This window comes from Marinobacterium zhoushanense (assembly GCF_014641945.1).
Taxonomy (GTDB): Bacteria; Pseudomonadota; Gammaproteobacteria; order Pseudomonadales; family Balneatricaceae; genus Marinobacterium_D; species Marinobacterium_D zhoushanense.
On record NZ_BMIJ01000005.1, the window covers coordinates 284931 to 399422 of the forward strand.

Consider the following 114492-nt stretch of genomic DNA (forward strand, 5'->3'; position numbering starts at 1 on the left):
ATCAATAAGCCGGTTACCGCACAGGAACGACGTTTTGAACCCGAACAGAAACTGATCTCGACCACCGATGCCAAGGGCGTGATCGTGCACTGCAATCAGGCGTTTATCGAGGTCAGCGGCTTTTCCAGGGAGGAGCTGATCGGTAAGCCGCATAATCTGGTGCGCCACCCGGATATGCCGCCGCAGGCGTTCAGCATCATGTGGGAACATCTGAAGGCGGGCAAGCCCTGGATGGGGCTGGTGAAAAACCGCTGCAAGAACGGTGACTACTACTGGGTGAACGCCTATGTCACGCCGATCACCGAGCGTGGCAAGATCGTTGGCTACGAATCGGTGCGGGTGTGTCCGCAGCGGGCCGACGTAGAGCGGGCACAGCGAGTCTACGACCGCCTGAACCGGGGTAAGGCCGCGCTGTCGTTCAGGCTGCCCATGCCACATTGGTTGATTCTGGGCGCAGCGCTGCTGGCGGCAATGATTCTTGCGCTCAATACACTCTATCTTCCCGCGCTTGTCCTGATGGCGCTCGGTGCAGTCGCAGCGCTGGGGCTTCAGCAGCTGTCGATTACACGCGCACTGGCCGGCACCCTGGCGCTGGTTGCGAAATCCTTCCGCCACCCGGTTGCGGTGGCGACCTATACCGACAACCAGGGGGGAATAGGCGAGCTCCAGGTGGCGATACTCAGTGAGCTGGCCCACCTGGAAACGGCGCTGACCAGAATCGAGGACGCCGCCAAAAGCGTGGCGCAGGAGGCACGGTCCGCCCAGGCGCTGTCGCAGTCTTCGTATGAAGCGCTTGGCCGCCAGCAGGACGACACCGAGCAGGTCGCCGCCGCGGTGCATCAGATGACCGCCACGATCAATGAGGTGTCCGGTCATGTGCAGGAGACCGCACACCAGGCAGAGAGTGCCAACCAGGTGGCGCGCTCGGGCAACGACTTTGCACTGACGGCGAGGGCGTCGATCGACCAGCTGCGCCGCACCGTGGATGATATCGCCCAAGCGATTGGTGACCTGGTTCAGCAGACGCACCTGATCGCCAATGCGGCCGGCATCATCGAACAGATTGCCGAGCAGACCAATCTGCTGGCGCTGAATGCGGCGATCGAAGCCGCCCGCGCCGGGGAGCATGGCCGGGGGTTCGCCGTAGTTGCCGACGAAGTGCGGCAGTTGGCGCAGCGTACCCAGAACTCCACCTCCGAGATCCACCAGATCCTGTCGACGCTGCGCAGAAGCGTCGACAGCTCCGTAGCGGTGGCCAGCGAAGGGCAGAGCCGGGCCCAGGAGGGGCTGAGTAATGTCGAGGAGACGACGCAGATCCTCACCCAGATCTCGGGGATGATGGCCAATATCGCCAATATGTCGCTGCAGATGGCGACGGCGGTAGAGGAGCAGGCCCATGTGTCCGAAGAGATCGGCCGGCAGATCACCAGCATCGCCGATATCTCGGCGCACAGCCTGCAGGAGACCTCGGAGTCATCCAGCATGATGAAGAAACTGCGCGGTGTAGCGGGTCAGATGAATGAGCTGGTGGTCGGCTTCAGACATTAACGCGAGGCTGAAACCAAGTAACACAAACCCCGTTATGGACGGCCATAACGGGGTTTTTTAGCGGTGTAGGCTTAGCTGTTTGTCCATCCATCCAGGTTGTAGTCGCTCATGCACCGGATCGACAGCTTGCGCATTTTCGCCATCTCGCCGGTGGCGCGGGCGGCGCCCAGGCACTGAACGCGGATCGCGTCGGCGGCGCCGGCATAGTTCAACTCGTACAGGTGGTGACGGCCACCGAACTCGCTGCCGATGGCGTCCCACATCAGCTTCATGATCTTGATCCGGTCCAGATGCGTAATATCGCCTGAGCCGCGACAATAGCGCGCCAGGTTTGCATTCAGCTCCGGATTCTTCAGGTCCAGGTTGCTTCCCGGCAGGTAGATCAAGCCGCTGGCCGCAGTGGTTTTGATGATGTGGAAGATCTTGTCATAGGCCATCGGCGCAAAGGTGCGGTAGTTGAACGCCGATTCCGTCGGTGGCAGGTAAGCGCCACTCTTCCACTCTTCGGCGGCCAGGCACATGTGATCGGTGATCGACCAGAACAGGTTGCGCCAAGCCACCACTTCGCCGAGTTCCGCCGATACGTTGCGAAACGCCAGAGTGCCGGTGCACTCCAGCACCTGCTCCAACAGACCGGCGAGGAAATCCAGCTTCACCGCAAAACGGGTGCACGCCTGCAGCGGGTAGAGGCGGCCGAAACCGGCGGCGAAGCCCCACTGCATCAGCTTCTGCTTGTCGCGGTAGATCAGCACATCCTCCCAGGGGATAAAAACATCCTCCAGGATCAGAATCGCGTCGTTCTCGTCGAAGCGCGACGACAGCGGGTAATCGAACGGGGAGGCAGTAGCGGTGGCGTTCTTCTCATAGGAGACGCGGGAGATCAGCTTGACCCCGTCGGCGTTCATTGGGGTGATGAATAGCAGGGCGAAGTCCGGATCGTCACCGATCTCCTGTACTGCGGTCTGGCCGATGAAGTTGTAGTGGGTCAGCGCCGAGTTGGTCGCCACCACCTTGGCGCCATTGACGAAGATACCGGCGTCGGTCTCGCGGGTGACATGGACATAAACATCCTTGACCTCGTCGCTGGGCTTATCGCGGTCGATCGGCGGGTTGACGATGGCGTGGTTCAGGTAGAGGCAGTGCTCCTGGATCCGCTGGTACCAGGTGCGGGCATTGCCGGCGAAATCACCGTAGAACTCCGGGTTGGCGCCGAGCACGTCGCCGAACGCGGCCTTGTAATCCGCGGTGCGGCCCATCCAGCCGTAGCTCATGCGTGCCCATTCGGCAATCGCATCGCGTTGCTCCAGCAGCTCTTCGCGTGAGCGGGCGTAGCGGAAGAACTTGTGCGTGTAACCGCCGCTGCCGGTGTCGGTCTGCCAACACAGCTTATGGTGGGTCTCCGGTGCGTGCAGGGCGTCGTACAGCTTGGCCACGCTGTCGCAGGCGTTCTGGAACGCGGGGTGGGAGGTCACATCCTCGACCAGCTCGCCGCCGTAGTAGACCTTGCGACCGTCGCGCAGGCTGGCGCGGAACTCATCACCGTTGAACGGGCGGCCTCTCTCGCGGATATGGGATTCGGGCTTCATCGTGTTCTCCGTTGTTATTGCTATAACCTGACGGAGAACAGCTTAAGGCGATCGGACCCGGAGCTCTGTCCCCAACAATTGGGGACAAACAGGAGCAAAAAAAGGCGGAGCTCAGCTGCAGAGGGCGAACAGCTGGCCGCGGCTGGAGATGCCCAGCTTATCGTAGGCGCGCTTGCGATAGGTGATCACGCTGCTGACGGCGATATCCAGCTCGGCGGCGATCGCTTCGTTCTTCTTGCCGCGCAGCACCGCGCGGCACACCTGCTGTTCCCGCTCGGACAGGAACGCCAGCGGACCCTCCTGCAACAACTGCTCGTTGAGCTGAAAATGTTTGCTGACCATGGCGGCGATCAGTCGGGTCGCCTGATGGGTGAACGCCGGGTCGTCAAAGCGGGCGTCCAGTTTCTCTGCGCGGCGGTAAAGGTTGATGTAGAAGTTGCCATTGCCGGTGCCGCGGATGATCGCCAGCTTGTCCAGAAACCCCGGGGTTTTGAAAAACGCCTCGCGGTAACGCCGGTTCATGTCGGTGGTCAGGTCGTCGAGGCGGGCGACCTGTGTCTCGCCGGCCTGCACCGTGCGCAGGGTGTCGAAATTTGGGTCCTGCAGATAATGGCGCTCGCTGACGTAGCGCTCGGCCAGTTCGCGGGCCGATTCATCCTCGGCGAAATCCTTGTACAGCAGCGTCGACACCTTCTGACCGTCGCGGCAGAAGAACACCATGCACTGCTCGGTGCCGAAGGCATCGTGCAACCAACTCAGGAACGGCTCGTAAAACTCCGTGGTGCCGAGCTGGTCGAGCGCTTCGATCAGGGCCGGGGAGGGCAGTGGCGGTGTCAATGCGGTCGTCATAATTGTGGTCTGGGTATCATCGAGTGCCCCCAAACTGCCTCCTGATGTAAGGCTGTCATTCGTCGCCCTAAGTGTACCCGCTATGACCGGCTTGTCAGCATCGAAGACCTGTCAGCTGTGCCGGTGGGTCAGCCCCCGCGTCTGACAGTCGCGCGATTAGCGACCATACTGATAGCTGATTGTCCGCACTGAGCGGTTTCACGACCACCCAGCGAACAAGGCAGAACATGGTATGTCTCACTTTCTGCAGGCCTGGCAGCAGGCCGCACTGACCAGCATCGGCTTCTTCTGGATGGCGTTTTGGGCGTTTGCCCTGGGGTATCTGATCTCGAGCCTGATTCAGGTACTGGTGACCCGTGAGCGCATGCAGCGGATGATGGGCGAATCGGGGCCGACCAGTGTGGCACTGGGCACCTTCTTCGGCTTTATCTCCAGCTCCTGCAGCTTTGCCGCGCTGTCGACCACACGGGCGCTGTTTCAGAAGGGCGCGGGCTTGGTACCGGCGCTGGCGTTCATGTTGGCGTCGACCAATCTGGTCATTGAGCTGGGGGTGGTGATCGCCCTGTTTTTGAGCTGGCAGTTTGTCGTTGGCGAGTATCTCGGTGGGTTGTTGCTGATTGGACTGGCCTGGTTGTTCATCCGCCTGACCCGCCCCGGCGAGCTGATTCGCCAGGCGCGTCAGCGCGGCGACGACGCGCAGGATCAGCATAACCATGAGCATGATAGCTGGTATACGCAGCTGTTATCGCGCGCGGGCTGGGAGGCGATTGCGGCCAAGTATGTCATGGAGTGGCAGATGGTGTGGCGGGATGTACTGATCGGTTTTACCGTCGCTGGCATCATCGCCGCATTCGTGCCCGACGCCTTTTTCCAGATGCTGTTCATCGGCGCGGGAGGTGCGCCGGGCGAGCAGTCGTTTGTCGAGGTGCTGGCGCAGGTGGTGGCGGGACCGGTGGCGGCGTTTTTCACCTTCATCGGCTCCATGGGCAACATCCCTCTGGCAGCTGTGCTGTTCGACCACGGAGTCAGTTTTGCCGGTGTCATGGCGTTTATCTTCTCCGATCTGGTGGTGCTGCCGGTGCTGCGGATCAATGCGCGTTACTACGGCTGGAAGATGGCGCTCTACATCCTGCTGCTTCTGCTGACCTGTCTGATCTGTGCGGCTCTGCTGCTGCATTACGGCTTTTGGGCATTGGATCTGCTGCCGCAGCGCCAGGACGCCGGGCTGCGCACGCTGGATCTGTTTCAGCTGAACTACGGCTTGGTGTTGAACCTGCTGTTCCTGAGCGTCAGCGCAATTCTGGGCTGGCTCTGGTGGCAACACTCTGCCAAGTCCGACCATGAGCATGGCCATGATCATGCGCATCACTCTAATGGCTCTGATGGGGCGTTGGGACAGAGGGTGCTGCGGGTGTTGTCTTGGCTGGCCATGCTCTGGCTGGGTGCCGGGTTGGCAACGACACTCATACCCTGAGTCGGCTGTGATGAGGTCGATGCCAATCGCTAACATCGAATGACGAGAGCGAGAGAAGATGACTAGCAGTTCGCGTTATCGACAACCGGTCGTGACCCATCGAGCCGATGGCAGTTGGCGTCGGGTCGGGTTTGAGCTGGAGTTCTCCGGGATCGGTCTGGAGCGGGCGGTTTCGGCCGTTTGCCAGGCACTGAAGGCGACACCCGGAGCGGGCACCGCCGCAGAGCGGAGAATCGATGTCCCCGGGCTCGGCACATTTCAGGTTGAGGTGGACTGGGACTTTCTCAAACGGGTTGCCGCCGAGCAGGCCGGTGCGGAGGGACCGGACTGGGCGCAACCGCTGAGCCAGGCCGCCGAGGTACTGGTGCCGGTCGAGGTGGTCTGTCCACCGATCTCCATCGCCGAGCTGGAGCGGTTGGACCCGCTGGTGAAGACCTTGCGCGAGGCCGGTGCCCAGGGTACCGAAGAGTCGCTGGTGGCGGCCTATGGCGTGCATATCAACCCCGAGCTTCCGGCGCTTGATGCGGCCACGCTCAGCGCCTATCTGCGCGCTTTTTGTCTGTTGCAGTGGTGGTTGGTGGAGCGTCATGAGGTCAATCTGGCACGCAAGATCAGCCCCTATATCGATCTCTATCCAGAGTCCTACACACTTGAGGTACTGGACATGGAGGCGCTGGACATGGAGCGGATCTTCGATCTCTATCTGCAGCACAATGCCACCCGAAACCGTGCACTGGACCTGCTGCCTCTGCTGGCCCATATCGACGAGCAGCGGGTCCGGGCGGTGGTCGATGATCCCCGTATCAAGTCCCGTCCGACCTTTCACTACCGGTTACCCAACTGCCACATCGAGCGGCCGGACTGGGCCCTGTCGAGCAGCTGGAATACCTGGTGGATCGTCGAGCAGCTGGCGCAGGATGATGAGGCGTTGAATACGCTGTCCGCCGAGTATCGGGCGGCACATCGGCCCCTGTTGGGGGTGAGCCGACGACAATGGATCGAGAGGATGCAGCAGTGGCTGACAAGCCAAGGGTGGGTATAACCGGTAACGCCCGGCGCTGGTCGCCGGGATGGTGGTGCGCGGCGTTGGCCGTGCGGCTCTGCGGCGGAATCCCGCAGCGCATCAGCGTGCGCCACCCGGTGCTGGAAGGACTGCCCGATGGCCTGATCATCGGCGGTGGCGATGATATCAGCCCGGAGCACTATGGGGGCGATCTGGAGGCCAAGGTCAAGCTGGATCCGCAACGCGATCAACTCGAGATCGACTGGATCCGCAAGGCGCTGGCGAACGGAATTCCACTGCTCGGTATCTGTCGAGGCGCGCAACTGATCAATGTGGTGCTCGGCGGTGCCCTGCATCAGGATATCCGTCATCTGCGCCAACTGACCTACAACCGACCCGGACTGCTACCCACCAAACAGGTGCGGGTCGCCAACGACAGCCATCTGGCGGAGGTGTGCGGCACCAACCGGCTGCGGGTGAACAGCCTGCACCATCAGGCGATCAAGGTGGCTGGTGAGGGGCTGGCCGTGGTCGGCTGGGATCTGGACCAATTGACACAGGCGGTGGAGCACATCCGGCGTGAGCCGATTATCGGCGTGCAGTGGCATCCGGAATACCTGATCTACCTACCCTCTCAACTGGCGCTGTTCCGCTGGCTGGTACGGCGCAGCCGACCCTCTGCACCTGATGCGGGGGAGAACCCATGAAGCCGTTGCTTGATCAGGCCGTACGTCATTCGATACTGGCGCTGGTCGCGCTGGCAACTCCGTCGTTGATCAGCGCCTGGCCAGGGTTGGCTTGCCGGCTGTCGGTCTCAGTGCAATGCGCAGCAGCCTTGTGTGCAGCGCTTGGCGTGGGAGGTTGCGAAGGTCTGTTCCCGAAAGCCGGGGATGAGGCGAGTGGCTATGCGGCCAAATGCAAGTAAAGCCTCAGCTGATTGAAAGTCCCGGCCAGGAAACCGCTTGCCTGTCAGGATAAAATTGGTCTGGAGCCTTAGCCTTCTGCCAGTTTTACCAGCTTTTCCGGCACGAGATCTCGGTGCACCTTCACGGGGATGTCGGTAGCTCTGCGACCGTAGGGGTTAATGGAGGTGTAGCGGTTTGAACTCTCCATCCGACGGCGCTTTTCCGTGTTGGATCGACGGTCGATCACCGATGCCCGGCGCTCATCACCCTCGTAGCGCGCGAATTTATAGGCTTTCCACCACTCCTCGGCGTGCTGCAGGGTGGATAGATGGGGGCTTATCTGGTGGTCAACTTCATTCAGCCAGTAATAAACGATCCGGCCGTCCAGCAGGTCCTTGATCAGATACATAGCGACGTGTCCTCCCTGTTATCGCTGCATCGGGGTATAGAGCCGTTCCTTTAGCTCTGGGCTTTACCCTACCACTAATGGGGTGTCTCAGGGGGCTATCTTAACCCGAAAATTTGGCTAAGTTTTTTGAGGCGTCGCAAGAAACAGGTGTTCGGATGGAGTATTACAAGCCGGCAGTCTGTGAAGCCGAGCTCAGGCGGCTTCAGGAGCGCCGATTGACCCGCAGGGTGGAAGCGTAGGTGGTCATGTAGTAGAGGAGGCGCTTTTCCGCCGTGAGTTCCAGCAGCTTTTCAGCAGCGAGATCTATATCCACTTTGATCGGCTGGTCGGTCACTCTTCGACCATAGGGATTGATAGAGGCGAACCGGTGGGAGTTATCCATCCGTTGTCGTTTCTCGAAATCGGTGCGCCGATCAATGATCGACTTGCGTCTTTCGTAACCCCTGTATCGCTCGAACATGAGCGCTTTCCACCACTCTTCGGCGTCCTGGAAAGTACATAGCTCGGGGCTGACTTCGCAGCCAGTTTCATCCAGCCAGTAGAATACGATGCGGCAGTCAATCAGATCTTTGACCAGATACATAGGGATCTGCCCTTCTTAATAGCGCAGCATAAGAGCAGAGAGTCGTCCCTTAAGCCTGGCGCCTAATTCCATAACGCGCGCTTCGTGCGTCCTGAAAGTCCAGTCTCAATATAGTTGCTGTGGGGCGATTGTGAGAACTGGTTGTCACGAGTGTGCGAAGGCTGGCGCATTTGGTGAAGGAGGTCGGAGGGGCGAGCAGAGGACTTTGCGCCGATCGTGGTCGGGAGCGGTGAGGTAGTCTTCGTCTATCCGGAGACACTTGGGTGGAATTTGAGGGTGTTTGGATGATTCAGGCAACAAAAAAGCCTGTAAAACAGGCTTTTTTGCATCGTATTTTGGTGGAGGTGGCGGGTTTCGAACCCGCGTCCGCCAATCCTCTGCCTCGAGATCTACATGCTTAGGCTTCTCTATTTAATTAACCCGTCACGACCCGAGAGCCAGGGTGTTATGGGCGAGCCTTTTTAGTTTTAACCGTTCAGCTTAAGGCGAAGCATCCGGGCGATTCTGTCTCATATGACACCGCGAACCTCTGAGTTACAGACACCTTAGAGTGCGGCGCTAGCTGACTTAAGCAGCTAGAGCGTAGTTATCGTCGTTTGCAACTATAACTAGTGTGATGAGGGATTTACGAGAATCATCACGTTCTCGGCATGCACCAAAGGGTTCGTAATCAGCGTCGAAGCCAAGTCACCCCCGGATAAGAGCGCGAAGTTTACGCCATTGGTAGACAACATGAAAGGGGATTGGTTCTCCCTTCCCTAGGCGTTGTGTACCGCCATGGCGCGCTGCTTTTCGCGGTTGGCGTCTTTTTCCTTCTCGGCGGCGCGCTTGTCATGCAGTTTCTTGCCTTTCACCAGCGCGATTTCACATTTGACGCGGCCGTTTTTCCAATACAGTGCCAATGCGACGCAGGTGTAGCCCTTAGCTTCGACAGCGCCGATCAGTTTGTTCAATTCGTTGCGGTTGAGCAGTAGCTTGCGATCGCGTCGTGGGTCGGCAACGACATGCGTGCAGGCAGTGATCAGTGGGGTGAAGTGTGCACCTACCAGCCAAGCTTCGCCGTTTTTGAATACGACATAGGAGTCGACCAGTTGAGCACGCCCCTCGCGCAGGCTCTTGACCTCCCATCCGGTCAGGGACAGGCCAGCCTCGAACTTGGTGTCGATAGTATATTCGTGCTTCGCGCGCTTGTTGAGGCAGATGGTGTTTCCGCCCGGAGTCTTTTTCGTCTTTGCCATGGGGCGCGATTATACGGCCGGGTTGGGAGCAAAGAAAGCGGGTGGGATATGGAATAATCGTTCCCTAAATTGACCTGGGCAGTCAGTCAACGGTTGCGGCGGCTGTCTGAAACATGAACAATTGCGCGCCTAACGCGAAACCAAAGAGAAAAATATGCCAAGAACGCACTCTATTCATGGCGCCTGGGCCAACCGTTGGATCTTCATTCTGGCGGCGACCGGCTCCGCTGTAGGATTGGGCAATATCTGGAAGTTTCCCTATATCGCGGGTGAAAACGGGGGCGGCGCCTTCGTGCTGGTTTACCTGGTCTGCATCCTGCTGGTCGGTATCCCGATCATGATGTCGGAGGTGCTGATCGGGCGGCGCGGTCGCCAGAGTCCGATCAACTCCATGCGCGAAACCGCCTATGAGGCGGGGCATCATGGCCGCTGGGCCGGTGTCGGCTGGATGGGCGCGCTGGCGGGCTTCTTTATCTTCTCTTTCTATTCCGTGGTCGCCGGCTGGGTGCTCTACTACATCGCCGGTATGGGGGTGGGCCAGTTCGTTGACCTGGGCAGTGAGCAGGCGGGGCAGATATTCAACGGTCTGCTGGCCGACCCTGAAACGCTGCTGATCTGGCATACGCTGTTCGTCGTTATCGTGATGATGGTGATCGCCGGTGGCGTCAACAAGGGACTGGAACGGGCGACCCGCGTACTGATGCCGATGCTGTTCGTGCTGCTGTTCATACTCCTGGCCTATTCGATGAACAGCGGCCACTTCGGCGCTGGCTGGGATTTCCTGTTCCATTTCGACCCGTCGGAACTGTCCTGGGACGCCGTGCTGATTGCGCTTGGCCATGCCTTCTTCACCCTGTCGCTGGGGATGGGCTCGATCATGGCCTACGGCTCCTACATGGGTAAGGGCGACTCGATCGGCGGCACGGTGTTGACTATTGCGGCACTGGATACGCTGGTGGCGCTGGTGGCCGGCTTGGCGATCTTCCCGATCGTATTTGCCAACCAGCTTGACCCCGGCGCCGGCCCCGGCCTGATGTTCATTACCCTGCCGGTGGCCTTCAGCCAGATGGCGGGCGGTCAGGTGTTTGGCTTCCTGTTCTTCCTGATGGTGGGTTTCGCCGCCTGGACCTCGGCGATCTCGCTGATGGAACCCGGCGCCGCCTGGCTGGTGGAGACGTTGGGCATGAGCCGGCTGAGGGCATCGCTGCTGCTGGGTGTGGTGGTCTGGGCACTGGGCGTGCTGGCGCTGAGCTCATTCAACATCACCGCCGATCTGAAGCTGTTCGGCCTGACTGCATTCGACTTCCTCGATTTCATTACCGCGAATGTCATGTTGCCACTGGGCGGGCTGCTTATCGCCCTCTTCGCCGGCTGGTACCTGACCCGGGAGATGACCGAGGATGAGCTGTCCCTGCGCTCGACGCTGATCTATCATGCTTGGCGTTTGGTGATCCGCTACGTGTCGCCGGCGGCGGTGGCGGTGATATTTGCGCTCAACCTGTATCAAAAGCTTGCTGGATAGCATGAGATAGGAGCAGTTATGGCTCAGGTGAATCGCAGCGCACTGGTGTTGCACACCGCCGAAGAGATGTTCGATCTGGTCAATGACGTGCGTCGATATCCGGAGTTCCTGCCCTGGTGCGCGTCCACCGAGGTGGTGCGCGAAGAGGGCGATACGCTGGAGGCGACCCTGCATCTGGCCAAGGGTGGGTTGAAGTACAGCTTCACCACCCGTAACAAGCTGACACGGCCCGAACGCATGGAGATCGGTCTGGTCAAGGGGCCGTTCCAGTCGCTGACCGGGATCTGGACCTTCACGCCGCTCAGCGAAGAGGCGAGCAAGGTCGAGCTGAATATGCATTTCGAGTTTTCCGGTAAACTGACCGGCGTGGCGATGAGCAAGGTGTTCAATTCGGTGGCGACGACGCTGGTGGATGCCTTCGTTACCCGCGCAGACAAGATTTACGGCTGAGGTCCGCATGATTACGGTTGAAGTGGCATACGCACTACCGCACGAGCAGAAGATTGTCGCAGTGCAGGTGGAGCAGGGCTGTACCGCCTATGAGGCGGTGATCAAATCCCGCATCGCAGAGGTTTTCTCTCAGATCGATCCGGACAACGACCCGATGGGAGTGTTCGGCAAGGCGATCAGGGATCCGAAGAAAGAGGTGCTCAAAGCCGGTGACCGGGTAGAGATCTACCGACCGTTGATCGCCGACCCGAAAGAAGCACGGGCCAAGCGTGCGGCCAAGTTGAAAGCACAGAAGGGTCAGGATGCGCAGGCCGAGTAGGCTTGGCCCGCGCTACATGAGTTGTGATCTGTCGGGCTGGAGATCAGCTGCCGGGACGGAAATCGCCGGTGAGGCGGACCAGTTTGCCATCCTCGAAGTAGAGCGAAACGCGCTCCTGCACCCGCGGCTCGCCACCGGGCTTGAAGCTGTACAGATAGTCCCAGCGATCGGGGCTGAAGGTGTCGGTGATCAGCGGGGTTCCCATGATGTAGCGGACCTGGCTTTCGGTCATGCCCGGGCGCAACTGATCGATCATCTCCTGGGTGACGACATTGCCTTGCGGAATATCGATTTTATAGACCCCGGGGAAATCCGAGCAGGCGCTGACCAAGACGGCCAGTGCTACACTAATAAAAACCTTTCGCATCTGTAAATGACTTCCGTTTTCGCCGCTAAAAAAAGATAATGAAGTCTAACATTGCCATTTGTTAACCGTATAGCGATTAGAGACAAGAATATGGCCCTCGAAAATCAGGAGCTGCGTAAGGCGGGACTCAAGATCACCCTGCCGCGTGTAAAGATCTACCAGATCCTGGAACGTGCTGGCGAAGGTGAGCATTTTTCAGCTGAAGACATCTACAAGATGCTAATGGAAACCGGTGAAGACGTGGGCTTGGCCACGGTTTACCGCGTGCTGACACAGTTTGAAGCTGCCGGTCTTGTTTCCCGTCACCACTTCGAAGGTGGCCACTCGGTATTCGAGCTGGCGCGCGATGAGCATCACGATCATGTGGTCTGCGTGAAGTGCGGCAAGGTGCGCGAGTTTGTTGATCCGGACCTGACCATCCGTCTGGACGAGATCGCCGACGAGCTTGGCTTTACCGTGACCGACCGTACGCTGTATCTGTACGGGGTCTGTCGCGATGGTTGCGAAGATCAGTAAGCAACCCGCGCACCCACATAAAAAACCGATCCCAGCGGATCGGTTTTTTATTGCCTGTGCCATTGGGCTCTAAGCCGATTTCAACATCTCGCGGGCGTGCTCGAGTGAGGTGTCGGTAATGTCGATGCCGCCGAGCATACGTGCCACCTCATGCACCCGTTTCTCCTGCGACAGGTGATCGATGCGGGTGCGTGTCAGCTCGCCTTTCGAGTCCTTGCTGACGAACAGGTGCTGATGGCCCTGGGAAGCAACCTGCGGCTGGTGGGTGACACAGAGGATCTGTGCCCGTTCGCCCAACTGGCGCAACAGGCGGCCGACCACCTCGGCGATCGCACCGCCGATACCCACATCCACCTCGTCAAAGATCAGTGTCGGTGTGCTCGAGGTCTGTGCCGTGACCACCTGGATCGCCAGGCTGATCCGCGACAGCTCGCCACCTGAGGCGACCTTGGCCAGCGCGCGGGCTGGCTGGCCCTTGTTGGCGCTGATCAGGAACTCCACCTCCTCCAGGCCGTTGGCGTTGTAGCGGCTGGAGTCGTAAGGGGTCAGGCAGACGGCGAAGTGTGCCGCCAGCATGCCCAGGCTGTGCAGCTGGCTGTCCACCGCCTTGCTCAGCTTGTCCGCCGCCTGCTGGCGGGCCAGGCTCAGTTGACCGGCGACAGCTAGATACTCCTCATGGGCGATGCGAACATCCTTCTCCAGCTGCTCCAGTTCATCGTCGCTGCGGTGCAGGCCGTTCAGCTCCGTCTGCAAGGCGGCGTGGAAGGAGGGCAGCTCCTCGGCGTTGATGCGGTGTTTGCGGGCGATGTCGTAGATGCTGCTCAGACGCTCCTCGACCTCCTGCTGCCGCTCGGGGTTGATCTCGACGCCATCCAGGTAGCTGCGGATCTCGCGACTGGACTCCTCGATCTGGATATGGGCGCTGGCCAACATTTCGGCCGCTTGCTGCAGTGCCGGTGCCTGGGAGCCGAGGCTGTCGAGCAGGTGCTGGCAGTGGCTGAGCAGGCTCAGGCAGTTCTCGCCTTCACCATCGCTATCCGAGGTCAGGCTCAGCAGCTGGTGGCCGGTACCGAGAATCTCGCCGGCGTTGGCCAGTACCCGCTGCTCCTCCTCCAGCTCAGCCAGCTCGCCCGGTTGCAGGTTGAGCTGATCCAGCTCTTCGATCTGGTAGCTGAGCAGTTGCACCCGGGCGCTGTGCTCCTCGTTCTGCTCGGTGAGCTGGGTCAGTTCCGTATCCAGCCGGCGCCAGCGGTGGTAAGCCCGCCGCACCTGCTCGGCGATCTCTTCCTGCCCGGCGTACTCATCGAGCAGGGTGCGGTGGTGATCCTTCTTCAGCAGGCGCTGGTGCTCATGCTGGCCATGAATATCGACCAGCAGCTGGCCCAGCTCTCTGATTTGGGTCAGCGGGGTGGGGCGGCCGTTGATGAAACTGCGCGAGCGACCGTCGGCACTGAGTACCCGGCGCAGCTGGCACTCGCCGTCCGCCTCCAGCTCCTGTTCGGCCAGCCAGGCGCGCGCTTCGGCCAGCGTGCTGACGTCGAAGCAGGCGCTGATCTCGGCTTTATCTTCCCCTTCGCGGACCGAATCGCTCTGTGCCCGGTCGCCCAGGGCCAGGCCCAGTGCGTCCAGCATGATCGATTTACCGGCGCCGGTCTCGCCGCTGACCACGGTCATGCCGTCCTTCAGCTCGAGGTCCAGTTGATCAACAATGGCGTAATTGCGAATGCTCAGTAGCGTCAGCATGGGTGCTCTGCCCTGGTTATCCATACAGTAGTTTGCTGTATAAGCCATTTACCGCCGGCCTGCAATCCCCCGAATGAAAATTCCCGCACGAAACACCCTTGAATCGCCATCGACCAACCCCATATAGGGTGCCAGTAGAAGTTGCAAACCTTGTGGAGAACCCCCGATGGCAGACGAACAGCAGAAGCAGACTGAAACTCCGGCAGCGGAACAGCAGAACGTTGATCAGACAGTGGTTGAGCCCAGTGCTGAAGACGTTGAGGTCGCGGCCGATGGTGCCGTCGACGTTGAAGCGCTGAAGGAGCAGCTGGCGCTGGCCGAAGCGGAGATCGATGACCTGCAGAAACAGCTGGCCGAACTGCAGCCGCGGGCACAGGCCGAGATCCAGAACATGCGTCGCCGTGCCGAACAGGATGTGGAGAAAGCACGCAAGTTTGCGTTGGAGAAGTTTACCGGCGAGCTGCTGCCGGTGGTGGATTCGCTGGAGCGTGCCATCGAGTCGTGCCAGGCCGAGGACGAGGCCACCAAGGCACTGAAAGAGGGTGTGGAGATGACCCTCAAGCTGCTGTTGGACGGCATGGGCAAGTTCAATGTGGAAACGGTAGATCCGCAGGGGCAGGCATTCAACCCGGAGCACCATCAGGCGATGTCGATGGTCGAGGTGCCGGATGCCGAGCCCAACACCGTCGTGGCCGTGATGCAGAAAGGTTATCTGCTCAACGGTCGGCTGGTTCGTCCGGCCATGGTGATGGTGGCAAAAGGGTAAAAGCGTAACGGGGTGGCTTGAAAAGCATCAAGCCAGACCCATATAGAGAATCAACAGTTAAGACCGTGTGTGTTCTCCGCAATGACGGAGAAACGATAAAGAACATTGGAGCAAAACATGGGCAAGATCATCGGTATCGACCTGGGAACCACCAACTCCTGCGTGGCCATCCTTGAAGGCGACAAGACCAAGGTAATCGAGAACGCAGAGGGCGATCGCACCACCCCGTCCATCATCGCCTACACCAACGATGGCGAGACGCTGGTCGGCCAGCCGGCCAAGCGCCAGGCGGTCACCAACCCGGACAACACCCTGTTCGCGATCAAGCGCCTGATCGGCCGTCGCTTCAAGGACGACGTGGTCCAGAAAGATATCAAGATGGTGCCGTACAAGATCATCGAGGCGGATAACGGTGATGCCTGGGTCCAGGTCAAGGACAAGAAGATGGCGGCACCGCAGATCTCTGCCGAAGTGCTGAAAAAGATGAAGAAGACCGCCGAGGACTACCTGGGCGAGCCGGTAACCGAAGCGGTTATCACCGTGCCGGCCTACTTCAACGACTCTCAGCGTCAGGCGACCAAAGACGCGGGCAAGATCGCCGGTCTCGACGTCAAGCGTATTATCAACGAGCCGACCGCCGCTGCACTGGCATACGGTATGGACAAGTCCAAGGGTGACAAGACCATCGCCGTATACGACCTGGGTGGTGGTACCTTCGATATCTCCATCATCGAGATCGCCGATGTGGACGGTGAGCACCAGTTCGAAGTACTGGCCACCAACGGTGACACCTTCCTCGGTGGTGAGGACTTCGACCTGAAACTGATCAACTACCTGGCCGACGAGTTCAAGAAAGAGAGCGGTATCGACCTGCACAGCGACCCGCTGGCACTGCAGCGTCTGAAGGATGCGGCCGAGAAGGCCAAGGTTGAGCTGTCCTCTGCCCAGTCCACCGACGTCAACCTGCCCTACATCACCGCTGATGCTACCGGTCCCAAGCACCTGAACGTCAAGGTCAGCCGTGCCAAGCTGGAATCGCTGGTCGAAGAGCTGGTGCAGCGCTCGCTGGAACCCTGCCGCATTGCGCTGAAAGATGCCGGTCTGTCCGGCTCCGAAATCGACGAGGTGATCCTGGTCGGCGGTCAGACCCGCATGCCGATGGTGCAGAAAGCGGTTTCCGAGTTCTTCGGCAAGGAGCCGCGTAAGGACGTAAACCCGGATGAGGCGGTGGCGATCGGCGCTGCGATTCAGGGTGCCGTACTGTCCGGCGACGTGAAAGACGTACTGCTGCTCGACGTGACCCCGCTGACCCTGGGTATCGAGACCATGGGTGGCGTGGCAACATCGCTGATCGAGAAGAACACCACCATCCCGACCAAGAAGTCGCAGGTGTTCTCGACCGCTGACGACAATCAGACCGCGGTCACCATCCACGTGGTACAGGGTGAGCGTAAGCAGGCGAGCCAGAACAAGTCGCTGGGCCGTTTCGACCTGGCCGATATTCCGCCGGCGCCGCGCGGTGTGCCGCAGATCGAGGTGACCTTCGATATCGACGCCAACGGTATCCTCAACGTGTCCGCCAAGGACAAGGCGACCGGCAAGCACCAGTCGATCGTGATCAAGGCCTCTTCCGGTCTGTCCGACGACGAGATCGATCAGATGGTGCAGGATGCCGAAGCGCATGCCGAAGAGGACAAGAAGTTCGAGGAGCTGACGGTTGCACGCAACCAGGGCGATGCGATGGTACACACCGCGCACAAGACCCTGAAGGATGCCGGCGACAAGGCGACTGCCGAGGAGAAGGAGAAGATCGAAGCGGCGATCTCCGCTCTGGAGGAGGCGCTGAAAGGCTCCGACAAGGGCGATATCGAAACCAAGACCGAGACCCTGACCGAAGCACTCTCTACGCTGGCGCAGAAGATGTACGCCGAAGCGGCCGAGCAGGAGGGCGCAGCGGAGGGTGCTGATGCCACTGCCAAGGACACGGCGGATGACGTGGTCGACGCCGAGTTCGAAGAGGTCAAGGACGACAAGAAGTAAGCGTTCGCTACCTCTAAGAACTGTAAAATGAGTGGCAACGCGGGTTCGGGGGCTCCCTGACCCGCGTTGTCGTGTCCGGCTCCCGCGGAGTCATCTGACCAGACCAGATTCGGATCATGTCGAAACAGGACTACTACGAACTACTGGACGTGCCTCGTGATGCGTCCGACCGGGATATCAAGAAAGCCTATCGCCGCCTGGCGATGAAGTACCACCCTGACCGCAACCCGGACAACAAGGAAGCGGAAGACAAGTTCAAGGAGATCAGCGAGGCCTACGAGGTACTCTCTGACTCCCAGAAACGCGCGGCCTACGATCAGTTCGGCCACGAAGGCGTCAGCGGCCAGGGCGGCTTTGGCGGTGGCGGCTTCGAGGGCAACTTCTCCGACATCTTTGGCGATGTGTTCGGCGATATCTTCGGTGGCGGCGGCGGTGGCCGTCGCCGCTCCAGCGTGCAGCGCGGTGCCGACCTGCGCTACAACCTGGACCTGAGCCTGGAAGAGGCGGTGCGCGGTTGCGAGAAGACGCTGAAGGTACCGACGCTGGTGGCCTGTAGCGTGTGTGACGGCTCCGGCGCCAAGCCCGGCACCAGTGCCCGGACCTGCGGCACCTGTGGTGGTGTCGGCCAGGTGCGGATGCAGCAGGGCTTCTTCTCCGTGCAGCAGACCTGCCCCACCTGTCGTGGCGAAGGCAAGGTGATCTCCGATCCCTGCAACAAGTGCCATGGCCATGGTCGGGTCGAAGAGACCAAGACCCTGCAGGTCAAGATCCCGGCCGGTGTCGATACCGGCGACCGTATCCGCCTCAGCGGTGAGGGCGAAGCGGGCAGCCACGGCGGTCCGGCGGGGGATCTGTATGTGCAGGTCAATGTATTGCGCCATCCGATCTTCGAACGTGACGGCAAGCACCTGTACTGCGAGGTGCCGATCAGCTTTATCGATGCGGCGCTCGGTGGTGAACTGGATGTGCCGACTCTCGATGGGCGGGTTAAACTGAAAATACCGGCCGAAACTCAGACCGGTAAGCTGTTCCGCCTGCGCGGCAAGGGGATTACCCCGGTTCGCGGTGGTGGAGTGGGTGACCTGATGGTCAAGGTGACGGTGGAGACACCGGTCAACCTGAACAGTCGCCAGAAAGAGCTGCTGCAAGAGTTCCAGGATGCGATGGACGCGGGTAACCACAAGCACAGTCCGAAGAAGCACGGCTTTTTCGATTCCGTGAAAAAGTTCTTCGAGGATATGACCTGATCCCATGGCCAGTCTTCGCAGAGAGGGTATTAGCATGTACGAGATGGCATTGTCGGTCGATGACCTCTGGCTGAAGATCCGCGATGAAGCCCAGAGCCTGGTGGGGCATGAGCCGCTGTTGGCGAGCTTCTTCCATGCCACGATCATCGGGCATAGCGACCTGCGCGGCGCGCTGTCGTTTCTGCTGGCCAGCAAGCTGGCGGACGAGGTGGTGTCGGCGGTGGCCCTGCGCGAGATCATCGAGCAGGCGTACGGCGCCGAGCGCGAGCTGATCGAAGCCGCCTGTGCCGATATCCAGGCGGTCTGCACCCGTGACCCGGCGGTAGACCGTTACTCCACCGTACTGCTCTACCTGAAGGGGTTTCAGGCGTTGCAGGCGTATCGCGTGGCGAACTGGATGTGGCAGCAGGGGCGGCGTCCGCTGGCGCTCTATATCCAGAGCCGTGTCAGTACCATCTTTCAGGTCGATATCCACCCAGCGGCACGTATCGGTTTCGGGGTCATGTTCGACCACGCCACTGGTATCGTGGTCGGCGAAACCTGCGTGATCGAGAACGACGTCTCCATCCTGCAGTCGGTGACCCTGGGCGGTACCGGTAAGGAGAGCGGCGATCGCCATCCGAAGATTCGCCAGGGGGTCATGATCGGTGCCGGCTCCAAGATACTCGGCAATATCGAGGTGGGCGAATGTGCTCGCGTCGGTGCCGGTAGTGTGGTGCTGGAACCGGTTCCGCCTCACACCACCGTGGTCGGTGTACCGGCACGGGTGGTCGGTTGTGCCGGCTGTGAAACCCCGGCGCTGGATATGGATCAGACCATTCACAGTACAGATGAGGAGCTCGCGGCGGACAAGCAGGCCGCGAGTCGATGCAGCAGAAAGCAGGCTTGATCGAACCTGCACAAGCGATCACCAAACAGGATAAACGCATGACAAGAATTGCAGTGACGGGCGCGGCCGGTCGCATGGGCAAGACGCTAATCGAAGCGATCGGCATGACCGAAGGCGCGCAGCTCGCCGCCGCCATCGTGGAGCCGGGCAGCAGTCTGATCGGTGCCGACGCCGGTGAGCTGGCCGGGGTTGGCAAGCTGGGTGTTCAGGTTGCCGGCTCGCTGGAGGCGGTCAAGGATGATTTCGATCTGCTGATCGATTTCACTGCACCGGAAGTCACCATGGCCAATGTCGAGTTCTGCGCCGCCAACGGCAAGCAGGTCGTGATCGGAACTACCGGGCTCGATGACAGTCAGAAACAAAAGCTGGCCAGTGCTGCTGAGCGTATCGCCATCGTGTTTGCGCCCAATATGAGCGTGGGCGTGAACCTCTGCTTCAAGCTGCTGGAGATCGCCGCCAAGGCGCTGGGCGAGGATAGCGGCTACGACATCGAGGTGATCGAGGCGCATCACCGCCACAAGGTGGACTCGCCCTCAGGCACCGCGCTGCGCATGGGCGAGGTGGTCGCCAATGCGCTGGGTCGCGATCTCAAGGAGTGCGCCGTATACGGTCGGGAAGGCCAGGTCGGGCCGCGCAAGCCGCGCGAAATCGGTTTCGAAACCATCCGTGCCGGCGATGTGGTTGGTGATCATACCGTGCTGTTCGCCACCGAGGGCGAACGGATCGAAATCACCCACAAGGCCTCAAGCCGCATGACCTTTGCCAAGGGCGCGGTACGTGCATCGCTCTGGCTGGGTTCGCGCAGCACCGGCCTGTACGATATGCAGGATGTGCTGAATCTGCGCTAAGCGCGCAGTCGGTAAAGACTTTATCCGAACCGGCTGGCTATTTGCCGGTTCATGACACCGTTGTGTGTTGTTCCCTTAGCCCGCTTCGTGCGGGCGTTTTAATTCTCAGCTTTTATTCAGTCTCAAGGCTGTCGTGGTCAAGTAGGCTGTCGCGGTTATGCACACGGTTGCGGCCGGCCTCCTTGGCCGCGTAGAGGCGCCGGTCCGCCCGTCGCAGCAAGCTGTGCAGATTGTCCGCGCTGGAACCCAGGTGGGCGATACCGATACTGACGGTAATCCTTGTCTCCTGCTCGCCCAAATCCATAATTTCGCTGGCAACGGACTGGCGCAGACGTTCGGCTACCGACAGGGATTCTGCAGCGTTGGCATCGGGCAGCAGTACCAGAAACTCCTCACCACCAAAGCGACCACAGAGATCGCCGGGGCGCACCTCCCGCTGCAGGATCTCGGCAAACCGGCGCAGTACCCGATCCCCGGCCGGGTGACCGAAGGTGTCGTTGATCCGTTTGAAATGGTCCAGGTCCAGCATCAGTAACGCCAGCGGCGCGTGCTCAAATAGCGCGCGCTCGATAAGCCGCTCCGCCTGCTCGCTAAAATGGCGCCTGTTGCTGAGCCCGGTCAGGGCGTCGGTGGTGGCGATGACCCTCAGGTCCAGGTTGGCCTGCTTGAGCCGGCTCAACGCATCCTCGGCACGGGCTTTCTCCTGCCTTAGCTGAGTGAAGATCTCCTCCAGGCTGTACACCGAAATAAACGAACCGCTGGCAAGATAGGCATGCACGACCCCGTAGCTGAGCAGGAAAAAGCCGGCCGCAAAGATGGTATGGGCCAGCCACCATTGATGATCCCAGGCCTTGGCTAGAATCAGGAAGGCGAGTGAGGACTGGGCAAAGGTAGTGACCGCAATCAGGTAGATCCGCAGCAGTGGAGAGTTTGAGCGTCGTATCAGCAGGCTAAGAATGGCGGTCAGCATCAATGTCAGGGCCGCCGACTCCAGCAGGATTCTTGGCCAGCTCATCGTGCTGTAGGGGGAGAGCGCGAGCGCGGCAACCAGCAGATCGATCAGCAGAAACAGCAGGATCCCTTTTATCCAGAAACCGGACCTGGCCCTTTGCGCCTCGGAGTCGTTGCTATGTCCTCGCAGTACAAGGGCGATCAGCAGGCAGGCCATCAGGACCAGGCGTGCAGCCGGGCCGTAGAGCAGAAACAGCGCCATATTGTGGTCCGCGAGGCGGGTCAGCAGGCCGTGCGGCAGGTAGACCAGCGAAAAGCCCAGAAAGCCGAGGGTCAGCCAGCGCAGGAAGGGTTCGCCGGAAACCAGGTAGCAGCGCCAGGTAATATAGGCGACGAACGTGCTGATCACTATCGAGAGCAGGATCGCCGCTTCGTGGATCAGGAAGCTTTTGAACGGCGGGGCTTCGGCGGCGAAAAGGTGCAGATAGAGGATTGCGATGCTGGGTAGCAACGCAAACAGTAGTTCCAGTGCCCCGCGGTAGATACGTACTGCTGTGTGAATACTGCCGTTTGTCTGCATCTCGGTTATCGGCCGCAAAGCCGCCGTATCGTGAAGGGGCTAAAGAGTCCATCCAATATACAGGGTTTTTATAACCGACAGCAAAGGACAACAGCTTGTGCGTCACACCTCGTTACGATAGAGATTGACCAGGGTGCAGGGGTCTTGCTCGAGATAACCCTTGCTGCCGTGTTGGCGCATCAGTTCGGCGCCCAACCCGGCCATGGGTACGGCACTGCCCATCGCCTTGGCCAGCGTATTGGCCATGTCCAGATCCTTGAGCAGGGTTCTGACGTGCCATTTGATCTCGTCGAACTCCCGGTTTGCCATCCGCGGCCCGGTTAGCTGCAGCGGGATGGAGTCGGCAAAACCGCCCTTGAGCGCGGTGGGTATCTGCGCGGCATCGACACCGGCTCTTTCCGCCAGTGCCATCACCTCGGCCATCACCAGCACGTTGCAGGAGACCAGCATCTGGTTGCAGATCTTGGTAACCTGGCCGGCGCCCACCGGGCCCATATGGGTAACGCGCTGCGACAGCGGTGCCAATACCGGCAACACCTGCTCCAGCACCGCCGCATCGCCGCCGGCCATGATCGCCAGGCTGCCCTGCTCGGCACCGGCGACACCGCCCGAGACCGGCGCGTCGATCCAGTCGATACCCTTGTCGGCCTTCAGTCGCGCGGCCATATCCCGTGTCGTGGCGGGGTCGATACTGGAGAAATCGACCAGGATCTGTCCGGAGCGGCCGTGCTCGGCGACGCCGCCAGGCCCAAATACGATCTGCTCGACCGCCGCAGTATCGGTGACACAGATCATCAGCAGGTCGCTGCTGTGGATAAGTTGCTCCAGGCTTGCAGCAATCTGGGCGCCGAAGGCTTGCAGTGGCGCGGCTTTATCCGTTGAACGGTTCCACACCTGCAGCGGGAAACCGGCCTGCAACAGGCGTTTGCTCATCGGAACCCCCATCAGTCCCATACCGATAAAGCCGATCTGAATACTGGTCATCGCGATCTCCTGTAGTGACTGAGAGTAGTTGCTGCGAGCGGGCTGGGGCGGCGATCTTGACGTTGTCGAGCTGCGCGGCTCCGCTTGGGTTCGGCGCAAGACTATAACGGTAAAGCGGGCGGGGCGACAGGCACGGCGGCCTGCCGCTTCACTCTAGTTACGGGGATGCAGCCAGGTTGGCAGCAGCGAATAGGGGTCCACCGATACGCTGTCATCGTAGCTCACGCTGGCCTTTTTCAGTCGTTCCTGAAAGCGTCCGCTTTTAAACTCGTCGAACACCTCACCGCAACCGCCGACAAACTCCCCGCCCACAAACACCTGGGGGATGGTGACGTAGCCGGTGTGCGCGTTCAGCGCGGCACGGATGGTGCCGCCCAGGTTGTTCTGCTGGTACTGGGCACTGTCCAGATCGACAGAACGAAAGGGGATCTTGCAGCGGCCAAACAACTTGCGAAGTGACCAGCAGAACTCGCACCACTCCAGCGCGAACAGCACCACCGGCTGCGAGTGGTCGGTGAGTACGTCGTGCAGAAACTGCTCGGCTTCCGGGGTTGCTTTGACCGGCGAGGCTGTGGGCGCAGGTGGTGGTGATGAGGGCTTGTCGAAGCGATAGCCGGGGGTGGAGCGGGAGATCTCGATCTCCGCTTCGGTCATCTCCGTTTCGATCTCGGCGAATAGCGGGGTACTCAGGTAGCGCTCGCCGGTATCCGGCAGCATGCAGAGTATGTTGCTGCCCGGTGCACAGCTCTGGGCCAGCTGCAGGCCTCCGGCCAGGGTCGCGCCCGAGGTGATTCCGCAGAAGATCCCCTCCTGCCGCGCCAGGTTCAACGACGCCTGCAACGCATCGCTGCCCTTGATCGGCAGGATCTCGTCGATCAGGCCGGCGTTGACCGCGTCCTCGGTCAACTTGGAGATGAAGTCTGGAGTCCAACCCTGCATCAAGTGGGGCCGGAAACTGGGGTGGCTTGATGCAGGCATGCCGTTGTCGGCTCGCGCTTGGGGCAGGTGACTGCCGAGAAGGGGCGAGTTGTCCGGTTCACAGACCACGACCTTGGTTTGCGGGCTGCGCTCTTTCAATACCCGGGCCACCCCTTTCAGCGTACCGCCGGTGCCGAACCCGGTAACCCAATAATCCAGCTGGATATCGGAAAAGTCGTCGAGGATCTCCGGCGCCGTGGTGCGGGAGTGAAACTCCGCATTGGCTTCATTCTCGAACTGGCGGCAAAGGAACCAGCCATGGGCCTGCGCCAGCTCCACCGCTTTGGCCAACATGCCGCTGCCCTTTTCGGCGGCCGGGGTCAGCACCACCTTGGCACCGAGGAAACGCATCATGCGACGGCGTTCGACGCTGAAGTTCTCCGCCATGGTGACCACCAGAGGATAGCCCTTCTGGGCACAGACCATCGCCAGCCCGATGCCGGTGTTGCCGCTGGTGGCTTCGATAACCGTCTGCCCAGGCTTCAGCAGCCCCTTTTTCTCGGCATCCTCGATCACGCCCAGGGCAAGACGATCCTTGACCGAGCCCATCGGGTTGAATGCCTCAAGCTTGACGAAGAGGTTGACGCCGGAGGGCCCTAATTTGTTGATTCGGACGGTGGGGGTATGGCCCACCGTTTCGAGAATGGAGTTGTATCGCCTGCCCATGCCGCGCCCTCCCATGGTAAGTGTGAAATGTCGAGATTGCTCTGGGTTAAGTGTGTTGCCGTTCGCGTTAAGCTTAGTCCAGTGTTTGGCTTTTCCCCTGTCATCTGTGTGTCATCGATAGGTTGCTAGACTTTGCGCCCTTTTCACACTCGGTACCCTCAGCATGGATGAGCCTGCCGTGCCCAGGCGCGTTGTGACGGTATTTCTTATTTTCCTGCGTCTGGGGTTGAGTTCCTTTGGCGGGCCCGTGGCCCACCTGGGTTATTTCCGTGACGCCTTCGTGCTCCGTCGTCGCTGGCTGACCGATAGTCAGTACGCGGATCTGGTCGCCCTATGTCAGCTCTTGCCGGGGCCGGCCAGCAGCCAGGTGGGCATGGCGATCGGCCTGGCGCGCGCCGGCTACCCGGGACTGCTCGCGGCCTGGCTGGGCTTTACCCTGCCCTCTGCCTTACTGCTGATCCTGGCCGCGATCGGTCTGGCGCAGTATCAGTCTGTGTGGCTGATGGGCCTGGTGGCGGGGCTTAAACTGGTGGCAGTGGTTGTGGTCGCCCAGGCGGTAGTCGGCATGCGCCGGGCACTGGTCACCGGTCCGCGCCTGATCCTCATCATGCTGTGCAGTACAGCGACGACGTTGATCATCGGTGGGGTGTGGAGCCAGTTGCTGGTGATCCTGCTTGGCGCGTTGGCGGGGCGATTGTGGATTCTGCCAACGGGTACGGCGGCGCAGTATGAGGCGGAGGGGGCCGTGGTTCGGTGGCTCAGTCCCCGCCATGCGCGCTGCTGGCTGCTGGCGTTCGTCGGTGGGCTGTTCCTGCTACCGCTGCTGTCGCAGCTGTACCCGCAGGGCTGGTTGCATCTCATGGACGGGCTGTTTCGCTCCGGCGCGCTGGTGTTCGGTGGCGGTCATGTGGTGTTACCGTTGCTGCAGAACGAAGTCGTGGCCAGTGGGCTGGTGGAGGAGAGTCGATTCCTGGCCGGCTACGGCCTGGCCCAGGCGGTGCCGGGGCCGCTGTTCACTCTGGCGTCTTTCCTTGGCGCCGCCTTTGCCGATCCGACTCTGGGCTGGCCGGCGGCGCTGGGTTTTGGGCTGCTGGCTACTCTGGCGATTTTTCTGCCTGCATTTCTGCTGTTGGTGGGCGTGCTGCCGTTCTGGCACCGGTTGGGTCAGCATCCGCATATGCGCACGACGCTGTCCGGTATCAATGCCGCCGTGGTTGGCCTGTTGCTGGCCGCGCTCTGGGATCCGGTGATCCTCAGTGCCGTGCAGGGGCCCGCAGATCTGGCGCTGCTGCCGATACTGGCGCTGATGGGTTGGCGCCGCCTGCCGGTCGGACTGATCGTCGCGGCGGGCGGTGCAGGTGGCACATTGCTGACGCTGTTGTGTTAGCGCCTACAACGCGGCTACGCAGCCGTCACTGCGTGGGTCGGCTGCCCCTTCGATCACTCCGTTCCGGCGCAGTACCAAGGCACCGGCATGGCCCATGGTGTCGCTGAACGCCTCGTCCAGCAGCTCCACTTTGTGGCCCGCATCTCGCAGCTGCTGCACCAACTTCGGATCAAAGCGGTTTTCCAGTTTCAGCGTGGTACTGGTATCACCCCAGGTGCGGCCAAGCAACCAGCGCGGAGCGGTGACCGCTTGCTGTAGCGGCTGGCCGAGCATCGCGTAACGGCTGAACACCGCGGCCTGGGTCTGCGGCTGACCCTCGCCGCCCATGGTGCCGTAGCTCATGACACGGCCATCGTCGAACTGTGCAAGAGCCGGGTTCAGGGTATGGAACGGCTTGCGCCCCGGCTCCAGCGCCTGTAGAGCGTTGGGATCCAGGGAGAAGCTGATACCACGGTTCTGCCAGTTGATGCCGGTTTCCCGGAGTACGACCCCTGAGCCGAACTCCCAGTAGATGCTCTGGATAAAGCTGACTGCGCGCCCTTCTCTGTCGATGCAGCCCATCCAGATGGTATCGCCAGGGCTGGCTGGATCCGGCCAGGGCAGGGCGGTCGCCGGATCGATCTCCGATGCCAGCTTTTTCAGTCGCGTTGGCGTCAGGAATGATTGCGGATCAGCGGGCAGGCGGTCGGGATCGGTGACGTAGCGGTCACGTACCCGGAAGGCACGTTTGGTCGACTCGATCAGGCCGTGGAGATGGTCGAATTCCTCAGACTCTATTACACCGAGCTGATCGAAGATGCCGAGGATCATCAGAGAGGCCAGCCCTTGAGTTGGGGGCGGCAGGTTAAAGATCTTTGCGCCGCGAACCTCAACCTCCAGCGGTTTGACGCGGCTGGCACTGTAACTGGCCAGGTCGGCGGCGGTGAGCGGGCTGCCCAGACGCATCAGTTCATCGCCCATTGCGCGGCCCAGCTCGCCACGATAGAAATCATCCAGTCCGGCACGGCTCAGCTGCTCCAGTGTATTGGCCAGTGTCGTCTGCCTGAGCAACGAACCGGGCGCCGGCACAGCGCCGCCTGGCATGAAAATCTCGGCGAACCCCGGCTGATCGTTCAGCTGAGCCAGCTTGGCCGAGGTCAACGCAGACTGGCTTTCGGTCACCACAATTCCGTTGCGGGCGTGGCCGGTGGCGCTTTCCAGCAGTCGGCTCAGCGGCAGGGTTTGTCCCCAGACGGCGGCAACCTGCAGTGCTTCGGCCCAGCCGCCGATGGTACCGGCGCTGGTCAGTGCAGCAGTGGGGCCGCGGCTCGGAATCGCTTCCAGTCCGGCGTAAAAGTCACGTGTCGCATTTGTGGCGGCACGACCGCAGGCATCGATCGCCACCGGCGCCTTGCCCGGCTCATGGATCAGCCAGAAGCCATCTCCGCCGATAGAGTTCATATGAGGGTAAACCACGGCGATAGTCGCGGCGGCAGCCACCATCGCCTCCACCGCGTTTCCACCCTCACGCAAGATCTCGCGGCCGGCTTGAGCCGCCAGATGGTGTGGCGCCACCATCATGCCCTGAGTGCCATAAACCGTTTTCAGCATTGTTATTCTCCTTAGCCGCTGAATAGACCATAGAACATGCGCAGGGATGTGATCGCCAGGAATAGGGCGAACAGCTGGCGCAGAAGTTTGGCATTGATCGCGTGGGCGATGCGGGCGCCGACCGGGGCCATCTTCATGGTCGCCGGGATGATCAGGAACAGGCCGATCAGGTTGACGTAGCCAAGTGACAGTGGGGGGCGGGCATCGACGCCGATGCCGTTGATCACAAAGCCGATCGCCCCCGGCAGGCTGATCACCAGGCCGAGAGCAGCGCCAGTGCCTACGGCGGTGTGTATTGGGGTCTTGAACGCACTGAGAATCGGCACGCTGAGCGTGCCGCCACCTATCCCCATCAGCGTGGAGATGAAACCGATCACGCTGCCGATCAGGCCGGTGCCTGCTGCACCGGGCAGGCTGTCGGCGAGGCTGAAGCCATCCTTTTTGAATGCCATGTTCAGTGCCACCAGCAGGGCAATCGTCGCGAACACGGCCGACAATATCTTACCGCTGAAGTAACCGCTGGCGACGGCGCCGATGATCACGCCAATGATCACTCCCGGCACCAGCTTCTTCAGCAGCTCGGGATTCAGGCTGCCCTTCTTAAAGTGTGCCCGCGACGAGATGATTGAGGTGGGGATGATCGTGGCCAGCGAGGTACCCACCGCCACATGCATCCGTACCGATTCGTCGATACCGAGCAGGGTAAATAGGTGATAGAGCACCGGTACTATGACGATACCGCCGCCGACACCAAGCAGACCTGCCAACAATCCTGCGATGACGCCGGTGGCGACCAGGGCCAGGGCCAGACCGATCAGCCAGCCGGTCGAGTAATCAGTGATAAGTTCCATCCCATATACCTTGTTATCTGTCGTTAATTATCTGTAGTTGAATATCTGTAGTTACCAGCCGATCACTTCAGGCAGCCAGGTGACCAGTGAGGGGAACTGGAACAGTACCACCACAGCCAGGAACTGAAGCAAGACGAAAGGTACAGCGCCCACATAGATATCTCGCGTGGATACCCCAGGTGGTGCGACGCCCTTGAGGAAAAACAGCGCCCAGCCAAACGGCGGCGTCAGGAAGGACATCTGCAGGTTCATCGCCACCAGTATCGAAAGCCAGACCATGTCGGTGCCGTAATTGATGAATACGGGCAGGAACATGGGTAAAGCGATGTAGGAGATCTCGATCCACTCGAGGAAAAAACCGAGCACAAACAGCAGCGCCATCAGGAACAGCAGGGCGCCCATTTCACCACCGGGCAGCATATCGAATAGATGATGGACCATCTGATCGCCACCCAGGCCGCGGAAAGATAACGAGAATGGCTGGGCACAGAGCAGGATAAAGAACACCATGGCGGAGATGGTCAGAGTGCCGTGCAACGACTCCTGGACCAGCTTCCAGTTCAGTCGGCGGAAGGCTAATGCGATGAACAGGGCGCCCAGTGCACCCATTGAGGCAGCCTCCGTTGGCGCCGCTATACCGCCAACGATGGAGCCGAGTACCGCGACCACCAGCAACAGGGGCGGAAGCACATCTTTTAACAGATCCCTGGCCAACTGGCGGCCACTGGTCTGCGCTCGCTCTTCAGCCGGGATTGCAGGCATCCATTCGGGCTTCAGCTTGCCGAGTATCAGCAGGTAGACCACATAGATAACGGCCAGCACCAATCCGGGAATAAACGCTGCAGCGAACAGGGTGCCGACCGATTCGCCGACGATATCGGAGAGCAGGATAAGTACCAGGCTGGGCGGAATGATCTGCCCCAGGGTGCCTGACGCGCAGATCGTGCCGCAGGCGATACTGGGCGCATAGCCGCGACGCAGCAGGGATGGCAGGGTCAACAGTCCCACTGTAACAACCGTAGCACCGACGATACCGGTGGAGGCGCCCATTAATACACCAACCAGGATGATCGCCAGCCCCATGCCGCCGCTGACACCGCCCATCGCTTTACCGATGGTCTCCAGCATGTTTTCGGCAACTTTGGATTTCTCCAGCATCACGCCCATAAATACGAACAGCGGTACCGCCATCAGCGTGTAGTTGGTAACCACGCCGAACAGCCTGGCGGGCATCAGGTTGAACAGCATCGGGCCGAAACCGATATATCCGGCCACGAAGCCGGAGACTGCCAGCGCGATCGCCACCGGGATGCCGATCATCATCAGGCCGAGGAAGCCTCCGATCATGCTGATGATCAGCCACTCATTGCCACTCATGCGGCCTCCTCAACAACAGCGGGAGATTCGGGGGGAAGTTTGCCGCACAGTACCAGCAGAGAGCGTATTGTCTCGGCCAGTCCCTGCAGTGCCAGCAGTCCAAAGCCAAGAGGGATAAAGGCTTTGAGCAGGTAACGCATCGGCAGTCCGCCGGGGTCGGGAGAGCCTTCGTTCAGCATGTAGGATTGCTGTACATAGGCGATCGACAGGTAGGTGATCACAACCGCCACCGACAGCGTCAGCAAGGCCGCGATCAGGTCGATAAAGGCTCGCAGACGCCAGTTGAAACGTTCATACAAGAAGTCAACGCGTACATCGGCGCGGTGCTTCATGGTATAGGAGAGCCCGATCAGTGCGATCGGTGAGATAAGGTGCCATTCCAACTCCTGCAGTGCCACAGGTCCTATTGAGAACAGGTAGCGAAGAATGACATCGGTGGCCACCAGCAGGACCAGGGCCAGCACAATCAAACGTGCCAGCCCGCCCATCTGTTCGACCAACCATTCAATGCAGTTAATCGCTGATTTCATTCGATGGCCATTACAGCAGATTCAGGAAAGGTTTTTCGCTGAGCGCAGCCCAGGAGTCGTGCTTCTTGCGGAAGTCCATGAACGACTTGTGCACCTTGGCGGTGGTCGGGTCGGCGGCGGCCATGGTCTCCAGTGTGTCGGCGGTCACCTCTTTCAGACGTTTGACGATGGAGTCGGGCAGCGACTGCGCTATAACGCCCTCGTTCTCCACCAGGTCTGTCATCGCGTCGGCGTTGACCGCTTCACACCAGACAAAGCTCTCGGTAACGCATGCCTGGGCCGCCGTCATGATGATCAACTGCAGATCCTTCGGCAAACCGTCCCACACCTTCTTGTTGATCAGCAGTTCGGTGACGTTGGTCGGTTCTCCCCAGCCGGTGGTGTAGTAGTATTTGGCGGCTTTATGCAGGCCCAGACGGCGATCCTGGAACGGGCCGACGAACTCGGCAGCGTCGATCACGCCACGCTCCAGAGCGGGGAAAATCTCGCCACCGGGCAGCAGCACCGGATTAACGCCCAGCTCTTTGTAGACTTTACCCGCCAGTCCCGGAATGCGCATCTTCAGCCCCTTAAGGTCATCGACGCTTTCCAGCGGGTTGCGGAACCAGCCGGTCATCTGCACACCGGTATTGCCCATCGGGAAGGCGATCAAGCCGTAGTCGGCGTAGATCTCGTGCCACAGCTCCAGGCCGCCGCCATGGTAAAGCCAAGCGTTCATGCCCTGGGTGCTCATGCCAAATGGAACCGTTGTGAAATATTGGGCTGCCGGGATCTTGCCGGCCCAGAAGTAGGCGTTGGCAGCATTCATCTCGACGGTACCGGCGGCAACAGCGTTAAAACCCTCCATTGCAGGAATCAGCTCGCCAGCTGCGAAGTGCTGGATGTTGACGCGGCCACCGGACATCGCCTTGACCTTATCGCAGAAATCCATCGGGCTACCGGGACCCTGAACGTAGAACGGAGCGCCGGGCGGGTAGGCGTTGGTCATCTTGAAATTGAAGCTCTCCTTATCGGCTGCACGGGCGATAGCCGGCGCGCCAAGGGTCGCGCCTACCGCGGTTGAAGCCAGAGCTGCGGTGATGAAGTTACGGCGTTTCATGCTCATGTCGGATGCTCCTGAATGGTCACAAGGTGTGGCGCGTACGTGGTTTGCAAACCTGATGTTTACAAATGTAAGCGCCTCTGTGTCCGCTTAGAGCAGATGTCGTGCCAGATGCTTAAATTGTATTTAACTTTATGAAAGTTAAAGGATAATTTGAACTGTTTATGGCCGCTTATGAAAAAGATTCCGGTTCAAAATAAGGCAGTGTTCAAGGGTGGGAGAAAAACATATGGGAGTATTGGGCGGTAAGCGGTGGCAATTGTAAACGGATGAATCACTATTCAGTTTGCGGTGAACACAAATGGTTTCGCAACTGCGTTATGGGTGCCGGATGTTTTCAACGCACCAGCAGCGTCTCTGCGCACCAAACCTGTGCGGAATTAATAGTCATTGCCGGGTCGGGTTAGAGGCGGGCTCCGCCACGGCGATGCTTAACCCGTTTTAGCAGTGCATTGCACTCCACCGAGATCACCTCCGGGCGACCGAAGATATGCGCTTTGGCAAAGGCGTCGAAGGTGTCGTAGCTGTCGGTCAGGGTATGGATATGCAGGCTGCGCAGGTCGGTCATGATGTAGAGGCTGACCACCTCTGGCAGCGCGGCGAGTTCCTCGGCCACCTGCTCGATCGACTGCGGGTTGACCTTGAGGTCGATGAAGGTGGATATCGTCTTGCCCACTTTCTCGGGGTTCACCACCGCAGTGAACTGCTCGATTATCCCCTCTTCGACCAGCGCCTGCACACGGGCGCGGGCGTAGGCACGCGAGACATTGAGTTGGCGGGCGATATCGGCAAATGAGGTGCGGGCATCCTTGATCAGGATATTGAGCAGTGCGGTATCCAGCTTGTTCATCTTGTCCCGTTGAACTCCGAACGTGGGGCTTGAGTATAACCCCAAGGCGCCGGGTGATTTCATCCTTTTGTCGCGCCGATATGCGATAACGTCGGGGCTGAAGTCGAAGGATCGACGGTTGTGCTGTTGCAACATCCGTCGTTGCAGCGTTATATGTAAGGTTATTCGATCAACCAACGCAGAACCCTAAGCATAAGGCGATGCGGTATGTTCAAACTCTGCTTTTTCGTGCCTGATTCCCACCTCGAAGTGGTCAAACAGGCGATCTTCGATGCCGGCGCCGGGCGGATCGGCGACTACGACCGCTGCTGCTGGCAGACCCTCGGCACGGGGCAGTTCCGTCCGCTTGACGGTGCCAATCCTCACCTTGGACAGGTTGGTGAGGTAGAGCGGGTTGAGGAGTGGAAGGTGGAGCTGGTCTGCGAGGACGACAGGATACAGTCCACGCTGATGGCACTGCGTAAGGCGCATCCGTATGAAGAGGTGGCGTACGATCTCTGGCGTCTGATCGACCCCGACAAGCTTTGAGCAAACCTACGCAAGTCAATCCATGACAGGGAGTGGACAGTGACCCAGTTGCTGGTGCGTTACTCAAGAATCCTCGAAATCATCGGCGATATCGTCAAGGTGCATGTGCCGACGCCCGAGGGCGATGAGGTATCGGAGATCGGCTACGGCGATCTGGCGTTGATCGAAAACACCCTGGACCCGGATCAGCCGCCGTACATGGCCCAGGTGATCCGGATCGACCGCGATGAGGTGTCGTTGCAGCTATTCTCCGGCACCAAGGGGCTGTCGACCCGGGCTGGCGTGCGCTTTCTCGGTCACCCGATGCAGGTGACCTTTTCGCCAAACATTCTTGGCCGCAGTTTCTCCGGTGCCGGTCGCCCCATCGACGGTGGTCCGTCGCTCAGCGAAGAGGCGAAGATCGAGATCGACGGGCCCACCGTCAATCCGGTGCGTCGTGTTCTGGCATCGCGCATGATCCGCACCGACGTGCCGATGATCGACATCTTCAACTGCCTGGTGGAGAGCCAGAAGATCCCGATCTTCTCCGTCGCCGGTGAACCCTACAACCGGCTGCTGGCGCAGATCGGCGCCCACGCCGATGCCGATATCGTGGTATTCGGTGGCATGGGGCTGATCTTCGACGACTACCACTTCTTTCGTCAGGCGTTCGAGGAGGCCGGGGTACTGGCACGCACAGTGATGTTCGTGCACCAGGGCTCCGATCCGGTGGTTGAAGGGCTGCTGGTACCGGATATGGCGCTGGCCGTGGCCGAGCGCTTCGCCGTGGAGGAGGGCAAGCGGGTACTGGTGCTGCTGACCGACATGACCGCCTATGCCGATGCGCTGAAGGAGGTGGGGATCTCCATGGAGCATGTGCCGTCGAACCGCGGTTACATCGGCGATCTTTACTCCCAGCTGGCGCGGCGCTACGAGAAGGCGTGCGACTACAAGGGCGCTGGCTCGGTGACCATCCTGTCGGTGACCACCATGCCGGGCGACGATGTTACCCATCCGGTGCCGGACAACACCGGCTATATCACCGAGGGGCAGTTCTACCTGCACGAGGGCGTCATCGATCCCTTCGGCTCGCTGTCGCGGCTGAAACAGCACGTGATCGGCAAGGTGACCCGCGAGGACCACAGCCAGATCATGAACACCATGGTGCGCTTCTATGCTGCGGCCCGCGATGCCGAGCAGAAGCAGGCGATGTCCTTCGACCTGACCGAATATGATGAGCGGCTGCTCAGGTTCGGTCAGCTGTTTCATGACCGCTTTATGGATATCCGCGTCTCCATGCCGCTGGAGCAGGCGCTGGACCTGTGCTGGCAGACGTTGGCCGAATGCTTTGAGCCGCGCGAGCTGCTGATGAAGGAGAGTCTGGTCAGCAAATACTTCCCGAAACAGCGCGCCAGTGTGGATTTTGGTACAGGGGCGTAAGCGATGGCCAAGCTGGCGCTGAATAAAAGCTCCCTGCATCGTGAATCGCGTCGCCTGAAGGCGTTTCGTCAGTTCGTGCCGGCGCTGGATTTGAAACGCAAGCAGATTCTGGCGGCGCGCCAGCAGAGCCGGCGACTGATTGCGGAGCAGCAGCGCGAACTGGCCGGTATCAGCGCGCAGGTGGGTGAGCAACTGCCGATGCTGGCGCAGAGTGGTCTCGACCTGCATGAGCTGGTACAGGTGGTTGGGGTCAGTGTCGAGCAGGTTAACCTGGTCGGCATCAAGCTCCCCCTGTTGCAGCGTATCGATATCGACCGCCATCAACACTCCCGCCTGGCGTTGCCGGCCTGGGTCGATCGGGCGCTGGACCTTGCCGAACGCCGCCTGCAGTTGGAGCTGGCCCTTCAGGTCGAGCAGGAGCGTCTGGCACGTCTCGAGGCGGCCCTGCGCAAGACCACCCAGCGACTCAATCTGTTCGACAAGGTGCTGATCCCGCGTGCTGAGCGTCATATCCGGCGTATCCGTATAGCGCTGTCCGACGCGGAGCGGGCCGGCGTGGTGCGGGCGAAGATCGCCAAAGGCAAGCGGTTGAGGGCGGCATCGTGAGTATTCGACGTCTGCTAAAAGCCTCCCTGGTGGGCATGCTGCAGGAGAAGGCATCGGCGCTGGATGCCCTGCAGTCACTGGGGCTGCTGCACATTATCCCGCTGGCGTCCGGGCCTCAGACCGAGTGGGTCGACGACTCCGGTGTCAGCCCCGAGCGCCTGCGTCTGGCGCTGCACTACCTGGCCTGCTGCCCAAATAAGCGGCGCCAGGTGACCGAGACCGATCGCTTCGACCTTGCTGCCGTGGTGCATGTGGTACTGGATAAGCGACATCGGCGGATGCGGCTGGAGGAGCAGCGCGATGCACTGGTGAAACGGATCAATGATCTGCGTCCCTGGGGCAGTTTCGAGCTGCCGGGGGAGGAGGGGCTCTACGGACAGCGACTCTGGTTCTACCTGGTGCCCAACTACCGCATGAAAGAGGTGGAGCGCAATGGCCTGGCCTGGAGCGCGGTATACCGGGACAACCGCCATACCTATGTGGCGGTAATCGCCAAGGAGGAGCCGCGACCGAACCAGATGCCGGTGCCGCGCACCCATACCGGCTCCATCCCGCTGGCAACGCTGGAACGTCAGCTGCACGATATCGAGATCGAGCTGGAGCTGCTGGATGGCGAGCGCGAGGCAGACACCCGCTGGCTCTACCTGTTACAGCGCTCGCTGGCGGGCAACGCCGACGCGGCGGAGCGGGCCGAGGTCAGTGCCTCGACGCTGGAGCGTGATGGCGTGTTTGCGGTTCAGGGTTGGATCGATGCCGGTAAAACACGGGAGCTGAGTGGGTTTGCCGAGCGCCAGGGGCTGGCGCTGTTACTGAGCGAACCGCAAGCGGATGAACTGCCACCGACGCTGCTGGAGAATCCAGCGACCCTGGCTGGCGGCGAGGAGGTGGTGCGCTTTTACCAGATGCCCGGTTATCACGCCTGGGATCCATCTCGGGTGGTGTTCTTCTCCTTTGCTACCTTCTTTGCACTGATTCTGTCCGACGCCGGCTACGCCCTGCTGCTGGGGGCGGTGATGCTGTTCTATTGGCGTCGCATGGAGGAGACGTCCACCGGGCAGCGGTTGCGCGTGCTCGGTGCCACCTTGACCCTGTTCTCCCTGGTCTATGGCGTGCTGGTGGGCAGTTACTTCGGCGCCGGGCCGCCAATGGCTGCGCTTGAGGCTGTACAGCTGCTGGATGTGAATGACTTCAACAGCATGATGAACCTGTCGATCTTTATCGGTGCCGGCCACCTGCTGCTTGCCAACGGCATCAATGCCTGGCGCCTGCGCGGTCGTCTGCCGGCCTTTGCCAGTGCCGGATGGATGCTGGTTATTCTGGCGGCGCTGGTGCTATGGCAGCGTGGCCAGTCGCCCGGCATCCTGATCCTGGGCGCACTCGGACTGCTGCTGGTCTTTGCCTGCTCCAGTGAGCGCCGTGGCACCGATCTGCGCAGTTGGCTGCTGCGGGCGATGGATGGTCTGCTGGCGCTGACCGGGCTCTCCTCCATGTTTGGCGACGTACTTAGTTACCTGCGCCTGTTTGCCCTCGGGCTGGCCAGCGCCTCGCTGGCGCTGACCTTCAATCAGCTGGCGCAGGATGTGGCCGCGGCACTGCCCGGCATGGGCGTGTTGCTTGAGGTGCTGATCCTGGTGGTCGGTCACCTGCTCAACTTCGTGCTCGCGGTGGTCAGTGGCGTGATCCACGGCCTGCGTCTGAACCTGATCGAATTCTACAACTGGAGCCTTTCTGACGAAGGCTATGCGTTTCAACCCTTTGCCAAGCGGGAGGTTAACCCTTGGACAACCTGATCATTGCCCTCGGATGGGCTGGCCTCTACGGACCGATGGCGCTGGGCGCGATCGGCAGCATCATCGGCTGTGCGCTGGCCGGGCAGGCCGCCTGTGGCGCGCTGCTGGAAACGGAAACCGGTCACGGCCGCTATGTGGGGATCGCGGCGATGCCCTCGTCGCAGACGATCTATGGCATCGTGGTGATGTTCTCGCTGAACAGGCCGGTGAACATCGATAACGCACCGGGCCTGTTCGCAGTTGGTATGTTGGCCGGGCTGGCACTGCTGTTTAGTGCCTGGCGCCAGGGGCAGTGCTGTGCCTCGGCGATCAACGTGTCCAAGATCAAGCCGGAGATCTTCGGTATGTCGGTGGCACCGGCGGCTATAGTCGAGGGTTTCGCCGTATTCGCGTTCATTTTTGCACTGGTGATCAGTGCCGGAATACCGGCCTGATGGAGGCGGTATGAACAATTTCGAGAAATCCCATGCCGCCTCCGGCGTCGAAGCGCTGATCGAGCGCCTGCGTTTGCAGGGGGTCGAAAAGGGGCAGCAGGAAGCGGAGAAACTGATCGAGGAGGCGCAGCGCCGCGCCGACTGGTTGGTGGAGCAGGCGGAGCAGGAAGCGAAGCAGGTTCGTGATCAGGCGCGCATCGAAGCGGAACGCCTGCGTAAGGGCGGCGAGGATGCACTGCGTATTGCCGCTCGCGATGTGCAGCTGCAGCTGAGAGAGGCGTTGGCGAGGGTATTTGCCGACCGGGTGCGGATCCTGGTCAGCGAGCAGCTCGATGATGCTCAGTTCATGCAGGCGCTGTTGCGTGAGCTGGTGTGCAGGGTGCGCGACCGCGTGGACCTGGAGGGCAAGAGGTTGGAGGTGTTGCTGCCGGAACAGTTTGTCGGTATCGATGAGCTAAGACGCAACCCCCATGCCTATCGTGAAGGCAAGCTCAGTAACTTTGTGCAGCAACTGCTGGCCGAGCAGCTGCGTGAAGGGCTCAGTTTTGATATTGGCGAGCATAAGGGCCTGGTGTTGCGATTCGAGGGTGAGGATGCCGAACTGGATCTCAGCGACAAGGCGTTGGCCGAACTGTTGTTGAAGCATCTACAGCCAAGGTTCAGGGCGTTGCTGGAGGGTGTTATTCGTTGAGTTATTACACGCTGGTGCCGGCGCTGCCGACTCTGGCGCCACTGGCCAAACTGCAGGAACTGCCCTGCTCGACGCTGAAGCTGGAGCAGCGCCTGAACATGCTTAGCGAAGCGGACCGGGACCAACTGGCGCGTGCCCTGCACCTGTGCCAGCGTGAGCGTATCGGCGACGAAACACTGTCCGACGCTGACGAGATTGCGCTCTGGCACAGTGAACTGGAGGCGATCGCCGATCCGGCACTGAGCGCGGTGATCGCCGATTACCTGGAGTCACGCACGCTGGTGGCGGCGTTGCGCTACCGCCTGGCGGGACAGCAGGATGGCGCCAGTTTCAAGGGTTTTGGCCCCTGTGTCTGGTTGATCCGGCGGGACTGGCAGCTGCCGCTGTTTGGTCTCGAACGACGTTTCCCCTGGCTGATACAGGCCCGTGACGCGCTGGAGTCGGGACAGAGCCGCGCGCTCGAGTTGCTGTTGCTGGAGCGGTTCTGGAGTCGACTCTGGCGCATGGAACAGGAGCGGGCGTTCAGTTTTGCCGCGGTTGCCGCCTATCGCCTGCGTTGGGCGCTGGCGGAGTATCGCCTGCGCTGGAGTGCCGAGCAGGCACAGGAGTATTTCGACCTTTGGCTCAGCGGAACGCTGCAGAGTCTGGAACTGGTGCAGAACAAGCGGGAATGGACAGGGAGTGAAGCATGAGCGACAGGGCTCAACCGGTTAAGGTCACCGCCCGCGTCAGTGCGGTGCATGACGACATCGTTACCATCAGGCTGCTGAAAAATGGCGAAGGGGAGTTTTACCCGGTCACCAAGAACGAGGTGGTCCTGATCTGTCCGCAACGGGCTCAGGCTGACTTTGCCGAAAAGCTCCAGGCCGAGGTGCTCAGGGTGCGTTACGGCGAGGCCGATGTGCAGGTATTTGAGAACACCCGCGGCGTCGCGGTGGGCGATGCCGTGGAGCAGAGCGGACAGATGCTGTCGGTGGCACTGGGACCCGGCCTGCTGGGCCAGGTGTATGACGGGCTGCAGAATCCGCTGGAGCTGATCGCCGGCCAGCACGGCTTCTTTCTGCCCCGCGGCCTGGCGGTGGACGGCATCGATAACCAGCAGCGCTGGTCTTTCGTGCCCAAGGTCAAGATCGGCGCCAAGGTAAAGGCCGGTGACCTGCTCGGTACCGTACAGGAGGGGCGCTTCGAACACCGCATCCTGGCGCCGTTCAATATGCGTGGCAAAGCCGAAGTAAGCTGGGTTCAGGAGGGCAGTTTCAGTGTCACCACGCCGGTACTGCGCCTCAGCGGCGAAGATGGTCGCGAACGCGAGGTATCTATGCAGCAGCACTGGCCAGTGCGTATTCCGGTCAACCGCGACCTGTTGCGTGAAGGCTACAGCGAGCGTTTGTTTCCAAGCCAGCCGCTGCTGACCAGTATCCGCCTGATCGACACCTTCTTTCCGGTGGCGCGCGGTGGTACCGCCTGTATACCGGGCCCCTTCGGTGCCGGCAAAACGGTGTTGCAGAGCCTGATCTCGCGCTACTCCGATGTGGATATCGTGGTCATCGTCGCCTGCGGTGAACGCGCCGGTGAGGTGGTGGAGACGATCACCGAATTTCCCAATACGCCGGATCCGCGCGGCGGTACGCTGATGGATCGCACGGTGATAATCTGCAACACCTCGTCGATGCCGGTGGCGGCACGTGAAGCGTCGATCTACACCGGTATCACCATCAGCGAGTATTACCGCCAGATGGGCTACAACGTGCTGTTGATCGCCGACTCCACCTCGCGCTGGGCACAGGCGATGCGGGAAACCTCCGGGCGTCTGGAGGAGATTCCGGGCGAGGAGGCGTTCCCCGCCTACCTGGAATCCTCGATCAGGGCCCTGTATGAGCGTGCCGGCGTGGTGCGCACCAACGACGGTCGCGAGGGCAGCCTGACCCTGATCGGTACCGTATCGCCGGCCGGCGGCAACTTTGAGGAGCCGGTGACCCAGGCCACGTTGCGCACGGTGAAGACCTTCCTCGGTCTGAGCGCCGATCGTGCCTACAAACGCGCTTACCCGGCGGTGGATCCGCTGATCTCCTGGTCACGTTACCTGGATCAGCTCGGCGACTGGTTCGAGCAGGAGCTGGAACCGGGCTGGACCGATCGGGTACGCGACCTGCTCAAGTTGCTCAAGCAGGGGGAGGCAGTGCAGCAGATGATGGAGGTAACCGGCGAGGAGGGGGTGACGCTGGAGGATTACCTGACCTGGCAGAAGGCCCAGTGTCTGGATCAGGTCTATCTGCAGCAGGATGCCTTCGACCCGGTGGATGTGTCGACGCCGATCCAGCGGCAACGGGAGCTGCTGGCGCTGCTGGTCACTTGTCTGAGCCAGCTACCGCCACTGCGCGACAAGGCCGAGGCGCGGGATTACTTCGTCTCGCTGACCGGCCTGCTGCGCAACCTCAACTACAGTCGCCAGGATAGCCCCGATTATCGCGGCTACCTGGAGCAGATCGAACAGCTGCGCAAGGGGGCATGATCAGCGTCCCCGGCTCAGCTCTGTGGCGGAATCTCGAGCGCCGTCGCGATCTGCTCGGCCCGGCGAGAGACCCACTCCGGGTCGATCGGTCCCCAGTCGCGGATGAGGTAATGGCCCTGGTTGTTGCGCTCTCCCGAGCTTTGCACGAACTCGCAGTCGATGCCGATATCACTCAGGGTTTTCAACGTGTCCTGCAGCGTTCGTCGCGGCATGCCGGTGGCTTTTTGCAGGCTCGGCAGGCTATGCTCCTGCTGACTGATCAGCCAGGCAAGAAAGAGTTTGCGTTGAAATGCGAGTGCCGCTTTGCTGGTGTTCAATCTGCTCTCCGGTTAGATGTGGCGGTCAGCGTTGATGGTATCCGCAAGTGCGGTCGAATTCAGCAGCCACGCGGCCGATTGATTCGCTTAACCGGTGCAAACCGGGCAAGGTCGGTAGCCGCGTCGTTGAAACGGTTGTTTTTGAGAGGCTTCTAGTCTACAACATCCATTCGTCCGACAGACGCCATATAAAAAATAACGAGACTGCTGGCGCAGGCGCATAGCTAGCCCACAGCAGGACAGATCTATACAAGGATGCTGTATGCATATAGGGACTTTAGGGTTTCCCGCAGACCAGCTGAAAAAGCTGGATAAGATTCTTGCCCTGTCCAAAAGTACAACGTACACGCTTGCCGAGTTTGACAGCTCCTCGTTGCCGGACCTGATGCTGCTCTTCGGCGAAGCGCAACTGGATGCAGCTCCGATCGCCGAGTTGCCGGCGGACTTCCATGGCCGGCTGGTCGTGGTTAGCCGCGAGCCCCCGGCGCGGGAAGGCCTGCACCATATCAAGCTGCCATTTATCTCATCCAGGGTGATCAGGACGCTGGAGAGCTTCGAGCCCTATCGGTCTGAGGTGGACGAGCCCACCGATGAGGTGTCGGCTGAGGCCGACCTGGCTCCCGCACCAGAGAGCAGTGTTGAACTGGCGCCGCCAGCGGTTGAGGATGAGTCTGCCGACCAAGCCGACCAAGCCGACCAAGCCGACCAAGCCGACCAAGCCGACCAAGCCGACCAAGCCGACCAAGCCGACGCGGTGGACGATAGTGATGTTGAACCTGAGCAGTCGGAAAACCGCTTCAGCAAGTACGATGCGCAGATAGAAGCACTGCGCCTGCAGCAGGCCAGTTTGGAAACCGCTTCCGAGCGTCCCTACTCTGTGCTGGTCGTGGACGACAGTCCGCCGATGCAGCAGGCGCTGGCAAAGGAGCTGCAGCTGTTGGAGTACCCGGTCGAGATCAGCTTTGCCGACGATGGCGAGTCGGCACTTTCTCAAGTCGCTCAAACCACATTCGACTTCATTTTCCTCGATATCATGATGCCCGGCATCGATGGTTTCGAAACCTGTACTCGTATGCGAGCGATTCCTGCATTGAAGAAGACACCGATCATCATGCTCTCATCCAAGAGTTCACCGCTCGATGAGGTGAAAGGGATTATGGCGGGGTCCTCCACTTACTTGACCAAACCGATCCAGCCTGACGAGTTCCGCAAGGTTATCAAGCGCGTAACGCGTTGGGTCAGCGAGTTCAAAAAAGCTTAGTACTACCCATTTTATTGGAGCTTTGGATATCAACATGGCCGTAAACAAAATTCTTGTCGTCGAAGATGATCCGGTACAGCAGCAGCGTTTGCGTGACATCCTGAAAAGCACTGGAGCCCAGGTCCTGGCCGGCTCCAATGGTCAGGAGGGGGTCGCGCTGGCGGAAAAGGAGTCCCCGGACCTGATCTTTATGGATATCGTCATGCCCGGTATGGATGGCTTTTCCGCCTGTCGTCAGATCACCAACAATGCCAAGACCAAGGGCATCCCGGTGGTCATCGTGTCGAGCAAGCATCAGGAAGCGGATAAGGTCTGGGCGCAGCTGCAGGGCGCCAGTGCGGTGATCGCCAAGCCCTACACCGATCAGGAGATCCTCGATCAGGTGATTAGGTACAGCTGAGCCAGGAGGGCAGGTTATGGTCGAACAGACCGGGGTTGCGCTAGCTGGAGCCGAGCTTGACGCCGAGGGTAGCGAAGTTGGTGAAGTGCGCCATGGCTTTCAACTGGGCACGCATCGGTTGATGCTCGCGGCGGGAACCTTCGCCGAACTGGCGAGTAAAACCCATATCTGTGTCCTGCCGGACACCCCGGCCTGGTTCTCGGGATTCATCAATCACCGCGGCCACACGGTTCCGGTCTATGATCTGAACCTGTTGCTGGGGCAGGGTGCCACGGACCTGTCCCGGCAGTACTGGATACTGTTGATCGACAGGCAGCCGTCGACGTTGGGCATCATCCTGCGGCAGATTCCCGTCGCGTTACGCGATCCGGAGCCGATCGCTCCGGACCACAATGAAACCCTCCCCGAAGCGTTGGCTGGCTGCCACACCGGCCAGTATCGGGTACAGCAGCAGTGCTGGGGTGAGTTGGATCACCACGCCTTGATCCGCCACCTGAAACGTACTTTCCGAGAGGCTGCTATGCCGACTGCGCATAACAGTAACAAGAATAACGAACTGTCTTGAGGTAGAGCACATGCCATTCTTTGGTGGAATTCAGCATATCCGGGTGGGCATCAAGTTCGCCATAGCGGGGCTGCTTATGATCATCGGTGTCGCCGCCATCTCGGGCGCCTTTTACCAAACCATCAGGATTGTCGAAGAGTCTCAGAAGACGCGAGAGCAGACGCGGTTGTTGGCTGAAAACGTCGGTCGGCTGGATGCGTTGCTCGAAAACCTCGACTCCACCATCGCCAAGACCGAGATGGCCTACATGTCCACGGTGTTCGACGAGTTTTTGACCTCGTCGGTGAGTTATGCCAACGCACTGAAAGCGTCGCTGAGCAAGCTGCGTGGTGAGCAGGATCGACAGAGCTTCAGCAGTGCGCTGGATACCACAGGTTTCTGGCAGGCGATCAGCGCGTTGGAGCAGATGCAGCGAGACCCGGCTTCAAGATCGGTGGTCAAGATGCGAGAGGTCCGCCATCAGCTGAAATCGATGTTGGATGATCTGGAGATACGCAACCTGCGCTTGCGCGATCTGGTACGCAACTATGAACGCCAGGATCTTCAGGCGGAAAATGCGGCGCTATCCGAAACCATCAAGCTCACCTTTGTCTCCCTGATCCTGCTCAGCTTCGCGCTAGCGGTGGCGTTGGCGATCACCAAGTACGGTGTACTCGACCCGGTACGTCGCATCCAGAGCACGGTGGAGGCTGTGCGTGGCGGTGATACCGAGGCCCGTACCCGACTGGAAAACCGTGACGAGCTGGGGCAGATGGCGACGGTATTGGATACTCTGCTGGATGAGAAGGAGTTGGCGCTGTCGGAGCAGGCGGCCGAGAACAAGAAGCTCAACGAGTCGATTATCGCACTGATCCAGAGCGTGTTCCGGATCAGTCAGCGCGATCTGACCATACGTGTGCCGGTGGCGGAGGATATTACCGGTGCGGTCGCCGACTCCATCAACCAGCTGACCGATTCCATCGAAGGCGTACTGCGTGAGGTCAGCGCGGTCTCCTATGAGGTCAACGATACCTCGGTGCAGGTTAAGGCCCAGTCCGACGCCGTACTGCTGCACGCGAGCAAGGAGCAGGAGGAGATCACCGAGACGCTGCAGGGTCTGGACTCTGCGATTCAGGCGATGCAGCTGATCGCCAAGCTGGCGGCGGTCTCCAACAGCGCCTCCAAGCGGGCGATCAATACCACGGAAACGGCGAAAGAGTCGGTTTCGGCGACCATCGGCAGTATCAACAAGATCCGTCAGACGATCCATGAGGCGGAGAAGCGTATCAAGCGCCTGGGCGAACGTTCCCAAGAGATCGGCGGTATCATCGGCTTGATCAACAACATCTCCGAACGTACCCATATCCTGTCGCTGAACGCCAGTATGCACGCGGCGTCGGCCGGTGAGGCCGGACGTGGTCTGATGGTGGTGGTAGACGAGGTACAGCGTCTGGCGGAAAACTCCCGCGAAGCCACCGCTGAGATCGAGAGTTTGATCAATAACATCCAGATGGAGACGGCCGACACCATCCACGTTATCAACTCGGTTATCGAGGATGTGGTCTCCGGTACGCGCCTGGCGGAACAGGCCGGTGAGCGTATGGAGGAAACGCGGGAAACCACCCAGTCGCTGGTTGACTCGGTCATGCGCATCGCGCGCAGCGCGACAAGTCAGGCGAAGCTGGCGCAGGGGCTGCGTGAGCGTGCCGGTAACATCAACGAGTTTACCCGTGCCACCAACAGCGAAATGCTCGCTCAGCGGCAGTTGTCCGAACGCCTGGTAAGTGCGGCGGATGAGCTGAAGCGTTCCATCGGGGTGTTCACCCTGCAGGCAGTTGAAGAGCCTGAGGTAGCAGAACTGGTTGAAGCGGTGTAACGGGCGGGTGTGCGACATGGAACTGACTGAGGTAGAGAGCGCCGCCGACCTGCCCGCTGTGGTCGAGGCGCTGCGCGCTGTTCTAAGCCTGACGCTAGAGGCTCTGCCGGTTGCATCCGTGGCTGAACGGCTGCAGGAGGCGGCTGATCTGGCGCTGGAGCATGAGCTTCAGGGTGTCGGCGAAGCGCTGGCGTTGATCACCGAACTGGTGTCGCTGGAGGAGACGCAGGATCGGCTGTCGTCGCAACAGTCGGCAAGTCTGACGCAGGCGCTGTCGGCTCTGCTACAACCCCAGCGGGAGAGCGAAAAGCGTTCTGAATCGTTCCGGCAGGCGGTGCAGGATCAGGGCTGGAGTGAGCCGCTGGCCGATGAGGATCTGGAGCTGCTGCCGGGACTGCTAAGCGAGGACTGGGCGCGCATCGATGGGCTATGCGATCAGCAGTCCGACGATGCCAGACAGTCTGGTGCGGAGTCTGAAACTGAAGCCGACGATGATGCGATCGCCGCCGTCGCCGAATCGCTGCTGGAGCGCAGCGAAACGCTGGCCGAACAGGACCAGCAGGCGTTGGCCGACCTGTTTGCACTCAGTGCCGAAGCGATTGAAGGTAGTGGCTCGCTAAGCGCTGAGCCGGTGCCAGCACTGCTTGCGGCGTTGGATGCGCTGGAGCAACCCAGTCTCGATACGGCACTCCAGGTGCTCGACCTGCTGGCGCTGTCGGATTGGGAACAGCCGCTGGATGGGGATGATGTGGCTGATCTGCGCGAGTTGCTGGCGGAGTACTTCGCTAGGGACGAAAGTGCACTCGACGAGAGCTTGGATACTGAACCTGAACCCGAACTTGAGCCTGAACCCGACCAGCAATCTGAACCCGAGTTGGTCGTTCAGTCGGCGGAGGTTTTGGCGGAGCGGGCGAGCGCAGAGGATCTCAGTTTCTGTGCGGTCGACATGGCACTACTGGAGCAGCCGGGACCGCGTATCGACGCCGCGATCCTGGCGATGCTGGCCGGCTCCCTGCAGGCACTCGAGGATCAGTGGCAGACTGCGGTCGGCGATGACGCGGCGGCTCAGCTGATCGAGGATGGTCTCGATGCGCTGGCGCCGTTGGCAAGAGCATCCAGCACTGTCAACCTTACCGGGGTGGAACTGCTGCTTAAGGGTCTGGTGGTCAATCTCAGGGCGCTGAACGCGCATCCGGAGCGGTTCTTCAGCTATACGCGGCAGCATATTGCCCGCACGCTGCAGGCGTTGCACCGCCATCTGGACGACCTGTCCGATCGTGGCGCTCGTGAAGCGCTGGTGGACTGCCTCAGTGATGAAGCCCTGCCGGTGCCGGCTGATATTCAGCAGGCCGGTTACATCTCCGGTCTGCTGGCGCTGGCCGGCATTCAAGCCGCGGACGAGATAGAGCTGCAGACCGCACGACCGGAGGATGCCGATCTCGCCATCGGCGAGGGGGTCGATGAACAGCTGCTGGAGATGCTTTATACCGAACTGCCGCACCTGGTGGAGGAGTTTCAGCAGCAGCTGCAATCGGTGATTCAGCAGCGTCTCGCTTCCAGCCTGCTGGCGGCCCAGCGGGCGGCGCATACCATCAAGGGACTGGCCAATATGGCCGGTATCCGCGGTGTCGCCAATCTGACCCATCATCTGGAGGATATTCTCGAGCAGCTGACCGATGCCGGGCTGTTCCCGGGCGAACAGCTGGCCGAGGATCTGAACGATGCCGCCGATTGCCTGGCGATGATGAGTGAAGCGGTGACCGAAGGCGGCGTGCCGCCAGAGGCGGCGCAGACGCAGCTGCAGCAGTTGATGAACTGGTTCTACCGCCTGCGTACTGAGGGGGTGGAGTGTGCCGGCCAGGCGCTCAGTGACGAGGAGCGAGCGCGGCGTCGCGAGCAGGCCGAAAGCGCGGCGGCGGAGGCCGGACCGGAGGCGCCGGTGGCTGCACCCGCAGCGGTGCCGGAAACGAAGGAGAGCAACCAGATCAGGGTGCCGGTAACCATTCTGGACAACCTGTTTCGTATTGCCGGTGAGGCGAGCACGCTCGGTACCCAGCTCGACGCCACGCTGACACAGATGAGGGCGTTGTCGCGCAGCAACCGCGAACGTCAGCGACTGTTGCAGCGGGTGCTGTTCGAGCTCGAACAGCAGTTGCAGGACCACTTCACCTTGACGCCCGCCTTGCAGCAGGGGGAGAGCGATTTCGATCCGCTGGAGATGGACCGCTATCACGCCATGCATACCACCCTGTCGCAGCTGCAGGAGGCGGTGGCGGACGTGCGTGAAGTGGATCTGGAATCCGAGCGCCAGTTGCGCCAGCTGTCGGAGCTGCAGGTGGCGCAGGGACAGTTGCAGAAAGAGTCGTTGGAGAACGTGCTTGGTACCCGGCTGGTGCCGGCACGAACGCTCGCTTCACGCATGCAGCGTATCATGCGTCAGGCCTGTCGAGCCGCGGACAAGCAGGGGCAGTTAGTGATCGAGGGCGAAGAGGTGATGGTCGACAGCCAGATCCTCAATCAGCTGGCGGATCCGCTGATGCATATGATTCGCAACGCGGTCGATCATGGCCTGGAAACGCCGCACTTGCGTTTCGAAGCGGGCAAGCCGGAAACCGGTACGCTGACGATCCGCTTCGTTCAGGCCGAGGGGGTGGTGCAGGTCCTGTGTGAGGATGATGGTGCCGGTATCGATCTGCAGCGGGTACGCGAGATCGCCGAGCGCCGTGGCCTGGTCGAACCCGAGGCGATGTTGAGCGATGCCGAAACCCAGCGCCTGATTTTGGTACCGGGTTTCTCGACGCGCGAAGAGATCAGCCAGCTGTCCGGACGCGGGATCGGCATGGATGTGGTCTATCAGCAGGTCAGCCGTATGCGGGGGACGCTCAATATCCATTCGCAGCAGGGCCAGGGTACCCGTTTTGAGTTGTCGATGCCGTCGTCCTCGCTGCTGCTGCATACGCTGCTGGTCAAAAGTGCCGGTCAGCGCATCTTTGCCCTGTCCAGCCACTCCATCGAGCAGACTCTGCTGTCGCTGGACGGGCAGTGTCGTCAGCGTGACGAGGGGGTGTTCTTCGAACTCGGCGGCGTCGAGTACCCCGCCTTTACGCTGGAGGGACTTGCGGGCGAGCGTGCGCCCGACTACAGCCAGATGAGGGTTCATCCGGTGTTGCTGGTCAACCTGGATCAGGGCGATAAGGCGGTCGTCTTCGTGCGTGAGATCCTGGCTCACCGTGAGCTGGTGTTCAAGCGCCTGGGCGACCAGGTGCCCGATATCCCCGGAATTCCGGGCCTGACGATATTGGCAAACGGTGAGGTGGCGCCAATCATCGATCTGCAGGCGCGGGTGCGCCATTGTCACTCGCAGCTCAATCATGAGCTGGAGCAGGGTGAAGCCGATCATGTCGCGGGGCTTCCACGGTTGCTGGTGGTTGATGACTCGCTCAGTGCCCGTAGAACGCTGGCCACCCTGCTCAGCGACAGCGGCTACGAGGTCGAGACCGCCATCGACGGTCTCGATGCACTCGATAAGGTTCGCCGTAATCCACCGGACCTGGTGGTGACCGACCTGGAGATGCCGCGCATGAACGGTATAGAACTGACCGCAATGCTGCGCAATAGCCAGGACTTCGGGGCTATCCCGGTGGTCATGATCACGTCGCGCTCGACCAGCAAGCATCGTGATGAAGCAGCGGCCGCAGGGGTATCGGACTACCTGATCAAACCCTGGACCGAGAGTGGGGTGCTGGAACTGGTCGAGCGGCTGCTTTTCTGAGTTCGGCGCGCGGTCAGTCGTGTACTCGCGCGCTGTGGAAGGCGTTGCTGTCGATCTCGATGTGGCGCAACGGGAACCGCTGCTGCTTGCGGTCTGCAAAGTAGAGGCGCAACACCTGGCGGATGGTCTCGAAGGCGAGACTGTCCCAGGGGATCTCGGCTTCGTCGAACAGGCACACCTCGAGTGATTCCTCGCTTGGCCCGAAGCTCGGAACCGGCATCTCGGCCAGGTAGATCAGTTGGACCTGGTTGACGTGGACGATCGAGGTCAGCGTATACAGCGACTGTATCTCCACCTCGGCGCAGGCCTCCTCCAGCGTTTCGCGCCGCGCGGCGTCTTCGGTCGATTCACCGTTTTCCATAAACCCGGCTGGCAGGGTCCAATACCCGAGGCGGGGCTCGATGGCGCGTCGGCAGAGCAGCACCCTGTCGCCGTGAACCGGCAGGCAGCCGGCGATGATGCGGGGATTCTGATAGTGGATAGTGCCACAGGCGGTACAGACGTGGCGTGGGCGGTTGTCGCCCTCGGGCACACGCTTCTCGACGTCGGCGCCGCATTGGTTGCAGAATTTCATCGTATATCCACTCTGTAAAAACTCCATTTTAGAAGCGCAGGCTGTGCTGCTCAACCGCGCTGGCGTAACGCGCGGTCGCGTGATGCTGGTGGGCGGGGTATGATTAACCCATAAGGAGATGGAGGCGAGTATGCTTGAGCAGTTAACTAAGCGGCTTGCCCAGCACCGCCCCTGGCGGTTGCGCACGCGGGGACGGGAGGCGGGAGTGCTGGTGGCGCTGACCGATAGGGCGGAGCCGGAGGTGGTGCTGACGCTGAGATCGAAACAGCTGTCGACCCATCAGGGGCAGATCGCTTTCCCCGGCGGCAAGCGCGACCCGGAGGATGCCAATCTGTTGGCAACGGCGTTGCGCGAAGCGCAGGAGGAGGTGGGGCTGGACACGGCACAGGTACGGATCATCGGATCCCTGGGCCAACTGGTATCCAAACATCAGCTGCAGGTGACACCCTGGGTTGGGATAATCCCGCCCCATCTGCCGTTGACGCCCAATCCGGAAGAGGTCGACTCGATCTTCCGCATCCCGCTGAGCTTTTTTATGCAGCAGGAGATGCTGCGCCTCGATGAGATCGCGTTTCTTGGAAAAACGCACTATGTCCCGGCCTGGGAGTATGAGGGCGAGGTTATCTGGGGTTTGACCGCCTATATACTGGTTGAGCTGCTGAATATCGGGTTCGATGCCGGGTTGCCGATGAGGCCGCGCCCGGAACATCAGGAACACGCATTATGAGTGAAGTGAGCCGTACGCCGGCAGTTAGAAGTCCCTGTGTTGGCGTCTGCGTGCTGGATGAGGATGATCTCTGCACCGCCTGCTGCCGCAGTGGGCTGGAGATCGCTGATTGGGGCGCCATGAGCGACGCTGAGAAGCGCGCCGTCTGGGCCCTGATCAGGCGTCGCGAACAGGGCGAGCGCGGCATCTGAGTGCTTTGACCTGAGGATCAGCGCCGTTTGCGCTTGGGTTGGCCGCGCTGGATACGTACCGTCTTCACCTTGTTGTCGCTGATCTGCAGGGTCTCGAAGTGGTAATCCTTGACCCGCAGGCAGACATTGGCATCGGGCAGTGACTCCAGTGTCTCGGTGATCAGACCGTTCAGGGTCTTCGGGCCGTCGGTTGGCAGATCCCACTTCAGGCTCTTGTTGATCTCACGCACATAGGCGCTGCCGTCGATAAAGTAGCTGCCATCCTCCTGCGGGTGTATCTCCTGATTGATGCCGGTACTGTCGGCGGACATCTCACCGACGATCTCCTCCAGGATATCCTCCAGCGTCACGATTCCTTCCACGTCACCGTACTCGTCGACGACGATACCGATGCGCCGGTTCTGCTTCTGAAAATGCAGCAGCTGCGTCTGCAGCGGCGTGCTTTCGGGGATGAAGTAGGCTTCACGCACCACCTGCATGATCGCTGCCTTGGTCACCTTGCCCTGCTGGATCAGCTGCGCCAGGTTGCGCATATGCAGGATGCCGATCACCTGGTTGATATCACCCTGGTAAACCGGCAGACGGGTGTGCTTGGTGGCGGAGAGCTGCTGCAGGATCTGATCCATCTCCTGGTCCAGATCGATCCCCTCCACCTCGCTGCGCGGAATCATGATGTCGTTGACGGTGACGTCACCGAGCTCCAGTACGCCAAGCAGCATCGACTGGTTGCGCTGCGGGATCAGTGCGCCCGCTTCATGTACCAGCGTGCGCAGCTCCTCCGTGCTCAGGTTCTCATTATTGTTGCCGGACAGGCGGATGCCGAACAGGCGCAGAAAGCCGTTGGTGATGCCGTTGACGATCCAGACCAGCGGGTAGAGCAGGAACAGCATCGGGCGCAGGATAAAAGCAGCGGGGAAGGCGATCTTCTCCGGATGCAGCGCGGCGACCGTCTTCGGCGATACCTCGGCGAAGATCAGGATCACCAGGGTCAGACCGAAGGTGGCCACCACCAGGCCGGCATCGCCCCAGATGCGGACACAGACGATGGTGGCGATGGCCGAGGCGAGGATGTTGACGAAGTTGTTACCGATCAGGATCAGGCCGATCAGCCGGTCGGGACGTTCCAGCAGGCTGCTGGCCTGGCGCGCGCCGCGATGGTTGTTTTTGACCATGTGCCGCAGCCGATACCGGTTCAGCGACATCATGCCGGTTTCAGAACTGGAGAAGAACGCAGAGCAGATGATGAGCAGCAGTAAAATGATCAGCAGTGAGCTTATCGACGCGTCTTCCAAAGTGGTGAAACCTCAACCAGAAAAAGGGACTCCATTGTCTGGTCCGAGTTAGGGCCTGTCAAGGCGCGGGCGGGTGGCCGTTGAACACCAGTTCGAGGACGATTTTGGAGCCAAAAAACGCCAGCATCAGCAGCAGGAAACCACCCAGGGTCCAGCGCACGGCGGTCTGGCTGCGCCAGCCAAGTAGAACGCGTCCCGCGAGCAGGATCGCATAGACCAGCCAGGCGGTGATGGAGAGCAGGGTTTTGTGTACCAGATGTTGCGCAAACAGATCTTCGACGAAGATGAATCCGGTAATCAGCGATACCGTCAACAGCGCGAAGCCGCACCAGAGCATCTCGAACAGTAGCCGCTCCATGACCTGCAGCGGCGGCAGCGAGGCCACCAGGCCACGAGTCTGGTGGTGCTTGAGCGATAGCTCCTGACGTGAGAGTAACAGCGCCTGCAAGGCCGCCAGGGTGAAGATACTGTAGGCGAGCAGCGAAAGCAGAATATGGGCAACGAGGCCGCCGGAGTAGAGGCGGTGGTCGCCGGTGTCAGGGCCGAAGGCGGCCAGGGCGGCGGTGATGGCGGCCATCGGGAAGGCGCCGATGAACAGATTGTCCAGCTTTTGGCGCAGGCTGCTGACCAGCAGGATGCCGACCACCACCCAGGCGATGAAGGAGCCGACCGGGAAGGTGCCCAGGTCTATCCCCTCGGGATAGTGCAGCACCTTATATACTGCATAGCCATGCATTGCGAACGCGCCCAGACCGAGCGCCCGGATCAGGTTGCGTTGCCCGCTATCGGGCGCTGCCAGGCGCTGCCACTGCAGCCAGGTGGCGCCGGCATAGCCGATGATCGCGATCAGCGTGGCAATGAGCAGCATTCAATTCCTCCTTAAATCAGCGCAGTAGTTTGTCATAAATGCCAGAACTGGGGAATACGAAGGGGTTGGACAATAATGCGCTAAAACGCTTTAGCGGGTGCCGTACCTCGGGGTGCTTCTGTATAATGCGCGGTCTTAGCATTACTGGCGCCGGCAGAAGGCTTATTGGTGCCCAAGGCAGAGGTTTTCCATGTTCGATAATCTGACAGAACGGCTAACGCAGACGCTGCGCAGCGTCACCGGTCAGGCAAAACTGACCGAAGAGAATATCAAGGACACGCTGCGTGAAGTGCGCATGGCGCTGCTTGAGGCCGATGTGGCGCTGCCGGTGGTCAAGGAGTTCATCAACGGCGTCAAGGAGCGCGCGGTCGGTCAGGAGGTGGCCAGGAGCCTGAGTCCGGGACAGGTCTTCGTCAAGATCGTCAACGAAGAGCTGGTCAAGGTGATGGGCGAGGCCAATGAGGAGCTCGACCTCTCCGCGCAGCCGCCGGCCGTGATCATGATGGCGGGCCTGCAGGGTGCCGGTAAAACCACCTCCGTCGGCAAGCTGGCGCGTTTCCTGAAAGAGCGCAAGAAGAAAAAAGTGCTGGTGGTGTCGGCGGATATCTACCGTCCGGCGGCGATCCGTCAGTTGGAAACGCTGGCCGGCGAAGTGGGGGTTGAGTTCTTCCCCTCAACGGCGGATCAGGATCCGGTGGCTATCGCCAATGGCGCGATCGCTCATGCCCGCATTCAGCACCACGACGTGGTGATCCTCGATACCGCCGGCCGACTGCATGTCGACAGCGACATGATGGACGAGATCAAGCGCCTCAATGCCGCGGTCAAGCCGGTGGAAACCCTGTTCGTGGTCGACTCCATGACCGGTCAGGACGCCGCCAATACCGCGCGTGCCTTCAACGAGGTGCTGCCGCTGACCGGTGTGATCCTGACCAAGACCGATGGTGATGCCCGTGGCGGTGCTGCGCTGTCGGTGCGTCATATCACCGGCAAGCCGATCAAGTTCCTCGGTATCGGCGAGAAGAGCGATGCCCTGGAGCCCTTCCATCCGGATCGTGTCGCCTCGCGTATTCTCGGCATGGGCGACGTGCTGTCGCTGATCGAGGAGGCTGAGCGCAAGATCGATAAGGAGAAGGCGGAGAAGTTCGCCAAGAAGGTCTCCAAGGGCAAGGGTTTCGATCTCGAGGATTTCCGCGAGCAGCTGCAGCAGATGAACAACATGGGCGGCATGATGTCGATGCTGGAAAAGCTGCCCGGTATGGGGCAGATGGCCCAGGCGGCTCAGAGTGCTCAGGCCGAGAAGGGTATGAAGCAGATGGAGGTGATCATCAACTCGATGACACCCAAGGAACGTCGCAATCCCGATATCATTACCGGCTCGCGTAAACGCCGCATTGCGATGGGTTCCGGCACCCAGATTCAGGATGTTAACCGCCTGCTGAAGCAGCATAAGCAGATGTCCAAGATGATGAAGAAGTTTGGCTCCAAGGGCGGTATGGCGAAACTGGCGCGCGGCATGAAAGGGATGCTGCCACCGGGCATGGGCGGAGGCGGCGGTTTCCCGCGTATGTAAACCGTGCCGTTGTTGGCTACTATTTGTTCGAAACAGCTTTTATCGGGCGGTGGATTCGCGTAGAATTGCCGCCCTGATTTTTGTCAGTTGCATTCGTGTGGCTGGCAGGATGGCCCTTTGGGCCGGGCGCTCTAGCCTGGCTCCGAGGTAACTAAAACGATGGGCGATCTTAAAACCCATCCCGCGAAATAAAGGGGTCCAGCGCATGGTCACTATTCGTTTGTCTCGTGGTGGCGCTAAAAAGCGTCCGTTCTATCACATTACTGTTGCCGATTCACGCTGTGCGCGTGATAGCCGCTTTATTGAGCGGGTCGGTTTCTTCAACCCGGTCGCTCGCGGTCAGGAAGAGAAGCTGCGCGTCAACCTGGAGCGTGTTGAATACTGGATCGGCAAAGGCGCACAGCCGTCTGAGCGTGTTGCTCAGCTGATCAAAGACGCACGTAAAGCACAGTAAGTAGTAAAGGTTGACGGGCAGGCCAGTTGGGATGAGTGAATACCGCGAAGAGGACGTGGTCGTCCTTGGACGCTTCACCTCCACCTACGGTGTACAGGGTTGGATCAAGGTCTACTCCTACACCGACCCAATGGAGAACATCCTGACCTACACGCCATGGCTGGTTCGCCAGAACGACGTCTGGACCCCGATAAAACGGGTCGACGGCAAGAAGCATGGCAAGGGCCTGATTGCCCGGCTGGACGGTATAGACGCTCCGGAGAAGGCGAGAACCTTCAATAACGTGGAAATAGCGGTACCAAGACAGGTGCTGCCGGATCTGCAACCGGGCGAGTACTACTGGAGCCAGTTGGAAAACCTGTTGGTATATACCGAATCCGGCGTGTTGCTGGGACGGGTGGATCATCTGATGGAAACCGGCGCGAACGACGTGCTGGTGGTCAAGGGCACCGACGAGAGCATCGATCGCGAAGAGCGTTTGCTGCCCTGGTTGCCGGATCAGGTGATCAAAGAGATTGATCTGGATTCAGGCACTATGCGGGTCGATTGGGACCCGGAGTTCTGAGTCGTGTGGTTCGGGATCGTATCCCTGTTCCCGGAGATGTTCGAGGCGGTTACTCGCTACGGCGTCACCGGGCGGGCAGTGCGCAGTGAACTAATCAGTGTCCAGTGCTGGAATCCGCGTGACTTCACGCATGACCGGCACCGTACCGTGGACGATCGCCCCTATGGCGGCGGACCCGGGATGCTGATGAAGGTTCAGCCGTTGCGCGATGCGATCCAGGCAGCGAAAGCTGCGGCGGGCGAGGGCGCCCGGGTGATCTACCTCTCCCCGCAGGGGCGCAGGCTGGATCAGGCCGGAGTTGCCGAGCTGGCGCAGGCGCAAAAACTGATCCTGGTAGCGGGTCGCTACGAAGGGATAGATGAGCGTCTGATCCAGTCCGACGTCGATGAGGAGTGGTCACTGGGTGACTTCGTGCTCAGCGGCGGCGAGCTGCCCGCGATGGTACTGGTCGATGCGGTATCGCGTTTGGTGCCCGGTGTGCTTGGGCATAGCGATTCAGCGGTCGAAGACTCTTTTTACGAAGGGTTGCTCGATTGCCCGCACTACACCAGACCCGAAGCACTGGATGGTATGCAGGTACCGGATGTTCTGCTCAGCGGTAACCATGAGCAGATTCGGCGCTGGCGCCTCAAGCAGCAGCTGGGGCGTACCTGGGCGCGGCGACCGGACCTGTTGCAACAGATCGAACTGGACCCGGAGCAGCAGACGCTGTTAAGCGAATATATCCGCGAGGCCAAAGGGCAGGCGGGTGAAAATTAGGAGCGAGCGATGAGCAGCAAAAACCTGATCATTCAGCAGATCGAAGCTGAACAGACCAAGAAAGAAGTTCCGGCGTTTGCACCGGGCGATACCGTAGTCATCCAGGTGCGCGTAGTAGAGGGCAACCGTAGCCGTCTGCAGGCGTTCGAAGGCGTTGTAATCGGCAAGCGTAACCGCGGCCTGAACTCTGCCTTCACCGTACGTAAGATCTCCCACGGTGTGGGCGTTGAGCGTACCTTCCAGACCTACAGCCCGACGGTTGAAGGTATTGAAGTCAAGCGTCGCGGTGACGTGCGCCAGGCTAAGCTGTACTACCTGCGTGAGCGTAGCGGTAAGTCTGCACGTATCAAAGAGAAGCTGGGCTGATCCGTCAGTTACGCAAGCTTCTGAGAAGGGCGGCCCTAGGGTCGCCCTTTTTGTTATGTGCAGGATGTACGCTACCCCGCGCGGAGCGGAGCGATGCAGAATTGGCTTGCTGACCTGTCGCAAGTCTTTAACTCGCCATTTTCAGTAACTGACTTTAGAATCATCCGGAGCTTGAACAACAACAAGAGGGAGTGGCGGATGCGTAAGCTGGCCATCGGGTTCTTCTTACTGGTCTTGCTGCCGGCGCTGGTGGTTGCAGGCGGTTACGGATTCTATTGGTATCAGGTAAAAGGATACGCCGATCATTTGGTCGAGCAGGCCGCACCCTTTGCCAGGGTCGAATATGGTGCTATCTACGTCGATCCGCGCGGAGAGGTGGGGCTGGATCAGGTCAGTATTACGCTGAACCAGGATGGCACTCGCATACCGCTCGAGTCGATCCGTCTGCGCTCTCAGGATCCGCTGTTCTTTCTCGATCCCCAGGGGCGGATCGAGTCTGGCGATCTGCCGCTGCAGTTGGGTCTGGTGCTAAAGCAGGCGCAGATCGGTCTGTCCAGCAAGTTGATCAAAACGCTGGAGGAGCAGGTGGTGCAGGCGGAAGCGCTATCGCCCGCCAGTGACGTGAATCCGGATGCGCTCGGTTGCGGCGATCTGCAGCGAATCGATGTAGCGGCGCTGAACGAGATGGGCTACAAGAGCCTGGCCATCGACCTGGTGCTGGGGATGGCGATCGAGCCGCACAACCGCCGTATCCGCTTCAACGCGGACGCGGATCTGGCGGGGTTTGGTCAGAGCAGTACCAATATCGAACTCTCGGTAACCGGTGACAGCTTTGCGCCGGCACAGATGTTGGCGGCCAATCCACGCCTGCGTCGACTTGAGGTGAGCTATCAGGACGCCGGCTACAATGCGCGACGCAATAAGTTCTGTGCCAAGGCGGCAGGTGTGGATGTGGATACCTACCTGGCTGAGCATGAGCGGCTGATGCGCGACTGGTTGCTGGCGCAGGGGGTGGATCTGCCGGAGCTGATCTGGGATCTCTACAGCGGCATGAATCGTCCGCGTGGTCGCGCAACGCTGACCATGGAGCCCCCGGGCGGTCTCGGAGCCGAGGTGGTGGCGGGTCTGGGCGCGCCGACCCAGCTGATCGATCGTCTTAACATAAGCCTGGCGCTGAATGACAAGCCTCTGGTGCTTGATTCCATCAACTGGAATGAGGTGTTGGTTGAGCCCCGGCAATCGAAGGCCGTCCTGCCGGCGAAGATGGCTCGGCAGCCGGAAGTCGTGGAGCAAGGCGATACAGCCGCTGAGCCGGCCAGCGTGGAGTTGCAGCAGGGTATCGAGCCGGAGGCGGAGACATCCGATCTGGAGGATGTGCTGCGCGGCCTGCCCAAGCGTGACCCTAAGCCGGAACCGAAAAAGTATCGCGCAATCTCCGTAACCCAGCTGGCTGATGCCAAGGGGCTGCCGGTGCGGGTGCGTACCGATCTGGGTAACCGTTTCGAGGGCAAGGTAGTCGATGCCCGCAACGGCACCCTTAAGATCGAGCAGAGGGTCGATAAAGGGCTGATTATCTATCCGCTTGAGTTCGACCAGATCAGCTCGGTCGAGGTGTATCGTTGAGCGAAGATCGAAGACGGCGGGCCAAACTGCCCGCCGCTGAAGATTGGGCCTTGATCGAACAATACCTTGACCATCTCTGGTTGGAGCGTGGTCTAAGCGACAATACCCGCGCCTCCTATGCGCGTGACCTGAACCATTTCGGCTGCTGGCTGAACAGCGTCAAGCTGCATCTGCCGGACCTTGATCGCCGTGACCTGCAGCGCCATCTGCAATGGCGGGTAGAGCAGCAGCTGCGGCCGACCTCGACCTCTCGTCTGCTGTCGACTCTGCGCGGGTTCTACCGCTACCTGCTGCGTGAGCACTTGATCGCTACCGATCCGACACTCAATATCGACAGTCCGCGCCGCGGTCGACCGCTGCCGAAGACACTGACCGAAGCGGATGTCGAGGCGCTGCTGGCGGCGCCCGATACCGCTACCGCGCTTGGGTTGCGTGACCGCACCATGTTGGAGCTGCTGTACGCCTGCGGCCTACGGGTATCCGAACTGGTGGAGCTGCGGCTCGAGGAGCTGAATCGCCGTATCGGCGTACTGCGCATTGTCGGCAAGGGCGATAAGGAGCGGATGTTGCCGGTAGGCGATGAGGCCTTGTCCTGGCTGTCGCGCTATCTGCGTGATGGGCGCTCGGAACTCGGGGCCGATAGTCGCGTCGAACATATATTCCTGAGCCGCCTGGGCCAGCCGATGACGCGACAGACCTTCTGGCACAGGATCAAGCGTTATGCCATCGAGGTCGGGATCGACAAGCCGATCTCGCCCCATGTGTTAAGGCATGCGTTCGCCACCCATCTGCTGAACCATGGCGCTGACCTGCGTGTGGTGCAGATGCTGCTGGGACACTCCAGCCTGTCGACGACGCAGATCTATACGCATGTGGCGACCGCGCGGCTGCAGGCGCTGCATCGGGATCACCATCCGCGGGGATGATGAAGCGAAGGGCCGGCAGCGGATTGCCGGCTCAAGTGGTACACTGGCGAACTTGTCGAATATGTTTCGTTGAATCTGTTCTATCGCATCTGGGTGTTTCGGAGGTAGTTATGCGTGCTCTCACGGCCGCTGTATTGATGGTATGTATGGTTCAGGGCGCGGTTGCTGCGGATAAGGTGCAGCAGCGTCTGGTTGAGCGGATCCAGTCCTTCGATAGCCGGTTGAGCGTGGAGAGCGTATCTCCAGCGCCGCTGCCCGGGTTGTATGAGGTGGTGCTGAGCAGTGGCGAGGTGCTCTACACCGATGAGCGGGGGGAATATATTCTCGCCGGCGAGCTGTACCAGGTGCAGGGGGCAGGCAAGCTTGTCAGTCTGACCGAAGAGCGCATGAAGGCGGTTCGTATGCAGGCGCTGGCGGCCATTCCCGCCGAGCAGCGGGTGGTGTTCCCGGCCAAGGGTGAGCGCAAGGCTCATCTGCAGGTGTTTACCGATGTGGACTGTGGCTACTGCCGCAAGCTGCATAGCGAGGTCGCCAAGCTGAATGAGATGGGAATACAGGTGGATTATCTGGCCTTCCCCCGTGCCGGTGCCGGCTCGGCGGCGGAGGCCAAGATGTCGGCGATCTGGTGTGCGCAGGGCGATGAGCGCAGGGAGCTGATGACACGGGCCAAAAACGGTGAAAATCTGGCACCGGTCAAGTGTGAGAATCCGGTGATGGAGCAGTTTGCCCTCGGTCAGCAACTCGGTGTTACCGGTACGCCGGCGCTGGTGCTCGATGATGGGCGGTTGCTGCCGGGCTATCTGCCCGCCGAGCAGCTGGCCAGGGTCCTGGGGCTCTGAAGCGTATGGGGCTCTGATCCGCGGTTTTAGCAGTAGCGAGTAATTGGGCGGTGATGCGCGGTGTGCATCACCGCCTTTTTTGTCTGCGCATGAACTAATCTCGCTGGCACATGGATGTGCTGGGTCGCGGTTTGCTATAAAATAAGGCCCATTTTTCGCCCGCGAGAGGCTTGCTCTCTCCTTCCCCTTGATCCATCCGTATTGACGGTCGATCTGAAGAGAGGGCTAACGGGTTGTTTTGACGAGCAAAGCGAGGTGTTGTTTGAAACCGGTTAAAGTTGGAATCTGTGGTCTGGGCACCGTCGGTGGCGGTACCTTCAATGTACTGGTGCGTAACGCAGAGGAGATTGCGCGTCGTGCCGGCCGTCGTATTGTCGTCGAGCAGATCGGCGCGCGGCGTGATAACCCGGGCTGCGATACCACGGGTATTCAGATTACCAACGATATTTTTGCCGTCGCCACCAACCCTGAGATCGATATCATAGTGGAGCTGATCGGCGGCTACGATACTGCGCGCGATCTGGTAATGACCGCGATCGAAAACGGCAAGCATGTGGTCACCGCCAACAAGGCGCTGATCGCCGTGCACGGTAACGAGATCTTCGCTGCCGCCCAGGAGAAGAACGTCATGGTCGCGTTCGAGGCCTCGGTGGCTGGCGGTATTCCGATCATCAAGGCGATCCGCGAAGGCCTGGCGGCAAACAAGATCGACTGGCTGGCCGGCATCATCAACGGCACCGGCAACTTCATCATGACCGAGATGCGCGACAAGGGCCGTGCGTTCGATGATGTGCTGGCCGAAGCCCAGGAGCTGGGCTACGCAGAAGCCGACCCCACCTTCGATGTGGAGGGGATCGACGCCGCGCACAAGCTGACCATCCTGGCCTCTATTGCATACGGTATCCCGCTGCAGTTCGACAAGGCCTACACCGAGGGGATCAGCAAGATCACCACCGAGGATGTGAAATATGCTGAGGAACTCGGTTTCCGTATCAAGCATCTGGGTATCAGCCGCCGTACCTCTGTCGGTATCGAGCTGCGTGTGCACCCGACGCTGATTCCGCAGTCCGCGCTGCTGGCCAACGTTAACGGCGTGATGAATGCGGTGCTGGTGGATGCCGATGCGGTCGGCCAGACCCTGTATTACGGACCGGGTGCCGGCGCTGAGCCGACCGCGTCCGCGGTCGTGGCCGATATCGTCGATGTCGTGCGCACGCTGACCGCCGATCGTGATAACCGCGTACCGCATCTGGCGTTCCAGCCTAGTCAGCTGTCCGATATGCCGATTCTGCCGGTAGACGATATCGAGACCGGCTACTACCTGCGCCTGCAGGCGGTGGAGCGCCCCGGCGTGATGGCGCACGTGACCCGCATCCTCGGTGACAAGGGGATCAACATCGAAGCGATTATTCAGAAGCAGACCACCGAAGCGCAGGTGCCGGTGATCATGCTGACGCAGCGCGTCGCCGAACGGGTCATGAACGAGGCGATCCGCGAGATCGAAGCGCTGCCGGATATCCTTGGCGATGTGGTGCGTATCCGGGTTGAGTTGCTGGCTGACTGAAGGACAAGATGACAATGAAATATATCTCTACCCGCGGCCAGGCGCCGGCGCTTGAGTTTGCAGACGTACTGCTGGCCGGTTTGGCCAGCGATGGCGGTCTCTATGTGCCTGAGCAGCTGCCGACCTTCTCGCAGGAGGAGATCGCCTCCTGGGCTGGTCTCTCCTATGCCGAGCTGGCGTTCAAGGTGATCAAGCCATTTGTCGATACCTGCATCGACGATGCCGATCTGAAGCGGATGATCGACGAGACCTATGCCGGGTTTAACCACTCGGCGGTGGCGCCACTGAAGGAACTGGGTACCAATGAGTGGGTGCTGGAGCTGTTTCACGGCCCGACCCTGGCGTTCAAGGATTTTGCCCTGCAGCTGCTCGGTCGCTTGATGGATCACGTGCTGGCCCAGCGTGGCGAGCGTCTGGTGATCATGGGCGCCACCTCCGGCGATACCGGTTCCGCCGCCATCGAGGGCTGCCGTCACTCCGAGCATCTGGATATCTTCATCCTGCATCCGCACAACCGGGTGTCCGAAGTGCAGCGCCGCCAGATGACCACCATCCTGGCGGACAACGTGTTCAACATCGCGCTGGAAGGCAACTTTGACGACTGCCAGCAGATGGTCAAGGACAGCTTCGCCGATCAGGCGTTCCTGAAGGGCTTGAAACTGGGGGCGGTGAACTCGATCAACTGGGCGCGCATCATGGCCCAGATCGTCTACTACTTCTCTGCCGCGCTGGCCGTTGGCGGTCCGCACCGTCCGGTGGCGTTCTCGGTGCCGACCGGCAACTTCGGCGATATCTTCGCCGGTTACCTGGCCAAGCAGATGGGTCTGCCGATCAGCCAACTGGTGGTGGCGACCAACCGCAACGACATCCTGCACCGGGTGATCTCCGGCAACGATATGTCCAAGGGCGAGCTGGTGCACACTCTGTCGCCGTCGATGGATATCATGGTCAGCTCCAACTTCGAGCGTCTGCTGTTTGATGTCTACGGCCGCGACGGCGGGGCGATCAGCGAGCTGATGGACCGTTTCAAGAAGGAGCCGGTGCAGTTGGATTCGGCGCGCTGGGAGAAGGTGCGCGAGCTGTTCGACAGTGCCTGCGCCGACGATGAAACCACCTGCAACACTATTGCTCAGGTGTACGCCGATACCGGCTACCTGCTCGATCCGCACACCGCCATCGGCGTCAAGGCCGCGCGCGAGTGCTGGCGCGACAAGTCGGTGCCGATGATCACCCTGGCCACGGCGCATCCGGTCAAGTTCCCGGAACCGGTGGTCAAGGCGGGACTGGAATCGCCGCAGTTGCCGGAACATCTGCATGACCTGTTCGAGCGCGAGGAGCGGGTCGAGGTGCTCGACAACGATATCGCCGCCGTCCAGGCGTTCATCGCCTCGCACGTACACCGCGACTGATCCACGTGAGCCCGGCCTGGCGGCCGGGCTCTCATCTCTGTAACCGTCTATCGTCGGCGCCACGCCCAGGATGATGCGATGGCTAGTTTTTTTAATCTGTCCAAGCTGTTCTGGTTCTTTGCGCGCCCCGATCACCTGCTGGTGTGGATGCTGCTGCTCGGCCTGTTCAGCCTCTGGGTGGGCTGGCGCCGTCTAGGCCTGGGTCTGCTGATCGCCGATCTTCTGCTACTGCTCTGTATCATGCTGATGCCGCTGGGCGATGCACTGATGATGCCGCTCGAGGCCCGCTTCCCGCAGCCGGAGCAGAACCTCAGGGTCGACGGCATCGTCGTGCTCGGTGGTGGCGAGCTGGCGGAGGAGAGCGCCTTCTGGCAGCAGCCGCAGGTGAACCAGTCTGGTGAGCGGCTGCTGCTGATTCCGTTGCTGGCACAGCGTTATCCACAGGCACGGATCATCTTCACCGGCGGCAGCGGTTCGGTGCTGCGCCCCGAGTTCAAGGGCGGCGATGTGGCCAGGGCGTACCTGGACGGCGTCGGCCTGTCGGACCGGGTGTCGATCGAGCGGGAGTCGCGCAACACCTACGAAAATGCGCTCAATACCCTCGAACTGCTCGGTGGCGTCCCCAAGGGTAACTGGCTGTTGGTGACATCGGCCTTTCATATGCCGCGTTCGGTCGGCGTTTTCCGCCGTCAGGGCTGGGAATTGACCCCTTATCCAGTGGATTACCACGCCCTGAGCGCCGATGGTTACCGCTTGCAACCGGGGCTGTGGAAAAACCTGAGCGAAATCGAGATCGCCCTGCGTGAGTGGATCGGCCTGTTCGCCTACTACAGCAGCGGAAAAACCAGCCAGCTCTTCCCTGCGCCGTTCGCGGCCGCGAAGGCCGAGACACCATGAGCCAAGTACCCCTGATCGAACGTCGCCCGATGCCCGAACGCCTGCCCGTCGGGCTGGCCTCCCTGCACCCGGTACTGGCCCGAATCTACGCCTGTCGCGGTATCGACAGCCTGGAGCAGTTGGGGCGTCAGCTCAAGGAGCTGCTGCCGGATTCACAGATGCGCGGCATGGAGGCGGCGGTGCAGCGCCTGGTGGGGGCACTGGAGCGGAGGGAGCGGATCCTGATCGTCGGCGACTTCGACTGCGACGGGGCCACCAGCACGGCGCTGGCAGTGCTGGCGCTGCGCCAATTCGGCGCCGCCGAGGTGGAGTATCTGGTGCCGAACCGCTTCGAGTACGGCTACGGCCTCAGTCCGGAGATCGTTGAGGTGGCGGCAACCCAGACGCCACAGCTGATCATTACCGTGGATAACGGCATCTCCAGCATCGAAGGGGTGGCGCGGGCCAGCCAGTTGGGGATTGACGTGCTGGTGACCGATCACCATCTGCCGGGCGCGCAGCTGCCGGCTGCCTGCGCCATCGTTAATCCGAACCAGCCCGGCTGCGAATTCATGGCCAAGTCCACCTGCGGCGTTGGCGTTATTTTTTATGTCATGATCGCTCTGCGCCGGGTGTTGACGGAGCGGGGCTGGTTCGAGGCGCGCGATATACCTCCCCCCAACCTGGCCAGCCTGCTGGATCTGGTGGCGCTAGGTACGGTGGCCGATGTGGTGGCGCTGGAGCGCAATAACCGCACCCTGGTCTATCAGGGGCTGCAGCGGATCCGCGCCGGTCAGGCCCGGCCCGGCCTGTTGGCGCTGATCGAGGTCGCTGGCCGTCGCCGCGAACAACTCAGTTCCACCGATCTCGGCTTCGCTCTGGCCCCGCGCCTGAATGCGGCGGGACGGTTGGAGGATATGTCGATCGGCATCGAGTGTCTGCTCAGCGAGGATTACGACTATGCGTTGGATCTGGCCCGTACGCTGGACGATCTGAACCGCGAGCGCCGTGGTATCGAACAGGAGATGCAGCAGCAGGCGCTGGTGCTGCTCGATCGGCTGCAGCTCGATGACGCAGCGCTGCCCTATGGCCTGTGCCTGTTCGATCCCAGCTGGCACCAGGGGGTGATCGGCATCCTGGCGTCGCGCATCAAGGAGCGGGTACACCGTCCGGTGATCGCATTTGCGCCGGGCGAGGAGGGTGATATCAAGGGCTCGGCGCGCTCGATCAGCGGTTTCCATGTCCGCGATGGCCTGGATGCGATCGCGGCGCGCCATCCCGGTCTGATCAAGAAGTTTGGCGGTCACGCCATGGCGGCGGGACTGTCGCTCAGCGGCGAAAACCTGGAGGCTTTTTGCCAAGCCTTCGATGCCGAGGTGCGGCGCCAGTTGGACGAGCAGGCGCTGACTCAGCGGGTGCTGACCGACGGTGCGCTCAGTGCCGACCAATTCACCCTGGAACTGGCCGAGCGGATCCGCGAGGCTGGGCCCTGGGGGCACCAGTTTCCGGAGCCACGCTTCGATGGCCGTTTCCGCTTGATCCAGCAGCGTATCGTTGGTCATCGCCACCTCAAGGTGGTATTGATGGAGCCGAGCTCCGGTATGGCGCTGGATGGCATCGCGTTTAATATCGACACGCGTTGCTGGCCGGATCAGGCGGTAACCGAGGTCGAGGTGGTCTACCGTCTCGATATCAACGAGTTTCGTGGCCAGCGCAATCTGCAATTGATGATTGAGCAGTTGCTGCCGCTTTAGAAAAACCTAGAGGAGAACAACCGATGCATGAACTGAACCTGGATGAATTGAGCGCACTGCTGGCCGTTTTCGCCCGTGCCGGTGTGCAGGACGGGGGCGACACCGAGGGCCAGTTGCTGGCGCGTATCCGTCAGCTACATGCCGAGCGTGAAGAGATGGAATCGATGGATTTCGATGACTGTCTGGGTGGGGCCTGCAAGCTGTAATGTACTACGTAGGAGCCCATGTCAGCGCCTCGGGAGGGGTCGAGAACGCGCCGCTGAATGCGGCGGCGATCGGCGCCAACGCCTTTGCGCTGTTTACCAAGAATCAACGCCGCTGGGACGCCAAACCGCTGACGGCGCAGAGCATCGACGCGTTCAAGCGCAATTGCGACGAGCACGGCTTTGCGCCCGAGCAGATCCTGCCGCACGACAGCTACCTGATCAATCTGGGTCATCCCGAGGCTGAGGCGCTGCAGAAATCGCGGGATGCCTTTATCGACGAGATGCAGCGCTGCGAGCAGCTGGGGCTGGTCTATCTGAATTTCCATCCCGGCAGTCACCTGCGCAAGATCGACGTAAGCGGCTGTCTGAGGTTGATCGCCGAGTCGATCAACCTGGCGCTGGATAAAACCCGCGGGGTGACCGCGGTGATCGAAAATACCGCCGGTCAGGGCTCTAATCTGGGCTGCCGCTTCGAACAGATCGCCGAGATTATCGACCGGGTCGAGGACAAGTCGCGAGTGGGGGTGTGTCTTGATACCTGCCACACCTTTGCCTCCGGCTACGATCTGCGTACCGCCGACGCCTGCGAGCAGACCTTTGCCGAGTTCTCACGGGTGGTCGGCTTCAACTACCTCTGCGGCATGCATATCAACGACTCGAAAGCCGCGCTGGGCAGTCGGGTGGATCGCCACCACAGCCTGGGCCAGGGCGAGATCGGCTGGGCGGTGTTCCGCTACATTATGCAGGATCCCCGGTTCGAAGGGGTGCCGCTGGTGCTGGAAACCATCGACGAGACGATCTGGGCTGACGAGATTCAGCAGCTGCGCCGCTTCTCCCAGGGCGAGGTTGAGATCGCCTGACCTGTCACCGCTCTGTCACGGAATCGCCATAACATACGCCAATAAACGGCTGTTTTGTAAGGTGATTTAGATGGGGGTCGAACCTCAGTTCGCACAGGCGATCGAGAGTGAGCTGGATGAGCTCGAACTGCTGACCGGGATTATCCAGCAGGAGTGTCTCTATCCGGTATTTCAACCGATAGTGGATCTCAATACCGGTGAGTGTCTGGGTCATGAGGCGCTGATCAGGGGGCCGAGCGGCACCCCGCTGCACGCGCCCTACCGGTTGTTCAACGCCGCGATCCGCCACCATCTGCTGCACCGGTTGGAGCTGCTGTGTCGGCGCCGCTCGATCGAATGTTTTGCCGCCCAGTCATTGAGTGGCAAACTGTTTCTGAACGTATCCGCTTCCCTGCTCAGCAGTCCCGATTATCAGCATGGCTTTACCATCGAGCTGCTGCAGGCGCTGGGTATCCCGCAGGAGAATATCGTCATTGAGCTCTCCGAGCAGCACCCGTTCGACAATCATGGCCTGACCCGTTCGGCGGTGGAACACTACCGCCAGATGGGCTTTCGCATCGCCATCGATGATCTGGGTAGCGGCTATTCGGGGCTGAAACTCTGGGCCGAGCTGCAGCCGGACTACGTCAAGATCGATATGCACTTCATACGCATGATCGACCGCGATTCGGTCAAGCGCGAGTTCGTGCGCTCGATCTGCAACATCGGCCGCACCCTGCACTGCAATATCATCGCCGAGGGGATCGAGACGCTGGAAGAGCTGCATACCCTGCAGGAGATGGGGGTACGCTACGGTCAGGGATTCCTGCTCGGGCGGCCGTTGCAAGACCCGGTCATGGGGCTTGATCCGCTGACCATACGCCACGGCTATCTGCAGAGTCGTGGTGGCGAGCGAGGCTCGGCGGAGTCGGATATCGCGCGGGCACTGGTGCGCAGCATACCCTCGGTATCGCCGGAGGATCGTCTGCTGGAGGTCAGCGAGATCCTGAGGGCACTGCCCGACGTGGGCTCGGTACCGGTGCTGGTGGATGGCGAGCCGGTTGGCGTGGTGCGGCGCAGCGACCTGCTCGAGCTGTTTTCCGCCCAGTATGGCCGTGCGCTGTACGAGCAGAAACCGGTTTCCCGGCTGATGCGGGAGGATGCGCTGGTGGTGCCCTCCGATATGCCGCTGGAGCGGGTATCGCAGATGATCACCGAGCAGGATGCAGCGGAGTTGATCCATCAGGAGCTGATTATCGTGCAGGATGGCTGTTACCTTGGCATGGCCAGCTTGCGCGACCTGCTTAAGCGGATTACCGAGTTGAAGATCCGCAACGCTCGCTACTCCAATCCGCTGACGTTGCTGCCGGGCAATGTGCCGATCAACCGCGAGATCGATGCCCTGCTCAACCATGCCACCGATTTTCATATCGCCTATTTCGATCTTAACCACTTCAAACCCTTCAACGACTGCTATGGTTATTCTCGGGGTGACCAGGTGATCCGTCTGCTGGGGATGCTGCTGAGCAACAACACCTCCAGCGACGTGGATTTTGTCGGCCATGTCGGCGGCGACGATTTCGTGGTGCTGTTTCGCAGCCGGCAGTGGCGCAGCAGCTGCGAACAGGTGGTCGAGCAGTTTCGCCAGCGCGTGCGCGAGCTGTACCGGGCGCATGACCTGGAGTCCGGGGGGATCTGGAGTATCGATCGCAAGGGTGAACGCTGTTTCCAACCACTGCTCTCGCTCGCCGTCGGGGTGGTGCATCCGGACCCCTATAAGTGCTCCAGCTACCACGAAGTCGCCGAGCTGGCGGCCGAGGCCAAGAAATACGCCAAGCACCAGGGGGGGGATGCGATATATCTCTCGCCCCAGCGTCATCTGAGCCAGCTGTGGCGTTCGGGCGTCCAGATCAGCGCCTGAACGCCGGGGGATTTTCTTCGTCCGCTTGCGGTATAGTGTCTGCAGTACGCAGGACAGGATTGGAGAGATGCAGAACAGCTGGCGACCCACATTTGGCCCCGAAGACTGCCATATCGAGGACGATGTGCCGGTGTTCGACGGCTATTTCAAAATGTACCGGCTGAAGCTCCGCCACCGCCGATTTAAGGGTGGTGAAATCGAGATTCAGCGGGAGCTGTTTCGGCGCGGCAATGCGGTGTGCGTATTGCTGTACGACCCACACCGAGATGCGGTGGTGATGGTGGAGCAGTTTCGCGTTGGTGCGCTCGATGCGTCGCAGGGTCCCTGGTTGCTGGAGCTGGTCGCCGGCATCTCCGAGCCGGGCGAGTCGGCCGTCGACGTGGCGGTGCGCGAAAGCGACGAAGAGGCGGGCTTGGCGATCAGCGGTGTGCACCCGATCTCACGCTTCCTGCCCAGCCCGGGTGCCTGCGATGAGTGGATCGACCTGATGTTCGCCTGCGTCGATGCTGCACAGGCGCAGGGGGTGCACGGCTTGCCAGATGAGGGCGAAGATATCAAAGTACAGGTGATCGACGCCGAGGCCGCTTTTGAACTTGTGCGCAATGGACGGATCAATAGCGGACCGGCGATCATCGGATTACAGTGGCTGGAATTGAACCGAGCCCGTATCCGTGGAGAGACGCGCAGTGAGGCGCTCAGTGAGGAGATAGTTTCGACAAAATGAAACGCAAGTATGTACCCGACCTAAAACGGCAGATGTCGGTTTGCGAGGCGAACTACGCGCGCATACTGAAGCTGTTGCCGGACCTTGATACTCGGGATCAGCGCGAGTATCAGGTTGCCTGGCACGGCCGCAGCGCCGTGCTGCGCCTTCAGGTCGAGGAGCGTTTCCGCTACACCAGCACCCTGCTGGTCAGCCAGCAGCTTGAGAGCGATTCGCGCTGGCTGGACGCCCCCCAACTGTTGGTGCGCCTGTATCATGACGCCGGTCTGGCCGAGGTGATCTGCATCCGTCAGCGGCGCCAGCTGTCCGGCCGCTACCCCTACCCCAACCCCCATATGCACCAGCCCGACGAGAAGGTGCAGCTGAACGAATTCCTTGGTGAATGCCTGAGTCAGTGTCTCAGTCACGGTCATATGATGGAGCCGGTTTTCGTTGGTTGAACCTGTGTTACAAACGCGCTCGCGCTACCTGCTACAGATCAGTGACTGCCACCTGATGCCGGAACCGGAGCAGCGGTTTCGTGGCCTGAATACCGACAGCACGCTGCAGGCGGTGGTGGCCGATGCCCTGGCGCAGGGGATCGAGTTCGATCAGCTGCTGCTCAGCGGCGATCTGGTCCATCATGGTGGCGCCGATGCGTATCGGCGACTGCTCGACATGGTCGCACCGCTGTCGGGCGAACGGCACTGGATCCCGGGCAACCACGATGAGCCTGCGGCGATGCGCGCGGCCAGTGATCTGCCGCTGGGGCGTGAATGTGTCGTCTGTGGTGACTGGCGGCTGCTGCTGCTCGATTCCACCGCCAACCCCGATGGCCGGGGCAGTGGATCGCTCAGTGAGGAGCAGCTGGGCTGGCTCGAGCAGGCGCTGGAGACCAGTGCTGAACACCCGGTGCTGATTCTGTTGCATCACAATCCGCTGGCCACTGGGAGTCTGTGGCAGGACCAGATCATGCTCGGCAACGCGGCCGAGTTCGCTCGCGTCGTCTCGGCTTACTCACAGGTGAATGCGATCCTGTGCGGCCACCTGCATCAGCATCAAGCGCTGTGGCTGGGTGATATCCCGGTCTGGTCGGCGCCGGCCAGCAGTATTCAGTTCAAGCCCGGTCAGGACGACTTCCTGCTTGAGGACGACCCGCTGCAGTCGCGCCCCGGTTACTGTATCTATCGACTGGACGCCGATGGCGGGATCAGCGTGCAGGTGCGTCGGGTAAACGTGTAAGGCAGTTGCGCCTGGCGCCAGCCTTGGGTAACGTCTGCCCCAGATCAAGTTGCTCCCCCGTTACGAGGTATCCGTTTAGCCGATGACCGATCCTGTGTATATCTATGTCCACGGCTTCAACAGTTCGCCCTCCTCCTGGAAGGCGCAGTTGCTGGAGCGGGCACTGCAGGCACAGGGGCTGGCAGGTCATTTCCACTGTCCGGAGCTGTCGCACTGGCCGGCTCGGGCGATCGAGCAGCTGCAGCAGCTGATCGAACAGCTTAAGGCCCAGGGGCAAAATCCGCTGCTGATTGGCAGTTCTCTGGGCGGCTACTACAGCCACTATCTGGTGGAGCAGGCGGTGTGCCGGGGCGAGGCGCTGAAAGCGGTGCTGGTCAATCCTGCCGTCTACCCCTACCGGCTGCTGGAGGATTGGCTGGGCGAAAACCAGAACCTGTATACCGCGGAGCGCTACCAGCTGACCCATCGTCATCTGCAGCAGCTGCTGGCGCTGGACTGTGCCAAGCCTGCCGATCCCGGGCGCTATCTGCTGTTGGTACAGACCGGTGACGAAACCCTGGATTACCGCGAGGCGGTGGATAAGTTCTCCCAGGTGACTCAGTTCGTTCAGCCCGGGGGCAGTCACGGTTTCGACCGGTTTGAACACTTGATACCCGCTATTCAGGCGTTTGCTCAGGGGCGCATAGAGCTGCCCGAGCCGGCAGAGCTGCCGGCAAGCGCCAACTGACAACAGGAAAAGAGACGGATGTCGAAGCAATATAACGCCGAAGCGATTGAGGTACTCAGCGGTCTGGACCCGGTGCGTCGTCGCCCTGGCATGTACACCGAAACCGATCGTCCTAACCACCTTGCCCAGGAGGTGATCGACAACTCCGTGGATGAGGCGCTGGCTGGCCATGCACGGCAGATCGAGGTGGTGCTGCATGAAGACGGTTCGCTGTCGGTCAGCGATGACGGCCGCGGCATGCCGGTGGATATCCACCCCGAGGAGGGGGTCAGCGGGGTTGAGCTGATCCTGACCCGGCTGCACGCCGGCGGCAAGTTCAACAACGACAACTATACCTACTCCGGCGGTTTGCACGGGGTCGGCGTGTCGGTGGTCAATGCGCTGTCGAAGCTGCTCAACGTGGAGATCAAGCGCGATGGTCAGGTCTACCGTATCGGTTTCGCCGATGGTGACAAGGTGTCCGATCTGGAGGTGGTCGGCAGCTGCGGCAAGCGCAATACCGGCACCACACTGCGTTTCCTGCCCGATCCCAAGTATTTCGATACGCCCAAGTTCAGCATCAGTCGACTCAAGCACAACCTGCGCGCCAAGGCGGTGCTCTGCCCCGGCCTGCGGGTGATCTTCACCGACGGCTCCGGTGGCAAGAAGGAGACCGAGGAGTGGTACTACGAGGACGGCCTGGTTGCCTACCTCAAGGGCAACACCCAGGTCTACGAGACGCTGCCGGCGGAGCCGTTCACCGGCCACCTGCAGGGCGAGGAGGATGCAGTCGAGTGGGCGGTGCAGTGGCTGGCGGAGGGCGGTGAGCAGACCTGTGAGAGCTACGTCAACCTGATCCCCACCGCCCAGGGCGGTACCCATGTCAACGGCCTGCGCTCGGGCTTGCTCGATGCGATGCGTGAATTCTGCGAGATCCGCAACCTGTTGCCACGCGGCGTCAAGCTGAGCCCAGAGGATATCTGGGATCGCTGCTGCTACATCCTGTCGGCCAAGATGCGTGATCCGCAGTTCGCCGGCCAGACCAAGGAGCGGCTGTCGTCACGGCAGATCGCCGCGTTCATCTCCGGTACGGTCAAGGATGCCTTCTCACTCTGGCTCAACCGCCATGTGGAGGAGGGGGAGAAGATCGCCGACCTGGTGATCGCCAATGCCCAGCGCCGCATGCGCTCCAACAAGAAGGTGGTGCGCAAGAAGGTGACCCAGGGCCCGGCACTGCCCGGCAAGCTGGCGGACTGCTCCGGCGGCGATATGAGCCAGTCCGAGCTGTTCCTGGTCGAGGGGGATTCCGCCGGCGGCTCGGCCAAGCAGGCGCGCTCGCGCGAGTTCCAGGCGATCATGCCGCTGCGCGGCAAGATCCTGAATACCTGGGAGGTGGAGTCCGGTGAGATCCTGGCGTCCCAGGAGATTCATGACATCTCGGTGGCGATCGGCGTCGATCCCGGTTCGGTGGATCTGAACGGGTTGCGTTACAACCGTATCTGCATCCTCGCCGATGCCGACTCCGACGGTCTGCATATTGCCACTCTGCTCTGCGCCCTGTTCGTGCGGCATTTCCGTCCGCTGGTGGCGGCCGGCCATGTCTATGTGGCGATGCCGCCGCTGTACCGCATCGATGCGGGCAAGGAGGTCTACTACGCCCTGGATGATGACGAGAAGCAGGGTATTGTCGAACGTATCCGCGCCGAGCGGCGCAACGCCCGGATCAACGTGCAGCGCTTCAAGGGTCTCGGTGAGATGAATCCTATGCAGTTGCGCGAAACCACCATGGCGCCGGATACCCGCCGTCTGGTACAGCTGACCCTGGCCGAAGGCGACGACACCATGGAGATCATGGATATGCTGCTGGCGAAGAAACGCTCCGGCGATCGTAAGCAGTGGCTGGAGAGCAAGGGCAATCTGGCCGAGGTGATCTAGCACCAGGCTGCCGCCCCTTCGACAACAGGGGCGGCAGCTCTCCTCTCTGCCTGCGCTTCATGCGGGCGTCGATCACTCTCCATTTGCACGATGACTATCCACTGGGAGGTATAGGCTTTCGCTTGGCCCGCGTTTAGGGTTCAGTCCTCAGGCCGGGAACGATACTTGGCCGCTGCTGAACGCCTGAACATGGGACTTGGATGTGAGCGTTTCGATCTCTCTGATTTTGCTGTTGTCGTCGGCCTGGTTTGATGCCAAGGGGTTTCATTATGCCACCCAGGCCTGGCATCCCGGCGGTCAGGTGGCGTGGAAGCAGGGAGTGCTTTCGCTGCTGTTCTTCGTTGTCGGTGTCTCGATCTACCTGCTGTCGGTGCGTTTCCTTACTCTCGCTGGGGTGTCGTCGTCGACGGTGCAGACGCTGCTATGGTTTATGGCCACCATCCTGGGTGTGGCGCTGCTGAGTGGCGAAATTCAGCGCTGGTCGGCGCTGCAGTACGCCGCGCTGGCGGCGACTATCGTTGGATTAGCGGTTTTGATGGCGACGGGGGAGCACTGACACGCTTGCTCAACAGGACAGCCTGAGTCACGTTCAGCGGCTATAGTAAAGGAGTGGGCCTGGAGCCCCAGGCCTGGACCCAGGACAGGGAGGGCAGATCACCATGCCCGTGCTGGCTAGAGTACTCCAAAGGGCGTGCCTCGCTCTTTTTTTATCGCTTTCGTCCATCGGCGGGGCGGGCGCCGCCCCTTTGCCGCTGCCACCTGATACCTTGCCGCTGCAACAGGGCGAACCCATTCCCGATTGGGCGGCACTGGGTGCCCTGTATGGCGCCAGCGCTTCGGCCTACCTCTGGCATAGCGCTGATGGCGAAGCCGATCAGGCGTTAATTGACGCACTGTTGCGCACCATCGACGAGGCGGTGGCGCAGGGGCTGTCGGCGGCACGTTACCATGACCGCCGATTGGTCAATGAGCCTGGAGTGGCGCGGCGCGATCTTTTGCTCAGCGATGCGCTGTTACGGCTGATTACCGATATGGGGCAGGGGCAGCCGGAGGCTGGGCTGCAGCAGCGGCTTTGGCATCTGTCGCGCCCGGAGATCGATGCCGTGGCGATGGCGCAACGGGCGCTTGCAGAGCGCAACCCGGTCGGGGTCGTGATGGAACTGGCACCGCGAACCCAGGAGTACAAAGCGCTGACCGAACTCTATCAGCATTATCTGCTGATCAGTCGCGAGCAGCCGTTGCCGGCGCTGCCGAACAACCTGATACTGCAACCGGGTGAGCAGTCCGAGGTGGTGCCGCTGCTGCGGCGCTATCTGGTGCGCCAGGGGGATGCCGACCCCGACCCCATCGCCATGGCGACGGCGCCTGATCTCTACGACCAGCCTCTGGTGGCGGCGTTGCAACGATTTCAGATGCGGCATGGGCTTGAGGTTGACGGTGTGCTTGGGCCGAAAACCCTGGCCGAGCTCAATCGGCCGATGAGTGAGCGTCTGGAGCAGATTCGCGTCAACCTCGAGCGCTGGCGCTGGATGCCACGTGAGCTTGGTGCCCGCTACATATTGGTCAGCCCGGCCGGCTATTTCCTGGAGCTGGTCGAGGCGGGGCAGGTGGTGTTCTATACCCGTACTATCACCGGGCGGCCACGCAGGCCCACTCCCTCCTTTCGATCCGAACTCAACCGGCTGACGGTCAACCCGGACTGGACCGTACCGCGTCGAATCATGCGCGAGGATCTGCTGCCCAAGATTCGGGAGGATATGGGCTGGCTGGAGCAGAATCGTGTGCGGGTACAGCATTTCGATGAGGGGCGATGGCGCAATGTGGCGGCAGAACAGGTGGACTGGGTTAATCCGGGGCATATCCGCCTGATTCAGGCCCCAGGGCCGAATAATGCGCTGGGGCGGATGAAGTTCGGTATGAATAACCCATTTTCGATCTACCTGCACGACACTCCGTCGCAATCCCTGTTCGAAAAGCCGCTGCGCCCGTTCAGCTCGGGTTGCGTGCGGGTGCAGGGCATCGAGAGCCTGGTGCAGTACCTGCTGCTCGATCAGCCGCAGATGCTAGACTGGCTGACCGAAGCCTTGGCTCAGGAGGAGACTCGCATCCGTTCCCTGCCGGAACCGATACCGGTGTTTATGGTCTACCTCTCGGTCTGGATTGATGATCAGGGGCAGGCTCAGTTCCGTCCCGATATCTATGGCCTTGATACCCAGATCCTGGCGCGCATCCAGCACTATAGTGCTGTTGAATACACCGATATAGTCGTTAACAATTGATTACTAACTGGTCAATTGTCTCGCTCTTGGGTAGGATGTATTCGACGAGTGAACATCAACAGTACCGGATCGATTGAACCGACACCCAGAGGTAGTAACGAGTGCCGTTCAAAAGCAATACGAGGTCAGCCGCCCCTCTCTCCCGTCGCGGCTTTCTTAAAGGTCTGGCAGTTACCGCTGCCGGGCTTCATATCCCCAAAACCCTGGCCGCAATGCCGCGGGAGCATGAACGCAGTATCGCGCTGCATAACCTGCACACCGGTGAAAAGGCGAAGCTGACTTACTGGGAGCAGGGCAAGTACCTGGATGACAGTCTGGATGAGTTGAACTACCTGTTGCGTGATTATCGCACCGGAGATGTACACCCGATCGATCCGACGCTGATCGACATGTTGCATCTTTTGCGTATGCGCGCAGGGCGTACGGCGCCGTTCGAGATTATCTCCGGCTATCGCTCCCCCAAGACCAACGCCATGCTCAGTGCCAAGAGTAACGGTGTCGCCAAGCGCAGCCTGCATATGGACGGGCAGGCGCTGGATATCCGCCTGCCGGGCCAGGATCTGCACAAGCTGCACCAGAGTGCTGTTGATCTCAAGATCGGCGGTGTCGGCCTGTATACCAAGTCCAATTTTGTCCACATCGACACCGGTCGGGTGCGCTACTGGGGCAGCTGATCCGCGCTCACTGCTCTAGCGGAACTGACTGACCAGTGCATTCAGCGCTTTGCTGGTCTCCCCCAGGGTGCCGGCAAAGCGCTGGTTGTTTTCCGCTTCCGCCGCCGACTGGCGGGAGAGTTCCGCCGACGCCTGGATCACCGCCGCGATCTCCGATGTGACCGCCGACTGCTGTTCGGTGGCGGATGCAATCATCGCGCTCATATCATTGATATTGGCAATCGCCGAACGAATTCTGTCCATCGCTTCACCGGCTTCCTCGGCACGCTGCACCGTGGACTGTACCGAGTCCTGCTGGATATTCATACGCTCGGTTGCCGATTTGGAGGCCTTGTCCAGTTTCTCGGTGATGCGGCGGATCTGCTCCGCCGAGCTGGCGGTGCTGGCGGCCAGATTGCGCACCTCGTCGGCGACCACGGCAAACCCGCGTCCGGCATCGCCGGCGCGTGCTGCTTCGATCGCCGCGTTCAGCGCCAGCAGGTTGGTCTGTTCGGCAAAGCCCTCGATCACGGTCAGTACATTGCTGATCGCCAAGGCATCGGCGCGCAGCTCCTCCAGGGCTTCGGCGGTGTCGCGTGCTTCGCTACTGAGTAGGGTGATGCTCTGGCGGGTCTGCGCCAGGGCGTCAGAGCCCAGGTTTGCCAGTTCATGGGCATCATGAGTGGCGGTGCTGGTGCGTGCAGCGTTACCGGCCACCTCATGGAAGGAGCCATTGAGTTGCTCCATCTGTGTCGCGGCGTTCTCGGTCTGCAGCTGCTGGGCCGAGACGATCTGCTCCAGACTCTGGGAGCTGCTCACCGCTTCACCCTGCAGCTGATTCAGGCGACTGGTCTCCTGATGAATCTGCTCGATCAAGCGCTGGAAGTAGCTTTGCAGCTGATGCACCGCCTGTTTCAGACTCTGTACTTCACTGAAGCGACTGTTCAGCTCGAAGGTGCCGTTCAGGTCACCGTTGGCCAGCTTGTCGATATAGCGGCTGCTCAGGGTAAGCAAGGCGGCCAGGCGATTCTGCAACACCGTCATGCTGGCGCCGGTCAGGATGATCAGCGCCATGCAGACACCCAATACCCAGTAGACGAGATTGAGTATCTTCTCGAAGCGGGCGTTGATGATACTTTCCATCTGCGCCAGTGCGGTTTCCAACAGCTCGAGCTGAGTCAGCGCATTGTGACGGCTGGTGCTTTTCAACTGGGCGAATTTGCTCGCGTTCTCCATCTCCTTCGGGTAGCGCCCCTGCAGGGAGCGCAGCGCGGAGGTCAGCTCCTCCGCCTTGTCGGCGGCTTCGGCCTGATTCTCGGTCGACCAGCCCATCAAGGCGGCCATTTCGTCCACCTCCTGCTTTTCGATGACGCCGAGGTTGGGCAGTTGCGATAATATGTCGCTACCGCTTTTGAGTTCATTGAGGTAGAGATTCAGTGTTTTTTCGGTATCGGTGTCCGGGAGCTTGAAGTAGCTTTCCCGCGTCAGGGTGAGTCGGTGCAGGCTGCGCTGGACCGCTGCCAGGCTGTACAGGTAGTCGAGACGCAGCGTGACGCTGGCGCTGCCGGCCTCGTCGACATAGTCGCGCAATGAGGACAGGGTGTCGGACTGCTCTCGCTCGTTGATGATCAGCAGCGCTTCCGGATCGGCCAGTTTGCCTGCTTCACGCAGTTCGCCCAGCACCTCGTCCTTGATGTGCAGCAGGCGGGATTCGACATCGGCGCGCACCTGCTCCGGCATCCAGGCACTGCCGGTGCCACTTTCGGTCATGCTACTCAGGTTCTCATCGAGCAGGCTGAGCAGCGTTGCATCGCCGCTGTCCAGGTAGGCGGTGATCGGCTGCTCTACCTGCTGCTGTACCTGTTTGCGGTATTCGCTGTAGTGCAGGGTCTGGCTGAAGGCGGCACTAAGCTGATCCAGCGCCCAGGTCAGGGCTGCGGCCATCAGTAGAACGATCACGATAAGTGCGGCACTGGCGCCGCGTGCGAGATGGGATATTTTCATCACCGGGTCCCTGGATACAACTGCGGATGTGATAGGGTAGCGACTGCTAGATGCGCGCAGTGTATGAATAAAATGTGACAGCAGGGTGACAAAAGGCTCGATGGGCGAGATAGGCCGATCGCCGCGTGGACAATTCCAAGCCTATAAACTAAAATACCGCCGGTTTTGCCCGCAGGGTCCGCGGGACTTATTACTAAAGACGCAGAATTCATTTCTAAGCGAGGTAACCTTTCGGTTTCACCTCGCTTTTTTGCACGTATATACGATGTCGGAACTCTGTGCTCTTTCCAGATTCGACGATAATTTTAAGCGCACGCGCGGGAGGTTCAATTGACGCGACCAGCCATTCTAGCCCTTGAAGATGGCAGCATATTCAGGGGGGTTGCGATTGGCGCCGATGGTGAGTCCAGTGGTGAGGTGGTGTTCAACACCTCGATGACCGGATATCAGGAGATTTTAACCGACCCCTCCTACTGCCGGCAGATCGTCACCCTTACTTACCCTCATATCGGTAACGTGGGCGTCAACGTCGAAGACGAAGAGTCGCGTCAGACCTGGGTTGCCGGTCTGGTGATTCGCGACCTGCCGCTGCTGGCCAGCAACTTCCGCAGTGAAAAGTCACTGGATCAGTACCTCCGGGATAACGGTATTGTCGGCATTGCTGATATCGATACCCGTCGCCTGACCCGTATCCTGCGCGAGAAGGGTGCGCAGAACGGCTGCATCATGGCCGGTGAGATCGATGAGGATAAGGCACTGGCTGCGGCGCGTGCCTTCCCGGGCCTCAAGGGGATGGACCTGGCGAAAGTTGTCAGCGCCACCGAGGCTTATGACTGGCGCTCCACCACCTGGACACTGGGTGTGGGCCATGAAGATCGCTCCGAAGCAGAGCTGCCCTACCACGTGGTCGCATTCGATTACGGCGTCAAGTCCAATATCCTGCGTATGCTGGTCGAGCGTGGCTGCCGCCTGACTGTGGTGCCGGCGCAGACTCCGGCGTCCGAGGTGCTGGCACTGAATCCGGATGGCGTGTTCCTGTCCAATGGCCCCGGCGATCCAGAACCCTGCGACTACGCGATCAAGGCGATCGGCGAGATTCTTGAGACCGGCGTGCCGGTGTTCGGCATCTGTCTGGGGCATCAGTTGTTGGCGCTCGCCTCTGGCGCGCGTACGGTGAAGATGAAGTTCGGTCACCATGGTGCCAACCACCCGGTACAGGATCTGGATAGTCAGCATGTCATGATCACCAGCCAGAACCACGGCTTTGCGGTGGATGAGGCGACCCTGCCGGAGACGCTACGCGCGACGCATAAGTCGCTGTTTGACGGCTCGCTGCAGGGGATCGAACGCACCGATCGCCCGGCGTTCAGTTTCCAGGGTCACCCGGAAGCGAGCCCCGGCCCGCACGATGTGGCACCTTTGTTCGATCGTTTTATCGAGCTGATGCGAGCCCGTGCCTGAGCGCTTACCTGAGCGTAAGTTGCCAGGCAGTCCACGAACAGAAACAGATACGACCGGTTAAATCAGATGCCAAAACGTACGGACATTCAAAGTATTCTTATCCTCGGCGCGGGCCCCATCGTCATCGGCCAGGCCTGCGAGTTTGACTATTCCGGTGCGCAGGCGTGTAAGGCGCTGCGTGAAGAGGGTTACCGCGTCATCCTGGTTAACTCCAACCCGGCCACCATCATGACCGATCCGGCGATGGCGGATGCTACCTATATCGAGCCGATCAACTGGAAAACCGTTGCCAAGATCATCGAGAAGGAGCGTCCGGATGCGCTGCTGCCGACCATGGGTGGTCAGACCGCGCTGAACTGTGCGCTGGATCTGGATCGCGAGGGTGTGCTGGCCGAGTTCGGCGTCGAGATGATCGGTGCAACCCAGGACGCCATCGACAAGGCGGAAGATCGTGAGCGTTTTGACAAGGCGATGAAAAACATCGGCCTGGAGTGTCCACGTGCGGCGATCGCGCACAGCATGGAGGAGGCGCTGCAGGTGCTGGACTCCATCGGCTTCCCGGCGATCATCCGCCCCTCTTTCACCATGGGTGGCTCCGGTGGCGGTATCGCCTACAACCGCGAAGAGTTTATCGAGATCTGCGAACGCGGTCTGGACCTGTCACCGACCAACGAACTGCTGATCGACGAATCGCTGATCGGCTGGAAAGAGTACGAGATGGAGGTCGTTCGCGACAAGAACGACAACTGCATCATCGTCTGCTCGATCGAAAACTTCGACGCCATGGGTGTGCATACCGGTGATTCCATCACCGTGGCGCCGGCGCAGACGCTGACCGACAAAGAGTACCAGCTGATGCGGGACGCCTCGATCGCTGTACTGCGCGAGATCGGTGTCGAAACCGGTGGCTCCAACGTCCAGTTCGGTGTTGATCCGCAGACCGGTCGCATGGTCGTCATCGAGATGAACCCGCGCGTATCGCGCTCCTCGGCGTTGGCCTCCAAGGCTACCGGCTTCCCGATCGCCAAGGTCGCGGCCAAGTTGGCGGTGGGCTACACCCTTGATGAACTGCAGAACGACATCACCGGCGGCCGTACTCCGGCCTCGTTCGAGCCGGCGATCGACTACGTCGTGACCAAGATTCCGCGTTTCACCTTCGAGAAGTTCCCCCAGGCCAACGATCGTCTGACCACCCAGATGAAGTCGGTGGGCGAGGTGATGGCGATCGGTCGTACCCAGCAGGAGTCGCTGCAGAAAGCGCTGCGCGGTCTGGAAGTGGGCTCAGTCGGTTTCGATCCGATCGTTGACCTGAATGCAGAAGACGCACGTACCGATATCGTTCGCGAGCTGACCCAGCCGGGTGCTCAGCGTATCTGGTACATCGGCGATGCCTTCCGTCTCGGTATGAGCATCGACGAGATCTACAAGCTCAGCGGTGTCGATCCCTGGTTCCTGGTGCAGATCGAGGATCTGCTCAAGGATGAACAGCGTGTCGCCAAGACTGCGCTGAACGAGCTGGATCGTGACCAGATCTACCGCCTCAAGCGCAAGGGCTTCTCCGATGCGCGCCTGGCGCAGCTGCTCGGTATGTCCGAGAAACAGTTCCGCAAGCATCGTCAGAGCATGGGGGTGCGCCCGGTATTCAAGCGCGTCGATACCTGTGCTGCCGAGTTTGCCACCGATACGGCCTACATGTACTCCACCTATGAGGAGGAGTGCGAAGCCAATCCATCCGATCGCGAGAAGATCATGGTTATCGGCGGTGGCCCGAACCGTATCGGTCAGGGTATCGAGTTTGACTACTGCTGCGTACATGCAGCGCTGGCTGCACGGGAAGATGGCTACGAGACCATTATGGTCAACTGTAACCCGGAAACCGTGTCCACCGACTACGACACCTCAGATCGTCTGTTCTTCGAGCCGATTACGCTGGAAGATGTGCTGGAGATCGTCAATGTCGAGAAGCCCAAGGGTGTGATCGTCCAGTATGGCGGCCAAACCCCGCTGAAACTGGCGGTGGCATTGGAGGCTGCGGGCGTGCCGATCATCGGGACTTCGCCGGAAGCGATCGACCGCGCCGAAGACCGCGAACAGTTCCAGCAGATGATCAAGCGTCTGGGGCTGAAACAGCCGGAAAACGCCACAGTGCGCAGCCTGGAAGAGGCGGTGATCGAGGCGGAGAAGATCGGTTATCCGCTGGTGGTGCGTCCCTCCTACGTCCTCGGTGGCCGCGCCATGGAGATCGTGTACAAGGAAGATGAGCTGCGCCGCTACATGAACACTGCGGTTCAGGTTTCCAACGATGCCCCGGTGCTGTTGGATCACTTCCTTAATGCTGCCATCGAAGTCGACATCGACGCGGTCAGCGACGGTAAGACCGTGGTGATCGGGGCGATCATGCAGCATATCGAACAGGCCGGCGTGCACTCCGGTGACTCCGCTTGCTCGCTGCCGCCCTACAACCTGGCGGCGGATGTTCAGGACGATATGCGCGAGATGGTGCGCAAGATGGCGCTGGAACTCGGTGTTGTCGGTCTGATGAATGTGCAGCTGGCCTACCAGGATGGCGAAGTCTACGTCATCGAGGTCAATCCGCGTGCATCGCGTACCGTGCCTTTCGTGTCCAAGTGCATCGGTGTATCGCTGGCCAAGATCGCGGCGCTGGTAATGACCGGCAAGAGTCTCGAGGAGCTCGGTTTCACCGAGGAGATCGTGCCGAAGTACTTCAACGTCAAGGAAGCGGTGTTCCCGTTCAACAAGTTTCCTGGCGTGGACCCCATTCTCGGCCCTGAGATGAAGTCCACCGGCGAGGTGATGGGTACCGGTGCCAGCTTCGGTGAAGCCTTCATGAAGGCGCAGCTTGGCGCCGGCGAGAAGTTGCCGAGCAAGGGCAAGGCCTTTATCTCCGTGCGTGATGTGGATAAGGCAGGCGTTGTCGACGTGGCTCGTGATCTGGTAGAACTGGGCTTTAGCCTTGTGGCGACTGTCGGTACTTCGGCGCTGCTTGAACAGGCCGGTCTGGCTGTCGAGCGCGTGAACAAGGTTGCGGAAGGTCGCCCCAATATCGTCGATATGTTGAAGAACGGCGAGATCGCGTACGTCATCAATACCACTGAGGGACGTAAAGCGATTGCAGATTCTGCGGAGATTCGTCGTTCTGCGCTGCAGCACAAGGTGCCTTACACCACCACTCTGGCTGGTGCGGCGGCAACGGCCGAGGCACTGAAGTATGGTGAAGAGAAAACCGTACGGCGTCTGCAGGATCTGCATGCAGGAGTAGCGGAATGAAGCGAGTACCCATGACCGTCGCCGGCGAAAAGAAGCTGCGCGATGAGCTGAATCATTTGAAGACCATCGATCGTCCGCGCGTGATCGGCGCGATCGCCGAGGCCCGAGAGCACGGCGACCTGAAAGAGAATGCCGAGTATCACGCGGCGCGTGAGCAGCAGGGTTTTATCGAGGGGCGGATACGTGAAATCGAGCACAAGCTGTCGCTGGTGCAGGTGATCGACGTAACTGCCATCGATCATACCGGCAAGGTGATTTTTGGTACCACGGTGGAGCTGATCAACCTGGATACCGAAGCCACGGTGCGTTACCAGATCGTCGGTGACGACGAGGCCGACATCAAGGCGGGCAAGATCTCCGTCAACTCTCCGATCGCCCGTGCGCTGATCGGTAAGGAGGAGGGAGATATCGCCGCGGTAGAGACACCGGCCGGTTGCACCGAGTATGAGATTGCCGAAGTGCTGCACATCTGATCGACAGCATGTGCAGATGCCGTTAAAAAAACCGCCTTGGGGCGGTTTTTTTATGCTGTCGTGCCGGGAGCGTTAACGCAGCAGATTGGACAGCTTCGGGTTCGGTGACTGGGACGCCCGGTAGAGCAGGGCAATATTGCCGATCTCTTGCACCAGGGTGGCTTCGACGATGTCGCACAGTTCACGGATCAGCGCTTTCTTTGCATCGCGATCGCCGACGGCGAACTTGACCTTGATCAGTTCGTGGTCTTCGAGGGCGCGATCGACCTCCAGCTGGATGTTTTCGGTGAGGCCGTTGCCGGCGACCATGACGATCGGATTAAGGTTGTGTCCCAGGGTACGGAACTGCTTCTTTTGCTCGGGGGTCAAGCTCATACTAAAATACGGTGCCTCATTGAAAGGGGTTTCCCCGTATGGGGTGTAGTGCAATTTTAACCGAGTTGCTGCCGATAGAGTAGCAATCGGTCGGCGGGGTCGGATTTACCCCGTGGTAAAATCGAAAAGCAGCGACCGGTGGCTGAAGGAACATTTTGCCGGCCAGTACGTCAAACATTGCGAAGAGTCCGGATAGCGTACGCGCCAGCTTAAAACGGCGCGAAACCGATCAGATAGATAATCTTCCCTAGCTCGGATCGGCTATTGTCGATCTCATTGCCGCATGGGAGGGGCCGCTGGTTGGCGTTGAGTTTATCCGGGACAATTTTGCCGAACAGGCGGCGCTGCAAAAATTCGGGTTGCTTTAGTGGAGAGTCCGGGGCCTTGTAATCTCCGATAAGGCCCCCAATATGAGTGATGGCGTGTCTATCGATCAGCCCGCCGCCATCTGCTGGTGTAGTGGGTGTTGGATCTGGGGCGTGAGCACACAAGCCAGCCCGGTGCGGTATCGGGTCAAAGTTTTCCGGGGCAAGGGATTTGGGTGCCTGCTTGCGCGACAACGGTGCGACAGGCGCGAAACTAGAGTATTGATTTGATAGTGTTTCGACGCGTAAAGCCCATGCTTCGCGCGCTTGCGAGAAGTTTATCAGCTCGGCAAGCGCCGCAAGGGCAGATAACCTATTGACCGGGCTGAGCGCGCATGCTCAGCTTGATCGTAATAGACGAACTCAGAATACCGCCGTCGGGTGCATCTGCCCGGCCGGTGTCGAGGATTAAGAGAGAACCGAGGGTAGTTCATTGAACGATATGGCAAAAAACCTGGTGCTTTGGCTGGTGATCGCGGCAGTATTGTTGACCGTGTTCAACAACTTCAGCACCGAGACCGATTCCCGCCGCATTACCTACTCCGATTTTGTTGCGGAGGTGCAGGCGGATCGCGTCGCCAAAGTAACGATCGATGGCTACACCATTGTCGGTCAGCGCACCAATGGCGATCGCTTCGAAACCATACGCCCGGCAGCGGAAGATCCGAAGCTGATCGATGATCTGATCCAGCACGACGTCGTTATCGAGGGTAAGCAGCCGGAGCGTCAGAGCATCTGGACCCAGCTGCTGGTTGCCTCCTTCCCGATTCTGGTGATTATCGCCGTGTTCATGTTCTTCATGCGCCAGATGCAGGGCGGCGGCGGCGGCAAGGGCGGTCCGATGTCGTTCGGCAAGTCCAAGGCTCGCATGATGAGCGAGGACCAGGTTAAGACCACTTTTGACGATGTGGCCGGTGTCGAAGAGGCCAAGGAGGAAGTGGCTGAACTGGTCGATTATCTGCGTGATCCGGGCAAGTTTCAGCGCCTGGGCGGTCATATCCCCCGCGGCGTGCTGATGGCCGGTTCGCCGGGTACCGGTAAGACCCTGCTGGCCAAAGCGATTGCCGGTGAGGCCAAGGTGCCGTTTTTCAGTATTTCCGGTTCCGATTTCGTCGAGATGTTTGTCGGTGTCGGTGCCTCGCGTGTGCGTGACATGTTCGAGCAGGCGAAGAAGCATGCCCCCTGTATCATCTTCATCGATGAGATCGACGCGGTCGGCCGTCACCGTGGCGCCGGTATGGGCGGCGGTAACGACGAGCGTGAACAGACGTTGAACCAGCTGTTGGTGGAGATGGATGGCTTCGAGGGTACCGAAGGGATCATCGTCATCGCTGCGACCAACCGTCCCGACGTGCTCGACCAGGCGCTTCTGCGCCCGGGACGATTCGACCGTCAGGTCCATGTCGGTCTGCCCGATATCCGCGGTCGTGAACAGATTCTCAAGGTGCACATGCGCAAGGTGCCGCTGGGTGATGATGTCAAACCCGAACTGATTGCGCGCGGTACGCCGGGCTTCTCCGGCGCCGACCTTGCCAACCTGGTCAATGAGGCGGCGCTGTTTGCGGCGCGTGAAAGCCGGCGCACCGTGAGCATGGAGCAGTTCGAGAAAGCCAAGGACAAGATCATGATGGGCGCCGAGCGCAAGTCTATGGTGATGTCCTATAAGGAGCGCCTGAATACCGCCAACCACGAAGCGGGGCATGCGATCGTTGGCCGTCTGATGCCGGATCATGACCCGGTTTACAAGGTGTCAATCATTCCGCGAGGCCGGGCGCTGGGTGTTACCATGTTCCTGCCGGAGGAGGATCGCTACAGTCATAACCGTCAAACGATCATCTCTCAAATCTGCTCGCTATACGGCGGTCGTATCGCCGAAGAGCTGACCCTGGGTAAGGATGGTGTTACCACCGGGGCGTCCAACGATATTCAGAAGGCCACGATGCTGGCCCGAAATATGGTGACCAAGTGGGGTCTGAGCGATGAGCTGGGGCCGCTGCTGTACGGGGATGAGGATGACGATCCGTTCGGTCGCGGTATGGGGCAGGCGGCGAAGTCGATGTCCGAACAGACCCAGCAGCGTATCGATGCCGAGGTGCGCCGCATCATCGATGAGTGTTACAAGACAGCCTACCAGCTGCTGGTCGACAATCGGGATATTCTCGATGCCATGGCCGAGGCGCTGATGAAGTATGAGACCATCGGCTCCGCCCAGCTGGATCAGTTGATGAAACGCCAGGAAGTGTCGCCGCCGGAGGGCTGGGTCGAGGCGCAGGAACGGGCCGATCGCGCCGAGCGGGATATCGAAGAAGCGCGCCAGGCAAAGGATGAGCCGGGCGATACCGGTTCATCAGCTCAGTCCGATGCTGATGATGCCTCGGGAGATGCGCCGGATACGGATCGGACACCGGGTGGCGACGATCTGCAAGATTCCGATTCCGAAGGTCCCAAGCCGAGCTAAGGCCGTGGCGCCGGGCGCTTGTGTCAGGTCCGGCGACAAAGTGAGTCAATACTCTAATCAGATTTGGAAGCCAGCTTAGCGCTGGCTTCTGTGTTTATCCGTAACCGCGGCCAATTGGCAGGAGCTGCAAGCGATGACCCAATTGAAGTGCGCTTCCCGCACGCTGGACCTGGGCAGGGTCCAGGTGATGGGGATCCTCAACGTAACCCCCGATTCCTTCTCCGATGGTGGGCACCTGTATCGAGCCTCCAAACTCTCCGTTGAGCAGGCTCTGGTGCATGCTGCGGCGATGTTGTCTGAGGGTGCCAGTATGATCGATGTGGGCGGCGAGTCTACGCGCCCCGGCGCGGCTCCGGTCAGCGTGCAGGAGGAGCTCGATCGGGTGATACCGGTGATAGAGCGGATCAACGCAGAGCTGGACGTGGTGATATCGGTGGACACCAGTGCCCCGGAGGTGATCCGCGAGGCGGCTGCTGCGGGCGCGGGGCTGATCAATGACGTTCGCGCTCTCGCGCGTGAGGGGGCGCTTGAGGCGGTGGCGCAGACCGACCTGCCGGTGTGCCTGATGCATATGCAGGGTGCCAGTCCGGCGACGATGCAGCTGGCACCCAGTTACCAGGATATTCTGGCTGAGGTGAAAGATTTTCTGCAGCAGCAAGTGGAGCGCTGTGCGGTGGCGGGCATTGCACGCGAGCGGCTGGTGCTCGATCCCGGATTCGGTTTCGGTAAAACGCTGGAGCACAACCTGACTCTGTTGCGGCGTATGGATGAGCTCAATGCGCTGGGTCTGCCGCTTTTGGTGGGTACCTCGCGCAAGTCGATGATCGGGCAGGCGCTGGGGCGCGAAGTCGATAACCGCCTAGCCGGCAGTCTGGCTACCGCTGCCTTGGCGGTGGAGCGTGGCGGGCGTATTATCCGCGTCCATGATGTTGCCGCTACCGTCGACGTGGTACGCATGACCGAAGCCGTTTTGAACGGTTGTGAGCAGGAGTAGGTATGAGCAGACGCTATTTTGGTACCGACGGTATCCGGGGACGGGTGGGACAGTTCCCGATTACACCCGATTTTATGATCAAGCTCGGCTGGGCAGCGGGTTGTGTATTTGCGCGCTCCGGCCAGAGCCGAATCGTGATCGGCAAGGATACCCGTATCTCCGGTTACATGTTCGAGTCCGCGCTGGAAGCCGGTTTATCGGCCTCCGGTGTCGATGTATTGCTGACCGGGCCGATGCCGACACCTGCGGTGGCCTACCTGACCCGCACCTTCAGGGCGAGTGCCGGTATCGTGATCAGCGCCTCGCATAACCCTTTCGACGACAACGGTATCAAGTTTTTCTCCGCACAGGGCACCAAACTGCCCGATGAGGTGGAGCAGGCGATCGAAGCGCAGATGGATCTGCAGATGTCGACGGCTTCGTCGGACAGGTTGGGTAAAGCGCGTCGTATCGACGATGCGGCCGGGCGCTACATCGAGTTCTGCAAGTCCACCGGTGGCGGTAATCTCAATCTGCGCGGACTGAAGATTGTCATCGATTGCGCCAATGGCGCTACCTACCATGTCTCGCCCAAGGTGTTCGCCGAGCTGGGGGCCGAAGTGGTCGAGATCGCGTCCTCGCCGGACGGACTGAATATCAATGAAGGCTGCGGCGCGACCTCGCCGAAAACCTTGCAGAAAATCGTTGTCGCCGAAGGCGCTGATCTGGGCATAGCACTGGATGGCGATGGCGATCGACTGATTCTGGTCGATCATACCGGGGCGGTGGTCGATGGTGACGAGATCCTGTTTATCATTGCCAACGCGATGCGCGAGCAGGGTGTGTTCGAGGGTGGCGTCGTGGGCACGCTGATGTCCAACTTCGGTCTTGAACAGGCGTTCAAGCGGTTGAATATCCCCTTTGTACGCGCGGCTGTCGGCGATCGCTACGTCATGGAGCAACTGGCGCAGCATAACTGGCTGCTCGGCGGTGAGAGCTCGGGGCATGTGGTGTGTCGGCACCTGATCTCCACGGGGGATGGTACCGTGTCTGCGGTTCAGGTGCTGAAGGCGATGGCGGATAGCGGTAGATCGTTGAGCGAGCTGAAGCAGGGGATGAGCAAACTGCCGCAGGTGATGATCAATGTGCGTCTGGCGCAGCGGGTATCGCTGGCGGGGAATGCCGATCTGGAGAAGGCGGTTGCGGCAGCGGAAGCGCGGCTGGCTGATAGTGGTCGTGTGCTGCTGCGGCCCTCGGGTACCGAACCCGTGGTGCGGGTTATGGTCGAGGGTGAGGACGCGGCGCTGGTCGATACCGTGTGCCGGGAACTTGCTGAAAAGGTGGAAAATATTCTGTCAGCGCTTGTAAGTTGAAAGTCGCTCAGTTAAGATTTGCGCCTCTTTCGTAAGGGGGTCCCGATGCGCAGGGCGCTGGTAGCTGGAAACTGGAAGATGAACGGGCGCGTCGCTCAAAATGACGAGCTTGTCACCACCGTTCTGGCAGGCCTGGAACAGCAGGCGCTGACGGAGCGGGTGGATGTGATGGTGTTCCCACCGTCGATCTACATTACCCAGGTAGAGGCCGCAGTTCGAGAGAGTGATCTCTCTGTCGGTGCGCAAAACCTGTGCGAATTCGGAGATGGCGCCTATACCGGTGAACTGTCTGCGGGAATGCTGGCGGATGTCGGTTGCTCCGCGGTGCTCATAGGGCACTCAGAACGGCGCGCCATGTTCGGCGATAGAGAACAGCGAGTCGCAGCGAAGGTGAAGGCGGCACTGTCTGCTGGTCTGACCCCCGTGCTCTGTCTGGGTGAGTCGCTGGAGCAGCGTGATGCCGGGGAAACCCTGGCTGTGGTGTCTGGTCAGTTCAGAAGCGCTGTCGCAGGCTTGGAGCTGTCCGAGATCGTGCAGCTGGTTCTGGCTTATGAGCCGGTTTGGGCGATCGGTACCGGGCGTACGGCGACTCCGGAGCAGGCGCAAGAGGTTCACGCTCATCTGCGTGTTTTGCTGGCCGAACAGGGTCAGAATGTGGCGGATGTGGTGAGAGTGCTGTACGGCGGCAGTGTAAACGCGGATAATGCCGCTGCCCTGTTCGCGCAGCAGGATATAGATGGCGGGCTGATTGGTGGCGCGTCGTTGAAAGCAAAAGATTTCCTGGCTATCTGCCATGCGGCAGCGGTCAGTCGAGACGGTTGATAAGATGGAATCACTGGTTCTGATAGTGCATGTGTTGCTGGCAATCGCGATCATCTCGCTGGTATTGCTGCAACAGGGTAAGGGCGCAGAGGCAGGTGCATCCTTCGGTGGAGGGGCCTCCCAGACCGTCTTCGGTAGTCGCGGTACTAGTAGCTTCCTCGGGCGGGTGACCGCGGTGTTGGCTGCAGGTTTGTTCGTGACAAGCTTTGCGTTGGCGGTTTACGCCAAGCAGAAAGCATCGAGTGTAAATGATGCTGGTATTCCGGCGGTGGAAGTGATTGAATCTGCCGCCGAAGCGCAGGGTCAGGATAGTCTGCCGGCGCTTGAAGAGTCTCAGCCTGCTGATGGCGATGTGCCGAGCGGTAGTGACGTACCGGCCGCGAATCAGCAGTAAAAAGTTTAGCCCAAGTGGTGGAATTGGTAGACACGCTATCTTGAGGGGGTAGTGTCCCTAGGACGTGCCGGTTCGAGTCCGGCCTTGGGCACCAAGTTGTAAAATCGACAGGTACTGTATATAATACGGCACCTGTTTCTGATGCGGGGTGGAGCAGTCTGGTAGCTCGTCGGGCTCATAACCCGAAGGTCGTTGGTTCAAATCCAGCCCCCGCTACCACGTTTAGAAAGTGAGCTGATAGCTCGTCAGAATCGCTTTCACGAACACGGAGCGAAGATCATCGAATGATGATCTTGCGCTTTCCGATTGAGGTTTAGATTGAGCCCCTTTTCAGGGGCTTTTTCGTAGCTAAACAACAGGCGTTGGTGCCTCGTCAGAAATGGGTCCTCGAGCGACCCATTTTTCGTTTCAGGTACCGGTCAAGGTGGGGTTGTCAGTGTCAGCCAAGCTGAAACATCTGCAAGAATTGTTCGAGCCGGCCATCGTTGGTCTGGGGCTTGAGCTGTGGGGCGTCGAATTTCATTCGGCAGGGAACAAAAGTCTGTTGCGCATCTATATCGATGGCCCTGATGGCGTCACCGTTGATGATTGTGCGCGAGTGAGTCACCAGGTGAGCGGCATTCTGGATGTCGAAGATCCGATCAGCGAGCAGTATACGCTGGAGGTCTCCTCGCCCGGTATGGATCGCCCACTCTACACATTGAAGCAGTTTGAGGCTTATAGGGGCCACAGAGTGCAGATCAAGTTGCGCGTTCCGTTCGAAGGGCGACGTAACTTCAAAGGCTTATTGAATGGGGTCGAAGGCGACGAGGTGCTGTTGATCGTTGACGATGAAGAGTATCTGCTGCCGATCGATTATATCGATCGCGCCAACGTGATCCCCCAGATTTAACAACGGTTCGAGGTTTTGGGCGAGGCAATGGTATGAACAAAGAGATTCTACTGGTTGCAGAAGCTGTTTCTAACGAGAAGGACGTGTCCAAAGGGGTAATCTTCGAAGCGATCGAAGTGGCCCTGGCGACGGCGACCAAGAAACGCTACGACGAAGAGGCGGATATCCGCGTGGTGATCGATCGGGCGACCGGCGACTACGAAACCTTCCGTCGCTGGCTGGTGGTCAGCAATGAAGAGGTGCCGGCACTGGGTACCGAGCTGACGCTGGAAGAGGCACTTGAGATCGATCCGAACCTGAAACCCGGTGATACCTGGGAAGAGAAGGTCGAGTCGGTGAAGTTTGGGCGTATCGCTGCGCAGACCGCCAAGCAGGTGATTGTGCAGAAGGTTCGCGAAGCCGAGCGCGCCAAGGTGGTGGAGCTGTATCGCGACCGCCAGGGCGAGCTGATTGCCGGTACCGTCAAGAAGGTGACACGCGACAATATTATTGTGGACCTGGGCAACAACGCCGAGGCGCTGCTGCCGCGCGAGTTTCTGATTCCGCGTGAGAGCTTCCGTATGGGTGATCGCGTACGTGCGGTACTGCAGGAGGTGCGTGCCGAGGGCCGCGGGCCTCAGCTGATTTTGAGCCGCACCTCGTCGGAGATGCTGATCGAGCTGTTCCGTATCGAAGTGCCGGAGATTGCCGAAGAGGTGATCGAGATCCGTGCTGCCGCACGTGATCCCGGCGCGCGTGCCAAGATCGCGGTCAAGACCAACGACGGTCGTATTGACCCGATTGGTGCCTGCGTCGGTATGCGTGGTTCACGTGTCCAGGCGGTGTCCAACGAACTGGGTGGCGAACGCGTTGATATCGTGCTGTGGGACGATAACCCGGCTCAGTTGGTCATCAACGCCATGGCGCCGGCCGAAGTGGCATCTATCGTGATCGACGAAGATACCCACTCCATGGATGTCGCGGTGGCGGAAGACGCACTGGCGATGGCGATCGGTCGCAGTGGCCAGAACGTACGCCTGGCCTCGGAACTGACCGGTTGGGAACTCAATGTGATGAGCGAGGCCGATGCCGCAGCCAAGCAGCAGTCGGAGATCGGTTCGATCCTTGAGCTGTTCATGAAGCATCTGGATGTGGATGAGGAACTGGCCGAGATTCTGGTCGATGAAGGCTTCACCTCTCTGGAAGAGGTTGCTTATGTTCCGGTCGACGAGATGCTTGAGATAGAAGGCTTCGACGAAGATATCGTTGACGCGCTGCGCGCCCGTGCCAAAGATGCCCTGTTGAACCTGGCGATCGCCAGCGAGGAGCAGCTGGGTGAGGCGGAGCCGGCCGAAGATCTGCTGAACATGGACGGTATGGACAAGCACCTGGCCTATCAGCTGGCCGCTGCCGGTATCGTCACGATGGAAGATCTGGCGGAACAAGGCGTTGAAGATCTGCTCGAGATCGAGGGTATGAATGAAGCGAAGGCGGCTGAGTTGATCATGACCGCACGCGCACCCTGGTTTGCAGAGCAACAGTAACCCCCAACGGAGGAGGAGAGACCATTTATGGCAGAAGTCACGGTTAAACAACTTGCCGATGTGGTTGGTGTATCCGTTGAGCGTTTGCTGAAGCAGATGCAGGAAGCGGGCATTGATGACAAAAACGACGTTTCGATGGTGTCTGAACACGAGCGTCAGGCACTGCTGACCTACCTAAAGCGCAGCCACGGTGAAGAAACCGAGTCGGGTGAGCCGAAGAAGATCACCCTGAAACGTAAGACCACTTCCCAGTTGAAGGTGGCCGGTGCCTCGGGCAAGCGCAAAACAGTCAACATCGAGGTACGTAAGAAACGCACCTACGTTAAACGCACCGAGCTTGAAGAGCCGAAGGACGAAGAGGTCGTAGCGGCTGAGGCCGACGCGGCGGCAGAAGCTGCGGCTGCAGTAGAAGCCCCGGTGGAACCCGCCGCACAGGCTGAGCGTGCAACTGCACAGGTTGCTGCTGAAGCCGAACCTGTGGCGGCAGCGAGCGTAGAGAACGTGGTAGCCGAAGCCAAGGCCGCGGCGCCGGCTCAGCCGGAGCCTGCGGTTGCAGAACCTGCAGCGGTTGCCCCAGCGCCTGCCGAGCCGAAGCGTGACGAGAGTCCGCGACGCAAGGATAAGGAGCGTAGCAAGGGCAAGCACTTTGCCAGCGACGATCAGCCGCGCAAAGGCAAAGGGCGAGGCTTCGACGACGATTCGCGTGGCGCGCGTCGTGGCGGCAAGGCGGGTAAGCGAGGCTCCAGAGGCCGTGCCCAGCCAAACGTACACGGCTTCGAGAAGCCGACCGCGCCGGTGGTGCATGAGGTCAGTATCCCGGAGAGCATCACCGTAGCTGAGCTGGCCAAGAAGATGTCGATCAAGGCCGCGGAAGTGATCAAGGTGATGTTCAAGATGGGCGCCATGGCGACCATCAACCAGGTGATCGATCAGGATACCGCGATCCTCGTGGTCGAGGAGATGGGTCATGTGGCCAAGCCGATGCAGGAGAACGCGATCGAGGATGCATTGATCGAGAGCGTACAGGCCCAGCAGGGCGAGGAGCAGCCGCGTGCGCCGGTGGTAACCGTGATGGGCCACGTCGACCACGGTAAGACCTCACTGCTTGACCATATCCGTCGTACCCGCGTGGCGGCCGGAGAATCCGGTGGTATCACCCAGCATATCGGTGCCTACCATGTGGAAACCGACAACGGCATGATCACCTTCCTGGATACCCCGGGACACGCAGCGTTTACTGCTATGCGTGCTCGTGGTGCCCAGCTGACCGATATCGTGATCCTGGTCGTGGCCGCCGATGACGGTGTCATGCCGCAGACCGAAGAGGCGGTTCAGCATGCCAAGGCGGCTGGCGTGCCGCTGGTCGTGGCGGTGAACAAGATCGATAAGCCGGAAGCCGATCCCGACCGGGTCAAGAGCGAGCTGTCCCAGCTCGATGTTATCTCCGAAGAGTGGGGTGGCGACGTACAGTTTGCCCATGTCTCGGCGAAAACCGGTGACGGTATCGACGACCTGCTCGACAAGGTATTGCTACAGGCGGAAGTGCTTGAGCTCAAGGCGGTGCCTGACGCGCCGGCGCAGGGTGTGGTGGTCGAGTCCCGTCTCGACAAGGGACGCGGTCCCGTATCCACCATTCTGGTGCAGAACGGCACCCTGAAGAAGGGCGATATCGTGCTGGCCGGCCTGCACTACGGTCGCGTACGGGCGATGCTGGACGAGTCCGGCTCGCAGATCGAAACGGCGGGTCCCGCCATACCGGTCGAGATTCAAGGCCTGGATGGTACGCCGGATGCCGGTGACGAGTTCACCGTGGTCTCCAGCGAGAAGAAAGCGCGCGAAGTGGCACTGTTCCGTCAGGGCAAATACCGCGATATCAAACTGGCGCGCCAGCAGAAAGCCAAGCTGGAGAACCTGTTCTCCAACATGCAGGCTGGCGAGGTCAAATCGCTGAACATCGTCTTGAAGGCCGATGTGCGCGGTTCTCTGGAGGCGCTGTCCCAGGCGCTGCAGGATCTCTCCACCGACGAGGTCAAGGTCACCATCGTCTCCAGTGGTGTGGGCGGTATCGGTGAGACCGATGCCAACCTGGCGCTGGCGTCCTCCGCGATCCTGATCGGCTTCAACGTGCGTGCCGATGCCCAGGCGCGTGCCATCGTCGAGCGTGAAGAGCTGGAACTGCGTTACTACAGCGTCATCTACGACATCATCGACGACGTCAAGCAGGCGATGTCGGGTCTGTTGTCGCCGGAGTACCGCGAGGATATCGTCGGTATCGCCGAGGTGCGCGACGTGTTCCGCTCGCCGAAACTCGGTGCGATCGCCGGCTGTATGGTCATCGAGGGTACGGTATACCGCAACAAGCGGATTCGTGTCCTGCGTGACAACGTGGTGATCTATGAAGGTGAACTGGAGTCTCTGCGCCGCTTCAAGGATGCAGTAGCCGAAGTGCGCCAGGGTATGGAGTGCGGTATCGGCGTCAAGAACTACAATGACGTCAAGGTCGGTGACCAGATCGAGGTCTACGACACCGTCGAAGTCCAGCGCACCCTGTAATTAGCCTTACCTGCAGGTGGGAAAGAGAGCCGTATGGCACGAGAGTTCAAACGTACCGACCGGGTGGCGGACCAGATCCAGCGTGATCTGGCCGTCCTGATCCAGCGCGAGATCAAAGATCCGCGCCTGGGTATGGTCACCATCAGCCATGCCAAGGTCAGCAAGGACCTTGGCTATGCCGATGTATATGTCACGGTGATGCCGTTCGGCGAACAGGATGAGGCTGAGGCGATCAAGGCATCGCTTAAGGTGCTCAACTCCGCTGCCGGTTTCCTGCGTTCGGAGCTGGCCCGCGGCATCAAGCTGCGCATCATGCCGCAGCTGCGTTTCCATTTCGATGAGAGCGTGGAGCGCGGACGTCGCCTGCACAGCCTGATCGAAAGCGCTTACCAGCAGGAAAAAACGCGCCCGCAGAACGACTCGGACAGCGAGGACTAGGCATGGCGCGCAAACCAAAAGGACGCCGCATAGACGGCGTTTTTTTGCTTGATAAGCCCGGCGGTATCTCCTCCAACGCCGCGCTGCAGAGAGTCAAGCGGCTCTATGGTGCGGCCAAGGCGGGGCATACCGGCGCGCTCGATCCGCTGGCAACCGGTATGTTGCCGATCTGCCTGGGCGAGGCGACCAAGTATTCGCAGTTTCTGCTCGATTCGGACAAGCGTTATCGCACCACCGCCAAGTTGGGTGTGCGCACCGACAGCAGCGATGCCGATGGCGAGGTGGTCGAAACCAGGCCGGTACCGGCTGATCTGACCCGGTCACAGATCGAGGCGTTGCTCGAGCAGCACTTCAGTGGCGAAATCGAGCAGGTGCCTTCAGTCTTTTCGGCGCTCAAACTCAACGGTCAGCCGCTGTACAAGCTGGCGCGCAAGGGGATCGAGGTCGAGGTCAAGCCGCGACAGGTGCGGATCCACGAGATCAAACTGCTCGATCTGCGTGCGGATGAGCTGGATCTCGAGGTGTACTGCTCCAAGGGCACCTACATCCGCAGCATCGTCGAGGACCTTGGTATGCTGCTCGGCTGCGGCGCCCATGTCAGCATGTTGCGCCGGATCGAGACCGGTCCCTACCGGGAAGCGATGATGATGACGCTGGACAGCTTACAGGCTCTGGCAGAACCCCGCGAGGGGGATGATCAGGAGTGCATACAAGCGCGTCTGGATCAGGTATTATTGCCGCCTTGGACCGCAGTGGTCAGCCTACCGGCACTGGAGCTCAGTGAGGATCAGGCAAGGGCGCTGCAGTGCGGTCAGGGTTGCTCGGCAATATTCGAGCAGCGTGGCCAGGTCAGACTGTTTATCGCCGGCAGCGAAACCTTTATCGGTGTCGGCGAGGTGTCGGATGACGGGTTGCTGAAGCCGAAACGGCTGATGAGCACGGCACCGACCGAGTGAATTGTTCCGGAACGCCGGGGCATCGACGCTGGACTGAAAATATGCTCGGTCCAGCGCGTCTTGAAACCAGCGGCGGATACAGTCCGCTGCGTGCATATTATAAGGAGCAGAATAATGTCTCTGAGCGTTGAACAGAAAGCGCAGATCGTTGCTGATTTTGGTCGTGGTGAAGGCGATACCGGTTCTCCGGAAGTGCAGGTTGCACTGCTGACCGCCAACATCCAGGGTCTGCAGGGCCACTTCCAGGCACACAAGCAGGACCACCACTCTCGTCGTGGTCTGATTCGGATGGTAAACCAGCGTCGTAAGCTGCTGGACTACCTGAAGAAGAAAGATGCTGACCGTTACCTCGAGCTGATCGGGCGTCTGGGTCTGCGTCGCTAAGACTGCGTTACCAGGGGCCATACACTGTATGGCCCCTGTTTTATGTACAGGAAGTGCCATATGCCGCAAAGGACAGGAGACCGATAGCGGCGATCCGACATCTGTTCGTCAGATGTTGCAACAACCGGTATCCCGGGGTGTTATCGATCATCGAGCCCGTACTCACTTGTGTATCCCGTGCTTATGGCCAGGGGTTATGCAACTGAGTACAGGCTTTACAGAAGGCATGGTTGAGCACTCGCGAGTTACCCATTCATACAACTCCAAGGAGTAAACCGTGCAAGCTATTACTAAAACATTCCAGTACGGCAAACACAGCGTAACCCTCGAAACCGGCAAGGTCGCCCGTCAGGCCACCGGTGCCGTCATGGTCACCATGGGCGGAGTGCAGGTGCTCTGTACCGTCGTCGGCGCCAAGGAAACCAAAGAGGGACAGGATTTCTTCCCGCTGTCCGTGCACTATCAGGAGAAGTACTACGCCGTCGGCCGTATTCCGGGTGGCTTCTTCAAGCGTGAAGCGCGTCCGTCCGAGAAGGAGACGCTGACCTCGCGTCTGATCGACCGTCCGATCCGTCCGCTGTTCCCGAAAGGCTTCATGAACGAAGTCCAGGTTATCTGTACCGTTATGTCCGCGGACAAGGTCAACGATCCGGATATCGCGGCGATGATCGGTACCTCGGCGGCGCTGGCTATCTCCGGTCTGCCGTTCATGGGCCCGATCGGCGGTGCCCGTGTCGGCTTTACCGAAGCTGATGGTTACATCCTGAACCCGACCTACGAAGAGCTGGCCACTTCCGAGCTGGATATGGTTGTGGCAGGTACCGGCGATGCGGTACTGATGGTTGAATCCGAAGCCAAAGAGCTGACCGAAGACGAGATGCTCGGTGCCGTGCTGTTCGCGCATCAGGAGATGCAGGTGGTGGTCAACGCCATCAATGAGCTGGTCGCCGAAGCGGGCAAGCCGAAGTGGGATTGGCAGCCGGCAGCGAAAAATGAAGCGCTGATCGCTCAGGTCCGTGAGCTGGTCGGTGCCGGTATCGCCTCTGCTTACCAGATCGCCGACAAGATGCAGCGTCAGAACACCCTGTCCGAACTGCGCAGCCAGGCGGTTGAAAGCCTGTCCGGCAGTGAAGAGGGGCAGCCGAGCGCTAAAGAGGTTGCCGGTATCTTCAGTTCGCTGGAGAAAGAGATCGTGCGCAACCGCATCATCGATGGCGAGCCACGTATCGACGGCCGCGACACCAAGACCGTGCGTCCGATCAGCGTCGAAATCGACCTGCTCAAAGGGGTGCACGGTTCTGCGCTGTTCACCCGTGGTGAAACCCAGTCGATCGCGACCTGTACCCTCGGTACCAGCCGCGATCAGCAGATCATCGATGCGCTGGAAGGCGAACGCAAAGATCCGTTCATGCTGCACTACAACTTCCCTCCCTACTCCGTAGGTGAAGCGGGTCGTATGGGCGGCGCCGGTCGTCGCGAGATCGGCCACGGTCGTCTGGCCCGTCGCGGTGTCGCTGCGGTGCTGCCGACCCAGGAAGAGTTCCCGTACACCATCCGTATCGTGTCCGAGATCACCGAGTCCAACGGCTCCAGCTCCATGGCTTCTGTCTGTGGTGCCTCCCTGTCGATGATGGACGCCGGTGTGCCGCTTAAGGCGCCGGTAGCCGGTATCGCCATGGGTCTGGTGAAAGAGAATGACCGTTTCGCGGTACTGACCGACATCCTCGGTGATGAGGATCACCTCGGCGATATGGACTTCAAGGTAGCCGGTACCGAAGCGGGCGTGACTGCCCTGCAGATGGATATCAAGATCACCGGTATCACCGAAGAGATCATGGAGATCGCGCTGGAGCAGGCCTGCGAAGCACGTAAGCACATCCTCAAAGAGATGGCGCTGGTGATCGGTTACTCGCGTCCCGAGCTGCCGGACAATGCACCGGCGATGCAGCTGATCAAGATCAACCCGGAGAAGATCCGTGACCTGATCGGCAAGGGCGGCGCTACCATCCGTGCGCTGACCGAAGAGACCGGTGCCATGATCGACATCGAAGACGACGGTACCGTGCGCATCTACGCCGACGACAAGGCCAAGGGCAAGGCAGCACTGGATCGCGTCATGGCGATCACCGCCGAAGCCGAGGTGGGCAAGATCTACGAAGGCAAGGTGGTGCGTATCGAAGACTTCGGCGCCTTCGTCAACATCCTGCCTGGCAAGGATGGTCTGGTACATATCTCCCAGATCGCCAAGGAACGTGTCAACAAGGTCACCGATTTCGTCAATATGGATGACGTGGTCAAGGTCAAGGTACTGGATGTGGACGTGCGCGGCCGCATCAAGCTGTCGATGAAAGACATGGAAGAGGACGAGTCAGTCTCCAACTGAGACTGACCGCTCATGAAAAAGCCCTCGCATGAGGGCTTTTTTGTGTCTGCTGCTCGGCTAAACGGCTTGGTAAAACCGCCGGCCAGAGCAGCCTAGGTGCGCTGCTCTTCGCGGATTACGCAGTAGATGCGGAAGCCGTAGATGGTAACCAGTACGCTGAGGAAATCGAACAGGACCGAGCTCAGCGCGACCAGGAACGTCTGATCGCCGAGGGCGCGGGTCAGGCTGATGTTGGCCAGGAACAGTCCACCCATCAGTAGCGCCAGGCCTTGGAACAGCACCCAGAAATACTCGGGCGTAATCTCCCAGCTGTTGCGCATCGCATCGATAGGGCTGCGACGCTCGAGCACGCAGGCGTAGTCGGCGACGGCGAAACGTACGCCAAAGTACACCCCGGGGATGATCAGCAACATCAGGCCCAGCGATACCGCCAATGCGTTGAGTACGTAGGTCAGCAGCAGGCGGCCCCAGCAGCCAAAGCTGCTCAGTACCGCCGTCAGCGGGTGAACGGTTCGATCGTCGACGACCGATTGCAGGTAGATGATGGTGCCGCCAAGGTAAAGCGGCAGCAGCAGCAGTCGGATCAGCGATGCCAGCCCGGTGTTGATCTGCAGGTCCGGATCGCTGGTGTCGCTCAGATCACCCAGCAACAGGTAGTTGGCGAAGGCGAGCAGGATCAGGAACGGCAGCTGTATCGCTGCCAGCGCCAGAAGATGCTGACGAAAGAAGAACAGCGTCTGACGCAGATAATCGAAGGCCATAACTCTCCCGGTTAATGAACGCTAACGTGCTTGGCTTAAGTGTATGAGTTTAAAGTGACCATTATCGGCATGGCAGCGTATCCGCGCAAACCGGCCCTGTGCCTTGCGCTCCAGCGGGATATGCAGGTTGACCACGAAACAAGCGCTGCCGCCGGGCGCCAACAGGCGGCGGGTCTGCTCCAGGAAGCGGTCGGTCAGATCCCCTTCGATGCCGAAGCCGGCGTGGAATGGCGGATTGCACAGAATGGTATCGAAGCCGGGCGCAAGCTCACGGCCGGCGTCGCTGGCGATGGTCTCACCCCGCAGGCCGCGATGAGCCAGATTTTCACGGCAGGCATAGAGCGCCGCGGCGTTATTGTCGGTGCAGGTCAGCTTAGTGCTGGCATCGCAGGCGTTCAGTGCCAGGTAACCGAAGCCGCAGCCCAGATCGAGCACGCGCCCGCACAGCGGCAACGGCTGGCCAAGCATCGCCGGTAACTGCTCGAGCAGAAAGGCGCTACCGCGATCGACCTTGTTCCAGCCATACAGGCCAGGCTTGGTCAGGTAGGGCGCGCCCGTATCCAACTCAAGCGGTCGCAACCGGCAATACTCCTGGTCGTCCAGGGCTTCGCCCGCATGATTGCCCCTGGTCAGCACGGCACGCCAGGCTGAGCCCTGTTTGCGCTCCTCACGGCTGCCGCCGAGTCGTTGCTGCGCCTTGCGGCTATAGGTCTTGATCCCTTCGCTCTTGTCGCCGAGCAGAATCAGCTCGCCGTCCTGCTGCAGCAGGCGGGCGGCCTGGTTGATCAGATAATGCACCACCGGCTTCTCCTTGGAGACGCGGTAGATGATCCGCTGCAGAGAGCCGTCCGCGCGGGTGCTGAGGTCAAAGTCACTGAACTGGGCTTGCCAGCCTCGTGCCCTGAGTGCCTGAATCAGGTCGAAGCGGTTGCCGACCACCGGCAGCCCGGATCGTGCCGGGCACAGATCGGCAGGGATATTCTCGTCGACCAGCCAGAGTGCGTGTTCGCTACTCTGGCGCAGATCCTGAAGCAGCAGGTTGAGTACGGGATCGATCATGGTCAGATACTGTTGATCTCGTCGTCAGTCAGGGCACGGTACTCGCCGGGAAACAGTTCCTCGTCGAGGACGATATCGCCGATGCTTTCCCGATGTAGGCTGGTCACACGGTTGCCGAGGGCAGCAAACATCCGCTTGACCTGATGGTAGCGCCCCTCGTGCAGTACCACGCGCGCCTCGGTATCGCTCAGCAGCGTCAGCTCCGCGGGCTTGGTTGGAAAGGGCTCGCTGTTAAGCTTGATCCCTTTGGCGAACCTGTCCATCGCATCCGCCGGAATCGGGTCCGCCGTGGTTACCAAGTAGACCTTGCCGGTCTTGTGTCGAGGCGAGGTGACCTTATGCGCCCATTTGCCATCGTCGGTGATCAGCACCAGACCGGTGGTGTCGATATCCAGGCGGCCGGCGATATGCATCTCCTCTGCCCGCGGCAGTTCCAACAGCGACAGGACTGTAGGGTGGGTAGGGTCGTCGTTGGCGCAGACCACGCCCTCGGGCTTGTACAGCATCAGGTAGCGCGGTTCTGGCTTATCCATCTCCAGACCGTCGAGTTCGACGCTGTCGCCATCCTGTATATGACGGGCCGGGTTACGCTCGGGGTCGCCGTTGACGCGCACCTCGTCGGCGTGCAGCAGGCGTTTGACCTCCTTGCGGGAGAAGCCGGTCGCCTTGGCGAGATATTTATCCAGTCGCATAGCGGTCATCGATTCTTGAAAAGCGGCTAGTATAGCGAAGAGCGTGCTGATTTCTTAGATCTTGACCATATTGATAGGGTAAAATGTTGCCCCTTTCATCCCGGACGAGGCCATTGTGAAGCTGTTTGTTGAAAACCTGACCCATGTCGATTTCTCCTTTATCGATCCGCAGCGCGGGTTGCTGGGCGAGTCCTGGGCGGTCAATCTGATTCTGGACGGCTCGCTGGATCAGCAGGGGATGATCTGTGATTTCGGCACGGTCAAAAAGCGGGTCAAGCAGTGGCTGGACAGTACAGTGGACCACTGTCTGGTGGTTGCCACCGGGCTGGATACTCTCTACTACCAGTGTAGTGGGGGCATTACCCACTTGAGCTGGCGTTACCCCGAGGGTGACCTGCTCAGCTGCAGTGCGCCGGATCAGGCGATCGCACTGGTTGAACTGGATCGCATCGACGAGCAGGGGCTGGCCGGTTGGTGTCGAGAGCAGTTGCTGTCACTCTTTCCCGAGCAGGTCAGCGGGGTGCAGCTGGAGTTCGTTGCGGAGCGGATCGACGGTGCCTTCTACCACTACAGCCATGGACTGCAGCAGCATGCCGGCAACTGCCAGCGCATCGCTCATGGCCACCGCTCCCCTATCCAGCTGTTGCGCAACGGTCAGCGCGATAGCGAACTGGAAGCGCAGTGGGCGGAGACCCTGCGCGATATCTACATCGGCAGCCACGACCATCTTCAGCAACAGGGCGATACTCACCGCTACGTCTACGATGCGCCCCAGGGCCATTTCGAACTGAGCCTGCCGGCCCGGTGCTGCTACGATATCGACACCGAGTCGACGGTGGAGCGCATCGCCCAGCATCTGGCGCAGCGGATCAAGCAGGCCTATCCACAGGACGCTATCGAGGTACGGGCGTTTGAAGGTATTGGCAAGGGCGCCATCGCCACCGCCTGAGGCTCAGTCGGGCTTGCCGATACCGCGATGGCCAATACCAGTTTGGCCAATACCCGGTTGAGAATAATCGCATACCCCTTGTGGAAAGATCTGCTTCAGCCGATCCCGGTACGCAGACATATCGACAGGCGCATAGTCACCGCGTGCCAGCGCGTTATCCACGTCGATCAATTTACACTTGAACAGATCGCCCCTCAGCTCCTCGCCGGCCTGGCTGCGTGAGGTGCCGTAGATCGGGTAAGCCCGCATGCATGGCCCTGGAGGCTTGCCATTCCAGTCTCCGTCCCATGCCCCGGAGCCCGATGCGATCAGACTGCCGTCGCGGCGATAGCATCTGTCGTCAGCCTGTTGCGGGCGCTGTCCCTGCTGCAGCCACTGGGTAAGCAGGCGCAGCGCCTCATCGATCGGCGCATGCGGCTTTTCGGTGACCCAGATCAGCTGTTGCTGCTCTTGCCCGGCGCCCCGCAGTCGCAGGCGGCTGCTGAATGCGGAACTCAGATGGTGCATGTCCAACTCCGGTTCCAGATAGTGGCGCAGGTCGATGATCGGGATATCGAGTCTGCCGCTGAACACCAGGCCGGAGCGGAAGGCGGCTTCGATCGCCTCGGGGCTGGCCTCGCTACGTTGCGCCGGTGTCCGGCCACCATCGGGTGACAGCTGCATATTGTGGTGGCTCCAGGGGCTGAAGTCGAACAGGCTGCTGCCATTGATGCGCCAGTAACGTTCGTCACGCATCTCGCCCGGCGGTTTCCAGCCGCCGATGTTGGCATTCAAGTGGAGGAAGGTTGCCGGGCTTATCTCGCCCGCCCGCAATGCCCGCAGGCCGTACTGGACACCAACGTTGTCCCAGGTCTGCAAGGCGTAGTCGTCGGCGCCGCTACCGAAGATGTGGCGCAGATCCTCCCAATAGGTCCAGTCGATACGCTTCTGCAGACGTTTTGAAAAACGCGGGGAAAAGTGGATAAAGCGGGGGTTGTTGACCAGGGCGGTCAGGCCACGCCAGCCGCGGACGCACTCGCTGGTGCCCAACGGAAAACGGGGCAGGCCACCGTGTATCAGCATCGCCAACTCATAGACCCAGCTGCGCTCATCCTCGACGTTGTTCAGCGCGTTGAGGCCCTCGATTCGCTGCCGTTGGGGCCAGCTCCAGTGGTCGCGCGCCAAGCGGTCGAAATAGTACTCCAACAGCTCACAATCGAAGACATAGATCGTTTGCGTCAACATATCGGGATAGGCGTACAGCGCCACTCCCGCATCGAGCAGATGACTGCCGTTCTGTCCGATCAGGTACTGTTGAATGGCGCCACCGGAGCCGCCTATGCCGAGGGTATAGCGGGGCTTGCCGTAGCGGGCGATGAATTGACGCTTAACCCTAAGGGCGGTCTCCTCTGCCAGCCAGATGTTGTAGTGGTTGGAGGTGTGATTGCCGGTGGAACTGGCGATCGCGTAGCCCTGGCGCAGCTGGTCGATACGCCGCTCGGCCATATCGTCCATCCGCATCCGTCCCTGACGAAAGCCTATGCCGACGCCGCCCTTGAACTGGTAGACAAGATCGCCGTTCCAGTAGCGCATATCCGGCGATAGCGGGGTGTCTTCTGGGCCTTTTAACGTGGTGATGGTGTAGATGAAGCGATTGATGGTGCCACTCTCCACGCGAACGATGAAATCGAGACTCTGACCGTTCAGGTTCAGCTGGGCGATATCGTCCTGTGCCTGGCTGAGAGGGTAGAAGCGGTTCGTGCCAGTACGGTTGTACAGGTAGTCAATACGGGTCGGGTAGAGACAATCCTTGCTGTAGCCGATAGGGCGCTGATCCTGATCTTGCTCTGCGGCTGGTTTGTATACCGGAATTCCGTAGCCGTTGTGATTGTCGACCAGCGGCTGGCCCAAGCCGGAGTGTTCGCCATCGCAGGCGAAGGGGTAACGCAAGGGGCCACTGTACAGTGGTTGGTCGGGCCCCACCGTGCCCGGCTCTATCGGGTAGCGGTAGGGATCCTCTGGCCGGATCCAGTCCGCCGGATGGGGGCCTTGGTAGGGTGGGTATTGCACGGCAGGTCGCGGCGGCGCATCGAGAACTTTGGGCATGTGGCCATAGCGTTGCTGAATGGAGCCTTCGCTCGGCAGTAGCAGCCAGGTCGAACCGGCGATTACCAGTAGCAGGCCCGATAGCAAAGCTGGACGGTATAGTTTCATCACCACTCCTCGGGCCTGGTGACGGGCCCGGATGCTGTCCTGATATTTCAAGCTTAGCTGAGCGGCGGTGAAAGCAACGAAAACGGGCGGCACTTGGGCCGCCCGTGTTGGAGAGAGTCACTACGGGGTGGGGTGATACCGGATTAGTCGCGCTCGATCGCCAGCGCGGTACCCATACCACCACCGATACACAGGGTGGCCAGGCCTTTCTTGGCGTCGCGCTTGATCATCTCGTGCACCAGGGAGACCAGGATGCGGCAGCCGGAGGCGCCGATCGGATGGCCCAGGGCGATCGCACCACCGTTGACGTTGACCATCTCGGTGTTCCAACCCAGATCCTTGTTTACCGACATCGCCTGAGCGGCGAACGCCTCGTTGGCTTCGACCAGATCCAGATCGCTGATCGACCAGCCGGCTTTCTTCAGCGCGGTGGTGGTGGCGCAAATCGGGCCGGTACCCATGATCGCCGGATCGACGCCGGCGGAGGCGTAGGCCTTGATCCGTGCCAGTACCGGCAGTCCAAGTTCCGCAGCCTTCTCGGCCGAACAGAGGATTACCGCAGCCGCGCCATCGTTGATGGTGGAGCTGTTGCCCGCAGTAACGGTGCCGTCCTTCTTGAACGCCGGACGCAGTTTGGCAAGGGCTTCGGCGGTGCAGCCGAAACGTGGCTGTTCGTCGGTATCGAAGACAATCGGATCACCCTTGCGTTGGGGGATGCTGACCGGAATGATCTCATCCTTGAAGCGGCCGGAGGTTACGGCAGCTTCGGCCTTGTTCTGAGACGCGGCGGCGAAAGCGTCCTGCTCTTCGCGGCTGAAACCGTACTTCTCGACGATGTTCTCGGTGGTGATGCCCATATGGTAGTTGTTGAAAGCGTCCCACAGGCCATCGTTGACCATGGTGTCGACCATCTTCCAGTCACCCATGCGAGCGCCATTGCGGGAGTTGGGTAGCACGTGGGGCGACTGGGACATGCTCTCCTGACCGCCGGCGATGATGATCTCGGCATCGCCGCAGCGGATAGCCTGAGTGGCGAGCTGCAACGCCTTGAGACCTGATCCGCAGACCTTGTTGATGGTCATTGCCGGTGTTTCCTGCGCCAGGCCGCCGTTAATACTGGCTTGGCGCGCCGGGTTCTGGCCGCACCCAGCGGTGAGGACCTGGCCGAGAATTACTTCATCGACAGCGGAGGGGGCGATGCCCGATTTTTCCAGCAGGGCCTTGATGACCGTGGCGCCCAGATCGGATGCCTTGAGTGAAGCCAGTGATCCGTTGAAGGTGCCAACGGCCGTACGGCCGGCAGCCACGATAACGACGTCGCGCATAGGTGTGCCTCTCTTAACTCAACATTATCTTGTTGTGAATCCTGCGGTCCATGCTAAAGCGATCTGATGACCGTGTGATTGCATGAGTAGCGGATAGCGAGCCAGGAACAGTCCGACCTCGATAAATAGGCGGCTGTCAGACTTTTTGAGTCTGCTGTAAGGCTTGTCGGGCTGTCAAGCGACCAAGGGTGAGACTATAGAGGTATATTTGTGAGATATATTCAGGCGCGCCGAAACTGCGCGCCTGAACTGTCATAGATCGACTTCAATATTGTCGATCAAGCGGGCGGCGCCGAGATAGGCAGCGGCGATGATCACCAGCTCCCTGTCGGCGGCGGTGGCGGCAAGCATGTCGGAGCGGCGCAGGATATGGATGTAGTCGCGCATGAATCCATTGCGCTCCAGATGCTGCTGAGCATGCTCGATCAGTCGCTCATGGTTGGTGTCACCTCCCTTCAGGGCGGCGCGCAGGTCACAGAGAGCGGCGTAGAGCGCAGGTGCAATCGCCAGCTCATCTTCAGTCAGGTAACCGTTACGCGAGCTCAGCGCCAAGCCGTTGGCCGCACGTTCGGTGCTGACGCCGATCAGTTCCACCGGCATCGACAGGTCATCGACCATGCGGCGGATGACATGCAGTTGCTGATAATCCTTGCAGCCAAACACAGCGACATCGGGCTGAATCAGATTGAACAGTTTATTGACGATGGTGGTCACGCCACGAAAGTGCCCGGGTCGGCTGGCGCCACAGTATAGGTCCGAAATGCCCGGTACCTCGACGAAGGTCTGGCCCGCGCGGCCCTGTGGATAAACTTCAGCTTCGGTGGGTGCAAACAGCAGGTTACACCCGAACGCCTCCAGCTGTGCCTGATCCTCTGCCAGGGTGCGTGGATAGCGCTCAAGATCTTCGTTCGGGCCAAACTGCAGCGGGTTGACGAAGATCGATGCGACCACGAAGTCGGCATTGGCAACCGCGGTCTCGACCAGGCGCAGGTGGCCCTGATGCAGATTGCCCATGGTCGGCACCAGCGCGATACGCTTGCCGCTGGCGCGCTCGGCGTTGAGGCGTGAGCGAAGCTCGGCGATGGTGGTAAGAGTCTGCAGCTTGTTATTCGAATCCATGCTCTTTACTCGGGAAACTGGAGTTTCTGACCTGTTCGGCATAGAGACGGATCGCCGCCTCGATGCTGTCGCTTTCCGCCATGAAGTCCTTGACGAACCTCGGTCGACGTCCGGGGGTAATACCCAGCATATCCTGTAGTACCAGCACCTGGGCATCGGTATGGACGCCGGCACCGATGCCGATGACCGGAATGCCCGCATTCAGGGTGATCTCCTGAGCCAGTACCGAGGGTACACACTCGAGTAGCAGCATGCTGGCGCCGGCTTCTTCGAGCATGCGCGCATCCTCGATCATCTTCAGCGCCGACTCGCGGCTGCGACCCTGAACCCGGTAGCCGCCCAGCTTATTTACTGCCTGAGGTGTCAGTCCCAGGTGGGCGCAGACCGGGACGCCGCGTTCGCATAGCAGGTTGATGCTATCGCACAACCAGCGGCCACCCTCAAGTTTGATGATATGGGCACCCGCTTGCATCAGCGCCGCCGATGAACTCATCGCCTGCTCCGCAGTGGCGTAGCTCATGAACGGCAGGTCGGCCATGATCATGGCGCCCCGATTACCGCGGGCAACGCAGGCGGTATGGTAGGCCATATCCTCCAGGGTTACCGGCAACGTGCTGTCGTGACCCTGCAGTACCATGCCGAGTGAATCCCCGACCAGGATCATCTCGACGCCTGCGCTACTGACAAGGTGCGCAAAGGTGGCATCGTAGGCGGTCAGCACAGCGAACTTTTCGCCGGCGGCCTTACGTTCGGTCAGGGTGTGCAGGGTGATATTACTCATGCAAGCTTCCGGGTTGGCGTCAGACAGGGCGGATTATAGCGGTAACCGTTCAAGAGTGCCCATGGGGCAAAGGGCTAATAGGCTATCCAGCGCGCCGCCGCCGGGCAGTGTCAGCTCGGGGGCTATCTCGGCCAGAGGCCAGAGCACGAAACCGCGCTCCCGCATATAGGGGTGGGGGACGTGTAGACGTGCGGTGTCGATCAGATCATTACCGTACAGCAGCAGGTCGAGGTCGAGGGTGCGGGGCCCCCAGTGGCGTTCGCGTACCCGCCGGTGATGCTGCTCGATCGCCTGCAGTTGATCGAGCAGAGCTTCCGCTTCCAGGCTGGTGTACAGCTCGGCAACGGCGTTGATGAAATCGGGCTGATCCTGAGGGCCGACCGGGTCCGAGCGGTACAGTGATGAGCGCGTGCCGAGGCGACAGCCGTCAAGTTTGGCGAGCTCGTCAAAGGCGCTTAAGACCTGCTGTTGCGGATCGTCCAGGTTGCTGCCCAGGCCGATAAAGCAACGTACGGTTTCAGTCATTATCGGCGCTCTGGTTGCTGCTCCTGCGACGGCGGCGACGCTTTTTCGGGGCGGGTGAGCCCTCACTGCCACGGCCGGCTCCTCGCTGCATGGTGTTGCGCTGCTGCTCGTCGGCGTTCTGGAAATCGGTCCACCACTGGCTCAGGCCATCAAGTGCTTCGCCGCTGCTCTCGCGCAGCAACAGCAGGTCGTAGGCGGCGCGGAAGCGCGGGTGGGTCAGCAGCTGGTCGGCACGGCCGCGACGCGGCAGGCGCTGTTGCAGTTCCCAGATCTCTCGGACAGGTGCAGAGAAGCGGCGCGGGATCGCGGTGGAGCGTACCTGCTCCGCCAGCACCTCATTGGCGGCCTGGTGCAGGCACTGCAGCGGTGGCAGGTCGCGTTGGTCCAGCAGCTCCTGCAGGCGACGCTGCATCGGATACCAGAGCAGTGCGGCAAACAGGAAGGCGGGGGTGACGCTCTTGCCCTGGGCCAGGCGACGGTCTGTGTTGGCCAGCGCTTGGTAGACCAGTGCCTCGACCGGGTACTCCTCCGAATCGAGCATGGCGTCGGTCTGTGGAAACAGGGTGCGGAACAGATCGAAGCGTTTGAGCTGACGCAGGGATGCTTCGCCATGGCCGCTCTGCAGCAGTTTCAGTGCTTCGTCGAACAGACGCGCCGGGGCGATGCGGGTCAGCATCTGACCCAGTTTATGAATCGGTTGTGCAGTGCCCGGTTCGATCTCGAAACCGAGCTTGGCGGCAAAGCGCGCCGCGCGAAGCATGCGCACCGGATCTTCCCGGTAGCGCGCTTCGGGATCGCCGATCATGCGGATCTGGCGTTTTTTCAGATCGGCATAGCCGTTGGCGAAATCATGGATGCTGTGGTCGCGGACGCAGTAGTAGAGCGCGTTGATGGTAAAGTCTCGGCGCAGGGCGTCCTCTTCGATGGTGCCATACACATTGTCACGCAGAATCATGCCCGACTCGGCCTGGCGGCCATGTTCGCCGTCGTTGTCATCACTGTCATGGCCGGCGCGAAAAGTGGCTACTTCGATCAGTTCCCGGCCGAATCGTACGTGCAGCAGCTTGAAACGGCGTCCGATCAGGCGCGAGCGGCGGAACAGTTCTTCCGCTTCTTCCGGATGGGCGGAGGTCGCGACATCGAAGTCTTTCGGTTGCAGGCCCATCAGCAGATCGCGGATACAGCCGCCGACCAGGTAGGCGTCATAACCCTCATCCTGCAGTCGATAGACCACTTTCATGGCGTTGTCGTCGAGCCTCTGACGGGGAATGCGGTGGTCATCCTCCGGGATAACGCGTTTCTCGCCCAACGGCAGCTCCTCGGAGTCGATCGGCGTGGGTTGCAGACTCTGCTGTGACGCTGAGGGGCGTGCAATGGTGCGCTGGACATAAAGGAAGCCCAGCAAAGGTATGGCGATAACCAGTAACAGAATAGATAACGATGTGAGCATCAGTGCAGGGTCGCTGTCTCGATAATAGGACAATTAAGGTGGCGCATCATAGCATCTACCCGGGGTTATCTGTAGTCCGGTGCAGTATGCCTGAGGCAGTTGCGACATATGCTGTTGAAGCGTTCAGGCAGATTCGAGAACGAAGCGGGGAAAGCAGGGATAAGTAGAGGGGTGTAGATGAAAAGCTTGATGCGAGAGGTTAGGGGGGGGTGCTGATCACAAAGTATGGGCATCTCAAGCTGCGCGATCGGATTATTATTTTTATTACCGACATGGCTGCTAGGTCGCCGACTCTGTGACCAGCCAAGCCTCATTTTTATTTTTATTCGAGGCGGGACACCTTTCCGTTGCGACTATTTTTATTTTTATTGCTGTCGCAGCTTCTAAGGCCGTCGTTGTTGTTGTTCTGGTCTCCTATAGAGCATTAGGCGTGCCAGTTTTTGTAAAAAACTTTAAAAACAGTATGTTAAGAAAAACTAACGCTATAAGTGCTATTTTTTCACCTATTCTGTTACCTGCTACTGTTACCGCGTGACACGTTTATTGCACTGCAGCATGGGTAGATAGGTAACACTTTGGAACTGTTACCCCTCGACCTACGTGTTACTTCCTTGGGCGTCTTGGGATGCCCAGCTTCTGGCGTCTCTCCCACAGGCACTTGCGGCTTACGCCCAGGGTGCGTGCCAGCTCCGTTTCGCTCATCTGCTCCTGGTTCTCGAGCACGAAACGCTGGAAGTAATCATCCAGTGACAGATCGGTCTTGCTGTTACGGTTGTCCGCACTATCGGTCGCGGCCACTTTCAGGTTCTGCTCGTAGCAGGACTCCAGTGAGCTGAGCGAGATATGGTCCGTGTCCAGCCCCAGTAGTTCGGGCGAGATCTGCTCGCTATCGGCAAGGATTACCGCCCGCTCAATCGCATTTTCCAGCTCACGCACGTTGCCGGGCCAGGCGTAGCTCAGCATCACCTCGCGGGCCCTGGGGCTGAAGCTTAGCGTACCGGCATCCAGCTTGCGGGCGCTGTGGTCAAGGAAACGTTGTGCCAGTTCGATGATATCCTCTCCACGCTCACGCAGCGGTGGCATGCGCAGTTCCATCACATAGAGACGGTAGTAGAGGTCCTCGCGGAAGTCGCCGCTCTTGGCCAGATTCTTCAGGTCCCGATGGGTGGCCGCGATCAGCCGTACATTGACTCGGCGGGGTTGTACGGCGCCGACACGACGAATTTCGCCCTCCTGCAGGAAGCGCAGCAGTCGGGCCTGGGCTTCCAGCGGCAGCTCACCGATCTCGTCGAGGAACAGGGTGCCGCCGTCGGCGGCTTCGATCAGGCCACTGCGGCTGCTGTTGGCGCCGGTAAATGCCCCCTTCTCATGGCCGAACAGCTCCGACTCGATCAGGGTGTCGGGAATCGCGGCGCAGTTGACGCTGATCATCGTGCGCCCGGCGCGCTCGCTCTGCTCATGGATCGCCCGGGCGGCAAGCTCCTTACCTGTTCCCGATTCGCCAAGAATCAGCACGGTTGCATCGGTACGTGCCACCTTGCTGATGCGCTTGAACAGCTCCTGCATCGGCTGGCAGCGGCCGATGATCTCGGTCTGCTCATCCGCCTGACTCTGTTTCGACGCTTTGTCGGTGGGAGATGCTGCCGTGCTCCGGTTCAGCGCATTGGCTACGGTCGCCAGCATCTCGTCGTGATCGAAGGGTTTGGCAATGTAGTCGATGGCGCCCAGTTTCATGGCATCTACGGCTGAGCGCAGGCTGGCGTAACTGGTCATGATCAATACCGGCACCGGGCGGGCAAGGTCGATCAGATCGGTCCCCGGGGCGCCGGGTAATCGAAGATCGCTGATGATGAGATCGAAGTCCGGCAGTTGAAACCGCTCGGTCGCCTCTGTAACCGAGGCCACGTCGCAGACCTCATACTCGTGCTTTTCTAGTAAGCGCTTGAGTGCTGAGCGGATGATCGACTCATCCTCAACAATCAGAATTCGGCTCATATGGCTTGGACCCTGTATAGCTTGATCGGTACTCAATCGGGGGAAGAACCGTTGTACCGGGGTAAGGTTATGACCACCTGAGTGCCATTATTCTGCTTTTTATCGGCGGGGCTGAAGAGTTCGATACTACCATAGTGTTCGGTAATAATATTATAGACTAAAGGCAGACCGAGCCCGGTACCCTTGCCGGGCTCCTTCGTGGTGAAGAAGGGCTCAAACAAGTGCTCGATATGCTCGGGTGCGATTCCGCTGCCCTCATCGGTAATACTCAATAAGATCCGGTTGCCCTCGCTACTCGCGTCTATCCGTATTTCACCCTGATCCGGCGAGGCGTCGCTGGCATTGTTCAATAGATTGATGAACACCTGCAACATCTGTTGCGGGTCGGCATAACTATATAAATCGGTCGCGACGCTGTTGGTAAAGCGTTGCTGGCGAACCCGGCTGTCGAGCTGTACCAGGCGGATGGCATCGGCGATACATTCATGCAGTGAAACGCGCTCGCGCAGCATGGAGTTCTGCTGGCGGCCGGTATGGGCGAACCTGACCAGCGACTGTACGATTCGACTGATCCTTTCCGTCTGTTCGACGATCTGCTCGCCGGTTTCAAGCACCTCCGGCGTATCGGTTTCCAGTTTCAGATTCTGCGCCAGGCAGGCGATGCCGGTCACCGGGTTACCGATCTCGTGAGCAACCCCGGCGGCAAAGCGGCCGATCGAGGCCAGGCGCTCCTGATGGGCCAGGTTGCGCGAGATCATCTGATATTCGGTTTCATCTTCGACCAGCAGTACCATCCCCTCCGCTGAGGCATGGCCCAGCGAGGCCTTGTGCAGGCTGAACCAACGCGGAAAACCGTTGATATCGACCTGTACTGCGGGTTCGTGGTGGGCGTCGCCACTGGCAAACTCGTCCAGCAACCGGTCCCAGGGCGGTGGCAGGCTGATCAGTCGCAGTCCGATACAGCTCTCGTCATCAATGCCGGTATAGCGGGCCAGCTCGCTGTTCCAAAACTGTATGCGGCGCTCCTCGTTCAGGGTGCAGGCGCCGATGGGGAGGCGCTGCAGGGTGACGCGGTGGTAGCGGCGTAACTGGTCGAGCTCGGCGGCCAGGCCCGAGAGCCGGGCGTCATAGTGTTCCAGCTGCTGCTCCAGCAGATGTACCTCCCTGGCGCGAAAGCCGGCGGAGGGCGCCGCCGACCGGGGCTGTAGAATCGCCGCGGCCTCGACCGGGCCAAGCAGGCCGGAGAGGTTGTGTTCCAGTTGATTGCGCAGGCGCAGCATGTCGATGGGGCGAAGGTTGCCCAACGGCAGATTCAGCTCGACGCGCGCCCGATTGACCTCGCGGTTGGCGCTGTCGACCCCTATGCGGGGCTCCAGCTGGGCGACAAGGTCACTGGCCTGGCCTGCCGCGGGCAGGGCCAGGCCCAGGGGACGCTGCAGGCTATTCAACACACAGGCCTCGGCGCTCTGGCGTTCGCTGGAACTGCCGGGGAACAGCAGTGAGCCTATCACCATCAGTACCAGGTTCAGCAGCACGGAAAGGAGCACGAAAAGGTACCAGTGCTGATCGCTGCTGATCGGTATGTCGATCTGCAGTATCTCCCGGTGCAGGGGCAGGGTGATGGCGAACAGCCAGATGCCGAAGCCGCCAGTCAGCCCGAGCAGAAAACCTCGGCGGCTGGCGCCAGGCCAATACAGCGTGGCCAGCAGCCCGGGCAGAAACTGCAGAAATGCCGCGAAGCCCAGAGAACCGAGTTGCTGCAGCGAGAAGCTCTCGCCGAAAGTGATGAAAAACAGATAGCAGGCGAAAATCAGCAGAATGATCAGAAAGCGGCGGAGCCAGAGCAGCCAGGTGTAGAAACGGGTCTGTTCCGGACGCCGAACCAGTGGCAGCACCAGGTGATTTTGCAGCATCGATGCCAGTGCGACGACGGCCACGATGATCAAGCCGCTGGCGGCGGACAGGCCGCCGATCAGTGCGACCAGGGTCAGCCAGGGTTGATTCAGGGTATGGCCGAGATTGAGTACCACGAACTCCGAGTTGGTGGTCATGCCGCCGCTGGCATGGGCGGCCCAGAGGATCGGTGGCACGCAGAGCGCCATCAACAGCAGGAACAGCGGCATCACCCAGGTGGCTTTGTACAGGCTTTCGTAGGAGACGTTTTCGGTAAACGCCAGGTGGAACATGTGCGGCATCACCACGGCGCTGGTGAAGAAGGCCAGGATCAGCACCTGCCAACCGCCGGGGGTGGTCGGTTTCTGCATCTGCTGCAGCGCCAGGGGATTGGCATCTAGCCAGCTCTGCAACCCTTCATGACCCTCGAAAAAACCGAAGTAGGCAAAGAGGGCGACGGTGACCAGCGCCAACAGTTTGATAATCGATTCGATGGCAACGGCGACCACCAGGCCGCTGTGGCTGTTGCGCAGAGAGGCGCGGCGCGCCCCGAACAGTATCGCGAACAGTGCGATGATGGTGCAGAAGCCCGCCGCGATCTGGGCCCGGTCGACCTGTTGGTTGAGCAGGTAGATCGAGTCGGACACCGCCTGGATCTGGATCGACAGCAGGGGCAGGCAGGCCACCAGCAGCGCCAGAGCGGTCAGGGTGCCGACCCCGCCGCTGCGAAAACGAAACGCGAACAGGTCGGCCAGGGAGGAGAGCTGATAGGTGCGTGTTATGCGCAGGATCGGGATTAGAATCACCGGTGCCAGCATGAAGGCGGCTGCAGCGCCGATGTAGGAGCCGAGGTAGAGCAGGCCCGATTCGGCGGCCACTCCGAAAGCGCCGTAAAAGGTCCAGGCGCTGGCATAGACACCCAATGACAGCGCGTGCAGCAGCGGGTGGCGAACCAGCTTGGGCGGCAACAGGCCGCGTTCGGTCAGGTAGGCTGCACCGAATAGACAGAGTAGATAGGTGAAGCAGATCAGCAGCAGTTGGGGCAGTTCAAAGTTCATGGCGATGCCACTGTTCAATCAGTGCGACCAGCATACACAGCCCCAGCCAGATCAGAAAGGGGCGGTACCAGGGGCCACCGCTGAACAGCCAGAGGTCGAGCAGGTAGGGCGCGAGCAGGGCGGTGAGCAGGGCGAACAGCAGAAGCAGACGATGACTAACCATGCGCGTGTCCCGCCGGTGCGCAGAGGCTCAGTTGCTTGGGAATGCGATCGATCTGCCAGTGGGCGATGGCCCAGGCGAGAATCTCCTCCGCCAAGCCTTCGTACAGCTCGGCGGGTGGTTGCTGACCGAGCAGTTGCAGTGCGCCGAGCAACTGGCTTGAGATCATCGTTTCGTCCAGATCCAGGGGGCGGGCAAAGGTCTGTTTGCTCAACTTCTGTCCCTGAGCGTTGGTCAGCACCGGCAGGTGTGCGTAACTCGGTCGCTTGTAGCCG

Annotated in this window: 105 protein-coding genes, 2 tRNA genes and 1 other RNA gene (2 of these 108 running past the window's edge); 72 read left to right on the plus strand and 36 right to left on the minus strand. The window is 60.4% G+C overall.

The window, feature by feature from the left end; translation table 11 throughout:
* Positions 1–1548, plus strand: the 3' portion of a protein-coding gene (locus IEX40_RS13595) for a methyl-accepting chemotaxis protein (RefSeq protein WP_188749170.1). It extends 6 nt beyond the left edge of the window; 1548 of the gene's 1554 nt are visible here — the last part of the coding sequence; the start codon falls outside the window, past its left edge; its stop codon occupies positions 1546–1548.
* A gap of 71 nt (positions 1549–1619) precedes the next feature.
* On the opposite strand, the gene IEX40_RS13600 is transcribed toward IEX40_RS13595, so the two are convergent.
* Together IEX40_RS13600 and IEX40_RS13605 are read right to left on the minus strand one after the other, a co-directional pair.
* A complete protein-coding gene (locus tag IEX40_RS13600) occupies positions 1620–3134 on the minus strand; it encodes a 4-hydroxyphenylacetate 3-hydroxylase N-terminal domain-containing protein (RefSeq protein WP_188749172.1) in 1515 nt (504 codons plus the stop codon).
* A gap of 111 nt (positions 3135–3245) precedes the next feature.
* Entirely contained in the window at positions 3246–4016 is a 771-nt protein-coding gene (locus IEX40_RS13605; protein WP_229680761.1) for a helix-turn-helix transcriptional regulator, read from the minus strand.
* A gap of 199 nt (positions 4017–4215) precedes the next feature.
* Between IEX40_RS13605 and IEX40_RS13610 the strand changes: the two genes are divergently transcribed.
* From IEX40_RS13610 to IEX40_RS13625, 4 genes are read left to right on the plus strand one after another with little or no spacing between them, the layout of a single operon-like run.
* Positions 4216–5457, plus strand: coding sequence for a permease (locus IEX40_RS13610; protein WP_188749173.1), 1242 nt, complete (start codon positions 4216–4218; stop codon positions 5455–5457).
* Between the two features lie 58 nt (positions 5458–5515).
* Complete coding sequence (locus IEX40_RS13615; protein WP_188749176.1) at positions 5516–6499, plus strand: amidoligase family protein; 984 nt, start codon at positions 5516–5518, stop codon at positions 6497–6499.
* Positions 6472–7167 carry a gamma-glutamyl-gamma-aminobutyrate hydrolase family protein gene (locus tag IEX40_RS13620; RefSeq protein WP_188749178.1) on the plus strand — a complete coding sequence of 232 codons (696 nt, stop codon included), beginning with the start codon at positions 6472–6474 and terminating at the stop codon, positions 7165–7167. Before IEX40_RS13615 ends, IEX40_RS13620 begins: the two co-directional genes overlap by 28 nt.
* Complete coding sequence (locus IEX40_RS13625) at positions 7164–7385, plus strand: hypothetical protein (RefSeq protein ID WP_188749180.1); 222 nt, start codon at positions 7164–7166, stop codon at positions 7383–7385. Before IEX40_RS13620 ends, IEX40_RS13625 begins: the two co-directional genes overlap by 4 nt.
* A 68-nt stretch (positions 7386–7453) precedes the next feature.
* On the opposite strand, the gene IEX40_RS13630 is transcribed toward IEX40_RS13625, so the two are convergent.
* From IEX40_RS13630 to smpB, 4 genes are all read right to left on the minus strand, one after another.
* The gene (locus IEX40_RS13630; RefSeq protein WP_188749182.1) at positions 7454–7774 is read right to left on the minus strand and encodes a hypothetical protein; all 321 of its coding nucleotides are present in this window, start codon (positions 7772–7774) and stop codon (positions 7454–7456) included.
* Positions 7775–7976: 202 nt separating this feature from the next.
* Positions 7977–8357 carry a hypothetical protein gene (locus IEX40_RS13635; RefSeq protein ID WP_188749184.1) on the minus strand — a complete coding sequence of 127 codons (381 nt, stop codon included), beginning with the start codon at positions 8355–8357 and terminating at the stop codon, positions 7977–7979.
* 336 nt (positions 8358–8693) lie between these two features.
* Positions 8694–9052: a transfer-messenger RNA gene (gene ssrA, locus IEX40_RS13640) on the minus strand.
* A 63-nt stretch (positions 9053–9115) separates the two neighbouring features.
* The gene (gene smpB, locus IEX40_RS13645) at positions 9116–9595 is read right to left on the minus strand and encodes an SsrA-binding protein SmpB (RefSeq protein ID WP_188749185.1); all 480 of its coding nucleotides are present in this window, start codon (positions 9593–9595) and stop codon (positions 9116–9118) included.
* A 154-nt stretch (positions 9596–9749) separates the two neighbouring features.
* On the opposite strand from smpB, the gene IEX40_RS13650 reads away from it, so the two are divergent.
* The 3 genes from IEX40_RS13650 to IEX40_RS13660 are packed head-to-tail and all read left to right on the plus strand — an operon-like array spanning position 9750 to position 11886.
* The gene (locus IEX40_RS13650) at positions 9750–11117 is read left to right on the plus strand and encodes a sodium-dependent transporter (RefSeq protein ID WP_188749187.1); all 1368 of its coding nucleotides are present in this window, start codon (positions 9750–9752) and stop codon (positions 11115–11117) included.
* A gap of 18 nt (positions 11118–11135) precedes the next feature.
* On the plus strand, positions 11136–11567 hold the full coding sequence (locus tag IEX40_RS13655; RefSeq protein ID WP_188749189.1) for a type II toxin-antitoxin system RatA family toxin: 432 nt from the start codon (positions 11136–11138) through the stop codon (positions 11565–11567).
* Positions 11568–11574: 7 nt separating this feature from the next.
* Entirely contained in the window at positions 11575–11886 is a 312-nt protein-coding gene (locus tag IEX40_RS13660; RefSeq protein WP_188749191.1) for an RnfH family protein, read from the plus strand.
* A 43-nt stretch (positions 11887–11929) separates the two neighbouring features.
* Here IEX40_RS13660 and IEX40_RS13665 read toward each other — a convergent pair whose 3' ends face one another.
* Positions 11930–12253, minus strand: a complete 324-nt coding sequence (locus IEX40_RS13665; protein WP_188749193.1) for an outer membrane protein assembly factor BamE — start codon at positions 12251–12253, stop codon at positions 11930–11932.
* A 90-nt stretch (positions 12254–12343) separates the two neighbouring features.
* Here IEX40_RS13665 and fur point away from each other — a divergent pair, with 90 nt between their 5' ends.
* The gene (gene fur, locus IEX40_RS13670; RefSeq protein WP_188749194.1) at positions 12344–12769 is read left to right on the plus strand and encodes a ferric iron uptake transcriptional regulator; all 426 of its coding nucleotides are present in this window, start codon (positions 12344–12346) and stop codon (positions 12767–12769) included.
* A gap of 69 nt (positions 12770–12838) precedes the next feature.
* Here fur and recN read toward each other — a convergent pair whose 3' ends face one another.
* On the minus strand, positions 12839–14512 hold the full coding sequence (recN, locus tag IEX40_RS13675; RefSeq protein WP_188749196.1) for a DNA repair protein RecN: 1674 nt from the start codon (positions 14510–14512) through the stop codon (positions 12839–12841).
* A gap of 166 nt (positions 14513–14678) precedes the next feature.
* Here recN and grpE point away from each other — a divergent pair, with 166 nt between their 5' ends.
* The 5 genes from grpE to dapB all read left to right on the plus strand — a co-directional run bounded on the left by grpE (position 14679) and on the right by dapB (position 20302).
* On the plus strand, positions 14679–15278 hold the full coding sequence (gene grpE, locus IEX40_RS13680; RefSeq protein WP_188749198.1) for a nucleotide exchange factor GrpE: 600 nt from the start codon (positions 14679–14681) through the stop codon (positions 15276–15278).
* Between the two features lie 117 nt (positions 15279–15395).
* Positions 15396–17318: a molecular chaperone DnaK gene (gene dnaK / locus IEX40_RS13685; protein WP_188749200.1), complete on the plus strand. Its 1923-nt coding sequence runs from the start codon at positions 15396–15398 to the stop codon at positions 17316–17318.
* 116 nt (positions 17319–17434) lie between these two features.
* Positions 17435–18565, plus strand: a complete 1131-nt coding sequence (dnaJ, locus tag IEX40_RS13690; RefSeq protein ID WP_188749202.1) for a molecular chaperone DnaJ — start codon at positions 17435–17437, stop codon at positions 18563–18565.
* A 34-nt stretch (positions 18566–18599) separates the two neighbouring features.
* Complete coding sequence (gene cysE, locus IEX40_RS13695) at positions 18600–19454, plus strand: serine O-acetyltransferase (protein WP_268235790.1); 855 nt, start codon at positions 18600–18602, stop codon at positions 19452–19454.
* Positions 19455–19492: 38 nt separating this feature from the next.
* Positions 19493–20302, plus strand: coding sequence for a 4-hydroxy-tetrahydrodipicolinate reductase (gene dapB / locus IEX40_RS13700; protein ID WP_188749204.1), 810 nt, complete (start codon positions 19493–19495; stop codon positions 20300–20302).
* A gap of 112 nt (positions 20303–20414) precedes the next feature.
* Here dapB and IEX40_RS13705 read toward each other — a convergent pair whose 3' ends face one another.
* The 3 genes from IEX40_RS13705 to IEX40_RS13715 all read right to left on the minus strand — a co-directional run bounded on the left by IEX40_RS13705 (position 20415) and on the right by IEX40_RS13715 (position 24461).
* Positions 20415–21833 carry a GGDEF domain-containing protein gene (locus IEX40_RS13705; RefSeq protein WP_188749206.1) on the minus strand — a complete coding sequence of 473 codons (1419 nt, stop codon included), beginning with the start codon at positions 21831–21833 and terminating at the stop codon, positions 20415–20417.
* A 102-nt stretch (positions 21834–21935) separates the two neighbouring features.
* On the minus strand, positions 21936–22916 hold the full coding sequence (locus tag IEX40_RS13710) for an NAD(P)-dependent oxidoreductase (RefSeq protein ID WP_268235791.1): 981 nt from the start codon (positions 22914–22916) through the stop codon (positions 21936–21938).
* Between the two features lie 54 nt (positions 22917–22970).
* Entirely contained in the window at positions 22971–24461 is a 1491-nt protein-coding gene (locus IEX40_RS13715; protein ID WP_188749210.1) for a pyridoxal-phosphate dependent enzyme, read from the minus strand.
* Positions 24462–24654: 193 nt separating this feature from the next.
* On the opposite strand from IEX40_RS13715, the gene chrA reads away from it, so the two are divergent.
* Complete coding sequence (gene chrA, locus IEX40_RS13720; RefSeq protein ID WP_444543218.1) at positions 24655–25848, plus strand: chromate efflux transporter; 1194 nt, start codon at positions 24655–24657, stop codon at positions 25846–25848.
* Positions 25849–25851: 3 nt separating this feature from the next.
* Here chrA and IEX40_RS13725 read toward each other — a convergent pair whose 3' ends face one another.
* The 6 genes from IEX40_RS13725 to IEX40_RS13750 form a co-directional block, all read right to left on the minus strand.
* The gene (locus IEX40_RS13725; RefSeq protein WP_188749214.1) at positions 25852–27438 is read right to left on the minus strand and encodes a gamma-glutamyltransferase family protein; all 1587 of its coding nucleotides are present in this window, start codon (positions 27436–27438) and stop codon (positions 25852–25854) included.
* 11 nt (positions 27439–27449) lie between these two features.
* Positions 27450–28289 (minus strand): sulfite exporter TauE/SafE family protein, encoded by an 840-nt coding sequence (locus IEX40_RS13730; RefSeq protein WP_188749215.1) that lies wholly within the window; start codon positions 28287–28289, stop codon positions 27450–27452.
* A gap of 51 nt (positions 28290–28340) precedes the next feature.
* A complete protein-coding gene (locus IEX40_RS13735) occupies positions 28341–29666 on the minus strand; it encodes a TRAP transporter large permease (protein WP_188749217.1) in 1326 nt (441 codons plus the stop codon).
* Complete coding sequence (locus tag IEX40_RS13740; RefSeq protein WP_188749219.1) at positions 29663–30196, minus strand: TRAP transporter small permease subunit; 534 nt, start codon at positions 30194–30196, stop codon at positions 29663–29665. Before IEX40_RS13740 ends, IEX40_RS13735 begins: the two co-directional genes overlap by 4 nt.
* Before the next feature lie 10 nt (positions 30197–30206).
* Complete coding sequence (locus tag IEX40_RS13745) at positions 30207–31301, minus strand: TRAP transporter substrate-binding protein (protein ID WP_188749221.1); 1095 nt, start codon at positions 31299–31301, stop codon at positions 30207–30209.
* A gap of 400 nt (positions 31302–31701) precedes the next feature.
* A complete protein-coding gene (locus IEX40_RS13750; RefSeq protein WP_188749223.1) occupies positions 31702–32148 on the minus strand; it encodes an Lrp/AsnC family transcriptional regulator in 447 nt (148 codons plus the stop codon).
* A gap of 207 nt (positions 32149–32355) precedes the next feature.
* Between IEX40_RS13750 and IEX40_RS13755 the strand changes: the two genes are divergently transcribed.
* The 8 genes from IEX40_RS13755 to IEX40_RS13790 are packed head-to-tail and all read left to right on the plus strand — an operon-like array spanning position 32356 to position 40128.
* On the plus strand, positions 32356–32676 hold the full coding sequence (locus IEX40_RS13755) for a YqfO family protein (RefSeq protein ID WP_188749225.1): 321 nt from the start codon (positions 32356–32358) through the stop codon (positions 32674–32676).
* Between the two features lie 39 nt (positions 32677–32715).
* Positions 32716–34095, plus strand: coding sequence for a V-type ATP synthase subunit B (locus IEX40_RS13760; RefSeq protein WP_188749226.1), 1380 nt, complete (start codon positions 32716–32718; stop codon positions 34093–34095).
* 3 nt (positions 34096–34098) lie between these two features.
* On the plus strand, positions 34099–34701 hold the full coding sequence (locus IEX40_RS13765) for a V-type ATP synthase subunit D (protein ID WP_188749229.1): 603 nt from the start codon (positions 34099–34101) through the stop codon (positions 34699–34701).
* A complete protein-coding gene (locus IEX40_RS13770) occupies positions 34698–36491 on the plus strand; it encodes a V-type ATP synthase subunit I (RefSeq protein ID WP_188749230.1) in 1794 nt (597 codons plus the stop codon). The genes IEX40_RS13765 and IEX40_RS13770 overlap by 4 nt, the downstream gene beginning before the upstream one ends.
* Positions 36479–36925, plus strand: coding sequence for an ATP synthase subunit C (locus IEX40_RS13775; protein WP_188749232.1), 447 nt, complete (start codon positions 36479–36481; stop codon positions 36923–36925). Before IEX40_RS13770 ends, IEX40_RS13775 begins: the two co-directional genes overlap by 13 nt.
* Positions 36926–36935: 10 nt before the next feature.
* On the plus strand, positions 36936–37616 hold the full coding sequence (locus tag IEX40_RS13780) for an ATPase (protein WP_188749234.1): 681 nt from the start codon (positions 36936–36938) through the stop codon (positions 37614–37616).
* Positions 37613–38308 carry a hypothetical protein gene (locus IEX40_RS13785; protein WP_188749235.1) on the plus strand — a complete coding sequence of 232 codons (696 nt, stop codon included), beginning with the start codon at positions 37613–37615 and terminating at the stop codon, positions 38306–38308. The genes IEX40_RS13780 and IEX40_RS13785 overlap by 4 nt, the downstream gene beginning before the upstream one ends.
* Positions 38305–40128: a V-type ATP synthase subunit A gene (locus IEX40_RS13790; protein ID WP_188749237.1), complete on the plus strand. Its 1824-nt coding sequence runs from the start codon at positions 38305–38307 to the stop codon at positions 40126–40128. Before IEX40_RS13785 ends, IEX40_RS13790 begins: the two co-directional genes overlap by 4 nt.
* A gap of 14 nt (positions 40129–40142) precedes the next feature.
* Here the strand turns inward: IEX40_RS13790 and IEX40_RS13795 are convergent, their stop codons facing one another.
* Positions 40143–40445 carry a winged helix-turn-helix domain-containing protein gene (locus IEX40_RS13795; protein WP_188749239.1) on the minus strand — a complete coding sequence of 101 codons (303 nt, stop codon included), beginning with the start codon at positions 40443–40445 and terminating at the stop codon, positions 40143–40145.
* Between the two features lie 262 nt (positions 40446–40707).
* Here IEX40_RS13795 and IEX40_RS13800 point away from each other — a divergent pair, with 262 nt between their 5' ends.
* From IEX40_RS13800 to IEX40_RS13820, 5 genes are read left to right on the plus strand one after another with little or no spacing between them, the layout of a single operon-like run.
* Positions 40708–41706: a response regulator gene (locus IEX40_RS13800; protein WP_229680762.1), complete on the plus strand. Its 999-nt coding sequence runs from the start codon at positions 40708–40710 to the stop codon at positions 41704–41706.
* 34 nt (positions 41707–41740) lie between these two features.
* Positions 41741–42106, plus strand: coding sequence for a response regulator (locus tag IEX40_RS13805; protein ID WP_188749241.1), 366 nt, complete (start codon positions 41741–41743; stop codon positions 42104–42106).
* A 16-nt stretch (positions 42107–42122) separates the two neighbouring features.
* The gene (locus IEX40_RS13810; RefSeq protein WP_188749243.1) at positions 42123–42671 is read left to right on the plus strand and encodes a chemotaxis protein CheW; all 549 of its coding nucleotides are present in this window, start codon (positions 42123–42125) and stop codon (positions 42669–42671) included.
* 10 nt (positions 42672–42681) lie between these two features.
* On the plus strand, positions 42682–44526 hold the full coding sequence (locus IEX40_RS13815) for a methyl-accepting chemotaxis protein (RefSeq protein ID WP_188749245.1): 1845 nt from the start codon (positions 42682–42684) through the stop codon (positions 44524–44526).
* A 16-nt stretch (positions 44527–44542) separates the two neighbouring features.
* Positions 44543–48298 carry a hybrid sensor histidine kinase/response regulator gene (locus IEX40_RS13820; protein ID WP_229680763.1) on the plus strand — a complete coding sequence of 1252 codons (3756 nt, stop codon included), beginning with the start codon at positions 44543–44545 and terminating at the stop codon, positions 48296–48298.
* Positions 48299–48311: 13 nt separating this feature from the next.
* Here IEX40_RS13820 and IEX40_RS13825 read toward each other — a convergent pair whose 3' ends face one another.
* A complete protein-coding gene (locus IEX40_RS13825; RefSeq protein ID WP_188749247.1) occupies positions 48312–48872 on the minus strand; it encodes an NUDIX hydrolase in 561 nt (186 codons plus the stop codon).
* 130 nt (positions 48873–49002) lie between these two features.
* Here IEX40_RS13825 and IEX40_RS13830 point away from each other — a divergent pair, with 130 nt between their 5' ends.
* Together IEX40_RS13830 and IEX40_RS13835 are read left to right on the plus strand one after the other, a co-directional pair.
* On the plus strand, positions 49003–49599 hold the full coding sequence (locus IEX40_RS13830) for a CoA pyrophosphatase (protein ID WP_188749249.1): 597 nt from the start codon (positions 49003–49005) through the stop codon (positions 49597–49599).
* Positions 49596–49790 carry a DUF1289 domain-containing protein gene (locus IEX40_RS13835; RefSeq protein ID WP_188749251.1) on the plus strand — a complete coding sequence of 65 codons (195 nt, stop codon included), beginning with the start codon at positions 49596–49598 and terminating at the stop codon, positions 49788–49790. Before IEX40_RS13830 ends, IEX40_RS13835 begins: the two co-directional genes overlap by 4 nt.
* 17 nt (positions 49791–49807) lie before the next feature.
* Here IEX40_RS13835 and IEX40_RS13840 read toward each other — a convergent pair whose 3' ends face one another.
* Both IEX40_RS13840 and IEX40_RS13845 read right to left on the minus strand, forming a co-directional pair.
* A complete protein-coding gene (locus IEX40_RS13840; protein ID WP_188749252.1) occupies positions 49808–51082 on the minus strand; it encodes an HlyC/CorC family transporter in 1275 nt (424 codons plus the stop codon).
* A 58-nt stretch (positions 51083–51140) separates the two neighbouring features.
* The gene (locus IEX40_RS13845; RefSeq protein ID WP_188749254.1) at positions 51141–51950 is read right to left on the minus strand and encodes a cytochrome C assembly family protein; all 810 of its coding nucleotides are present in this window, start codon (positions 51948–51950) and stop codon (positions 51141–51143) included.
* 190 nt (positions 51951–52140) lie between these two features.
* Between IEX40_RS13845 and ffh the strand changes: the two genes are divergently transcribed.
* From ffh to mepK, 23 genes are all read left to right on the plus strand, one after another.
* A complete protein-coding gene (gene ffh / locus IEX40_RS13850) occupies positions 52141–53523 on the plus strand; it encodes a signal recognition particle protein (protein WP_188749257.1) in 1383 nt (460 codons plus the stop codon).
* 205 nt (positions 53524–53728) lie between these two features.
* Positions 53729–53977 (plus strand): 30S ribosomal protein S16, encoded by a 249-nt coding sequence (gene rpsP / locus IEX40_RS13855; protein ID WP_188749258.1) that lies wholly within the window; start codon positions 53729–53731, stop codon positions 53975–53977.
* A 31-nt stretch (positions 53978–54008) separates the two neighbouring features.
* On the plus strand, positions 54009–54542 hold the full coding sequence (rimM, locus tag IEX40_RS13860) for a ribosome maturation factor RimM (protein WP_188749260.1): 534 nt from the start codon (positions 54009–54011) through the stop codon (positions 54540–54542).
* 3 nt (positions 54543–54545) lie between these two features.
* Positions 54546–55301: a tRNA (guanosine(37)-N1)-methyltransferase TrmD gene (gene trmD / locus IEX40_RS13865; protein ID WP_188749262.1), complete on the plus strand. Its 756-nt coding sequence runs from the start codon at positions 54546–54548 to the stop codon at positions 55299–55301.
* Between the two features lie 9 nt (positions 55302–55310).
* Entirely contained in the window at positions 55311–55667 is a 357-nt protein-coding gene (gene rplS / locus IEX40_RS13870; RefSeq protein WP_188749264.1) for a 50S ribosomal protein L19, read from the plus strand.
* A 198-nt stretch (positions 55668–55865) separates the two neighbouring features.
* Complete coding sequence (locus IEX40_RS13875) at positions 55866–57290, plus strand: hypothetical protein (RefSeq protein ID WP_188749266.1); 1425 nt, start codon at positions 55866–55868, stop codon at positions 57288–57290.
* Complete coding sequence (xerD, locus tag IEX40_RS13880; RefSeq protein WP_229680764.1) at positions 57287–58216, plus strand: site-specific tyrosine recombinase XerD; 930 nt, start codon at positions 57287–57289, stop codon at positions 58214–58216. Before IEX40_RS13875 ends, xerD begins: the two co-directional genes overlap by 4 nt.
* A 110-nt stretch (positions 58217–58326) precedes the next feature.
* Positions 58327–59055, plus strand: coding sequence for a DsbC family protein (locus tag IEX40_RS13885; RefSeq protein WP_188749268.1), 729 nt, complete (start codon positions 58327–58329; stop codon positions 59053–59055).
* Between the two features lie 262 nt (positions 59056–59317).
* Complete coding sequence (locus tag IEX40_RS13890; RefSeq protein WP_188749270.1) at positions 59318–60619, plus strand: homoserine dehydrogenase; 1302 nt, start codon at positions 59318–59320, stop codon at positions 60617–60619.
* Positions 60620–60633: 14 nt separating this feature from the next.
* A complete protein-coding gene (gene thrC, locus IEX40_RS13895) occupies positions 60634–62028 on the plus strand; it encodes a threonine synthase (protein WP_188749272.1) in 1395 nt (464 codons plus the stop codon).
* Positions 62029–62106: 78 nt separating this feature from the next.
* The gene (locus IEX40_RS13900) at positions 62107–62925 is read left to right on the plus strand and encodes a YdcF family protein (protein ID WP_188749274.1); all 819 of its coding nucleotides are present in this window, start codon (positions 62107–62109) and stop codon (positions 62923–62925) included.
* Positions 62922–64658 carry a single-stranded-DNA-specific exonuclease RecJ gene (gene recJ, locus IEX40_RS13905; protein WP_188749276.1) on the plus strand — a complete coding sequence of 579 codons (1737 nt, stop codon included), beginning with the start codon at positions 62922–62924 and terminating at the stop codon, positions 64656–64658. Before IEX40_RS13900 ends, recJ begins: the two co-directional genes overlap by 4 nt.
* A gap of 23 nt (positions 64659–64681) precedes the next feature.
* Complete coding sequence (locus IEX40_RS13910; protein WP_188749278.1) at positions 64682–64864, plus strand: hypothetical protein; 183 nt, start codon at positions 64682–64684, stop codon at positions 64862–64864.
* Positions 64864–65724 (plus strand): deoxyribonuclease IV, encoded by an 861-nt coding sequence (gene nfo / locus IEX40_RS13915; RefSeq protein ID WP_188749280.1) that lies wholly within the window; start codon positions 64864–64866, stop codon positions 65722–65724. Before IEX40_RS13910 ends, nfo begins: the two co-directional genes overlap by 1 nt.
* A 70-nt stretch (positions 65725–65794) precedes the next feature.
* Positions 65795–67624 (plus strand): bifunctional diguanylate cyclase/phosphodiesterase, encoded by a 1830-nt coding sequence (locus IEX40_RS13920; RefSeq protein ID WP_188749282.1) that lies wholly within the window; start codon positions 65795–65797, stop codon positions 67622–67624.
* A 67-nt stretch (positions 67625–67691) separates the two neighbouring features.
* Positions 67692–68348, plus strand: coding sequence for an NUDIX domain-containing protein (locus IEX40_RS13925; protein ID WP_188749283.1), 657 nt, complete (start codon positions 67692–67694; stop codon positions 68346–68348).
* On the plus strand, positions 68345–68788 hold the full coding sequence (locus tag IEX40_RS13930; protein ID WP_188749285.1) for a DUF1249 domain-containing protein: 444 nt from the start codon (positions 68345–68347) through the stop codon (positions 68786–68788). The genes IEX40_RS13925 and IEX40_RS13930 overlap by 4 nt, the downstream gene beginning before the upstream one ends.
* 4 nt (positions 68789–68792) lie before the next feature.
* Entirely contained in the window at positions 68793–69569 is a 777-nt protein-coding gene (locus tag IEX40_RS13935) for a phosphodiesterase (RefSeq protein ID WP_188749287.1), read from the plus strand.
* Between the two features lie 82 nt (positions 69570–69651).
* Positions 69652–70296, plus strand: coding sequence for a YqiA/YcfP family alpha/beta fold hydrolase (locus IEX40_RS13940; RefSeq protein ID WP_188749289.1), 645 nt, complete (start codon positions 69652–69654; stop codon positions 70294–70296).
* Positions 70297–70314: 18 nt separating this feature from the next.
* On the plus strand, positions 70315–72210 hold the full coding sequence (parE, locus tag IEX40_RS13945) for a DNA topoisomerase IV subunit B (protein WP_188749291.1): 1896 nt from the start codon (positions 70315–70317) through the stop codon (positions 72208–72210).
* 202 nt (positions 72211–72412) lie between these two features.
* On the plus strand, positions 72413–72766 hold the full coding sequence (locus IEX40_RS13950; RefSeq protein ID WP_188749293.1) for a hypothetical protein: 354 nt from the start codon (positions 72413–72415) through the stop codon (positions 72764–72766).
* 190 nt (positions 72767–72956) lie between these two features.
* Entirely contained in the window at positions 72957–74489 is a 1533-nt protein-coding gene (locus IEX40_RS13955; protein ID WP_188749295.1) for a L,D-transpeptidase family protein, read from the plus strand.
* 101 nt (positions 74490–74590) lie between these two features.
* Positions 74591–75163: a peptidoglycan L,D-endopeptidase MepK gene (gene mepK / locus IEX40_RS13960; RefSeq protein ID WP_188749298.1), complete on the plus strand. Its 573-nt coding sequence runs from the start codon at positions 74591–74593 to the stop codon at positions 75161–75163.
* A 15-nt stretch (positions 75164–75178) separates the two neighbouring features.
* Here mepK and IEX40_RS13965 read toward each other — a convergent pair whose 3' ends face one another.
* On the minus strand, positions 75179–77146 hold the full coding sequence (locus IEX40_RS13965) for a methyl-accepting chemotaxis protein (RefSeq protein ID WP_188749300.1): 1968 nt from the start codon (positions 77144–77146) through the stop codon (positions 75179–75181).
* A gap of 330 nt (positions 77147–77476) precedes the next feature.
* On the opposite strand from IEX40_RS13965, the gene carA reads away from it, so the two are divergent.
* The 3 genes from carA (at position 77477) to greA (ending at position 82368) form a co-directional block, all read left to right on the plus strand.
* Positions 77477–78607 (plus strand): glutamine-hydrolyzing carbamoyl-phosphate synthase small subunit, encoded by a 1131-nt coding sequence (gene carA, locus IEX40_RS13970; RefSeq protein WP_188749302.1) that lies wholly within the window; start codon positions 77477–77479, stop codon positions 78605–78607.
* Between the two features lie 66 nt (positions 78608–78673).
* Positions 78674–81895: a carbamoyl-phosphate synthase large subunit gene (carB, locus tag IEX40_RS13975; RefSeq protein ID WP_188749303.1), complete on the plus strand. Its 3222-nt coding sequence runs from the start codon at positions 78674–78676 to the stop codon at positions 81893–81895.
* On the plus strand, positions 81892–82368 hold the full coding sequence (gene greA, locus IEX40_RS13980; RefSeq protein ID WP_188749304.1) for a transcription elongation factor GreA: 477 nt from the start codon (positions 81892–81894) through the stop codon (positions 82366–82368). The genes carB and greA overlap by 4 nt, the downstream gene beginning before the upstream one ends.
* Before the next feature lie 72 nt (positions 82369–82440).
* Here the strand turns inward: greA and IEX40_RS13985 are convergent, their stop codons facing one another.
* Entirely contained in the window at positions 82441–82743 is a 303-nt protein-coding gene (locus IEX40_RS13985; RefSeq protein ID WP_188749305.1) for a YhbY family RNA-binding protein, read from the minus strand.
* Positions 82744–83550: 807 nt separating this feature from the next.
* On the opposite strand from IEX40_RS13985, the gene ftsH reads away from it, so the two are divergent.
* The 14 genes from ftsH (at position 83551) to pnp (ending at position 98257) form a co-directional block, all read left to right on the plus strand.
* Positions 83551–85566 carry an ATP-dependent zinc metalloprotease FtsH gene (gene ftsH, locus IEX40_RS13990; protein WP_188749427.1) on the plus strand — a complete coding sequence of 672 codons (2016 nt, stop codon included), beginning with the start codon at positions 83551–83553 and terminating at the stop codon, positions 85564–85566.
* A gap of 133 nt (positions 85567–85699) precedes the next feature.
* Complete coding sequence (gene folP, locus IEX40_RS13995) at positions 85700–86560, plus strand: dihydropteroate synthase (RefSeq protein WP_188749306.1); 861 nt, start codon at positions 85700–85702, stop codon at positions 86558–86560.
* Positions 86561–86562: 2 nt separating this feature from the next.
* On the plus strand, positions 86563–87912 hold the full coding sequence (glmM, locus tag IEX40_RS14000; RefSeq protein WP_188749307.1) for a phosphoglucosamine mutase: 1350 nt from the start codon (positions 86563–86565) through the stop codon (positions 87910–87912).
* A 45-nt stretch (positions 87913–87957) separates the two neighbouring features.
* Entirely contained in the window at positions 87958–88734 is a 777-nt protein-coding gene (gene tpiA, locus IEX40_RS14005; RefSeq protein WP_188749308.1) for a triose-phosphate isomerase, read from the plus strand.
* Between the two features lie 4 nt (positions 88735–88738).
* Entirely contained in the window at positions 88739–89128 is a 390-nt protein-coding gene (secG, locus tag IEX40_RS14010; RefSeq protein WP_188749309.1) for a preprotein translocase subunit SecG, read from the plus strand.
* An 8-nt stretch (positions 89129–89136) separates the two neighbouring features.
* Positions 89137–89222: transfer RNA gene (locus tag IEX40_RS14015), tRNA-Leu, on the plus strand.
* A gap of 48 nt (positions 89223–89270) precedes the next feature.
* A tRNA-Met gene (locus tag IEX40_RS14020) sits at positions 89271–89347 on the plus strand.
* Positions 89348–89564: 217 nt separating this feature from the next.
* Complete coding sequence (gene rimP / locus IEX40_RS14025; protein WP_188749310.1) at positions 89565–90020, plus strand: ribosome maturation factor RimP; 456 nt, start codon at positions 89565–89567, stop codon at positions 90018–90020.
* A 32-nt stretch (positions 90021–90052) separates the two neighbouring features.
* Positions 90053–91543, plus strand: a complete 1491-nt coding sequence (gene nusA / locus IEX40_RS14030; protein ID WP_188749312.1) for a transcription termination factor NusA — start codon at positions 90053–90055, stop codon at positions 91541–91543.
* 27 nt (positions 91544–91570) lie between these two features.
* Positions 91571–94096: a translation initiation factor IF-2 gene (infB, locus tag IEX40_RS14035; protein WP_188749314.1), complete on the plus strand. Its 2526-nt coding sequence runs from the start codon at positions 91571–91573 to the stop codon at positions 94094–94096.
* A 33-nt stretch (positions 94097–94129) separates the two neighbouring features.
* Positions 94130–94534, plus strand: a complete 405-nt coding sequence (rbfA, locus tag IEX40_RS14040) for a 30S ribosome-binding factor RbfA (protein ID WP_188749315.1) — start codon at positions 94130–94132, stop codon at positions 94532–94534.
* A gap of 2 nt (positions 94535–94536) precedes the next feature.
* Positions 94537–95490: a tRNA pseudouridine(55) synthase TruB gene (truB, locus tag IEX40_RS14045; RefSeq protein ID WP_188749317.1), complete on the plus strand. Its 954-nt coding sequence runs from the start codon at positions 94537–94539 to the stop codon at positions 95488–95490.
* Positions 95491–95604: 114 nt separating this feature from the next.
* Positions 95605–95874, plus strand: a complete 270-nt coding sequence (rpsO, locus tag IEX40_RS14050) for a 30S ribosomal protein S15 (RefSeq protein WP_188749319.1) — start codon at positions 95605–95607, stop codon at positions 95872–95874.
* Positions 95875–96151: 277 nt separating this feature from the next.
* Complete coding sequence (gene pnp / locus IEX40_RS14055) at positions 96152–98257, plus strand: polyribonucleotide nucleotidyltransferase (protein ID WP_188749321.1); 2106 nt, start codon at positions 96152–96154, stop codon at positions 98255–98257.
* A 92-nt stretch (positions 98258–98349) separates the two neighbouring features.
* Here pnp and IEX40_RS14060 read toward each other — a convergent pair whose 3' ends face one another.
* The 3 genes from IEX40_RS14060 to rsuA are packed head-to-tail and all read right to left on the minus strand — an operon-like array spanning position 98350 to position 100769.
* Positions 98350–99018 carry a YciC family protein gene (locus IEX40_RS14060; protein ID WP_188749323.1) on the minus strand — a complete coding sequence of 223 codons (669 nt, stop codon included), beginning with the start codon at positions 99016–99018 and terminating at the stop codon, positions 98350–98352.
* Between the two features lie 21 nt (positions 99019–99039).
* Positions 99040–100077: a class I SAM-dependent methyltransferase gene (locus IEX40_RS14065; protein ID WP_188749325.1), complete on the minus strand. Its 1038-nt coding sequence runs from the start codon at positions 100075–100077 to the stop codon at positions 99040–99042.
* 2 nt (positions 100078–100079) lie between these two features.
* On the minus strand, positions 100080–100769 hold the full coding sequence (rsuA, locus tag IEX40_RS14070) for a 16S rRNA pseudouridine(516) synthase RsuA (protein WP_188749327.1): 690 nt from the start codon (positions 100767–100769) through the stop codon (positions 100080–100082).
* A gap of 115 nt (positions 100770–100884) precedes the next feature.
* On the opposite strand from rsuA, the gene IEX40_RS14075 reads away from it, so the two are divergent.
* Positions 100885–101718, plus strand: coding sequence for a 6-carboxytetrahydropterin synthase (locus IEX40_RS14075; protein WP_188749329.1), 834 nt, complete (start codon positions 100885–100887; stop codon positions 101716–101718).
* A gap of 3 nt (positions 101719–101721) precedes the next feature.
* Here the strand turns inward: IEX40_RS14075 and IEX40_RS14080 are convergent, their stop codons facing one another.
* From IEX40_RS14080 to pcnB, 6 genes are all read right to left on the minus strand, one after another.
* Positions 101722–103911, minus strand: a complete 2190-nt coding sequence (locus IEX40_RS14080) for a DUF6351 family protein (RefSeq protein WP_188749331.1) — start codon at positions 103909–103911, stop codon at positions 101722–101724.
* A gap of 143 nt (positions 103912–104054) precedes the next feature.
* Positions 104055–105236 carry an acetyl-CoA C-acetyltransferase gene (locus IEX40_RS14085; RefSeq protein WP_188749333.1) on the minus strand — a complete coding sequence of 394 codons (1182 nt, stop codon included), beginning with the start codon at positions 105234–105236 and terminating at the stop codon, positions 104055–104057.
* Between the two features lie 252 nt (positions 105237–105488).
* The gene (panC, locus tag IEX40_RS14090) at positions 105489–106337 is read right to left on the minus strand and encodes a pantoate--beta-alanine ligase (RefSeq protein WP_188749429.1); all 849 of its coding nucleotides are present in this window, start codon (positions 106335–106337) and stop codon (positions 105489–105491) included.
* A 4-nt stretch (positions 106338–106341) separates the two neighbouring features.
* Positions 106342–107136 (minus strand): 3-methyl-2-oxobutanoate hydroxymethyltransferase, encoded by a 795-nt coding sequence (panB, locus tag IEX40_RS14095; protein ID WP_188749335.1) that lies wholly within the window; start codon positions 107134–107136, stop codon positions 106342–106344.
* Between the two features lie 33 nt (positions 107137–107169).
* The gene (folK, locus tag IEX40_RS14100; RefSeq protein WP_188749336.1) at positions 107170–107661 is read right to left on the minus strand and encodes a 2-amino-4-hydroxy-6-hydroxymethyldihydropteridine diphosphokinase; all 492 of its coding nucleotides are present in this window, start codon (positions 107659–107661) and stop codon (positions 107170–107172) included.
* Positions 107654–109111, minus strand: coding sequence for a polynucleotide adenylyltransferase PcnB (gene pcnB, locus IEX40_RS14105; RefSeq protein ID WP_188749337.1), 1458 nt, complete (start codon positions 109109–109111; stop codon positions 107654–107656). The genes folK and pcnB overlap by 8 nt, the downstream gene beginning before the upstream one ends.
* A 295-nt stretch (positions 109112–109406) precedes the next feature.
* Between pcnB and IEX40_RS14110 the strand changes: the two genes are divergently transcribed.
* Positions 109407–109646, plus strand: coding sequence for a hypothetical protein (locus tag IEX40_RS14110; protein WP_188749338.1), 240 nt, complete (start codon positions 109407–109409; stop codon positions 109644–109646).
* 68 nt (positions 109647–109714) lie between these two features.
* Here the strand turns inward: IEX40_RS14110 and IEX40_RS14115 are convergent, their stop codons facing one another.
* The 4 genes in view from IEX40_RS14115 to gluQRS are tightly spaced (at most 32 nt apart) and all read right to left on the minus strand, a layout consistent with a single transcriptional unit that may run on beyond the window.
* A complete protein-coding gene (locus IEX40_RS14115) occupies positions 109715–111106 on the minus strand; it encodes a sigma-54-dependent transcriptional regulator (RefSeq protein WP_188749339.1) in 1392 nt (463 codons plus the stop codon).
* A 32-nt stretch (positions 111107–111138) separates the two neighbouring features.
* Positions 111139–114057: a sensor histidine kinase gene (locus IEX40_RS14120; RefSeq protein WP_188749340.1), complete on the minus strand. Its 2919-nt coding sequence runs from the start codon at positions 114055–114057 to the stop codon at positions 111139–111141.
* Entirely contained in the window at positions 114047–114220 is a 174-nt protein-coding gene (locus tag IEX40_RS14125; RefSeq protein WP_188749341.1) for a hypothetical protein, read from the minus strand. Before IEX40_RS14125 ends, IEX40_RS14120 begins: the two co-directional genes overlap by 11 nt.
* Positions 114213–114492, minus strand: the 3' portion of a protein-coding gene (gene gluQRS, locus IEX40_RS14130; protein WP_229680765.1) for a tRNA glutamyl-Q(34) synthetase GluQRS. 623 nt of this gene lie beyond the right edge of the window; 280 of the gene's 903 nt are visible here — the last part of the coding sequence; its start codon lies off the right edge, out of view — the gene reads right to left on this strand; the stop codon is at positions 114213–114215. The genes IEX40_RS14125 and gluQRS overlap by 8 nt, the downstream gene beginning before the upstream one ends.

What these genes read in the sequence shown, in the direction of transcription:
- IEX40_RS13600 (WP_188749172.1), bottom strand. Translation starts at nt 3,134, where the DNA reads ATGAAGCCCGAATCCCATATCCGCGAGAGAGGCCGCCCGTTCAACGGT.
- IEX40_RS13610 (WP_188749173.1), top strand. Translation starts at nt 4,216, where the DNA reads ATGTCTCACTTTCTGCAGGCCTGGCAGCAGGCCGCACTGACCAGCATC.
- IEX40_RS13615 (WP_188749176.1), top strand. Translation starts at nt 5,516, where the DNA reads ATGACTAGCAGTTCGCGTTATCGACAACCGGTCGTGACCCATCGAGCC.
- IEX40_RS13625 (WP_188749180.1), top strand. Translation starts at nt 7,164, where the DNA reads ATGAAGCCGTTGCTTGATCAGGCCGTACGTCATTCGATACTGGCGCTG.
- IEX40_RS13630 (WP_188749182.1), bottom strand. Translation starts at nt 7,774, where the DNA reads ATGTATCTGATCAAGGACCTGCTGGACGGCCGGATCGTTTATTACTGG.
- IEX40_RS13635 (WP_188749184.1), bottom strand. Translation starts at nt 8,357, where the DNA reads ATGTATCTGGTCAAAGATCTGATTGACTGCCGCATCGTATTCTACTGG.
- smpB (WP_188749185.1), bottom strand. Translation starts at nt 9,595, where the DNA reads ATGGCAAAGACGAAAAAGACTCCGGGCGGAAACACCATCTGCCTCAAC.
- IEX40_RS13650 (WP_188749187.1), top strand. Translation starts at nt 9,750, where the DNA reads ATGCCAAGAACGCACTCTATTCATGGCGCCTGGGCCAACCGTTGGATC.
- IEX40_RS13655 (WP_188749189.1), top strand. Translation starts at nt 11,136, where the DNA reads ATGGCTCAGGTGAATCGCAGCGCACTGGTGTTGCACACCGCCGAAGAG.
- IEX40_RS13660 (WP_188749191.1), top strand. Translation starts at nt 11,575, where the DNA reads ATGATTACGGTTGAAGTGGCATACGCACTACCGCACGAGCAGAAGATT.
- IEX40_RS13665 (WP_188749193.1), bottom strand. Translation starts at nt 12,253, where the DNA reads ATGCGAAAGGTTTTTATTAGTGTAGCACTGGCCGTCTTGGTCAGCGCC.
- fur (WP_188749194.1), top strand. Translation starts at nt 12,344, where the DNA reads ATGGCCCTCGAAAATCAGGAGCTGCGTAAGGCGGGACTCAAGATCACC.
- recN (WP_188749196.1), bottom strand. Translation starts at nt 14,512, where the DNA reads ATGCTGACGCTACTGAGCATTCGCAATTACGCCATTGTTGATCAACTG.
- grpE (WP_188749198.1), top strand. Translation starts at nt 14,679, where the DNA reads ATGGCAGACGAACAGCAGAAGCAGACTGAAACTCCGGCAGCGGAACAG.
- dnaK (WP_188749200.1), top strand. Translation starts at nt 15,396, where the DNA reads ATGGGCAAGATCATCGGTATCGACCTGGGAACCACCAACTCCTGCGTG.
- dnaJ (WP_188749202.1), top strand. Translation starts at nt 17,435, where the DNA reads ATGTCGAAACAGGACTACTACGAACTACTGGACGTGCCTCGTGATGCG.
- cysE (WP_268235790.1), top strand. Translation starts at nt 18,600, where the DNA reads ATGTACGAGATGGCATTGTCGGTCGATGACCTCTGGCTGAAGATCCGC.
- dapB (WP_188749204.1), top strand. Translation starts at nt 19,493, where the DNA reads ATGACAAGAATTGCAGTGACGGGCGCGGCCGGTCGCATGGGCAAGACG.
- IEX40_RS13705 (WP_188749206.1), bottom strand. Translation starts at nt 21,833, where the DNA reads ATGCAGACAAACGGCAGTATTCACACAGCAGTACGTATCTACCGCGGG.
- IEX40_RS13715 (WP_188749210.1), bottom strand. Translation starts at nt 24,461, where the DNA reads ATGGGCAGGCGATACAACTCCATTCTCGAAACGGTGGGCCATACCCCC.
- IEX40_RS13725 (WP_188749214.1), bottom strand. Translation starts at nt 27,438, where the DNA reads ATGCTGAAAACGGTTTATGGCACTCAGGGCATGATGGTGGCGCCACAC.
- IEX40_RS13730 (WP_188749215.1), bottom strand. Translation starts at nt 28,289, where the DNA reads ATGGAACTTATCACTGATTACTCGACCGGCTGGCTGATCGGTCTGGCC.
- IEX40_RS13735 (WP_188749217.1), bottom strand. Translation starts at nt 29,666, where the DNA reads ATGAGTGGCAATGAGTGGCTGATCATCAGCATGATCGGAGGCTTCCTC.
- IEX40_RS13740 (WP_188749219.1), bottom strand. Translation starts at nt 30,196, where the DNA reads ATGAAATCAGCGATTAACTGCATTGAATGGTTGGTCGAACAGATGGGC.
- IEX40_RS13745 (WP_188749221.1), bottom strand. Translation starts at nt 31,301, where the DNA reads ATGAGCATGAAACGCCGTAACTTCATCACCGCAGCTCTGGCTTCAACC.
- IEX40_RS13750 (WP_188749223.1), bottom strand. Translation starts at nt 32,148, where the DNA reads ATGAACAAGCTGGATACCGCACTGCTCAATATCCTGATCAAGGATGCC.
- IEX40_RS13755 (WP_188749225.1), top strand. Translation starts at nt 32,356, where the DNA reads ATGTTCAAACTCTGCTTTTTCGTGCCTGATTCCCACCTCGAAGTGGTC.
- IEX40_RS13765 (WP_188749229.1), top strand. Translation starts at nt 34,099, where the DNA reads ATGGCCAAGCTGGCGCTGAATAAAAGCTCCCTGCATCGTGAATCGCGT.
- IEX40_RS13780 (WP_188749234.1), top strand. Translation starts at nt 36,936, where the DNA reads ATGAACAATTTCGAGAAATCCCATGCCGCCTCCGGCGTCGAAGCGCTG.
- IEX40_RS13790 (WP_188749237.1), top strand. Translation starts at nt 38,305, where the DNA reads ATGAGCGACAGGGCTCAACCGGTTAAGGTCACCGCCCGCGTCAGTGCG.
- IEX40_RS13800 (WP_229680762.1), top strand. Translation starts at nt 40,708, where the DNA reads ATGCATATAGGGACTTTAGGGTTTCCCGCAGACCAGCTGAAAAAGCTG.
- IEX40_RS13805 (WP_188749241.1), top strand. Translation starts at nt 41,741, where the DNA reads ATGGCCGTAAACAAAATTCTTGTCGTCGAAGATGATCCGGTACAGCAG.
- IEX40_RS13810 (WP_188749243.1), top strand. Translation starts at nt 42,123, where the DNA reads ATGGTCGAACAGACCGGGGTTGCGCTAGCTGGAGCCGAGCTTGACGCC.
- IEX40_RS13815 (WP_188749245.1), top strand. Translation starts at nt 42,682, where the DNA reads ATGCCATTCTTTGGTGGAATTCAGCATATCCGGGTGGGCATCAAGTTC.
- IEX40_RS13820 (WP_229680763.1), top strand. Translation starts at nt 44,543, where the DNA reads ATGGAACTGACTGAGGTAGAGAGCGCCGCCGACCTGCCCGCTGTGGTC.
- IEX40_RS13825 (WP_188749247.1), bottom strand. Translation starts at nt 48,872, where the DNA reads ATGAAATTCTGCAACCAATGCGGCGCCGACGTCGAGAAGCGTGTGCCC.
- IEX40_RS13830 (WP_188749249.1), top strand. Translation starts at nt 49,003, where the DNA reads ATGCTTGAGCAGTTAACTAAGCGGCTTGCCCAGCACCGCCCCTGGCGG.
- IEX40_RS13835 (WP_188749251.1), top strand. Translation starts at nt 49,596, where the DNA reads ATGAGTGAAGTGAGCCGTACGCCGGCAGTTAGAAGTCCCTGTGTTGGC.
- IEX40_RS13845 (WP_188749254.1), bottom strand. Translation starts at nt 51,950, where the DNA reads ATGCTGCTCATTGCCACGCTGATCGCGATCATCGGCTATGCCGGCGCC.
- ffh (WP_188749257.1), top strand. Translation starts at nt 52,141, where the DNA reads ATGTTCGATAATCTGACAGAACGGCTAACGCAGACGCTGCGCAGCGTC.
- rpsP (WP_188749258.1), top strand. Translation starts at nt 53,729, where the DNA reads ATGGTCACTATTCGTTTGTCTCGTGGTGGCGCTAAAAAGCGTCCGTTC.
- rimM (WP_188749260.1), top strand. Translation starts at nt 54,009, where the DNA reads ATGAGTGAATACCGCGAAGAGGACGTGGTCGTCCTTGGACGCTTCACC.
- rplS (WP_188749264.1), top strand. Translation starts at nt 55,311, where the DNA reads ATGAGCAGCAAAAACCTGATCATTCAGCAGATCGAAGCTGAACAGACC.
- IEX40_RS13875 (WP_188749266.1), top strand. Translation starts at nt 55,866, where the DNA reads ATGCGTAAGCTGGCCATCGGGTTCTTCTTACTGGTCTTGCTGCCGGCG.
- IEX40_RS13885 (WP_188749268.1), top strand. Translation starts at nt 58,327, where the DNA reads ATGCGTGCTCTCACGGCCGCTGTATTGATGGTATGTATGGTTCAGGGC.
- thrC (WP_188749272.1), top strand. Translation starts at nt 60,634, where the DNA reads ATGAAATATATCTCTACCCGCGGCCAGGCGCCGGCGCTTGAGTTTGCA.
- IEX40_RS13900 (WP_188749274.1), top strand. Translation starts at nt 62,107, where the DNA reads ATGGCTAGTTTTTTTAATCTGTCCAAGCTGTTCTGGTTCTTTGCGCGC.
- recJ (WP_188749276.1), top strand. Translation starts at nt 62,922, where the DNA reads ATGAGCCAAGTACCCCTGATCGAACGTCGCCCGATGCCCGAACGCCTG.
- IEX40_RS13910 (WP_188749278.1), top strand. Translation starts at nt 64,682, where the DNA reads ATGCATGAACTGAACCTGGATGAATTGAGCGCACTGCTGGCCGTTTTC.
- nfo (WP_188749280.1), top strand. Translation starts at nt 64,864, where the DNA reads ATGTACTACGTAGGAGCCCATGTCAGCGCCTCGGGAGGGGTCGAGAAC.
- IEX40_RS13920 (WP_188749282.1), top strand. Translation starts at nt 65,795, where the DNA reads ATGGGGGTCGAACCTCAGTTCGCACAGGCGATCGAGAGTGAGCTGGAT.
- IEX40_RS13925 (WP_188749283.1), top strand. Translation starts at nt 67,692, where the DNA reads ATGCAGAACAGCTGGCGACCCACATTTGGCCCCGAAGACTGCCATATC.
- IEX40_RS13930 (WP_188749285.1), top strand. Translation starts at nt 68,345, where the DNA reads ATGAAACGCAAGTATGTACCCGACCTAAAACGGCAGATGTCGGTTTGC.
- IEX40_RS13940 (WP_188749289.1), top strand. Translation starts at nt 69,652, where the DNA reads ATGACCGATCCTGTGTATATCTATGTCCACGGCTTCAACAGTTCGCCC.
- parE (WP_188749291.1), top strand. Translation starts at nt 70,315, where the DNA reads ATGTCGAAGCAATATAACGCCGAAGCGATTGAGGTACTCAGCGGTCTG.
- IEX40_RS13965 (WP_188749300.1), bottom strand. Translation starts at nt 77,146, where the DNA reads ATGAAAATATCCCATCTCGCACGCGGCGCCAGTGCCGCACTTATCGTG.
- carB (WP_188749303.1), top strand. Translation starts at nt 78,674, where the DNA reads ATGCCAAAACGTACGGACATTCAAAGTATTCTTATCCTCGGCGCGGGC.
- greA (WP_188749304.1), top strand. Translation starts at nt 81,892, where the DNA reads ATGAAGCGAGTACCCATGACCGTCGCCGGCGAAAAGAAGCTGCGCGAT.
- IEX40_RS13985 (WP_188749305.1), bottom strand. Translation starts at nt 82,743, where the DNA reads ATGAGCTTGACCCCCGAGCAAAAGAAGCAGTTCCGTACCCTGGGACAC.
- ftsH (WP_188749427.1), top strand. Translation starts at nt 83,551, where the DNA reads ATGGCAAAAAACCTGGTGCTTTGGCTGGTGATCGCGGCAGTATTGTTG.
- folP (WP_188749306.1), top strand. Translation starts at nt 85,700, where the DNA reads ATGACCCAATTGAAGTGCGCTTCCCGCACGCTGGACCTGGGCAGGGTC.
- glmM (WP_188749307.1), top strand. Translation starts at nt 86,563, where the DNA reads ATGAGCAGACGCTATTTTGGTACCGACGGTATCCGGGGACGGGTGGGA.
- tpiA (WP_188749308.1), top strand. Translation starts at nt 87,958, where the DNA reads ATGCGCAGGGCGCTGGTAGCTGGAAACTGGAAGATGAACGGGCGCGTC.
- secG (WP_188749309.1), top strand. Translation starts at nt 88,739, where the DNA reads ATGGAATCACTGGTTCTGATAGTGCATGTGTTGCTGGCAATCGCGATC.
- nusA (WP_188749312.1), top strand. Translation starts at nt 90,053, where the DNA reads ATGAACAAAGAGATTCTACTGGTTGCAGAAGCTGTTTCTAACGAGAAG.
- infB (WP_188749314.1), top strand. Translation starts at nt 91,571, where the DNA reads ATGGCAGAAGTCACGGTTAAACAACTTGCCGATGTGGTTGGTGTATCC.
- rbfA (WP_188749315.1), top strand. Translation starts at nt 94,130, where the DNA reads ATGGCACGAGAGTTCAAACGTACCGACCGGGTGGCGGACCAGATCCAG.
- truB (WP_188749317.1), top strand. Translation starts at nt 94,537, where the DNA reads ATGGCGCGCAAACCAAAAGGACGCCGCATAGACGGCGTTTTTTTGCTT.
- rpsO (WP_188749319.1), top strand. Translation starts at nt 95,605, where the DNA reads ATGTCTCTGAGCGTTGAACAGAAAGCGCAGATCGTTGCTGATTTTGGT.
- IEX40_RS14060 (WP_188749323.1), bottom strand. Translation starts at nt 99,018, where the DNA reads ATGGCCTTCGATTATCTGCGTCAGACGCTGTTCTTCTTTCGTCAGCAT.
- IEX40_RS14065 (WP_188749325.1), bottom strand. Translation starts at nt 100,077, where the DNA reads ATGATCGATCCCGTACTCAACCTGCTGCTTCAGGATCTGCGCCAGAGT.
- rsuA (WP_188749327.1), bottom strand. Translation starts at nt 100,769, where the DNA reads ATGCGACTGGATAAATATCTCGCCAAGGCGACCGGCTTCTCCCGCAAG.
- IEX40_RS14080 (WP_188749331.1), bottom strand. Translation starts at nt 103,911, where the DNA reads ATGAAACTATACCGTCCAGCTTTGCTATCGGGCCTGCTACTGGTAATC.
- IEX40_RS14085 (WP_188749333.1), bottom strand. Translation starts at nt 105,236, where the DNA reads ATGCGCGACGTCGTTATCGTGGCTGCCGGCCGTACGGCCGTTGGCACC.
- panB (WP_188749335.1), bottom strand. Translation starts at nt 107,136, where the DNA reads ATGAGTAATATCACCCTGCACACCCTGACCGAACGTAAGGCCGCCGGC.
- folK (WP_188749336.1), bottom strand. Translation starts at nt 107,661, where the DNA reads ATGACTGAAACCGTACGTTGCTTTATCGGCCTGGGCAGCAACCTGGAC.
- pcnB (WP_188749337.1), bottom strand. Translation starts at nt 109,111, where the DNA reads ATGCTCACATCGTTATCTATTCTGTTACTGGTTATCGCCATACCTTTG.
- IEX40_RS14115 (WP_188749339.1), bottom strand. Translation starts at nt 111,106, where the DNA reads ATGAGCCGAATTCTGATTGTTGAGGATGAGTCGATCATCCGCTCAGCA.
- IEX40_RS14120 (WP_188749340.1), bottom strand. Translation starts at nt 114,057, where the DNA reads ATGAACTTTGAACTGCCCCAACTGCTGCTGATCTGCTTCACCTATCTA.
- IEX40_RS14125 (WP_188749341.1), bottom strand. Translation starts at nt 114,220, where the DNA reads ATGGTTAGTCATCGTCTGCTTCTGCTGTTCGCCCTGCTCACCGCCCTG.